Raw genomic sequence first — 103,306 nt, 5'->3', positions numbered from 1 at the left:
CCCGGCGCCGCGACCCGCCCCGTCGGGTTCGCGCGCCATCGGGGTCGCCTGCGGGCTAGTGGACGTCCCTCCAGTACTCGTTCTTCAGCAGCCACGCGAGCAGCGTCAGGAACGACAGGAACAGGATCACCCACACGCCCATGCCCTGGCGCTTGAGCGCGGCGGGCTCGCCGGCGTACTCGAGGAACGCGGTCAGGTCGCGGATGGTCTGGTCGAACTCGGCCGGGCTCTGGGTCCCCGCGGTGGCGACCTCCAGCCGCTCGACCGGGGTTTCCCCGGTCGCGGCATCGGATTCGCCGAACACGGCGTGCTGCAGGCCCTGCTGCTTCCAGAACGGATTGGGCATCGACGCGTTCGGGAACAGCGTGTTGTTCCAGCCCAGCGGCCGCGTGTCGTCCAGGTAGAACGACTTCATGTAGGTGTACACCCAGTCGCTGCCGCGCACGCGGGTGATCAGGCTCAGGTCCGGCGGCACCTGGCCGAACCAGTCCGTCGCCTTGTCGGCGGGCATCGCCGAGACGATGTGCTCGCCGAAGGCGGCGCCGGTGAGGTTGAGGTTGGCCATCACCTCGTCCTCGCTCAGGCCGAGGTCGTCGGCCATGCGCGAATAGCGCAGGTACTTGAGCGAGTGGCAGCCGGCGCAGTAGTTCATGAACAGCTGCGCGCCCCGCTGCAGCGATGCACGGTCGTTGAGATCGGTCCCGGCCTGCTGCAGGGCGCCACCGCCTCCGGCGGCGAATGCGGAAAACGCCAGGAGCATGCCGCCGGCGAACGTGGCGACGCGGGCAAGGAAGGTCTTATTCATGCATCGTCACCCGATCCGGCACCGGCTTGGTCTTGTCCCAGCCCGTCCACAGCGGCATGGTCAGGAAGAACAGGAAGTAGAACGCGGTCAGGAAGCGGCCGATGATCGTCTCGACCGGATCCGTGCCCGGCCCGGCGCCGATCTTGCCCAGCCAGATGAAGCTCACCGCGAACGCGGCGAGCAGCAGCTTCGACATCAGTCCGCGGTAGCGGTACGAGCGCACCCGCGCGCGGTCCAGCCACGGCACCAGGAACAGGATCGCGATCGCGCCGAACATCACCAGCACGCCCGAGAGCTTGTGCGGAACCACCCGCAGCATCGCGTAGTACGGCGTGTAGTACCACACCGGCTTGATGTGCTCGGGCGTCACCAGGCGGTTGGCCTCGGTGAAGTTGTCGTGCTCGAGGAACCAGCCGCCGAACGCCGGGGCGAAGAAGATGATGAACGCGGCGATGATCAGGAAGAAGCAGACGTAGAAGCTGTCCTTGACCGTGTAGTACGGGTGGAACGGGATGCCGTCGGCGGGCGCGTTGGGCGACCAGCGGTTGCCCTTCGTTCCCTTCTTGATGTCCACGCCGTCCGGGTTGTTCGAGCCCACCTCGTGCAGCGCACCCAGATGCAGCACCACCAGCAGCAGCAGCACCAGCGGCAGCGCGATCACGTGCAGGGCGAAGAAGCGGTTGAGGGTGGCGTCGCTGGGCAGGTAGTCGCCCATGATCCATTCGGTCAGGCCGTTGCCGATCACCGGGATCGCGCCGAACAGCGAGATGATCACCTTCGCGCCCCAGAACGACATCTGGCCCCAGGGCAGCACGTAGCCCAGGAACGCCTCGGCCATCAGCACCAGGTAGATCAGCATGCCGAGGATCCACACCAGCTCGCGCGGCTTCTGGTAGCTGCCGTACATCAGGCCGCGGAACATGTGGATGTACACCACGATGAAGAACAGCGAGGCGCCGGTGCTGTGCATGTAGCGGATCAGCCAGCCCCACTCCACGTCGCGCATGATGTATTCGACCGAGGCGAAGGCTTCCGCCGCGCTCGGCTTGAAGTGCATCGTCAGGAAGATGCCGGTCAGGATCTGGTTGACCAGCACCACGATCGACAGCACGCCGAAGATGTACCAGATGTTGAAGTTCTTCGGAGCGTAGTACTCCGACATGTGCTTGCGGTAGAAGGGCATGAAGCCCGGCGCACGCGCGGTGAACCAGTCCCAGGCGCCGTTGACGCCGCGTTCGATCACATTGGCCATGTCACGCCGCTCCCGGGTCGACGCCGACGACGATGGTGCTGTCGTCGGTGAAATGGTGCGGCGGCACCAGCAGGTTGGTCGGGGCCGGCACGCCCTGGTAGACACGGCCGGCCATGTCGAACTTCGACTTGTGGCAGGGGCAGAAATAGCCGCCCTTCCAGTTCGGGTCGAACGGCTCGGGCCGGATCTCGGCGACCATCTCCGGCGAGCAGCCCAGGTGCGTGCACAGGCCGACGAGCACGGAAATATCCGGCTTCAGCGAGCGCAGCTCGGGGTTGGCTTCGGCGATGTAGCCCGGCTGCTGGTCGGGGTTCTCCGACTTCGGGTCGCGCAGCTGGTCGTCGAGCGTCGGCAGCGCCTCGATGATCGCCTTGGACCGCTTCACGATCCAGATCGGCTGGCCGCGCCACTCCACGATCAGGCGCTGGCCTTCCTGCAGGGCGCTGATGTCCACCGTGACCGGCGCACCGGCCAGCTGGGCGCGCGCGCTCGGATTCCAGGACTTGATGAACGGGACGGCCGCGAAGCCTGCCCCCACCGCGCCGACGGCCGCAGTCGTGGCCGTCAGGAACCGGCGACGGCCCTTGTGATCGGGTTCCCCGCCGTCGGCGGGATCGATTACCGCTTCGTTGGCCATCCGGCTCTCCGCGAAACTTTTCGGTAGCTGATTCTGATGTGGCTGCCGCGCACCGCCCCGTCCCCGGAGGCAGACGCAAAGAACGCCGAAGTGTAACGGAACGCTGAATCCGGCGACAACGTCTGACCTGTCGTGACCGGGATTTCCGCCCCCGGATCAACCGCTTGCGCGCACGTGCGGCGGCGGGCCCGGGGCGCACCCCGGGGCGCTGGCAGATGGCGCGAAGGCGGCTTCGCCGTCGCGCCCGGGGAAGCCGCTGCAACGGCATGACATCCAGGAGTGCATCAGGCCTGCCGGAGAACCGGCAGGCGCTGGCAGGTCGCCGGGCCGATGGCGCGCGCGAATCCCGGCCGCGCCGGGGCGGAAGCCTCAGTTCGCGGCCAGGTGGCCGCGGTAGCGCTCGGCCAGCTGGGCGACGCGGACCACGTAGCGCTGGGTCTCGCTGTAGGGCGGCACGCCCTTGTGCCGGTCGACCGCGCCTTCGCCCGCGTTGTAGCCCGCGGCCGCCAGGGTCAGATCGCCGTTGAAACGCTTGAGCAGCCACGACAGGTACTTCACGCCGCCACGGATGTTCTGCGACGGATCGTAGGCGTTGACCACGCCAAAGCGTTGCGCGGTGGCCGGCATCAGCTGCATCAGGCCCTGGGCACCGGCGCGCGAGAGCGCGTTGGGATTGAACGCCGACTCGGCGTGCATGATCGCGCGCACGACGGCCTCCTCCACCCCGAACTCGGCGGCCGCGGCCTTCACCTCGGCCGCGTAGGCGGCGGTGTTGAGGCGCACGTTGCCGAAGTTGACGCCCGGCAGCGGGGCGCAGGCGTAGCAGGTCTCGAAGAAGCTGTAGCGGATGGTGCGCACCGCCGCCACGTCCGCACCCTTTGGGCGCTGGCTGGTGTAGTGGCGCACGCCGTCCTTGACGTAGGAATAGACCTGGCCCTGCTGCAGCCGCCGGGTGGAGGCTGCCGGCGTGGTGGACGCCACCGCCACCGCCACCGGCGCCGCGGCCGGAGCGGTGCCCGCGGTCGAGGCCGAGGTCGAACCGCCCATGAAGGTCGCCGGGGCGTTGCTGTGGATCGAGGCCGGCGATCCGGCCACCGCATTGGCGGGCGACGCGTTGCCGGCAGCGGGCACCCACGATGCGGGCTTCGGCGAGCGGCGTGCCGCGGCACTGCTGTAGTTGCTCACCGCCACGCAGGTGGCGCCCTTGACCCGCTTGCTGACGTAGCTGCGCGAGCCGTCCGCGCCGTCGCAGCGGTAGATGGTGCCGGCCCACGCGGGCGCGGCCAGCGCCAGTAGCGCCAGCCCCAAGACTGCGATGAGCCCCCGCCCCCCTTTCATGTGCGCAGTGTCCACGCTTCCGGTCCGCCTGCCAAGTGCTTGATTGTTAAACGGCGCACGGTTCCGGAAGCGGACGCCCGGTCGCCGGCCATCCGCGCGACCCTTACACTGTCGTCCCCCGTCCAGGCGCGGCATCCGGAAAGCGGCGGCCAGGCCGCCGGGACCGTCATCCGTCGCGCAGGCCGTTGCCCAACCGGCCCTGCCTGCGCGACCCGCCGCCGCCACGCCATCCGGCCCGGAAGACCCGCTTCTTCGCCGCCGCGCTCCCCGGAGATCGCCATGACCGAACTGCCGATCCTTGCCGACGCCCCACCGGAGGACGGATCCCGCCCGGCGGCGGGGCCGTCGGTGGGGACTGCCCGGCCGCCACGCGGCAAGCTCTTCATCCAGACCCACGGATGCCAGATGAACGAGTACGACTCGGCGCGCATGGCCGACGTACTGGCCGTCAGCGACGGGCTCGAGCTGACCAGCAACGTCGAGGAAGCCGACGTGGTGCTGGTCAACACCTGTTCGATCCGCGAGAAGGCGCAGGAGAAGGTGTTCAGCCAGCTCGGCCGCTGGAAGGCGCTGAAGGCCGGCGGCCGCGACGTGATCATCGGCGTCGGCGGATGCGTGGCCTCGCAGGAAGGCGAGGCGATCGTGAAGCGCGCGCCGTACGTGGACCTGGTGTTCGGCCCGCAGACCCTGCACCGCCTGCCGGAACTGATCCGCGCCCGCCGCGAACTCAAGCGCCCGCAGGTCGACATCAGCTTCCCGGAGATCGAGAAGTTCGACCGCCTGCCGGAGCCCCGCGCCGAAGGCCCGAGCGCGTTCGTCTCGATCATGGAAGGTTGCAGCAAGTACTGCAGCTTCTGCGTGGTGCCCTATACGCGCGGCACCGAGATCAGCCGCCCGTTCGAGGACGTGCTGGTGGAGATCGTGCAGCTGGCCGCGCAGGGCGTGCGCGAAGTCAACCTGCTCGGGCAGAACGTCAACGCCTATCGCGGCGCGATGGAAGGCTCCGGAGAACTGGCCGACCTGGGCCTGCTGATCCGCACCATCGCGCAGATCGACGGCATCGACCGCATCCGCTTCACCACCTCGCACCCGCTGGAATTCTCCGACTCGCTGGTCGAGGCCTACCGCGACGTGCCGCAGCTGGCCAGCTACCTGCACCTGCCGGTGCAGTCGGGCAGCGACCGCATCCTGTCGGCGATGAAGCGCGGCTACACGGCGCTGGAGTTCAAGCAGAAGATCCGCAAGCTGCGCGCGGTGCGGCCGGACATCTCGATCAGTTCCGACTTCATCGTCGGCTTCCCGGGCGAGACGGACGCGGACTTCGAGAAGACGATGACCTTGATCGAGGAGGTCGGCTTCGACCAGAGCTTCTCCTTCATCTACTCGCGCCGCCCCGGCACGCCGGCCGCCGACCTGCCCGACGATGTCTCCGGCGACGCCAAGCACGCCCGCCTGTCGCGCCTGCAGGCGACGATCAACGCCAACGCCGCGCGCATTTCGCAGGCGATGGTGGGCAGCGTGCAGCGGGTGCTGGTGGAAGGGCCCTCGCGCAAGGACCCGGCCGAGCTCACCGGCAAGACCGAGAACATGCGCTCGGTGAACTTCCCGGCGCCGGCCGCCCTCATCGGCCGCTTCGTCGACGTGCAGGTCACCGCGGCGATGAGCAATTCGCTGCGCGGCCGCGTGTTCACGGCCGAGGCCGACGCCTGACCCCTGCGCGCGGAATCAGCGCGATGGCGTGCCGGGGACCTGGGCCCGGTCCGGCTCGCGCCGCCACAGCGTCCGCCCCTGCGCGCCCTCCAGCACCCACCAGCCGCCGTCGGCGGAGACCGCCACCGCCTGCCGGATGCCGGCGCCCGCCGGCAGTTGCACCTGCTCCAGCTGCGCCGCCAGCGCCTCGGCCGGGGCGTGGACGCGGCGCAGCGTCTCGCGTCCGAACGCCGCGCCCGGGTCCGCGTCGGAGTCTTCGACGCCGGCCGGCAGCGGATCGATCCGCATCTCGCCACGGGCACAGGTGCCGTCCAGCCACGCCTGGTGCCGCAGCATGCCGACGCCGTCGCCGTGGGCGTAGCGGGCGACGACCGCGCCCTGCGCATCCACCGCGAGCACGCGGTCGGCCTCGGTGTCCTCGGCGGCACAGACCATCGCGCCGTCGCGCCACAACTGCGGCACCCCGTCGACCACGAGCCACAGCGCGCCGCCGGGCGCGAAGGCAAGGTCGCCGACCGCGCCGCCGACGTCCATGCGCCGCTCGCCGCCCTCGTGACCCGGCGCGAGCAGGCGGACTTCGCCATTCGACCCCCAGGCCAGCTGCCGGCCCGCAGCATCGAACGCGACCGGCCCGGCCCCCTGCAGCGGCCGGGGATCGACCAGGCCCGGCATGGGCCGCCCGGCCACGTTCGTGGAGCCGCTGCTCAGCGCTTCGGCCGACGCGTCGTCGCGCGTGTCGGGATCGACGCCCGAAGCGGGTCCGGCGCCCGTGCACGCGGCGAGTGCGGCCACGCCGGCGCACAGCAACGCGCGCGCCGGAGAGGCGGGGCGACGGCGCGCACATGCGTGCCACGCGCGGACGCGGGAAGGGAACAGCGGCATATCCGGATCCTGTGCACGTGCCGGCGTTGCGGGGGTGGCCGCCGGCTTCGGGGGTCAGGGTAATGGGCCGCGGCCGCGTCCACAGCTGGGGACGTCCCCAGTGGCGGGCGCTGGCACCTTCAGTCCAGGCGCTTGCGGAAGCGCAGGATCGCCGCGCCCATCGTCACCGAGGTGAACACCAGCAGCGCCGCCACGCCCGGCCACAGCTCCGCCAGTCCGGCGCCGCGCAGCATCACGCCCCGCACCAGGCGCAGGAAGTGCGTCATCGGCAGCACCTCCGCGCCCCACTGCACCACCTCGGGCATGCCGGCGAAGGGGAACATGAAACCGGAGATCAGGATCGAGGGCAGGAACACGAACATCGTGATCTGGATCGCCTGGAACTGCGTGCGTGCCCGGGTCGAGATCAGCAGCCCCATGGCGAGGTTGGCCAGGATCAGCAGCAGCGCGGCCACGTACACGTCGAGCAGGCGGCCGCGCAGCGGCACGTCGAACATCCAGATGCCCAGGGCCAGGATCAGCGTGGTCTGCACCAGGCCGATCACCGCGTAGGGCAGCACCTTGCCGATCATCAGCTCGGCGCGGCTGAGCGGCGTGGCGATCAGCAGCTCCATGTTGCCGCGCTCGCGCTCGCGCACCACCGCCATCGCGGTGAACATGGTCATCGTCATGGTCAGGATGATCCCGATCAGGCCCGGCACGATGCTCACCGCCGAGCGGCGCTCGGGGTTGTAGAAGCTCACCACCTCGATCCGCGGCGGTGTGCGCGCCGCCTGCCCACCACCGGACGACAGCGGCAATTGCGCCAGCTGGGTGGCGGCGGCCTGGACCACCGTATCGGTGCCGTCGACCATCACCTGGATCGCCGCGCGGCCGTCCGCCAGCCGGCGCTCGAAATCCGGCGGCACCACGATCCCGACGCTGATCTCGCCGCGCCGCAACCGGTCCATCGCCTGCTGCGGGCTCGCCGCGATTCCGGTGATCTCGATCACGCCGGTGGCGCGCATGTCCATCACCGCCGCGCGGGAGGCGGCGGTGTTCGCCTGGTCGACCACCACCGCGTCGAGGTCGCGCGGGTTGAAGTTGATCGCATACCCGAACAGCAGCAGGTCGATCACCGGGATCGCGACGATCATCGCCAGGCTGATGCGGTCGCGGCGGATCTGGCGCAGCTCCTTCGTCACCACCGCCCACAGCCGTCGCAGCGGCTTCATGCGCCGCCCTCCGCGTCGACGCGGCCGCGGGTGGCGGCCACGAACACGTCCTCGAGATTGGCGTCCACGGGCCGCACCTCGGCATCCGGCGCCACCTCGCGCAGCGTGGCGGCCACCGCGTCCGCGCCGGCGCCCCCGGGCGCCGACAGCACCCGCAGGCTGTTGCCGATCTGGGCGACGCTCAGCACGCCCGCCAGTCCGGAGAGCGCGCGCTGTGCGCGGCGCGGGTGGCGCGCGTGCACTTCCAGCGCGCGCCCCTCGAGCGCTCCGGCGAGATCGCCCGGCGTGCCGTCGGCCACCAGCGCGCCGCGGTCGAGGATCGCGATGCGGTGGCAGCGCTCGGCCTCATCCATGTAATGGGTGGAGACCAGCAGCGTGGTCCCGGCGTCGGCCAGCTCGAACAGCTTTTCCCAGAAGTCGCGGCGCGACTCCGGGTCCACCGCGCTGGTGGGCTCGTCGAGGAACAGCAGTTCGGGCTGGTGGATGACGGCCCCGGCCAGCGCCAAGCGCTGTTTCTGGCCACCGCTCAGGGTGCCTGCAAGCTGCCTGGGGCGGTCGGCGAAGTGGTAGTGCGCGAGCAGTTCGTCCACGCGCGCGCGTGCGGCGGCCCGCGGCAAGCCGTAGACGGCGGCGAGGAATTCGAGGTTCTCGCGCACGGTCAGGTCTTCGAACAGCGAGAACTTCTGGGTCATGTAGCCGATGCGCAGGCGCAGCGCATCGGCCTGCTCGGGTATCCGCAGGCCCAGCACCTCGATCTCGCCGGCACTCGGCGTGAGCAGTCCGCACAGCATGCGGATGGTGGTCGACTTGCCGGACCCGTTCGGCCCCAGGAAGCCGTAGACGTGCGCGCGGGGCACCGTGAGGTCGACGTGGTCGACCGCGGTCAGGACGCCGAAGGTCTTGACCAGGCCGCGCGCACGGATGGCGGCGTCTTCGCTCATCACCGCGCGTACCCGCATTGCGCATCCCGAGGTTCGACACGGGCGGATGCCGGCCGACTGGCGAAGCGGGAGCGCCTCACCGCGCGAACTCCACCCGCAACGGCAGCCCGGCAGGCAGTTCCGACACGCCCTCGCCTTCCAGTTCCACCTCGGCCAGATAGCTCAGGCGCGCGGCGTCCCTGCCGCTGAGCGCGTAGTACGGGGTGAACGTCGGCTCGCTGCGGATCATGCGCACGCGACCGGCGTAGCGGCGTTCGCCCGCGGCGCCGACCAGCACCGTGGCTCGGTCGCCGACCTCGACGCCTGCGCGCAGCGGTTCGGGCACGTAGACCCGTGCATGCGGCGCCTCGCCGACCAGCAGCACGGCCAGCGGGGCGCCCACCGGCGCCTCGTCGCCGAGCCGGTAGGGCAGGCTGTCGACGCGGCCGGCGCGCGGCGCCACCAGATCGAGCCGTCCGGTGGTCACCGATTGCGCCTGCAGTTGCGCCTGCGCCGCATCGAGCGCGGCCTGCGCCTGGGCGATCTGCTCGGGGCGCACGCCGTTGTCGAGTTCCGCCAGCACCGCGCGCGCCGCGGCGACCTGCGCGTCGGCGCTGCCGGCGGCGGCGCGGGCGCGATCGAGTTCGGACGCCGCCACCAGCTGGCGCGCGCCCAGCGGCTGCAGGCGCGCGAGATACGCGCGTGCATCGCGGGCCTGTGCCCGGGCGGCGGCGAGGTTGGCCCGCGCCTGGTCGATGTCCTCGGCGCGAGCGCCGTTGCGCAGCTCCTCCAGCGCCTCGCGCTGGCGGGCGACGTCGGCGCGCGCGACGGCGAGCTGCGCGTCGCCGCGCACCCGTTCCAGGGTGAGGATGCGCGCACCGGCCTCGACCCGCTCGCCCTCGCGCACGGCGATGTCGGCGATGCGCTCGGCGGCGGGCGCCGGCAGGGTGATGCGGTCGTACTCCAGGGTCCCCAGCGCCTGCGGGGCGTCGTCGCGGCAGGCAGCCAGGGCCAGCAGCGCGACGACCAGGAGCGCGAGCGGCGGGCGGGTGCGGGAATGCGGCTGTTTCATGCGGGCAGCTCCAGCCCGCGCTCGATCAGCGCGAGCGCATGGCGGCGGATGTCCTCGATACCGAGTTCGTCGCTGGCGAAGATCTGGCGCCAGATCGGGGTGCCGGCGGCGGGAAACAGCGTCAGCCCGACCAGCGAGACCATCAGCAGGCGCGGGTCGAGCGCGGGATTGAGCCGACCGGCCGCCTGTTCCTGCGCGAACCGGTCCGCGAGCACGGTGGCGATCTGCGGTGCCAGCCGCGTCACCAGCAGGTCGCGCAGGCTGCCGCCCTCGCTCACCACCTCGCGGATCCACAGCGGCGGCAGCCAGGGATGCCGGGCGATGGTCGCGCAGATGCCGTCGACGAACGCGGTCAGCACCTCCCGCAGCGACGCATCGGGCATGCCCAGCAGGGTGTCGCGGATGTCGGTGAACACCGGCATCAGGCGCTCGGCGATCACCGCTTCGCGCAGGCCTGCGGCATCGGTGAAGTAGTAGTGCAGCAGCGCCGGGGTGACGCCTCCCTCGGCGGCGATATGACGCAGCGTGGCGCCGGCGATGCCGTGGCGCACGTAGCTGGCCAGGGCCGCATCGAGCAGCGAGGCGCGCAGGTCCGGCGCGTCGCCCCGCGGCCGGCCGCGCCCCCGCGGCGGGGCCGCAGGCGAAGACGGAACGGGCGCGGAACCCAGGGCGGCGGGCGGGGCTTTTCTGACCATGCGCATATTTAATTGACTAATTAATTAAATTTCAAGCGCGAGTCTGAATGCTGCTGGAGTCCGGCTCGTTTCCAGCGGCCGCGGTCGCACGCCCACGAGGCCTTGCCGGCCCGGCGCCCGTGCGGACAGGCACCCGGATGCGTGGCGCGTGCCGACACCGCCCGGGCAGCGCTGGCGGTATCCTGCGTCGCCGGTCGGCCGCACCCGCTCCGCCCTGACGCGCATCGCCCACGTGCCAGCGCCGACCACGCACCAGCCCCGCCCGACGGCCGCATGCGCCCGGTCGCGGCCAGGCCACCCCCCGCCCGCTTCCCTGCCCACACGCCGATGCCCCCACTTCCCCAACGCGACTTCACCCTCGACCCGCCCGATACCGAACGCCTGGCCAACCTGGCCGGTCCGTTCGACGCCCACCTGCGCCAGATCGAACTGCGCCTGGGCGTGGAAATTTCCAACCGCGGCAACGTGTTCCGCGTCGCCGGACGCGACGACAAGGCGCTCGCCCGGACCGAATCCCTGCTGCGTGAGCTCTACACCGACGCAGGCAGCGAGATCCTCGACGCCAACGCCATCCACCTGCGGCTGTCGGGCGTCGAGGAGCCGGTTCCCGATCCCGGGGTGGTGCCCCAGGACGTCGCCATCCGGGTCAAGCGCGGCACCATCCGTGGCCGTGGTCCGAACCAGGCGAAGTACCTGCACGCGATCGCCACCCACGACATCAACTTCGGCATCGGCCCGGCCGGCACCGGCAAGACCTTCCTCGCCGTGGCGATGGCGGTCGAGGCGCTGAACGAATCGCGCGTCCAGCGGCTGGTGCTCGTGCGCCCGGCGGTGGAGGCGGGCGAGAAGCTCGGCTTCCTGCCCGGCGACCTCACCCAGAAGGTCGATCCCTACCTGCGACCGCTGTACGACGCGCTGTACGAGATGCTCGGCGTGGAGAAGGTGATCAAGCTGTTGGAGAAGAACGTGATCGAGATCGCGCCGCTGGCCTACATGCGCGGGCGCACGCTCAACGACGCGTTCGTGATCCTGGACGAGGCGCAGAACACCACCATCGAGCAGATGAAGATGTTCCTGACCCGACTGGGCTTCGGCTCCACGGCGGTGGTCACCGGCGACATGACCCAGATCGACCTGCCCAAGCACGTGAAGTCGGGCCTCAAGGACGCGATCGAGGTGCTGCGCGACGTCGACGGCGTGAGCTTCACCTTCTTCGAAGCCCGCGACGTGGTGCGCCACCCGCTGGTCGCGCGCATCGTCAGCGCCTACGAGCGTCGCGACGCGATCGATGCGCAGACCGGTCCCGCGCCTTGACCCGGGGTCCCATCCGGCTGGACGTTGCCGTCGGCTACGCGGTTGCGCGCAAGGGACTGCCTTCGGCGGTGTCGTTCCGCAAGTGGACGGCAGCCGCGCTGGCGGGGCGCATCCGCCAGGCCGACCTCGCCATCCGTCTCGTCGGCGCGAAGGAAGGCCGCGCACTCAACCGCCACTACCGCGGGCGCGACTACGCGACCAACGTGCTCAGCTTTCCCGCCGATCTGCCCGAAGGACTGCCCCCGGGCGTGCGCATGCCGCTGCTGGGAGACCTGGTCCTGTGCGCGCCGGTGGTGGCACGCGAGGCGCGCGAGCAGCGCAAGGCGCTCAACGCGCACTACGCGCACCTGACCGTGCACGGCGCCCTGCACCTGCTGGGCTGGGACCACGCCGACACGCGCGAGGCAGAGGCGATGGAGCAGCTCGAACGCGAGATCCTCGCCGGGCTCGGGATCGACGATCCCTACGCGCCGGACGAATGACCGCGCGACGGCCTCACAGGCAGTCGATCAGCCCGTCCATCATCGTCCGCCCGCTCGACGGCAACGGCGCATACAGCGGCTCGTCGACCGCCAGCGCTGCCAGCAGTTGGTCGATCGTCGTCCCTGGTGCCAGCGGCGTGCGGCACTGCCAGAAGGCCCGCTGCACGCCGATACGCCCGGTCGCCGGCGCGATCTCCTCGTGGCTGGCGGCGAACACCCAGGTACACATGCCGATGCGTCCGCTCACCCGATGCACCGAGCAGCGATAGCGCAGGGACTCGATGTTGCTGTACTCGCCCTCGCAGAAGGTGTCGCCGCAGATCTGGTCGAAGTCGTGGCGCAGGCCGCGCGTGGCGGTGAACCAGTCTTCGTACTGGGCTTCGGTGCTGAAGTAGGCCGACGTATCGACGTAATCCTGCCCGGCGGCGGCGGACGCGGCTAGGGGCAGCAGCGCGGCGATGGCGAGGCTGGCGAGAAAGGGATTGCGGCGCATGGGAACGTCCTCCTTGACGTAGTGGGTGACTGCGGCCCAAGTGTTGCCGGCTGCGGAGCGCGCGCCCATCGGGGATCCGGGCGCCGGCGCGTCGGAAAACCCCGCATGCGGGGCCCGGTTTTCACCCTTCCCGCGCGTTGCGCGCTAGACTTCGGTCGCGAGGCCCATCCGGGCGCCATACAAATCAAGACCTTAGCTCCAATGTCCGAGGACGACAGTAGTCCCAGCGCCACCGAAACACCGGAAAAGCGGCGCACCTGGCTGGAACGGCTCAGTTCCGCCATCTCCGGCGAGCCCAGCACCCGCGACGACCTGGTCGAGCTGCTGCGCGACACCCATTCCGACGGCCTGATCGAGGCCGATACCCTGCGGATGATGGAGGGCGCGCTGGCCGTGTCCGACATGACCGTGGGCGACGTGATGGTGTCGCGCTCGCAGATGGTCGCCCTGCCCGCCGATGCGAAATTCCTGGACCTGATGAGGCAGGTGGTCGAATCGGGCCACTCGCGCTTCCCGGTGCACGGCGAGGACAAGGACGAGATCCTCGGCATCCTGCTGGCCAAGGACCTGCTGCGCGGCGTGGTCGCCGACAACGGGCCGGGCACGATCCACGAACTGCTGCGGCCGGCGGTGCTGATTCCGGAATCGAAGAAGCTCAACGTGCTGCTGCGCGAGTTCCGCCAGTCGCGCAACCACATGGCGATCGTAATCGACGAGTACGGCGGCGTGGCCGGGCTGGTGACGATCGAGGACGTGCTGGAGGAGATCGTCGGCGAGATCGACGACGAGCACGACGACGCCGAGGACCCGAACGCGCTGATCGCGGCCCAGGCCGACGGCCAGTACGTGGTCGATGCGCTGACCCCGATCGCCGATTTCAACGAGCGCTTCGGCTCGGATTTCGACGACGACGAATACGACACCATCGGCGGCCTGGTGACCGCGGCGATCGGGCACCTGCCCGAGGCCGGCGAGGAACTCACGCTGGGCCGCTTCGGCTTCCGCGTCACCCGCGCCGATGCGCGCCGGCTGCACGCGCTGCACGTGAGCGTGCATGCCGAACACGACGCGGAGTGAGCCCACGCCCGGGGCAACCGTGACGCCGGCCGGCACCGGCTGGGGGCGGATGGCGGCTGCGTCGCTGACGACTCGCGTCCGGAATCGCGCGCGATCCTGCGATGCGCGCCGGACCTCCGCGACGTCGTCGTCGCGTGCCGGTGTCTTCAGCGCATGGCTCCTGCTGGCGCTGTTCGTCCTCGCGCCGCTCGCGCAGGCCGCGCCCCGCGTCGGCGTGGCGACCATGCAACCGGGCGACATCTTCTTCGAGCGCTTCGGGCACAACGCGATCGTGGTCGACGATCCCGCCTTCGCCGAGCCGGTCTCGTACAACTTCGGCTTCTTCGACATGACCGAGCCGGACTTCATGTCCCGCTTCGTGCTCGGGGACATGCGCTACCGCCTGGTCGCGCTGCCGCTGTCGCAGGACCTGGCTTACTACGCGGAGGTCGGCCGTGGCGTCTCGATCCAGTGGCTCGACCTCGACCCCACCGAGGCCGAGCAGCTGGCGCTGGCGCTGGCGATCAACGCGCGGCCCGAGAACGCGGTCTACAGCTACGACTACTTCATCGACAACTGCTCCACCCGCGTGCGCGACGCGCTCGATGCCGCCACGGGTGGACTGCTGCAGCGCCGGCTGGCGGTGCGCTCGCGCGGCAACACCTTCCGCGGCGATGCGGTGCGGCTGGCCTCGCCGGCGCCGTGGATGTGGCTGGGCTTCGACCTGGGGCTGGGGCCCGCCGCCGACCGGCCCAATGCGCTGTGGAACGACGCCTTCGTGCCGATGCGCCTGGCCGATGCGCTGGACGGCCTGCGCCGCGACGATGGCCGGCCACTGGTGGCGGCCACCGAAACGCTGTTGCCACACCGGCTTGCATCCGAACCGGCCGAAGCGCCGCGCCCGTGGTGGCCCTGGCTGCTGGCCGGCCTGGTGCTGGCCGTCGCGATCCGCGCGCTCGGCGCGCGCCGGCCACGCATGCTGGCGGCGATCGCGCTGCCGCTGTGGACGCTCTGCGGCGTGCTCGGCCTGGTGATGGTGTTCCTGTGGGGCTTCACCGCGCACCACTTCGCCTGGGCCAACCAGAACCTGCTGCTGTTCACGCCGCTGTGCCTGCTGTTGCTGCACGGCGGCTGGAAGATCTCGCGCGGGCATACGGCCGGCGCAGCGTTCCGCGTGCTGGCCTGGCTGGTCGCGGCGGGCGCGGTGCTGGCGCTGTTCCTGCACTGGCTGCCGGTGCTGCCGCAGCGCAACGTGCACTGGATCGCGCTGATGCTGCCCATCCATGTCGCGCTCGCGTGGGCGCTGGCGACGCGACCGCGCGACTGAGGCCGACCGCCCGTCGGCGTCGCGCGCGACGGTCTCGCCATTGGACGGCCGGCTCGCGCCATTTCGAACCACACCGACGCGAACGCGTGTTCGCCCGACGGGGCGCGGGCGCGCAGCCGTGCGGACGCCGACGCCGCACCGCATACGTATGCACGGAAAGCGCGCGGAACGCCTGTGACATGATCGGATGGACCCGGGTCCGAGAATGCACCGATGTCGCTTCGACGCATGTCCGCCGCCCTGCTGCCGACGATCGCGGCAAGCGCGAGGACATCGTGATCGAGACCCGCGAGGTGACGCGCGACGAGGTCCTCGCGATGCGGCTGGCCCCGGGCGGCGGGCAGGCGATCCGGTTCGCCGCGCACTGAACGGGCCTCGCGCGTCGCCGGATGCGACGCGCCGGCGACAGGCGGGCCGCTTGCCCGCCGCAGCCGGCTGCAGCACGATGCCGGCATGGATTCTACTCCCGCCCCGGCTGCCAACCCCGCCTGCGTCATCAACTGCGCGGTCTATGCGCGCGACGGCGAGCGCCGCGACATTCCGCTCGAGGCGATCAGCGACGTGCTGGCGCACGACGACGGCAGCTTCGTCTGGATCGGCCTGTACGAACCGGACGATGCGGTGCTCGAAACGCTGCAGGAGGAATTCGACCTGCACGACCTCGCGATCGAGGACGCGCACAACGCCCACCAGCGCCCGAAAGTCGAGGCCTACGGCGGCGCGCTGTTCCTGGCGGTCAACACCGCGCAGATGGTCGAAGACCGGATCCTGTTCGGCGAAACCCACATCTTCGTCGGCCCGCGCTACCTGATCACGGTCCGCCACGGCGCTTCGCTGTCCTACGCGCCCGCGCGCGCGCGGGTGGAACGCGAGCCCGGGCTGCTGGCGCTCGGTCCGTCGTATGCGCTGTATGCGGTGCTCGACTTCATCGTCGACAACTACCTGCCCATCGCCGACCAGTTCAAGTCGGCGCTGCGCGCGCTCGAGCGCGACATCTTCTCCGATTCCTATCGTCGCAGCACCCTGGTGCGGCTGTACGACCTCAAGCGCCAGCTCACCGAGATGCGGATGTCGGTGGCGCCGCTGATCGACGTGCTCTCGCAGCTGGTGCGCTCGCCCTCGCCGCAGATCCCGGAGGAGACCCGCTTCTACTTCCGCGACGTGCACGACCACGTGATCCGGGTCAACGACACGGTCGATGCGCTGCGCGACCTGCTGGGAACGGCCATGGCGGTCAACCAGTCGCTGGTGACGCTGGCGCAGGGGGAGACGGTGAGAAAACTCGGCGCCTGGGCCGCCCTGCTGGCGGCACCGACGCTGATCACCAGCTGGTACGGGATGAACTTCCGGTCGATGCCCGAACTCGACGGTCGCTACGCCTACCCGCTGCTGGTGCTCTTCGTCGGCGTGGTCTGCTTCGGACTCTATCGCCTGTTCCGGCGCATCGGCTGGCTCTAGGCGTCGCGCGCCAGCAGGTCGGCGAACGCGGCCACGCCCGCCTCGCCCGCCACGTCGCCCGCCAGCAGCGGAAGTTCCTGCAGCGCGATGTCCGGCAGCGACTCGTGCAGTGCGCGCAGGTGGATGTCCTCCTGGACGCGCCGTTCGGCGAGGAACGCGCCGGCATCGGCGGGCGAGCGGCGGTTGACCACCAGCGCGCCGACGTGGATGCCCGCGCGCACCAGGCTGGCGTGGAGTTCGACGGTTTCCAGTACCGGCAGGCGCTCGGCTGCCAGCACGATGGCGAAGGCGGTGGTGCCGGCATCCGCCAGCACGTCGCGCAGTTCGCCGAACAGGTGGCGGCGCCGGTGCAGCATCGCGCGGATCGCCTGGTCGCGGTCGCCTCCGCTGCGCGCCTCGTCGCCAGCGCCGAGCGCGCGTGCCGCCACGCCGTCGTCGCCACCGAGGTTGCGCAGTGCGGCACCGAAACGCTCGCTGCGCGCCTGGCGCCGCAGCAGGCCGTCGGTCCACGCCGCCATCATGTCCGGCAGCGCCATCAGGCGCGCGGTATGCCCTGACGGCGCGGTATCGAAGACCAGCAGGTCGTGGCTGCGCAGGCCCTGCTGCACGATCTGCGCGATGCGCTCGAGCAACGCGGCCTCGTGCATGCCGGGCGCGTCGCGCGACAGCGCCAGGTGCCGGTCGACTTCGCCGGACAGGTGCGACGGCATCAGCTTGCGCAGTGCGTCACCGACCTGGGCCAGGTGGGCTTCCACGGTGGCCCCGGGATCGATCTCGACCGCGTCGAGCCCGGCCGCCAGCGCTCGGGGATCCGCGCCGATGCGGCATTGCCACAGATGGCCGAGGTTGTGCGCCGGATCGGTGGATACCAGCAGCACGCGGCGTCCGGCGCGGGCCTGCGCATACGCCAGGGCCGATGCGACCGTGGTCTTGCCCACCCCGCCCTTGCCGCCCAGGAACAGGACCCGGCGCGACGCCGCCAGCGTCAGCAACACCCGACGTGGTCCAGCGGCGAGCGCTCCATGCCCATGCGCCGGTGCCAGTCATGGAAGCGCTCGTACAGCACCGGCATCAGTTCCAGGGTGTAGAAGGCGGCCGGGTTCGGCACCCCCAGCGCCTCCGAGCAGACCAGCAGCATGAACAGGTCGTCCTCGTCGCGCCGGGCCCGGGCGAACGTGCGCCGGTAGGGCGCGGCGTAGAACTCGCCGAGCGCGGCCGAAAGACGCGCCAGCGCCGAGTCGCCGGGCGCCTCCGTCGCCATCAGCCGCGCTCGCCGTCCAGCGTGCCGTCCTCCGCGGCAGCGGCATCGCGCCCCTTGCGCATCGCCAGGAACGCCTCGAACGACACCCACAGCGCCGCCACCAGGATCACCACGTCCATCGCCAGCAGCAGCCAGTTCTCCTGCTCGAGGAAAGTGCCCAGCTGCACGATCAGCGCGTACAGCGACATCAGCAGCAGGAACACCAGCGGCACCAGGGTGAACAGCGGATTGCGGCCCTTGCGGATCAGGATCACCGAGATCACCGCCAGCGTGAGCGCCGCGAGCAGCTGGTTGGTGGTGCCGAACAGCGGCCAGATGACCATGCCGCCGGCGCCATCGCCACCGGCGCCGAAAGCCAGCGCCATGCAGACCGCCAGCGCGACCACGGTTCCGAGGAAGGTGCCGACCTTGAACCCCGCCAGCTCGGCCGCTTCCTGCACCACGAAGCGCTGCAGGCGCAGGCCGGTGTCCATGGTGGTGGCCGCGAACAGGATCGCCATCGTCGCCAGCATCGTCGAGCCGAGCTGCTCGGGCATGCCCAGGCCGTCCATCAGCAGCACGTCGCCGCCGTTGACGAACGCGGTCACGCCGCCGGCGCCGAATTGGGCATAGACGGCCTGCCAGTCCACCAGGGTGGCGAAACCGGCGGTGCAGCAGATGATCGCCGCCAGCGACAGCATGCCCTCGCCCACGGCACCGAAATACCCCACGAAGCGCGCATCGGTTTCCTTGTCGAGCTGCTTGGACGTGGTGCCCGATGCGACCATGCCGTGGAAGCCCGAGATCGCGCCGCAGGCGATGGTGACGAACAGCAGCGGCACGATGCCCGGCGTGCCGTCGGGCACCGAGTCGTTGAACGCCGGGGCGACGATCGTCGGCGATGCCAACAGCACCGCCGCGTACAGGATGCCCAGGCCCACGAACAGCTGCAGGCCGTTGATGTAGTCGCGCGGCTGCAGCAGCACCCAGACGGGAAGCAGCGAGGCGATGCCCGCGTAGAGGAACAGCAGCACGATCCACGCCGATTTCGCACTCATGCCGAACACCGAGTCCGGCAACACCAGCGGATAGCTGTTGCCGATCAGGATCAGCGCGTACAGCACGATCACGCCGCCGATCGAGGGCCACAGCAGTCCGACCTTCCAGCGGTAGATCAGCTGTCCGATCACCAGCGCGACCAGGATCGCGCCCCACACCGGGATCACCGAGGTCGGCGTGGACACCAGCAGGTTGGCGATCACCACCGCGAACGCGGCATTGACCATCAGCAGCAGCAGGAAGATCACCACCAGGAACAGGTTGCGCCCGCGGCGGCCGATGTAGCTGCCGCTGAGCATGCCCATCGACTTGCCCTTGTTGCGCACGCTGGCCCAGAGCGCGCCGAAATCGTGCACGCCGGCGAAGAACACCGTGCCCAGGGTCACCCACAGGAACGCCGGCGCCCAGCCCCAGATGACCGCGATCGCTGGCCCCACGATCGGCGCCGCGCCGGCGACCGAGGTGAAGTGGTGGCCCCAGAGCACGAAGCGGTTGGTCGGCACGTAGTCCACGTCGTCGCGCAGGGTATGCGCGGGCGTCGGGTAGTCGGCCTGGAGCCGGTAGATCTTCTCGGCGATGAACTTCGAATAGAACACGTAGCCCAGCGCCATCGCGCCGAGCCCGACCAGCAGGAGGATGATGGCATTCACGTGCGGCGGCTCCCTTGGCGACGGCGATGCCGCCCGGTAGCGCAAGCCGAACCGAAACCGCGCGATTTTGCAAGCTTCGCGTCGTGCAAATGGGTTGCCAGTCGGACTCGTGGCGCGTGCTGCAGTGCGACACGCACGCGGCATTCCCGCGCGTCACGCACGTCACGCGCGTCGCCAGACGGGCCGGCCTGTGCCTGCCCTCCCGGTACCGTCGCTGCGGCCGGGTGTCGCGGCCGTGCGGCGAGGCCCCCTGCCCGGAGGCGCTTCAGGCGCCCGCCATCACCCGCAGCAGCAGCCCGGTGATGTAGGCACAATAGGTGCCCAGCGCATAACCCAGCACCGCCAGCAGCACCCCCACCGGCGCCAGTGCCGGATGGAACGCGCTGGCGACCACCGGCGCCGAGGCCGCGCCGCCGATGTTGGCCTGCGACCCGACCGCCAGGAAGAACAGCGGCGCGCGGATCAGCTTGGCCACCACCAGCAGCAGCGCCGCGTGCACGCTGATCCAGATCAGGCCGAGCAGGAACAGCCAGGGGCGGTCGAGCAGCGCGCCGATGTCCATGTGCATGCCGATGGTCGCCACCAGCACGTAGAGCATCGCGGAACCCACCTTCGAGGCGCCGGCGCCTTCCATCTCGCGGGCGCGGGTGAAGCTCAGCACCAGGCCCACCGTTGTGGCGATCACCACCATCCAGAAGAAGCCGGAGGTCAGGCTGTAGTCCTCGAGGTTCCAGGACGCGGGCAGGCTCTGCATCCAGGCCACCAGCGGCTCGGCCAGCAGGTGCGACAGGCCGGTCGCGCCGAGGCCGATGGCGAGGATCACCATCAGGTCGGTCAGGCTCGGGATGCGGGAGTGCTGCGCCTGGTAGGCCTCGATGCGCTGCTTCATGTCCTCGATCGCGGCCGTGTCCGCGCGGGTCCAGCGGTCGAAGGCATCGGCGCGCGCGGCCATCAGCAGCAGGATCGCCATCCACACGTTGGCCACCAGCACGTCGACCGCGATGAACTGGCCAAACAGGGTCGCCTCGACCTCGAACACCTCCTTCATCGCCGCCTGGTTGGCGCCGCCGCCGATCCAGCTGCCGGCCACGGTGGTCATGCCGCGCCAGGTATCGCCGGCCACGGTCTCGGGATGGATCCAGCCCATCGCGACGAACGACACCAGCGCGCCGAGCATGACCCCCACGGTGCCGGTGAGGAACATCACCACCGCCTTGGGCCCCAGCCGCAGGATCGCGCCGAGATCGATCGCCAGGCACAGCAGCACCAGCGCGCTGGGCAGCAGGTAGTCGCGCGCCATCGGGTACAGGCCCGAGGCATTGCCGTCGATCAGGCCGATGCTGTTGTAGACCGCCGGCAGCAGGTAGCACAGCAGCAGCGCGGGCACGTAGGTGTAGAAGCGCTTCCAGATGCCCGTCGGTCGCGACGAGGTCCAGAACACCAGGCCGAGGGTGATGGCCAGCAGGCCCATCACCACTGCATCGTTGGTGATCAGGGCGGTCGAGGGGACGGCGGTGTCGATCGCCATGCGGGTCTCCGGGCGGGTACGCCTGTCGCGGCGGGGTTGCGGATGCGCCGGCGGATCGCCGGCGCGCGCGGGCTCACTGGCCGATGTGGCGCTTCAGCCAGGCGTTGACGGTGTCGTGCCACAGCACGCTGTTGTGCGGCTTGAGCACCCAGTGGTTCTCGTCCGGGAAGTACAGCAGCTGCGACTCGATCCCCTTGCGCTGCAGCGCGGTGAACGTCGACAGGCCCTGGTCGACCGGCACGCGGTAGTCCTTCTCGCCCTGCACAACCAGCATCGGCACCCGCCACTCCGACACGTGGTTGACCGGGTTCCACTTCTCGTAGGCCTGCGGTTTGTCGAACGGCGTACCGCCGTTCTCCCACTCGGTGAACCACAGCTCCTCGGTGACGTAGCCCATCGAACGGGTGTCGAACACGCCGTCGTGGTTGACCAGGCACTTCCACGGCTCGTTCCAGTTGCCGGCGATCCAGTTGACCATGTAGCCGCCGTAGCTGGCGCCGAGCGCGCAGGCGCGGTCGCCGTCGAGGAAATCATAGCGTTCCTGCGCCGCTTCCCAGCCCTGCTGCAGGTCGACCAGCGGCTTGCCGCCCCAGTCGCCGCTGATGGCATCGGTGAAGGCCTGGCCGTAGCCGGTCGAACCGTGGAAGTCGATCATCACCACCGCATAGCCCTGGCCGGCGTAGGTCTGCGGGTTCCAGCGATAGCTCCAGCCGTTGCCAAAGCTGCCCTGCGGGCCGCCGTGGATCAGGAATGCGACCGGGTACGACTCTCCCTCGGTGTAGTTCCAGGGCTTGACCACGTAGCCGTGGACCTGCGCGCCGCCGGCGCCGCGGAAGGCGAACTGTTCGAACGCGCCGAAATCGACGTCGGGCAGGCGCTCGGCCGCGGTCGGCGTGATCGCGCGCAGGCCCTCGCCATCGGGCGAAGCGGCGTAGAGCACGTCGCCGGTGTCGAGCGCGTTGCGCGTCAGCACCAGCGACTGTCCCGCCACCTCGTAGGCCGATACGCTGCCGTCGCCGACCAGTTCGGTCACCTCACCGCTGGCCAGGTCGATCCGGAACAGCGGGTATTCGCCCATGCTCTGCGCCGCCGCGTACAGCGAACGACCGTCGGCCGAGGGCTTGAGGCTGCTGGGCGAGCGATCCCAGTCGGGTGCGATCTCGCGCGTCTGCCCGGTGGCGAGGTCCATCGCCATGATCGCGTAGCGGTCGGCCTCGAAGCCGGGACGCTTCATCGCGCGGTAGTACAGCGTATCGCCGTCGGCGCTGAACACCGGGCCGGCGTCCCAGGCGGTGTTGGCCTGCGTGAGGTTCACCGGCGCGCCGCCGGCCACCGGCAGCCGGTACAGGTCGAAGTTGGTCGACCACGGCTCCTCGCGCCCGGCGACGCGGATGCTGGCGACCACGCTGGCGCCATCCGGCGACCATGCGTAGTCGCCGGCATCGCCGAACGGCTTCGACGGCACGTCGCCGTCGAGCGCATGGCTGATGCCGCGTGCCGTGGACACCTGCGCCGCATCCGCGGCCGCCGGCAGGTCGGCCACGAACAGCCGGCTGCGGCGGCCGTCCTTCCAGGTGTCCCAGTGGCGCACGAACAGCTGCTCGTACACGACGCCGCTGGCCTTCGCCTGCTTGCGTTCGTCGAGACGCTTGTGCGTGCACGCGAAATCGTCCGCGCAGTCGGCGAAGGTCTCGGCGCTGAACGCGATGCGACGGCCGTCGGGCGAGAGCCGGTAGCTGCCGACATCGAGCGCGAACGCGGTGACCTGGCGAGGCGTGCCGCCCTCGGCCGCCATCGTGTACAGCTGCTGGTTGCCCTCCTTCGCGCTGAGGAAGTAGAGCGTGGCGCCGTCGGGGGAGAACGTCGGCGCGCTCACGTTCCAGCCCTCGGGCGTGATCCGGCGCGGCGGCGCCAGGTCGCGGGTGACCAGGTTGCGCGCATACAGGGCGGTGCTGGCCTTGAGGTCGGCATCGACGCTACGCTGCGCGAACACGACCACACGGCCATCGGGCGACAGCGTGGGCGACGACACCCGATCGAGTTTCACCAGGTCGCGGACGTCGAGGCCGCGGGCCTGGGCCAGCGCCGGCAACGCGGCCAGCAGGCAGATCGGCAGCAGGGCGTGTCGCAGCATCATCGGAAACTCCGCAAGGCAAGGGGGCCGATGGTAGGCGCAGGAGCGGATGCGGCGCAAAGGCCGTGGGACCGGTCGCCGGATCGGCGCAGCGGCATGCCTGTGTCGCGGCGGGGCGCGGTGGTCGCTACCGGATGGCTGAGGCCGGAGGCGGCAGGCTGGAGCGGCTCACCCGTCGTCCAGCCACCGGACGGGCAGACCGGAGGCGTCGTCAAGTGTCCGCGAGAGTGCATTGCCCCAGGACGGCAGCGCGATGCCGGTCGTCGTTCTCAGTCGCGTCGTGTCGAGGCAGGAATAGGCGGGCCGACGCGCCGGGGTGGGGTAGTCGCAGGTCGCGATCGGGACGACGTGCGGCCGCCGACGGATCAGGCGCCGCGCATGCGCCTGATCGAAGATGGCATCGGCGAACTCGCGCCAGGTCGCCTGTCCGCCAGCGACGACATGCCACAGGCCAGCGCCGATCCCGGGGTCGCCGAGCAGCCTGCTGGTGGCATCGGCGACCAGCCACGCCGGCGTCGGCGTGCCGGTCTGGTCGTCGACCACGCGCAGTGCGTCTCGCTCCCCGGCCAGGCGCAGGATGGTGCGCATGAAGTTGCGGCCATGCAGGCCGTACACCCACGCCGTGCGCAGGATCATGTGGCGGCCGCCCGCCGCGCGCACCGCCTCCTCGCCCGCGAGCTTGCTGGCCCCGTAGACCCCCAGCGGCGCGGTGGCGTCGTCTTCGCGATACGGGCGCGAACCGCGACCGTCGAACACGTAGTCGGTCGAGTAGTGCACGAGCAGCGCATCGCGCTGCGCACAGGCGCGTGCGAGCAGGCCCGGCGCCTCGGCGTTGACGCGGAATGCAGCCTCGCGGTCGTCCTCGGCGCGGTCGACCGCGGTGTAGGCGGCGGCATTGACGACGACATCCGGCGCAACGCGTGCGACCAGCGGCGCCAGCGAGGCGGGCTGGTCGAAGTCCGCGCGCTCGCACGCAGCGCCATCGGACAGCCGGCCGTCGCGGGTCGCGCACACGAGGTCGGCCGACACCGGCAACGTTTGGCGCAGCGCGTGGCCCAGCTGCCCGTTCGCGCCGAGCAGCAGGACCCTCATGCCGCAAAGGTCGGCAGGCGCTCGGGCGCGAGGTCGGCCAGGAACGGCGCCTTCGCATCCTTGGGCGACAGCTGGGGCGCGGTCACGGGCCAGTCGATCGCCAGGTCGGCGTCGTTCCAGCGGATGCCGGCGTCCGCGGCGGGATCGTAGGTCGCGGTGCACAGGTAATGGAACAGCGCGCGCTCGCTCAACACCACGAAGCCGTGCGCGAAGCCTTCCGGGATCCAGAGGTGGCGCCGGTTCTCCGCGCTCAGCAGCACCGCGGTCCATCGGCCGAAGTGCGGCGAACCGCGGCGGATGTCGACCGCCACGTCCCACACCTCGCCTTCGAGCACGGACACGTACTTGCCCTGCGGGTTCGGCCACTGATAGTGCAGGCCGCGCAGCACGCCCCGCGTGGACGCCGAGACGTTGGCCTGGACGAAGGTCGGGGACAGCCCGTGGGCGGCGAGCTTGTCGCGGTTGAACGCCTCGAACACGAAGCCGCGCGCGTCGCCGAACACCTCCGGCTCGATCACCACGCAGCCCGGCAGGTCGGTGTCGACCAGCTTCACGGCGCGTGCCCGCGCTCGGCCAATCCCAGCAGATAGCGCCCGTAGCCGCTGCGATCCAGGGGCGCGGCGAGCGCGCGCAGCCGGGCGTCGTCGATCCAGCCGTTGCGCCAGGCGATCTCCTCCGGGCAGCACACCCGCAGTCCCTGTCGCGCCTCGATCGTCGCGATGTAGTTCGATGCCTCCATCAGCGACTGGTGGGTGCCGGTGTCGAGCCACGCGTAACCGCGGCCGAGCTGCTCGAGGTGCAGTTCGCCGCGATCGAGGTAGCAGCGGTTGAGGTCGGTGATCTCCAGTTCGCCACGGGCCGAGGGCTGCAGCGAGGCGGCCAGGTCGCTGGCGCGGGCGTCGAAGAAATACAGCCCGGTGACCGCGTGGCTGGAACGCGGGACCGCCGGCTTCTCCTCCAGGCCGACCACCCTGCCCGCCGCATCGAACTCGGCGACGCCGTAGCGTTCGGGATTGGCGACCCGGTAGCCGAACACCGTGGCGCCCGTCTCGCGCGCATCCGCGCGCCTGAGCATCGTGGTCAGGCCCGGGCCGTGGAAGATGTTGTCGCCCAGCACAAGGCAGCTCGGCGCGCCGGCGAGGAATTCACGACTGATCAGCAGCGCCTGCGCCAGCCCGTCGGGGCTGGGCTGCGCGGCGTACTCGATCCGCATGCCCCACTGCGAGCCGTCGCCCAGCAGGCTGCGGAACAGCGCCTGCTCGTGCGGGGTGTTGATCACCAGCACCTCGCGGATCCCCGCCAGCATCAGCACGCTCAGCGGGTAGTAGATCATCGGCTTGTCGTACACCGGCAGCAGCTGCTTGCTGATCGCCTGGGTGATCGGATACAGCCGGGTGCCGGAGCCGCCGGCCAGCACGATGCCCTTGCGGCCGCTCATGCCGCCACTCCGATGCGCTCCAGGCGATAGCTGCCGTCGAGCACCCGCCCGACCCAGTCCTGGTGCGCCAGGTACCAGTCGAGGGTCTCGGCCAGGCCGCGCTCGAACGTGTACTCCGGCATCCAGCCCAGCTCACCGCGCAGCTTGCCCGCATCGATTGCGTAGCGCCGGTCGTGGCCCGGGCGGTCGACGACGAAGTGGATGAGCGCGGAGTGCGGCTGGCCGTCCACGCGCGGGCGACGGACATCGAGCAGGGCGCAGATCGCCTCCACCACGTCGAGGTTGCGTCGCTCGGCATCGCCACCGATGTTGTAGGTCTCGCCGACGCGCCCGTTCGCCAGCACCGCCCGGATCGCGGCGCAGTGGTCGGACACGAACAGCCAGTCGCGCACCTGGCACCCGTCGCCGTAGACCGGCAATGGCTCGCCGGCGAGGGCCTTCGCGATCACCAGCGGGATCAGCTTCTCCGGGAACTGCCAGGGCCCGTAGTTGTTGCTGCAGTTGGTCGTCAGCACCGGCAGCCCGTAGGTGTGGTGGAAGGCGCGCACCAGGTGGTCGGACGCGGCCTTGGACGCCGCGTAGGGCGAATTCGGCGCGTAGGGCGAGGCCTCGGTGAAGCGGCCGGTCGCGCCGAGCGCGCCGTAGACCTCGTCGGTGGACACGTGCAGGAAGCGGAACGCATCCGCCGCCTCGGCCGGCAGCGATCTCCAGTATTCGCGCACGGACTCCAGCAATGCCAGGGTTCCGACCACGTTGGTCTGCACGAACGCCGCGGGCCCGTCGATCGAGCGGTCCACATGGCTCTCGGCGGCGAAGTTGAGCACCGCGTCGGGGCTGTGCCCGGCCAGCAGACGCGACACCAGGGCGCGGTCGCCGATGTCGCCATGCACGAACACGTGGCCGGGATCGTCGCGCAGCGACGCCAGCGTATCGGGATTGCCGGCGTAGGTCAGCGCGTCGAGATTGACGACGCGCACGCCGCGCGCGACCGCATCGAGCACGAAGTTGCCACCGATGAAGCCGGCGCCGCCGGTCACCAGCCAGGTCGGCACGGATCCTCCGCGGCTGCGCTGGTCATGGGGTGCCCGGGGTCAGAACGGGATGTCGTCGTCCGAGAAGTCGTCCACCGGCGCCTGCTGGCGCGAAGGGGCGGACTGCTGGCGCGGCGCGGACTCGGAGCGCTGCGGGCGCGAACGCTCGTAGGATCCGCCACCACCACCGCCAGCACCGCCAGCACCCTCGCCGCGGCCGCCGAGCATCTGCATCTCGTCGGCGATGATGTCGGTGTAGTAGCGCTTCTGGCCGTCGTCACCGGTGTGCTCGCTGTAGGTGATCCGCCCCTCGACGTAGACCTGCGATCCCTTGCGCAGGTACTCGGCCGCGATCTCGCCGAGCTTGCCGAAGAAGGTCACGCGGTGCCACTCGGTCTTTTCCTGGTTGTTGCCGTCGCGATCCTTGCGTACGGACGTGGTAGCGAGGCTGACCTTGGTGATCGCCATGCCGCCCTGGGTGTACTTGGTTTCCGGATCGTTGCCGAGATTACCGACAAGGATCGCCTTGTTGATGCCACGGGCCATTGCTGTCCTTCGATGTCGCCGGAAGAGGCCGGCAAGGGCATTGCAGTATACCGGCCCACGTCGGCGCCGTCGGCCCTCGCCGCGGCGGCGTGTCAGGGTTTCCCGCGTCCCGGACGCTCACGTCGGCTCCGTATAATCGCGGGTTCATGTTCGATGGACCCCCCATGGCCGACCTTCCCCCCGCGCCGGTGCCCGGCCTGCCCGAGATCCAGGCGCTGGCCGCCGGCGACATGGACGCGATCGACGCCCTGATCCGCCGGCGCCTGGCCTCCGACGTGGTGCTGGTGAACCAGGTGGCCGAACACATCGTCTCCGCCGGCGGCAAGCGCCTGCGGCCGATGCTGGTCGCGCTGGCCGGGCGCGCCACCGGCGAGGTCACCCCGCGCCACCACCAGCTGGCCGCGATCGTCGAGTTCATCCACACCTCGACCCTGCTGCACGACGATGTGGTCGACGAATCCGACCTGCGCCGCGGCCGCAGCACCGCCAACGCGCTGTGGGGCAACGCACCCAGCGTGCTGGTAGGCGATTTCCTCTATTCGCGCAGCTTCCAGCTGATGGTGGAGCTCGACTGCATGGCGGTGATGCAGCTGCTGGCCGACACCACCAACCGGATCGCCGAGGGCGAGGTACTGCAGCTGCTGCACGTGCGCAACCCCGACACCGACGAGGCCGCCTACCTCGATGTGATCGAACGCAAGACCGCGGTGCTGTTCGCCGCCGGCACGCGGCTCGGCGCACTCGCCTCGGGCGCCGACGAGGCCACGCAGCAGGCCCTCTACGACTACGGCCTGCAGCTGGGCTATGCGTTCCAGATCGCCGACGACGTGCTCGACTACGACGGCGATGCCGCCGCGCTGGGGAAGAATCTCGGCGACGACCTGGCCGAGGGCAAGGCCACCCTGCCGCTGATCCACGCGATGGTGCAGGCCGACCCCGCTACCCGCGAACGCCTGCGCGGCATCGTCCAGCAGGGCGACACGTCGGCCATGCCGGAGGTGCTGGCGGCGATCGCGCGCGCCGACAGCCTGGGCTACAGCCGGGCCCGCGCCCGCGAGTACGCCGCGGCGGCCGAAGCCGCCCTGGCGTCGCTGCCCTCCAACGAGGCGATCGCCGCGCTGCGCGGCCTGGCGCGACACGCGGTGGAACGCGGGCACTGACCGGCTCGCTGAGGCCGATTGTCCTCGGCGCCGCCGCCCCCGTAGCCCGGATAAGCGAAGCGCATCCGGGGCGCCCCTGATCCATCGCTCCGCTCTACGCGAAGCCTGCGCTACCGCGCCAGAGGCGCAGGTCGCCCGGGAGGTGTCGCGTCGGCGCGCACCGCGGCGCTGGCGATCGACGGCGCGGATGCGGCTCGCGGCACCGCACCCGACACCGTCGGGCGCGACAGCGGCGATACCGGACGGCGCCCGCTCACTCCTCTTCGAACACTTCCTCGAAGAAGCCGTCCATCATCCGGTAGGCGCGCTCCGCGGCGCGCGCGTCGTAGCGGCAGTTGCTGGCCGGGTCGTTGCTGGCGGACGGCTCGGCGAAACAGTGCACCGCGCCGCTGAAGTCGACGAACTGCCAGTCCGCCCCGGCCGCGTCCATCTCCTGTTCGAACGCGACGATGTCCGCATCGCTCACCGCCTTGTCGTCGGCGCCGTTGAGCACCAGCACCGGGCTGACGATCTTCGACGCGGTCGGCGACTGCGCGCCGGGCGCGAGACCACCGTGCAGGCTGACCACACCGGCGAGATCGGTGCCGGCGCGCGCCAGCTCCAGCGCCGCCGAACCGCCGAAGCAGAATCCGAACGCGCCGATCCGGTCCGTATCGAGCGGCGCCCGGCCGGCTTGGGCCCTGAGCGTGTCGAGCGCGGCCTGCATGCGCGCGCGCAGCGCACTGCGGTCGTCGCCACGCAGCGCGCCGGCCAGCTTGCCGGCCTCGCCGCTGTCCTTCGGCCGCCGTCCCTTGCCGTAGACATCGGCGACCAGCACCACGTAGTCGTCCCCCGCAACGGCCTTCGCCCGCTCCAGCGCATCGTCGGTCACGCCCATCCAGTTGGGCACCATCACCAGGCCCGGGCGGCGGTCGTCGTCTTCGTCGTCGTACACCAGCCAGCCGCTGAAGGTGTCGCCATCGACGGTCCACTCCACGGGTTCGGACTTCATCGCGGCCGCGGCGGTGACCGGCAGGACGATGACGGAGCACAGGGCGAGCAGGGAGGCGGCAAGGCGCATGGCGGTGTCCTCTGGCGGGAACGGACCGACAGCCTAGCCCAGGCGTGCGTGCGCGGCGTGCACGGGCTTTCGGCGCGACGGTGCCGGAGGCATGGCGAACAACGTATGTCCGGGCAGAACGCCCCGCCGGGACCGCCGCCCGGATCGCAGCGCCCTGGCAGCCCGGGTGCTGCGACCTCGCCCTGTCAGGCGATCCCGATCCCCGGGATCGCCGTGATCGCGTCGGGATCGAATCCGGCCAGCGCGGCGAAGTGGCGGCCGCGCTCGGCATAGTCGCGGTAGGCGCCGAAGCTCGGCGCGCCGGGCGACAGCAGCACCACGCCCTCGCCGTCCAGCAGTCCCCGCGCCTGCGCGACCGCCTCCCCGAGATCATGCGCCTCGCGCAGCGCGAAGCCGCCGGTCCGCGCGCCATCCTCGAGCAGCGCGTGGATGCGCGGGCCGTTCTGGCCCAGGGTCACCACGGCCGCGGGCGGCGCGACGCGCATCGCATCGGCGAACGCCTGCCAGTCCAGGCCGCGGTCGTGCCCGCCGACCAGGATCGCCACGCGCCGCCCGGCGTACACCTCCAGCGCCGCGAGGCTGGCATGCGGTGTGGTGCTGATCGAATCGTTGACGTAGGTCAGCCCGTCGCGCGTGCCGAGCACCTGCAGCCGGTGCGGCAGCGCGCGGAAGGTCGCCGCATGCGGCGCCAGCGCCTCCGCATCCAGCCCCAGCGCCTCGATCGCCGCCAGCACGGCGCACAGGTTGCCGCGGTTGTGGCTCCCGGGCACCGGCAGGTCGCGGGTGTCGAAGACCGCTTCGTCGGCGCGCCAGACGACATCGCCGCGCAGGTGCCAGCCGTCGTCGCGGCCGAACCAGCGCACTGCGCTGTCGGACAGGTCGAGCGCCGACAGGGTCGGATCACCGGCATTGAGCACCGCGATGCGCGGCCGGGCCCCGGTGAGCAGCGACAGCTTGTCCTCGACGTACCGCGCCTGGCTGCCGTGCCAGTCGAGGTGTTCGGGGAAAATGTTCGTGACCACCGCGACCGCCGGGCGCTCGCCGCTGCGGGCGACATCGCGGGTCTGGTAGCTCGACAGCTCGACCACCCAGAACTCGGCCTCGCCCTCGAGCAGCTCCAGCAGCGGCTGTCCGATGTTGCCGGTGAGCGCGGTGCGGTGGCCCCCGGCGCGCAGCAGGTGCGCGAGCAGCGCGGAGGTGGTGCTCTTGCCCTTGGTGCCGGTGATGCAGATGGTGGTCGCGTCGGGGCGCGTGGCGAACCACAGCGTGGTGCCGCCGATGAAGCGCGTGCCGCGCTCCGCCGCCGCCAGCGCCTCGGGCCGGTACGGGCTGATGCCGGGGGACTTGACCACCACGTCGAACGCCGCCAGGCGCTCCACCGTCGCCTCGGTCTCGATCCGCAGCCGCGTATCGCCCAGCGCGCGCGCGTCGTCTGCTTCGGACGGCGAACAGAACAGCGTCAGCGAAGCGGGGAAACGGTCGTGAGCGTCGGCCGCGCCTGACTCCGCCACCTGCGCCGTGCGCAGCGCCGCGTACGCCGCCCGCCCCTCGCGCCCCCATCCCCAGAGCGCGACCCGCTGCCCGGCGAGCGAGGCCAGGTCAGGGCGCGAAACGGTCACGCAGGCGTTCCCACAGCACCGCCGGCACGCCGTGACCGGTGTCGTCGGGCACCAGCAGGGCAGCCACGTCTTCCTGGTCGCCGGCCAGCTGCGGCGCGATCTCGCGCGCGAAGCGCGCGACCACCGCGTCCTCGCGCCATTCGGGGCGCGCCGCCAGCGCCGCCATCGCCGCGCGCGATTCGCGCCCCTCGCCCACGCATTCGAACGGCTTGTGGTCGCGATACTCGAGCAGCGCGTCGAAGCCCGGCACCTGCGCCGGATCGTCCAGCAGGTTGCGGCCGAAGATGCCGACCAGGCGCGGCTTGGGCATGAACGGCGCCAGCGCCAGGAACACGAAGTGGCACTTGGGGCACACGCCGCACCAGCGGTTCACCGGGCGCTCGCCGAGCAGGTGGAAATTGCGGTTGCAGCTGGAGAAATGCGCGTCGTACTGGTCGGTCCGGGCGAACTGGCGCGCCACCGCGAGTTCGCTCAGCGGCCGCAACAGCGAGTAGTAGGACAGGTCAGCGGCGACGTGGTCACGCAGGTAAGCCGCGAACGCGCGCTCGAATGCCCAGCCCTTCGACCACTGGTGGTTCACCTCGCCGGTGCCCTCGATCAGGCTGCCGTAGCTGGCCGAGCGTTCGTTGGAGAACACCACCTGCTCCACGCCCAGCACTACCGCGGCGAAGGCGAGGATCGCTGAGTTCACGGCGGTCACCGGGATGTGCCCGTTCCAGGCGCCCTGGCGGTTGAATTCGAACAGTTCCGGCGCGAGCTGACGGCCGATGTTGAGCGTCGGCAGGCCGGTGCGACCGGCGCAGGCGCGGATCAGCTGCGAGCCGCCGATCCAGCTGACGGTCTGGTCGACGCCCAGCACGCGCAGCGCCTCGATGCTGACCAGCGAATCCTTGCCGCCACCGATCGCGACCAGCGCATGGTGGCGCAGGCCGAGCGTGGGCGCCGTCGCGCCGCCGCGCGCCGCAGCCGAATCGGTCGCCACCGGAAACCGGATCCGCCCGTGCAGGTCGAGCCCGTTGCGGTAGGCGAACTCGCCCAGGCCGTGGACGTAGATGTCCTCCAGCAGCGCCGCGGTCGCGGCATCGAGGCCCTCGCCCTCGACCCGGATCTCCGGCGGCACCGCGGCCTTGTAGTAGCTCACGCCGGCGACCAGGTGCAGCAGCCGCAGCGCGCGCTGCGCCGCGACGGCGCGCACTGCGTCGAGCGCGAACGGCGCGCCCGGCAGCGTCACAGTCTCGACCAGTTCCGGCCCCTGGTCGAAGGCGTAGACCAGCTGCGCCACGCCGGTGCCGGCGTCGAAGCCGCAGCGCACGAAGCGGAACGCCTGGATCGCGTCGCGATCGAATCCGGCCGCGCTCATGCCAGCACGTCCTCGCGCGGCAGGCCGCGCAGGTTGTAGTGGTTGGCGATCACGGCCCCGTAGGCGCCGGCATCGGCGATCGCGACCACGTCGCCCTCGGCCGTATCGGCCGGCAGGCGCCGGCCGTGGCCGAACACGTCGCTGGACTCGCAGATCGGGCCGACCACGTCGAACGCGGTGTCCGCCGGCCCCTCGCGCCGCGACAGGTTGTGGATTCCGTGCCAGGCGTCGTACAGCGCCGGGCGCATCAGCGAATGCATGCCCGCATCCAGCCCCACCCGGCGCACGCCCTGCTTCTCCACCACCTGGGTGACGCGGGCCAGCAGCACGCCGGCTTCGGCGACCAGGAAGCGGCCGGGCTCGATCGCCAGCCGGTAGCGCGGCCAGGCGGCCTTGATCTCGGCCAGGCCTTCGGCCCATGCGGCGAGGTCGAACGGCGCGTCGTCGGGCTTGTAGGGAATGGTGAGGCCGCCACCGATGTCGATCGTGTCCACGGTGCCGATGCCGTCGGCGACCGCGGCGAGCTCGGCATACACCTCGCGCCAGTGGCGCGGATGGCCGATGCCGCTGCCCAGGTGCGCGTGGATGCCGGTGATGCGCGCATCGAGCGCGCGCGCGGCGGCCACGAACGCCTCGACCTCCGCCACCGGATAACCGAACTTCGACGCCGTGCCGCCGGTCACGACCTTGGCATGGTGGCCGTCGCCGCGGCCGAGGTCGATCCGCAGCCACAGATCGCGACCGCGGAACACCTCCGGCCAGCGCTGCAGTGCCTCGACGTTGTCCAGCGTGACCGTCGCGCCACGCGCGTACGCAGCTTCGTATTCGCGGCGCGGTGCGAAGCTCGGGGTGAACAGCACCCGCGACGGATCGAGCTGCGGGACGGCTTCGAACACACGCTCCAGTTCGCCCTGCGACACGCACTCCAGGCCGAAGCCTTCCTCCACCAGCGCGCGCAGGATCTCGGGGTGCGGATTGGCCTTGATCGCGAAGAAGCGCCGGTCGATCGCATCCACCGCAGTGAGCGCACGCGCGCGTTCGCGCACCGTCGGCAGGTGGTAGGCGTAGCGCGGCGTGCCGGTCGCGGCCAGTTCCAGCAACCGCCCACGGGCGTCATCGGCTTCCCACCATCGCGGCGCGCGCTTCGGCGGACCGTGCTGGATCTCGCGCCAGCTGGGTCCGAACACCGCCGCGTCCTGCACCGGCATCGCACCGCTGCCGATCAGCTCGGCGTGCAGTTCGGGCAGCAGGCCGTCGGCATCGGCCTCGTCGATCACGAAGGTCAGGTTGAGGTCGTTGGACGACTGCGAGATCAGGTGCACGCGTTCCTGGCCGAAGGTCGCCCACACGTCGGAGAGCTTGTGCAGCAGCGAGCGCATGCCGCGACCGACCAGGGTGATCGCCGCGCAGGGCGCGATCACCTTGACCCGGCAGATCTGCGCCAGATCCTCCGACAGCCGCGCCAGCACGTCGGTGCTGACCAGGTTCTCGCTGGGATCGAGCGAGACGGTGACGTTGGTCTCCGCGGTGCCGATCAGGTCCACCGACAGGCCGTGGCGCCTGAAGCGCTCGAAGATGTCGGCCATGAACCCGACCGACTGCCACATGCCCACGGTTTCCATCGACACCAGCACGATGCCGTTGCGACGGCTGATCGCCTTGACGCCCGGCACCGGCGATGCGTCGCCGTCGATGCGGGTGCCGGGCAGGTCCGGACGCTCGGTGTCGAGGATCGCCATCGGCACCCCGCTCACGCGGCAGGGGCCGAGCGAACGCGGATGCAGCACCTTGGCGCCGGTGGTGGCGATCTCCTGCGCCTCGGCGTAATCCAGGCGGGTCAGCAGGCGCGCATCGGGCACCTCGCGCGGATTGGCGGTGAACATGCCCGGCACATCGGTCCAGATCTCCACGCAACGCGCGCGCAGCAGACCGCCGAACAGCGCGGCCGAAGTGTCCGAACCACCGCGGCCGAGGACCGCGGTGCCGCCGTCGCCGTGGCGGGCGATGAAGCCCTGGGTGATCAGCAGCCGCGTCGGCTGCGCGGCGAAGCGCGTGCGCCAGTCCTCGTCGGCCTCGCGCCGGCACGAGACCGACAGCCGCTGCCCCCACGGGCTCTGGTTCGGCAGCGCGATCGCGTCCAGCCAGTCGCGCGCGTCGCACCAGCCGATGTCCAGACCCTGCGACGCCAGGTAAGCCGCACCGAGGGTCGAGGACAGCAGCTCGCCCTGCGCCAGCACTTCGGCCTGCCAGTCCAGCGTGCGCGAGGCCGCGCGCGTGTCGGCCGCCAGCGCGCGCAGCGCGTCCAGGCGCGCGCCGAGCACGGCATCGGCGTCCAGGTCAAGCGCCTGCGCGAATGCGCGATGGCGCTCGACCAGCGCCTGCGTGCGCGCGCCGGCATCCGACGCGCCGTCGGCGATCGCGGTCAGCTCGTTGGTCACGCCCGACAGCGCCGAGACCACCACCAGCACCCGCGCCCCGTGTTCGTCCGCGCGTTTGCCCGCGAGCCGGCCGATCGTGTCCCAGCGGTGGCGTTGCGACACCGAGGTGCCGCCGAACTTGAGCACGACCCAGGGCGTGCCGGTCGGAGAGGAAGGCATGGAGATGGCGGGAGTCCGGATGATGCGGGCGGCGCTGCGCGCGCGGAGCGAAGCGCGGATTCTAGCGAATCCGCCTGCTCGCCGAAGACCGGACCGCAGCGGACGACACCGACCAGGCGCGGCCGCGTCGTCCGCCGCTCGCCGGGCAGACAGCGGTTGCAGCTGCATCCATCGCGCACGGTAAGCTGCGCGGCCCCCATCGCCGCGAGCCCCCATGCCCCGCCGCTACCTGCAGCTCGACGTCTTCGCCGATCGCCCCGGCGTCGGCAACCCGCTCGCCGTGGTCCTGGACGCCGAAGGCCTGGACGACGCGGCCATGCAGGCGATCGCGCGCTGGACGCGACTGCCCGAGACGACGTTCGTGTTCGCGCCGTCCTCGCCGGATGCGAGCTACGGCATCCGCATGTTCAGCCCGCGGCGCGAGGTGCCGTTCGCCGGCCATCCCAGCGTGGGTACCGCGCATGCGGTGCTCGAGGCGGGGCTGGCCGCGCCGCAGGACGGCCTGCTGGTGCAGGACGGCGTGGCCGGCCGGCTGCCGCTGCGCGTCGACGGCGACGGGCCGTCGCGCACGATCGCGGTGCGCACGCCGCGCGCGCGCATCGTCGAGGTCGCCGATCCGGGACACGCGCTGGTCGCCGACGCGCTCGGCGCACTGCCGCGGGGCGCGCTGCCGCCGGCGCTGGTCGACGGCGGCCGGCGCTGGTGGCTGGCCGAGATCGCGGACGAATCCGCGCTGCGGGCGGCCGAGCCACGCTGGGACGCGGTCGAACGGCTGGCGGTCGACACCGGGAGCATGGGCCTGTGCGTATTTGCACGCAGCGGGGATGCCGACTACCAGCTCGCCGTGCGCGCCTGGGTCGGCGCCACCGGACGCTTCGAGGACGCCGCCTCCGGCGCCGCCAACGCGACTCTCGCCGCGTGGCTCGCCGACCGCGATTCTCTGCCCGGCACCGGCGGTCGCTACCGCATCAGCCAGGGGCGCGAGGTGGGCTTCGATGCGCGCATCGAACTGCAGGTCGATGCGGACGGCGATGTGTGGTCCGGTGGCCGCGTGCAGACCGTGGTCGAAGGCACGATCGACTGGGAAGGCGCCCGCTAGACGAGGCCGCGGCGCGCTTCCGGTACCGCACCGGTCACGCGCGGCAGTTCCGCGTATGCGGATCGGGCGTGCCACGCGCTGCATCACCGTCGCCGGCCTGCGCGGCGGACCCGCCCAGGGCCAGCGGTCACGGCGACCGGATCGGCACCCGCACGCCGGGCGGCCGCCGCTGTCGTGGCCCGGTCAGTCGGTTCGCGCGGCCGTCCCCGCCTCGAACACCCGCGTGCCGTCCACCCAGGTCGACCGGATCTCCAGCGCCGGCAGCTGCGCGACGGGCACCGACAGCGGATCCTGCGCCAGCACCACGAAATCCGCCTGCAGCCCTGGCGCGAGCCGGCCCACGCGTGCCTCGTCGCGATGCGCCCAGGCCGCGTCGCGGGTGAAGCCGTACAGCGCCTCGGCGGCAGTCAGCACCTGGTCCGGCCGCCAGCCGCCGGGCGGACGGCCTTCGCGATCCTGGCGCGTCACCGCCGCATGCAACCCCAGGCGCGGGTCGGGCGATTCGACCGGGAAATCCGAGCCCAGCGCGAGCGGCACGCCGGCGTCGGCGAACCGGCGCCAGGCATAGGCGCCGGCGATGCGCACCGGGCCCACGCGCTGCTCCGCCCACGGCATGTCGGACGTGGCGTGGGTGGGCTGCATCGAGGCCACCACACCCAGCTCGGCGAAGCGCGGCAGGTCGTCCGGATCGACGATCTGCGCGTGTTCGATGCGCCAGCGATGGTCGCTGCCGGCGGCGTCTCCGAGCGTCCGCGCGTAGGCGTCGAGCACCAGCGCGTTGCCGCGGTCGCCGATCGCGTGCGTGGCCACCTGCAGGCCGCAGTCGTGCGCACGCACCAGCAGCGCGTCGAAGCGCGCCGGCTCGATCAGCACTAGGCCGCGGTTGCCCGGATCGTCGCTGTAATCCTCCGCCAGGGCCGCGCCGCGGCTGCCGAGCGCGCCGTCGATCAGGAACTTCACCCCCCGCATCTGCAGGCGCCCGTCCGGATGCGCATAGGCGCCGTGCTCGCACAGCCAGTCCAGCGCAGCGGCATCGCCGTCGGCATGGGCGGCGACCCGCAGCGTCAGTCGCCCGGCGTCGGCGAAGCGCTTCAACTGCTCGAAGTCGGCCAGGCTGGTGCCCATGTCGTGCACGCCGGTGAGCCCGTTGCGCGCGGCCGCTTCCAGCGCAAGTGCGAGCGCGCGATCGGCATCGGCCTGGTCCATCGCCGGCACCACCGCGTCTACCAGGCGCTCGGCCTCATCGACGAACACGCCGGTCGGACGCCCCTGGGTGTCGCGCACGATCAGCCCGCCCTCCGGCTGGCCGTCGCGCAGCAGCGCCGCAGATTCCGGGCGCGCGGCGATCGCACGCAGCGCCGCGGAGTTGACCCAGCCGGCATGGCCGTCGACGCGGCGCAGCCACACCGGGCGTTCCGGGAACGCGCCATCCAGATCGGCCGCGGTCGGGAACGCGGCGTCCGGCCAGTCGTTCTGGTCCCAGCCACCGCCCAGCAGCCACTCGCCCGGCGGCAGGCCGGATTCGAACGCGCGCAGGCGTTCGACGATCTCGTCCTTGTCCGCGGTGCCGACCAGGTCGACGCGGGTCAGCGCCACGCCGAGGCCGAGCAGGTGCCCGTGCGCGTCGATCAGGCCGGGGATCACGGTGGCGTCGCCGGCATCGACCACGCGCGCCTGCGGATGCGCGCCCGCCAGCGCCGCGGCGTCGCCGACCGCCACGATGCGGCCGTCCGCGTCCCACACCAGCGCCGTGGCGACCGGCACGTCCACGTCGGCGGTATGGATGCGCGCCGCCCGCAGCAGGGTCTGGTCCTCTGCCGCCGCGGGCAAGCTGGCGATGGCGCAGAACAGGCAGGCCAGTAGCGGACGCAGCATCGACATACTCCGGAGCGGGCAGGAAGGCCCCGATGCTACAACGCGGGCGCCGGAGGCCGGCGCGGAGCGGGGCACGTCCCGCCTGGCGGGAGGTCGGGGAGATCGATCGCCGCCACCGCGTCCCCGGCCCGCACATCCCTGCGATCGTCACGCACACGCTCCGGTCGCGCGTCGGCGCGCAGTCCTCCCGCATGCCGACGCTGGGATGCCGGAAATCCCTCCGCGCTGCCCCGCTGCCTCGCTGCCGCGATCCCGCGCCTCGGCGACTACTCCGCGCGCACGTCCACGCGCACCCGGATCCGGTCGCCGGGGTGGTGGTCGGTGCGGGTCACGTACTGGCGGCCGGCATATTCGTAAGTCACGTCGTAGGCGCTGACCGGGCCGTCGTTCGGCTGGCTGCCGTAGGTGTCGTATCCGCGGTAGTCGCCATGGTCGTCGCGGTAGGGATCGGGCTCGCACACGGTCACGCTGCCCTGGCGGTTGCGCCGGTTGGCGTCGTAGATGCCGCGGCCGGCCGCGCCGCCCACCATCGAGCCCACCGCGGTGCCCACCAGCTGCCCGCTGCCGTCGCCGATCCGGCTGCCCAGCACCGCGCCGGCGATCCCGCCGATCACGGTGGCGACCAGGCGCCCGTTGCCGTCGCGCGGCCGCTGACCGTAGGGATCGCCATGGCGATCGTCGCCATAACCGCCATAGCTGTCGCGCGGGGCATACCCGTCGCGCGCATACGGATCGCTCGAGACATAGCCGTCGCGCCGCGTTTCGCAGCGACGCGTGTCGTAGACCGGACGCGCGCGCCCGTCGAACACCGGATCCACGCGCACCACCCGGGCCCAGTCGTACTCGCCCGCTCCGGAATGGCGGTCCGGGCCGCGATCGGTGCGGTAGGTCCGGCCGTCGTCCTGCATCGGACCGGCCCGATGGCTGTAGTCGCCATACGGGGCGGGGCCGTAGCGGTCCTCGTCGTACACCTGCGCGCCGGCGATGCCGGTGGCGAGCAGCCCACCCATCGCCAACGTCATCGCCACCTGCTTCATCGTTGCTGTCCCCGCACCCGTGGAGTGGGCGCGTGCGCCACGCTAGGCCGGGCCCGCCAACGCCCGCTGAACCCGGCCGGGCAAGGCGCGCCGTGGCGGGACCCGTTCAACCTCGCGACAGCCAGGCGAGTGCCTGCTCCGCGCAGTCGGCCGCATTGCGCCCCAGCAGCGGACCCACGTGGCTGACCGCGGTGGCCCGCAGCAGCGACGCATCGAGGTCTGTGGCCAACGCGGCGGTCAGCGCCGGCGGGACGTCGTCGTCGACCATCGAGGCGATGCACAGCACCCGGCACGCGGGGCGCGGCACCGCGCGCCCTGCGTAGGCCTCGCGCATGGCGCGACCGCTCTCGTCGCGCCAGTGGCGGAAGGCGAACAGGGCAGTGGCCTCGTCGGCGTCGGGGAGTGCGCGCCGGGTGCCGGTCAGCCGGGCGTCCCGCTGCCACGGCACCACGTCCGGCCAGTCGCGCCCCGGCAGCTGGGCATGCCAGGGCGACGGCGGCACGGGATTGACCAGCACCAGCGCATCGGCGTCGGCGGCGCATTCCATCGCCAGCAGTCCGCCCAGGCTGGCGCCCACCACCGCGCGCGGACGCGGCAGCGACGCCAGCGCCGCGCGCACCTGCGCGGCGTAGTCGTCCAGGCCGGTGGCGGCGAGGCCGTTCGGGCTGGCACGCAGGTCGGGCGCGGCCACGCGCATGCGCGTGGCCTCGAAGACACCCTTCCAGACGTTCCATTCCCAACCGCCACCGCCGCCTCCGTGCACCATCAACGTCGAGCGGATGCGCTCACCCAACCAGTTCCGCCTCCAGCGTGATCGGTACCGCGCTCAGGGCCTTGGACACCGGGCAGTTCTGCTTGGCGTCGTCCGCGATCGCACGGAACTCCGCCTCGTCCAGGCCCGGCACCTTCGCCTTCATCTTCAGCCTGATCGCGCTGAGCGTCGGACCGCCTTCCATCGACAGGTCGACCTCGGCGCTGCCGTCGAGCGATTCGGGCGGGTGGCCCGCCTCGGTCAGCTTGGCCGACAGCGCCATGGTGAAGCAGCCCGCATGCGCGGCCGCGATCAGCTCTTCGGGATTGGTCCCCTTCTCGTCGCCGAAGCGGCTGTTGAATCCGTAGCGGGTGTTGTCGAGCAGGCCGCTCTGCGGCGTGCTGAGGCTGCCCTTGCCGCTCTTGAGGTCGCCTTCCCAATGCGCGCTGGCCTTGCGGGAGATGCCCATCGTGTGTGCTCCTGTGGGGGTCAAGCGGCCAGCGTAAGCGCGAGCGCGTTACTTCCGCGTTCGCGGCCCGGACGTGCTGCGTCGCAACGCGCCCGCTCCGCGGCGACGCGCTAAGGTGGCCTTCCGCCGTGACCGCACCGCGGGCGCAGGTCCCGACGCCTGCGCTGCCCCCACGCGGTTGCCATGGCGGCCATGCGATCCCGCCCCGGTTGCCGGGCACGCCTTGTCCGGCACAGGCAGGATCCCGATGCAGATGCCGGCCGCCGGCCGGCTCCCATGCAAGGGAGGATCGGCCACATGCCCTACTCGACCGCACAGATCCGCAACGTGGCCCTGGCGGGCCATCCCGGCGCCGGCAAGACCACCCTGTTCGAAGCCCTGCTGCATGCCGGCGGCGCAGTCCAGACGGCAGGCACCGTCGAACGCGGCAACACCGTGTCCGACTTCGACCCGATCGAGAAGCAGCGCGGCCATTCGATCGACGCCGCCATCGCCGGCCTCGACCATGTCGCCGCGTCCGGTGAATCGATCCACGTCAACCTGGTCGACCTGCCCGGCTATCCCGATTTCCGCGGCCCGGCGCTGGCGGCGCTGGCCGCGGTCGAGACCGCGATCGTGGTGGTCGATGCCGCCGGGGGCGTCGAGCACGGCACCCGCCGGATGATGGAACGCGCGCGCGAACGCGGCCTGTGCCGCGCGATCGTGGTCAATCGCATCGACACCGAGGGCGCCGACCCGGCACGCGTGCTCGCGCAGCTGCGCGAGGCCTTCGGCACCACGGTCCTGCCGCTCAACCTGCCCGCCGGCGGCGGCGCGCGGGTGATCGACTGCTTCGGCCAGGCCGAAGGCGACAGCGACCTGGGTCCGGTGGCAGAGTGGCACCAGCGCATCCTCGACCAGGTGGTCGAGATCGACGAATCGGTGATGGACCACTATCTCGAACGCGGCGAGTCGGGCCTGTCCGGCACCGAACTGCACGACGCGTTCGAACAGTGCCTGCGCGATGGCCACCTGGTGCCGGTGTGCTTCGCGTCCGCGCGCACCGGCACGGGCGTGCGCGAACTGCTGGACGTGGCCGAGCGCCTGTTCCCGCATCCGGGCGAGGCGAACCCGCCGCCGTTCGTGAAGGGCGCCGGCGCGGAGGCGCAGGCGATCACCACCACGCCCGACCCCGACGCGCACGTGGTCGCCGACGTGTTCCGCATCGTGCACGACCCGTTCGTCGGCAAGCTCGGCGTGTTCCGCGTCTACCAGGGGACGGTGCGCCGGGACAGCCAGCTGTTCGTGGACGATGGACGCAAGCCGTTCAAGGTCGGCCACCTGTTCAAGCTGCGCGGGCGCGAGCACGTCGAGGTCGAACAGGCGATCCCCGGCGACATCGCCGCCGTGGCCAAGGTCGAGGAGCTGCATGTCGACGCGGTCCTGCACGACAGCCACGACGAGGACCAGATCCACCTCGCGCCGGTGGACTTCCCGCGGCCGATGTTCGGGCTGGCGATCGAGGCCGGCAGCAAGGGCCAGGAGCAGAAGCTGGCCACCGCGCTGCACAAGCTGGCCGAAGAGGATCCGTGCTTCCACGTCGAGCACGAGACCGAGACCAACGAAACCGTGATCCGCGGCCTGTCCGACCTGCACCTGCGGGTGCAGATCGACCGCCTGCGCGACCGCTTCGGGATCGAGGTGCACACGCACCCGCCGCGCATCGCCTACCGGGAGACGGTGGCCGCCCGCGCCGAGGGCCACCACCGGCACAAGAAGCAGACCGGCGGCGCCGGGCAGTTCGGCGAGGTGTTCCTGCGGGTCGAACCGCTGCCGCGCGGTGGCGGGTTCGAATTCGTCGACGAGGTGAAGGGGGGCGTGATCCCGGGGCAGTTCCTGCCCGCGGTCGAGAAGGGCGTGCGCCAGGTGCTGGCGTCCGGCGCGGTCGCCGGCTACCCGATGCAGGACCTGCGCGTGGTGGTGTACGACGGCAAGCATCATCCGGTGGACAGCAAGGAGGTCGCCTTCGTCGCCGCCGGACGCAAGGCCTTCCTCGATGCCGTGTCCAGGGCGCGGCCGCAGGTGCTCGAACCGATCGTGGACCTGGAAGTGAACGCGCCTGAGGCGCACATGGGCGACATCAGCGGCGGCCTGGCCGCCAAGCGGGCACGCATCAACGGCACCGATGCCGCAGGCAGCGGCGAGATCGCGGTCAGCGCGCAGGTGCCGCTGTCGGAACTCGAAGGCTATGCCGCCGAACTGAAGTCGATCACTGCAGGCCGCGGGCGCTACGCACTCGACTTCAGCCACTACGAACCGGTGCCGCCGCAGGTGCAGCAGGCGCTCGCGGCAGCCTGGCGACCCGGCCACGAGGACGAATGAACGCGCGTCTGCTCCCATGACGCCCGCCGTCGCCGCCCTGCTCGCCGACGCGATCCTCGCGCTGCACGTGGGCGTGGTCGCGTTCGTGGTGCTGTTCACCCTGGCGATCGTGGTCGGCGGGCCGCTCGGCTGGCGCTGGGTGCGTGCGTTCGCGCTGCGGGCCACGCATCTGGCGCTGATGCTGGTGATCGCGCTGCAGGCCTGGCTGGGCCGGCTGTGCCCGCTGACGACGTGGGAGCAATCGCTGCGAAACCGAGCCGGGCAGGCCACTTACGGCGACTCCTTCATCCAGTACTGGTTGTCGCGCCTGATCTTCTTCGAGGCGCCCTGGTGGGTGTTCGTGTTCGCCTACAGCGCGTTCGCCGGACTGGTCGCGCTGTGCTGGTGGCGCTGGCCTCCGGTCCGGCGTCGCGCGCAGGACCGCTGATCGGCCATAGAAAAGCGGCGTTTTTTCCGCGTTTCCTATTGGCGGCGGGTGGCGGATGCCCTACATTGCGCCTGCCGGCACGTTCGGCCACAAGACAACGCTGACCACAGACACTGACGAGGGAACACAAAACCCATGGCAAAGAAGAAGGCTCCTGCCAAGAAGGCAGCTCCGAAGAAGGCCGCCAAGCCTGCCGCGCCGAAGGCGATCAAGGATCCGCTGAGCAAGTCGGGCCTGGTGGCCCACATCGCCGACAGCACCGGCGTCGCCGCCAAGGACGTCCGCGCCGTGATGGGCGCGCTCGAGGGCGCGATCCACGGCTCGCTCAACAAGAAGGGCGCGGGCAGCTTCACTCTGCCGGGCGTCGCCAAGTTCAGCGCCGTCAGCGTGCCGGCCAAGCCCAAGCGCAAGGGCATCAACCCGTTCACCAAGGAAGAGCAGTGGTTCGCCGCCAAGCCCGCCTCGGTGAAGGTCAAGGTGCGCCCGCTGAAGAAGCTCAAGGACGCCGCCGCCTGATCGCGGCGCCTCCAGCGACACCACGAACGGGACGGCCTTTGCCGTCCCGTTTCGTTTCCGGGAGGTACGATGCGCGCTTCCTCCCCTGACCGACCGGATGCCCCGATGAGCCTCAACGGATTCCTCGACCACCTGCTCAAGTCCGCCGCCCCGACCACCATGACCGGCAACGATGGCCGCGGCGGCATCGGCGGCATGCTCGGCTCCGATTTCGGCAAGGGCGCGCTCGGCGGCGGCGCACTCGGACTGCTGCTCGGACGCAACAAGACCACGCGCAAGCTCGCCACCTACGGCGGCCTGGCGGCGCTGGGGATGATGGCCTATCGCGCCTACGGCGATTACAGGGCGCAACAGGGCGCGACGGTGCAGCCGCAGACGGTCGACCGCCTGCCGCCGCCACAGGCCAATCTGCACGGCGAGGCGATCCTGCGCGCGCTGGTGGCCGCCGCAAAGGCCGACGGGCACATCGATGCGCGCGAGCGCGAGGTGATCGAGGGCGAGTTCGCACGCATCGCACCCGAGGCCGAGGTGCAGCAGTGGCTCAAGGCCGAACTGGAGAAGCCGCTCGATCCGGCCGAGGTCGCGCGTGCGGCCTCCACCCCCGAGATCGCCTCGGAGATGTATCTGGCCAGCCTGGTCGCCGCCGACGAGCAGAGCTACATGGAGCGCGCCTACCTGGACGAGCTCGCGCGCCAGCTCAAGCTGGACGATGCGCTGAAGCAGCGCCTGGAACAGGAATTCCGCAACGCGGCGGGCTGAGCGGCGACCGCGCGATCGCGTCGCCGCGCTGCATCGGACCGCCTTGCGGACGGGTGGCCCGACGCAGTACACGGCAGTAGCATGGCGGTCTCGGCGCGTGCCAGGGGGAAGCGATGGGCAAGCGGTTCTGGATCTGCGGCCTGGTGGTGTCGTTCGCCGCGCTGCTGCTGACATTCGTGATCCATGCCTTCCTGCTGGGGCCCGACTACGCCGCGCTCGGCGCGATGTACCGCAACGCCCAGGAAGGCGCCCGCCACTTCGGCTGGCTGCTGCTGGCCCACGGGCTGGTCGGGTTCGCGATGACCTGGATCTTCGCGCAGGGGGTCGACCGCCGCCGCCCCACTCTGGTCCAGGGCCTGCGCTTCGGGCTGGCGATGGCGCTGTTCTCGACCGTGCCGGCCAGCCTGCTGCAATACGCGGTGCAGCCGCTGCCCGGCGCGCTGGTCGCGCGCCAGGTGGTGCTGGGCACGCTGGCGATGGTGCTGCTGGGCGCGCTGCTCGCCTGGCTCCAGCCCCGGCGCGAGGCGCTGCACGCGCCGCCCTGAGCGGGCGCGTGGAGCAGGCGTTCAGCCGGCGCCGGCACACTGTCGCGAGCCGTTCCCAAGAGGACACCCCATGCGTCGCATCCTGCCTGCCGCATTCGTGCTGATGCTGCTCTCGCTGCTCGCCGGCTGCGCCACCCTTGGCGCGGTATCGGCCTGGTTGAACGACCAGGTGGCGGTCACGCCAGGCCAGCTGCAGCGCCAGCTCGACCGGCGCTTCCCGCGCGAGTTCGACAAGCTGGGCGGACTGGTCACGGTGACGCTGGCCAATCCGCGCGTCTCGATCCCGCCGGGCGACTCGCGCCTGCGCATGGAGTTCGACCTCGGGCTCGGCGCGCTGGGCGGCGAAGGCGAGACCAGCGGCCGGCTCGCGCTGGCCAGCGGCCTGCGCTACGACACCGCGACCCAGGGCCTGCACCTGGAGGCGCCCGAACTGCTGCAGTTCGAACTGCCCGGCTCCGGCGAACTGCTGCGCGGCGGCGCGCGCGGAGTGGTCAACAGCCTGCTGGCCGAGATGGCGCGTAGCGAACCGGTCTATCGTCTGGACGAGGACCTGCTCGACAAGCTGCCCGCCGGGCGGCGGATCGGCGACGTCGGCATCGAACGCGGCACGGTCGTCGTGCACCTGGAGCGCTGACGTGGCGCCCGGCTCCACTCCGTCCGCCCTGTCCGTGCGCATCGTCGCAACGGCCGCGCTGTGCGGCCTGCTGCTGTCCGCCTGCAGTGGACGCAACGACGCACAGGTCGCGGACGACACCACGGACGCCGACGCCGCACCGCTGCCGCAGCCGAGCGCGGCCGACGGCGCGATCACCGACATGCCTGCGCGCCCGGGACCCGGTGAAGTGCCGTTGGCCGGCGCCGCGCCGCCGCCTCCACCCGACCTGCTTCCCGCCGACGCAACGGCCGGGATGCCGCCGCTCGAGGACAATCCCGAAACCGGGCTGGCCATGCCGGCGCCCGCCGATGCTGCCGCAGAGCCCACGCCCGCCGATGCAGCCGCGACCCTGCGCGCGTACTACGCCGCGATCGAGGCGCGCGACTACGCGCGCGCCTATGCGGCCTGGTCGGATGGCGGCCGGGCCAGCGGCCAGGATCCGGCCGCGTTCGCGGCGAACTTCAGCGACATGACCGCGCTGGAGGTGACCTACGGCGATCCCGGTCCGGTCGAGGCCGCCGCCGGCTCGCGCTACGTCGAAGTGCCGGTCACGGTGACCACCACGCGCAGCGACGGCAGCGTGCAGCGGCTCGCCGGCCGCTACCTGCTGCGGCGCGCGGTGGTCGACGGCGCGAGCGCGGCGCAGCGCGCGTGGCACATCGCCTCGGCGGACCTGCGCGAGGCCGCCTCGCCCTGATCCGGCACGCCGCCTACAGTTCGAAGCGGTAGCTGAGCTTGACCATCAGCTGCTCGTCGTCGCGCAGGTCGAAACTGTCGACCAGCGCCTCGTCGACGCCCTCGGAGACCGCGCTGCGGTCGAAGCCACCGCGACCGTAGACCACGTAGAGATACGACAGCGGCGCGAGTTCGTAGCGGTAGCGGATCTGGAAGGCGAGGTTGCGCACGCTGAAATCCTCGACCGGGTCCGACGCGGCGATCGCGTTGCCCGCCGGGTCGAAGCGCCAGGCCTGGCGCGCACGCGCATCGATGCCGATCGCCTGCAGCTTCACCCGCAGCTCCTGGCGCGGATCGATGCTCCAGTCCAGGCCTGCGATCAGCCTCGCCTCCTTGCCGTCGAAGGCGCCGACCAGATCGCCCGTCTCCGCCCCCTGCCAGATCAGCCAGTCCGGCCGCTGGATCAGGATCGCACCGGCGTTGAGGCTGAAGGCGTCGCTGACGAAGTACGTCGCGCCGTACCACAGCGAGCCGCCGAGCCGGTCGTTGCCGGCCAGGCCGCCTCCGAACAGTTCGGCTTCCACGTCGTGCGCCCAGCGCCCCTTGCGCGGACGCTCGAACTCGTAATACGCATTGAAGTTCGCCGGCAGGCGCACGATGCCGTTGCCGCGCAGCAGCAGGTCGTTGATGCCGGCGCCGTTGACGTTGATCTGGGCGTACTCGGAACTGCCGTCGCGCAGCTGGCCCTGGCGGCTCATGCGGAACTGGTCGTTGAGCTTCTGGCCGCGGTTGTTGTGGTTGCTGCTCGCGCGCCAGCGCCAGTCGGCGGATGCGTAGCGCGAGGTGTCCGGCAAGTCGGTGAAGCGGCGCGAGACCTGCCAGTGCAGGTAGTTGGTGCTGTTGCGCGAGAGATACCCCGCGTCGTTGATTTCCAGCTCGTTGCCGAAGTGCATCGCGATCCACTGCTGGCGCCAGCCGTCGTCCATCTCGTAGTCGGCCCACACTGTCGCACCCAGGTCGCTGACGCGCTCGCCGTCCTGGTCGATACGGCTGCCGAACACGCGGCTGCGCACGTTCCAGCGCGCGCTCGGGCGCCAGTCGTGGTCGATGCCGAGCACGCTGGCCTCGCGCCCCAGGAACGGGCGCTCGACGTGGGTCAGCATCATGCCGAGGTTCTGGGCCTGGAAATCGCGCACCAGCCGCAGCGCGTGGAAGCTGCGCCCGGCTTCGCCCGCCTCGTCGGCGGAGAACAGACCGTACTTCGCCGCGCCCAGACTGCCGTTGAGCTTGAGCGCGGCGCTGATGTCGCTGGCGCCGCCGCCGTCGTCGGCCGGTCCGCCGATGCGGCGGGTGTAGAGCAGCTGGCTGAAGTCGGAGGGCGTGGTGTATTCGAAGATGCCCTGGTTCTCGGTGAAGAACGGACGCTTGTCGCTGACGAAGGTCTCGGTGGCGCTGAAGTTCACCACCAGGTCGTCGCTTTCCACCTGGCCGAAGTCCGGGTTGACAGTGGCCGAGAGCTGGAAGCGGCCGTTGGGCTTCCAGAACAGGTCCACGCCCGCATTGCCCTCGCTGTCGCCACCGACGTTGTCGTACAGGCCCGACACGTAGGGCGTCACCGCCAGCAGCGACTGGCTGTACTGGGTGACGGTCAGCGGCGCGAACTCGGACAGGAAGCGCGCGCGCTCGAAGCTCGCCACCGGCCAGGCCATGCGTTCGCCGGTGGAGCCGACCACGCGCGCCAGGAACAGCTTGAGCGTGCGCTCGCCACCGGCGCCGTCGCGCATCGGCGCGGTGTGCCAGGGGATCAGCAGCTCGACCGACCAGCCCTCGGCGTCCTCGGTCACCGCATGCCGCCACTGCCCGTCCCAGTCGCTGCTGAACTGGGTCTCGTTGGTGATGATCTCGTCGGCGATCCCGCCGGTGGAGCTGACCGTGAACGCGTAGCCGGTACGGCCGTCACCGTCGAAGTCGACGAAGACGTTGACCCGGTCGACCTGTTCGTCGAAGTCGCGCCGCACCTTCTGCCGCGTGCGCGGCACCCCCGGCGGCTGGATGTTGCGGAAGCCCACCGCCAGGCCATCCGGCGTGGCCAGGATCCAGGCCCGGGTCGGCTGCGAGCCGGGTTGTCCCGTCAGCGGCTGCACCATGCGGAAGTCGTCGATCGCGGTCGCCGCGTCCCATTCGCCGGGCGCGATGGTGCCGTCGATCTCCACCGCCCATGCCGGCCCGCACAGCAGCGCCAGGCCACACCCCCACCATCGCATCCAGCCAGGCACCCCGACCCCCTCGCATGAGCTCCACCGGCGCGCAGGCTAGACCCGGCGCGCGCGCGCGCCGCGTCCCATCGGTCATGGCAACCATTCGCCCGGCTCGTGCATCCCCGGGCAGGGGCGATCGCTCAGCGCTTGGGCTGCAGCATCGTCCCGGTGCACTTCTTCGACCCGCAGCGGCAGGCCCAGAGCTTCTTGACCTTCGCGGTGTGGGGTTCGTCGAGGGTGATGCCGTAGTTGTAGGTCAGCTCTTCGCCCGGCTTGATGTCGCGCAGCGCCAGGATGTAGACCTTGTCCTTGTGCCGGCGATCCCTGGCGTCCTCTTCCACTTCCGACTCGCAGTTCGGCTGGCAGCTGTGGTTGATCCAGCGCGCGACGTTGCCGCCCTCGTTGGCATCGATCACGTACTCGTCGTTGAGGGTGAACAGGAAGGTGTGTCCGTCCTCGTCGTCGTCGCCGTATTCCGCGTCCACTTCTTCGTGGGTGCGCAGCTTGCCCTTGTAGCGGACGACGCGCTCACCCTTCCTGATCAGGTCGGTGGCGAACACGCCGTTGCCGTGGATCGGCGACAGGCGGGCTTCGATCTTCTTGGTCTTCTTCGGCATCGCGGGCGGAGGATCCGGTGGGGTCGGCATTGTGGCACGAGCCATGCGCGGGGCAGGCGGACATCCCGCCCGCCGCGGCGTGCCAGCAACCACGAGGGCCGATGGGGTGGATGAGAACCGGCGTCCGGCCACGCCCGCGAAACGCGTTGGATCAGGCCGGACATCCGCCGACGCTACGCCATGCGCCCATCCCTGTTCCTGCGCCCCCTGCCCGGCCTGCTGGCCGCCTGCCTGTTGGCTGCGTGCCAGGGCGCCCCCGTCGCGAGCGCCACGGCCAGCGATGCCGCGCCTGCCGCGCCTGCCGCTGACGACCTCGTCGCCCACGGCGAATACATCGTGCGCATCGCCGGCTGCAACGACTGCCATACCGCCGGCTACACCGAACGCGGGGGGCAGGTGCCGGTCGCCGACTGGCTCACCGGCTCGCCGCTCGGCTACCGCGGACCCTGGGGCACCACCTACGCCACCAACCTGCGCCTGTCCGTTTCCGCACTCGACGAGGCGCAGTGGCTCACCTATACCGCCAACCTGCACACCCGCCCGATCATGCCGGACTTCATGCTGCGGCAGATGCGCGAGCACGACCGCCGCGCGATCCACCGCTTCGTGCGTTCGCTCGGGCCGGCGGGCACGGCGGCTCCCGAGGCCCTGCCACCGGGCCAGTCGCCACCGGCCCCATACTTCGAACTGGTGCTGCCGGCGCCGGGCGCCGCCTCAGCGACTCAGAACGGCCAGACCCCGGTCCAGTAGGCGGCCATGCCCAGGCCGAACGCGGCCCAGGCCAGATCCCTGGCGCCGCGTGCGGCCTTCCACAGGAGGAAGGCGACCGCGGCCACCACCGCTGGCCCCAGCCAGGCGTTGCGCCCGCCCCGGTTCATCGCCGCGCCCTCGTTCGTGAGCTGCATCCTGAGTTCTCCAGCCGCGTCCGGGATCGGACGCGTCCATGCTCGCGCGACCGGTCGTGCCGCGGCAGTGGCGCCCATCAGCGCGGGGAGCTGACAGTCGTCACTCCGATGAATCGCGGCATCCGCCCGCATTGAGCCGGCAGGCGCGAAAGCGTACAATTTTGGTCCGTTTTCGAGAACCGTTCGCATCCGTGCTCCGGGTCACCAAACTCACCGACTACGCCACCGTCGTGCTGACGGTCCTGGCCTCGCGCCCGGACGTCGTGCTGAGCGCGGGCGAGCTGGCCGAGCGCGCCGGCCTGGAAGGCCCCACCGTGAGCAAGCTGCTCAAGCCGCTGGCCCAGGCCGGGCTGGTCGAAGGCTTCCGCGGCGTGCACGGCGGCTACCGCCTGGCGCGGCCGGCGGCCGCCATCAGCCTGGTCGAGATCGTCGAGGCGATGGAAGGCCCGCTGGCGATGACCGAGTGCAGCCTGGACCACGGTGAATGCGGCATTTCGGGACAGTGCGGCGTGCGCGCCAACTGGCGCCGGATCAACGACGTGGTCGCCGATGCGCTGCGCGCCGTGACCCTGGCGCAGATGCTCGACGACGTCCCGTCCTCCCCTCCGCCGGCCAGGCGCATCGCCGCGCGCCTGGCCAGCGCGTGACGGCTCCGGCCGCCACCCGTACAGACCACAGGCAGCCCCCCATGGCCACCGAACTCGCAGAACCCATCGCCAACCGTGAGATCCACGAACAGCTCGGCCGTCGCTACGACGCCGGGTTCGTCACCGAGATCGAATCCGACTCGCTGCCGGCCGGCCTCGACGAGGACGTGGTGCGCGCGCTGTCGGCCAAGAAGAACGAGCCCCAGTGGATGACCGACTGGCGCCTGGCGGCCTACCGCCACTGGCTGACCATGCCGGTGCCGCACTGGGCGAAGCTCAGGATCGCACCGATCGACTTCCAGGCCATCAGCTACTACTCGGCGCCCAAGGGGCCGAAGTACAAGTCGCTCGACGAGGTGCCGCAGGAACTGCTCGACACCTACGACAAGCTCGGCGTGCCGCTGCACGAGCGCGCGCGGCTGGCCGGCGTGGCGGTCGACGCGGTGTTCGATTCTGTGTCCGTGGGCACCACGTTCCGCAAGGAACTGGCCGAGAAGGGCGTGATCTTCTGCTCGATGTCCGAAGCCATCGCCGAGCACCCGGAACTGGTGAAACAGTACCTGGGCACCGTGGTGCCGGTCGCCGACAACTACTTCGCCGCGCTCAACTCGGCGGTGTTCTCCGACGGCAGCTTCGTGTTCATCCCGAAGGGCGTGCGCTGCCCGATGGAGCTGTCCACCTACTTCCGCATCAATGCCGGCCACACCGGCCAGTTCGAGCGCACCCTGATCATCTGTGAGGACCGGGCCCACGTGTCCTACCTCGAAGGCTGCACCGCGCCGATGCGCGACGAGAACCAGCTGCATGCGGCGGTCGTCGAGCTGGTCGCGCTGGAAGACGCCGAGATCAAGTATTCGACCGTGCAGAACTGGTACCCCGGCGACGAGCAGGGCCGCGGCGGGATCTACAACTTCGTCACCAAGCGCGCCGAATGCCGCGGCGCGCGCAGCAAGGTCACCTGGACCCAGGTCGAGACCGGTTCGGCGATCACCTGGAAGTACCCGTCCTGCGTGCTGCTGGGCGACGATTCCAGCGGCGAGTTCCACTCGGTCGCGCTGACCCACCACCGCCAGCAGGCCGACACCGGCACCAAGATGATCCATGTCGGCAAGCGCACCAAGAGCAAGATCGTCAGCAAGGGCATCAGCGCCGGCCACGGCCAGAACAGCTACCGCGGCCTGGTCAAGGTCGCCGCCGGCGCCGACGGCGCGCGCAACCACACCCAGTGCGACAGCCTGCTGATCGGCAAGAAGTGCGGCGCCCACACCTTCCCCTACATCGAGGTGAAGAACCCGGGCGCGACCGTGGAGCACGAGGCCACCACGTCCAAGATCAGCGACGACCAGCTGTTCTATTGCCGCGCGCGCGGGATCAGCGAGGAGGACGCGGTGAGCCTGATCGTCGACGGCTTCTGCAAGCAGGTCTTCCGCGAACTGCCGATGGAGTTCGCGGTGGAGGCCAAGAAGCTGCTGGACGTCTCGCTGGAAGGCAGCGTCGGCTGAGAATTCGCGGCGCCCCCGCTGCGCGGGACATCGCGCCGTTCACGGCTGGAAGGTGCCCCAGGAGCCCGCCCCCGCGAAGGCGGAGCGGATGCAGGACGGCCCGCCACGTCGGACCCACCCACCCTCCCCGCCGGTCGGGGAGGGAGCAGATCAACGAAACGGAACCACCATGCTCAAGATCGACAACCTGCACGCCAGCATCGCCGGCAAGGACATCCTCAAGGGGCTCACGCTGCATGTGAAGCCGGGCGAGGTGCACGCCATCATGGGGCCCAACGGCGCCGGCAAATCCACCCTCGGGCACATCCTCGCGGGGCGCGACGGGTACGAGGTCCAGTCAGGCACCGTCGAGTTCGGCGGCAAGCCGCTGCTCGAGCTGGAGCCGGAAGAGCGCGCCGCCGCCGGCGTGTTCCTCGCCTTCCAGTACCCGGTCGAGATCCCCGGCGTGAACAACACCTATTTCCTGCGCAGCGCGCTCAACGCGCAGCGCAAGGCGCGCGGCGAGGAGGAGCTGGACTCGATGCAGTTCCTCAAGCTGGTTCGCGAGAAGCTCTCGGTGCTGCACCTGGACGACAGGCTGCTGCACCGCGGCGTCAACGAAGGCTTCTCCGGCGGCGAGAAGAAACGCAACGAGATCTTCCAGCTGGCGGTTCTGGAGCCGCGCCTGGCGATCCTGGACGAGACCGACTCGGGCCTGGACATCGACGCGCTGCGGCACGTGGCCGACGGCGTCAACGCGCTGCGCGCGCCCGACCGTGCCTTCATCGTGATCACCCATTACCAGCGCCTGCTCGACTACATCCGGCCCGACCACGTCCACGTGCTGGCCGATGGACGGATCGTGGAATCCGGCGGGCCGGAGCTGGCGCTGCAGCTCGAGGAGCACGGCTACGCGTGGATCGCGGACCGCGTCGCGCCGGAGGCGACCGCCGGATGAGCGCGCTGTTCGATTCCCTGGCGAGCGCTTTCGCCTCCGGTGGCGACGCCCGGCGGCGCGCGCAGTTCGATGCGGCGCTGCGCGACGGCCTGCCCGGACCACGCAGCGAGCGCTGGAAATACACCTCGCTGCGTGCGCTGGAGCGCCGCAGCTTCGCCGTCGCGCCCGACGCCGCGCCGCCGGTCGATGCCGCACTGCTGGCGGACATTCCTGCGCCGCGGCTGGTGTTCGTCAACGGCCGGCTCGACGCGGCGCTTTCGCACGTCGAGACCCTGCCCGCCGACCTGTCCGTCGATACCGGCACCGACGCGCACGACATGGCCGCAGCCGACGCCGCGGTCGAGAGCGACGGAGACGCCGGCACGCCGGGCGACGACGTGTTCGCACGCGTCAATGCCGCACTCGCGCGCGAAGGCGTGCGCGTGCAGGTGAACGCAGGCGCGCACGTGGACGCGCCGCTGCAGCTGGTGTTCGTCGGCGCATCGACCGACGCCGACCTGGCCTGGCACCTGCGGCACCGCATCGTGCTGGGTGCGGGCGCGTCGCTGTGCGTGGTCGAGCACCATCTCGCCAGCGGTGCGCACCGCCATCTCGACACCAGCGCGCTGCGGATCGACGTGGCCGAAGGCGCCACGCTCGAGCACGCCCGGGTCCAGCAGGCGGCGGACGGCGCGACCCTGTTCACGCGCACCGAGGCGACGCTCCAGCGCGATTCAGTCTACCGGCGTGTCGACCTGGAGCTCGGCGGTGCGCTCTCGCGGCACGAGCTCGACGTGCGCCTGGTCGGCGACCGCGCCCTGCTGGCGGCGCACGGCGTGCTGCTGGCGGCCGGACGCACGCACCTCGACACCCGGCTCGGCATCGAGCACCTCGCCCGCGACACCCGCTGCGAACTGCTCTGGCGCGGGATCGGCGCCGGCCGTGGCCGCGCCGTGTTCCACGGCGGCATCACCATCCATCCGGGCGCCGACGGCACGGATGCACGGCTGTCGAACAAGAACCTGCTGCTCTCCGCCACTGCCGAGATCGACACCCAGCCGGTGCTGGTGATCCATGCCGACGAAGTGCAGGCCGCACACGGCGCGACCGTGGGTGAGCTCGATCCCAACGCGCTGTTCTACCTGCGCGCGCGCGGCCTGCCGCAGCCGCAGGCGAAGCAGCTGCTGACCGCCGCGTTCTGCCGCGAGCCGCTGGCGGCGGTGGCCGATGCGACGTTGCGCGAGACGCTCACGGCGCTCATCGACGCCGCGCTGGACGCGGTGACCGGATGAGCGCGGTCGACGCCGCTCGCGCCACGCGCGCCGACGCCGGCACGCCACCGGACTGGGCGCGGGTGCGCGCCGACTTCCCGATCCTCGCGCGCCAGGTGCACGGCAAGCCGCTGGTCTATCTCGACAGCGCCAACTCCGGCCAGAAGCCGGCCGCGGTGATCGACGCGATGGACGCGTTCTACCGCCAGCACTACGCCAACGTCAGCCGCGCGGTGCATACCCTCGGCACCGAGGCCACCGAAGCCTACGAGGGCGCGCGCGCCACGCTGGCGCGGTTCCTCAACGTGCGCGCGGACGAGCTGGTGCTGTGCAGCGGCACCACGTTCGCGATCAACCTGGTGGCGTACTCCTGGGCGCTGCCGCGGCTGAAGGCCGGCGACACCATCCTGGTCTCGCGCATGGAACACCACGCCAACATCGTGCCCTGGCAGCTGGTGGCTCAACGCACCGGCGCGACGGTGCGGGTGGCGGAAATCACGCCCGAGGGCACGCTCGACCCCGATGCGCTGCGCCGGGCGATGACGCCCGACGTGAAGCTGCTCGCGCTCACCCACGTGTCGAACGTGCTGGGCACGGTCAATCCGGTGCGCGAGATCTGCCGCGAGGCGCGCGCGCGCGGCATCGTCACCGTGGTCGACGGGTCCCAGGCGGTGCCGCACCGGCCGGTGGACGTGGCCGCGATCGGCTGCGACTTCTACGCCTTCACCGGCCACAAGATGTGCGGGCCGACCGGCACCGGCGCGCTGTGGGCGCGGCGCGAGCACCTGGCGGCGATGCCGCCGTTCCTCGGCGGCGGCGAGATGATCCGCGAGGTCAGCTTCGAGGGCACCGTGTTCAACGACGGGCCGCAGAAGTTCGAGGCCGGCACGCCCAACATCGCCGGCTTCGTCGGCCTGGGCGCGGCGGTCGACTACCTGCAGGGCCTGGGCATGGCGCACGTGGAAGCGCGCGAGGCCGACCTGCTGGCGCACATGACGCACTCGCTCGAGGCGATCGACGGCGTGCGCATCCTCGGCAGCGCGCGCGAGAAGGCGGCGGTGGTGTCGTTCCTGGTCGAGGGCGCGCACGCGCACGACCTGGCCACCCTGCTCGACCTGGAAGGCGTGGCGGTGCGGTCGGGCCAGCACTGCGCGCATCCGCTGCTGCAGTTCTACGGTGTTGCGGCGACCTGCCGCGCCTCGGCCGCGTTCTACAACACCCACGACGAGATCGACGCGTTCGCCGCGGCGCTGCGCAAGGTGCGCAAGCTGCTGGGGTGATGGCGTTCCCGCCGGGGACACGACCGCCGCGAGCCCGGCTGCGAGCAGCGCGATGGTCCGTGTCGCGGCTACACCCGCCGTGCGATGTTCCGTAAGATTCCGCCATGGACCCACACGCATTCCGGGCGGCCACGGCCGCCGACGTTCCGGCCCTGGTCGCGCTGGTGACGTCGGCCTACCGGGGCGATGCCAGCCGCCAGGGCTGGACCACGGAGGCGGACCTGCTCGATGGCAACCGGATCGACCCCGATGTGCTGCGCCACGACATCGAGCGGCCGCGCAGCCGCGTCGTGCTGCTCGAGCGCGGGGCGGCGCTGCTTGCCTGCGCGCACGTCGCCGAGGCCGCGGGTGCCGGCTACTTCGGCATGTTCGCGGTGCGGCCGGATGCGCAGGGCAGCGGTATCGGCCGGATCGTGCTGGCCGAATGCGAGCGGATCGTGCACGAGGACTGGGGGTTGTCCAGCATGCGCATGACCGTGATCGACGTCCGCGAGGAGCTCATCGCCTGGTACCTGCGCCGTGGCTACCGGCGCACCGGAATCCTCAGTCCGTTCCCCTACGGCGACGAGCGCTTCGGCATCCCGCGCCGCGACGACCTGCGCTTCGAAGTGCTGGAGAAGCCGCTCGCAGGCGTGCCGGCATGAGCGACGCCTGGACCTTCGTGTGTGCCGCCGGGGACCTGCTGCCCGGCGAGATGAAGGTCGCATTCGACGAGACGACGGGGGCAGCGATCGTGGTGTTCAACCTCGACGGTGACCTGTACGCGCTCGAGGACCTGTGCAGCCACGAGGCGTTCGAACTGTCGTCCGGCGCATACGACCCTGCCGCGGCGACCATCGAATGCGTGCTGCACGGCGCGAAGTTCGACATCCGCGACGGCCGCGCGCTGTGCGCCCCCGCCTACGCCCCGGTGGCGAAGTTCCCGGTGAAGCTCGAACACGGCGGGGTCTGGACCCGGGACGATCGCGACTGAGCCGGTGGCGCCGCCGGTGGGAAACGCGAACGCGCCGGGTGGCCGGGACTTGCGGGTCGGCGGGTCCGGCGGACACTCGTCGCAGGCTCTGCGTGCTGCCATCGAGCGACCATCCCCGTACGCCCTCAGGCTTTCCACATCGAACCTGCCGTGGCGGATCGCCGCGTGAATGAGGGCTGCGCCGGTGGCGACGGGCCGGTTCCCCGGACCACCGCGACGCCTACCGCACCGCCGTGTCCGATCGCGGATCGATCCGGACCAGCAGCGCCTCGCCCCCGCCATCGAACGCGTAGCGCGTACGACCCCCGCGGTGGCGCAGCAGGGCGGTGTCGCCCGTCGCCATCTCCGGCAGCAGGTCGCCTTCGAAGCGCACCCGCCCGGCGACCAGGTGCAGCGCCCAGGTCGCTCCGGGATCGACGAACACCACCATCGCCCCGGCCAGCGGCCGGTGCCACAGCGCCGCATCGACGACATCGCGTCGCCACATCAGGTTGAAGCACTGCGCCCGCCCGCCCGACGGCGCGCCATGCAGTCCGCGTTCCCCCGCGAAGCGGAGGCGCTGGTACGGCGGCGCCAGCGTGTGGACCCGGCCGTCGTCGAACTCCAGCTGCAGGCCCTCGCCGTCGAGCAGGACCAGCTCGCGCTCGACACCCGGGAACCGGGAAAACAGTGCCCTGCCCTCGAGTTCCGCGATCGACAGGCGCCAGGTCCAGTCGGCATCGCCTTCGGCGTGGATCTCGCGCGTCCATCCACCGCCATTGCGCCAGCGCGACCGGCGGTACTCCTGGGCGGGAATCACGCATGCGCGGTCCATGTGCGAAGTGTAGCCGTGGGTGCGCAGGGAGCCCGTGCCCCCGGCCCACGCAGTGGCCGCCCGCCCGTGCCGGTCCCTGGCACGGAACGGGCGGCGGCACGTCCCTGTCACGGCATCCTGCCGGTCCGCGGAGCGGTCCCTGCTCCCCGTCGCGGGCGCGCGTCCGTGCGNGCGCGCCCGCCGACTCCTGCGCTCAGCGCGTCTTCGCGGTGGCGCGGGTGGCTCCGGCGGCGGCGCCGGCCGGCTTGGCGGCCGGTGCGGCCACGACGATGCGCTCGCGGTTCTGCTCCACGGTGCGCAACCCGATGCCCTTGACCTCGGCGAGCTGCTCCGGGCTGCGGAAGGGCCCGTTGGCCTTGCGGTATTCGACGATCGCCTCGGCCTTCGACGGGCCGACGTTCACCAGCACGCGGTCGAGCGTGGCGGCATCGGCGGTATTGACGTTGACCTTCTCCGCGGCGAGCGCGGTGCCGGCCATCGCCAGCGAGAGCAGCAGCGCTGCGAGGCCGTGCTTGAGCATCTTCATGTCCGATCTCCTGAACTGTGGTGGGTTTCCTTGCCGCCGGCAGGCAGCCGCCCGCCGGTGGAGACAGTCTCCCGGAGCGCGGACGCCTGGAACATCGCCGCATCCACTGCCGCGGACCCGGGTTACCCCGTAGGACGCCGTCGGAAAAGCCCTACGCGGGGCCGGCGTTACAATCGCCCTTTCGCACAACCGGAGGTGTCCATGGACGCCAGCAAGGTCGACCGCTACGTCGCCGGGAAGTGGGACGACGACATCGTTCCGCAGCTCGTCGAATACATCCGCATTCCCAACAAGTCGCCGATGTTCGACGCCGACTGGGCGCGCAACGGCTACATGGCCGACGCGGTGAAGCTGATGGAGACATGGGCGCGCGCGCAGCCCGTTCCCGGCATGAGCGTCGAGGTCGTGCAGCTCGAAGGCCGCACGCCGCTGCTCTACCTCGAGGTTCCCGCCGCACACGGCGGCAGCGACGACGACTGCGTGCTGCTCTACGGCCACCTCGACAAGCAGCCGGAGATGACCGGCTGGGACGACGACCTGGGCCCGTGGAAGCCGGTGCTGCGCGACGACCGGCTCTATGGCCGCGGAGGCGCCGACGACGGCTACGCGATCTTCGGCTCGCTCGCCGCGCTGATGGCACTGCACGAGCAGCAGGTGCCGCATGCGCGCTGCGTGGTGCTGATCGAGGCCTGCGAGGAATCGGGCAGCTACGACCTGCCCGCCTACGTGGATCATCTCGCCGACCGCATCGGCAAGCCGTCGCTGGTGGTGTGCCTGGACTCGGGCTGCGGCAACTACGACCAGCTCTGGTGCACCACCTCCCTGCGCGGCCTGGCCGGCGGCAACCTGGGCGTGCAGGTGCTGGAGGAAGGCGTGCATTCGGGCGATGCTTCCGGCGTGGTGCCGTCGAGCTTCCGCCTGCTGCGCCAGCTGCTGTCGCGGATCGAGGACGAGAGCACCGGACGCATCCTCGTCGACGGCCTGCATGCCGACGTCCCGGCCGAACGCCTCCAGCAAGCGCGCCGCGCCGCCGAGGTGCTGGGCACCGCGATCTACGACAAGTTCCCGCTGGTGGCTGGACTGCAGCCCATGCACGACGACCTGGCCGAACTGGTGCTCAACCGCACCTGGCGTCCGGCGCTGTCGGTGACCGGCGTGGACGGGGTGCCGTCGCTGGATTCGGCCGGCAACGTGCTGCGTCCGCACACGGCGGTCAAGCTGTCGCTGCGTCTGTCGCCCACCGTGGACGGCAGACGCGCCGGCGAACTGCTGCAGGAGGCGCTGCTGCGCGATCCGCCCAACGGCGCGAAGGTGACGCTGGCGCTGGAGAAGGCGGCGACCGGATGGAACGCACCGGCGATGTCGCCGTGGCTGGAGCGCGCGATCGATGCCGCGAGCCGCGAGTTCTACGGCCAGCCGGCGATGTACATGGGCGAAGGCGGCTCGATCCCGTTCATGGGCATGCTCGGCGAGAAGTTCCCCGGCGCGCAGTTCATGATCACCGGCGTGCTTGGACCGCATTCGAACGCCCACGGGCCGAACGAATTCCTGCACATCCCGATGGGCAAGAAGGTCACCGCCTCGGTCGCACGCGTGATCGCAGAACACCACCTCGCCAGCCAGCGCGGCGAGACCACCGGCGCGGCGGTCGCGCCCGACAGCGGCGCGCGCCGCGGCGACCACGGCTGCTGCTGAGCCGGCGTCCGGCAGGACTGGCGCGGCGGCGCCGGTCCTGCCAGTCTTCGCGACTCATCGATCCATCAACGACAACACGGGGGCAGGGGAATGGACGGCGTCTTCGGCGGCAGCAGCTGGCTGTGGATCATCCTGGTGGGCCTGGTGGTGGGCGTGCTGGCACGCCTGCTCAAACCCGGCCGCGACCGCATGGGGCTGATCATGACGATCCTGCTCGGCATCGGCGGCGCGCTGCTGGCGGGCTGGTTCGGTCGCACCATGGGCTGGTACGCGGCGGGCGAGCAGGTCGGCTTCCTCGCCTCGCTGGTGGGCGCGATCGTGATCCTGGTGGTGGTCGGCGCACTCCGCCGGCGCTGATTCGCGCGCGGCAGTACGCGTTCAGTCCAGCAGGTGCGCGATCACCCGTTCCGCAAGCGCGGCGGGCGCGTCGGCCTCGGTATCGAGCACAAGCTCGGCATGTTCGGGCGGTTCGTAGGCGGAGTCGATCCCGGTGAAGTTGGGCAGCTCGCCGCGGCGCGCCTTGGCGTAGAGCCCCTTCACGTCCCGTCGCTCGGCCTCGGCCAGCGACGTGTCCACGTGCACCTCGATGAAATCGCCCGGGTCGAACAGCGCGCGCGCGGCGCGGCGTTCGGCCCGGAACGGCGAGATGAAACTGACCAGCACGATCAGTCCGGCGTCGGTCATCAGCTTCGCGACCTCGGCCACGCGCCGCAGGTTCTCCACCCGGTCCTCGTCGGTGAATCCGAGGTCGCGGTTGAGGCCGTGACGCACGTTGTCCCCGTCGAGCAGGTAGGTGTGCAGCCCGCGCGCCAGCAGGCCGCGTTCGACCAGGTTGGCGATCGTCGACTTGCCGGCGCCCGACAGGCCGGTGAGCCAGACGCAGCGCGGCTGCTGTCCCTTGAGCGCGGCGCGCGCCTTGCGGTCGACGTCCAGCGCCTGCCAGTGGATGTTGTCGGCACGGCGCAGCCCGTGGCGGATCATGCCCGCGCCGACCGTCGCGCGCGTCAGCGGGTCGACGAGGATGAAGCCGCCGAGCGCGGCGCTCTCCGCGTAAGGGGTGAACGCGACCACCGCGTCGAGCGACAGCACGATCTCGCCGATCTCGTTGAATTCCAGCCGCTTGGCCGCCAGCGGCTGCAGGCTTTCCGGATCGTGCCGGGACTTGAGTTCGCTGATCCGGGCGCCGACGGTGCGGGTGCCGAGCTTGAGCTGGTAGCGCCGTCCGGGCAGCAGCGCGCCTTCGTCGAACCAGAGTACGTCGGCCACCACCTGGTCGCTGTGCGCCAGCGGCGCATCGGCCGCGGCCAGCACGTGTCCACGTCCGGCGTCGACCTCGTCCGCCAGCTGCACCGTCACCGCCTGGCCCGCGTGCGCGGACGCGCGCGACGTGCCGGATACGGACAGCGCGGCGATCGTGCTCGCTGCACCGGCCGGTTCCACCCGGACCGCGTCGCCGACGCGCGCCGTGCCCGACGCCAGGGTGCCCGCCAGCCAGCGCCCGCCAGCGGCATCGCGCAGCACCGACTGCAGCGGCAGGCGCAGCGGCGCGCCGGCATCGTCCGCAGGCACCTGCACCGATTCCAGGTGCGCGAGCACGCTCGGGCCTTGGTACCAGTCCATCGCGGCCGAGCGCATGGTGACGTTGTCGCCCACCGCGGCCGCGACCGGGATCGCGACCACGTCCGCGATGCCCAGGCGCTGCGCATGCGCGTCGAAACGCGACGCGATGTCTTCGAACACCGCCCGGTCGAAGCCCACCCGGTCCATCTTGTTGACCGCCAGCAGCACGTGGCGCACGCCGAACAGCGACAGGATCGCGGCATGGCGGAAGGTCTGCGGCAGCAGCCCGCGGGTGGCGTCGACCAGCACGATGGCCAGGTCGGCCACCGACGCGCCAGTGGCCATGTTGCGGGTGTACTGCACGTGGCCCGGGCAGTCCGCGATCAGGAACCGGCGGCGCGCGGTCTGCAGGTGGCGCCAGGCGACGTCGATGGTGATGCCCTGCTCGCGTTCGGCGTCGAGGCCGTCTAGCAGGAGGGCATAGTCGATCTCGCTGCCACGGGTGCCGTGGGTGGCACTGGCGCGCGCCAGCGCGACGCGCTCGTCGTCGGGCACACGACCGGCCTCGTGCAGCAGGCGCCCGATGAGCGTGCTCTTGCCGTCGTCGACGCTGCCACAGGCGATCAGGCGCAGGAAGCCCGTCTCCGTGTCCGGAGCGTCGGATCCGGTCTCCGGTCCATGCGGCTTGGGATCGGCATAGACGCCGGTCCGCCGGTACAGGTCGCTGGCCGCGCTCGTCATCGACTCTCTTCCTCCAACAGTGCAGGGATGCGGCGCAAGGACGCCGGTCTCGCGTTCCGCCTTGGATCCCGGTGCAGGCCGGCGGCCGGCAACGGGCGGACGGGGTCCGGCGAAGGTCCGTCGTCCGCAGTCGCACCGGCGATCCTCCATGCCGGCCGATCCCGCCTCCCGGACACGCCATCCGGGCGCTCGCCGTCTTCCAGCCTCATCCGGGTACGGGCGCCCGTGCCTCACGCCTCAGAAATAGCCGGCCCGCTTCTTCTTCTCCATCGAATCGCCGTCGGCATGGTCGATCAGGCGGCCTGCCCGCTCGGACTGGGCGCTGGTCTCCATCTCGGCGATCACCGCGTCCAGATCGGCCGCGTCCGATTCCACCGCGCCGGTCAGCGGATAGCAGCCCAGGGTACGGAAGCGCACCCGGCGCTGCTCCACCCGCTCGCCGTCGCGCAACACGAAGCGCTCGTCGTCGACCATGATCCAGGTACCGTCGCGGCGCACCACCGGGCGCTCGGCGGCGAAGTACAGCGGGACCACGTCGATGTTCTCGCGGCGCACGTAGCGCCACACGTCGAGCTCGGTCCAGTTCGACAGCGGGAACACGCGCACGCTTTCGCCCTCGCCGACGCGCGCGTTGTACAGGTTCCAGAGTTCCGGCCGCTGCCGGCGCGGATCCCAGCGGTGCTGCGCGTCGCGGAACGAGAACACGCGCTCCTTGGCGCGGGATTTCTCCTCGTCCCGCCGCGCGCCGCCGATCGCGGCGTCGTAGCCGCCGGCCTCCAGCGCCTGCTTCAGCGCCTGGGTCTTCATCACCTCGGTATGCACGCTGGCGCCGTGGCTGAAGGGACCGACACCCTCGCGCACGCCGTCGGCGTTGATGTGCACGCGCAGCTCGATCCCGGTCTCGGCGGCGCGACGGTCGCGGAAAGCGATCATCTCGCGGAACTTCCAGGTGGTATCTACGTGCAGCAGCGGGATCGGCGGAAGCGCCGGCGCGAAGGCCTTGAGCAGCAGGTGCAGCAGGACCGAGCTGTCCTTGCCGATCGAGTACAGCAGCACCGGATTGCGGCACTCCGCCGCGACCTCGCGCAGGATGTGCAGGCTCTCGGCCTCGAGCCGGTCGAGGTCGGTGGCCGTGGCTGCGTGTGGAAGTGGCTGTAGAAGCGTCATCGCCAGCGATTTAAGCAGGAGGGTCCCGCGCGAGGTAAATCACCGCAGGGCATGACTGCATAACCGACCCTCCTTTCCCGCGCCGGCCGCGCCTGCCTAGCCTTCGAACGTCCCCTCATCCAAGGAACGCCGGAGGATGTCCGCACCTGCCGCACTGCCCGCGCTGCCGTTTCCGCAGGAGACGGCGGACGCGCTGGTCCGCCTCACCCAGGGGCTGGAGCCGGCCGGGCTGTGGTGGCTGTCGGGCTATGCCGCGGGCCTGGCCAGCCGCGCCGGTGGACCCGCCGCCGCGGCGCCGGCGCCTCCCCGCGCCGAGGCCGCCTCCGGCGCGCGCCTGACCATCGTCTACGGCAGCCAGACCGGCAACGCGCGGCGCGCCGCCGAAGCGCTGTTCGAGCGGGTCCAGGCAGCCGGCCTTCCTGCGCGCCTGGTGCGCGCCGATGCCTACGCGACCCGCGAACTCGCCGCCGAGCGCCTGCTGTACGTGGTGATCAGCACCCAGGGCGAGGGCGACCCGCCGGACGATGCGATCGGTTTCGTCGAGTTCCTCGCCGGTCGGCGTGCGCCGAAACTGCCGGAACTGAAGTACGCGGTGCTCGGCCTGGGCGACACCAGCTACGCCGACTTCTGCGGCATCGCCTGCCGCATCGATGCCCGCCTGGCCGAACTCGGCGCCAAGCGTCTGGCCGAGGTCGCGATGGCGGACCTCGACATCGACACCGTGGCCGGGCCGTGGCGCGAGACCGCGCTGGCGAGCGCCGCGGAGCTGCTGAAGGCCACCGCTCCCGCGGCGTCCCACGTGGCCACGGTGACCCCGCTGCGCCCCGCGGCGAGCTGGTCACACGAGCGTCCGTTCCCGGCCGAGGTGCTGGCCAACCAGTCGCTGAGCGGGCGCGAGTTTCGCGGCACCGGCTTCCGGCGCTACGGCGCCATCGACAAGGACGTGCGCCACCTGGAGCTGTCGCTGGATGGTTCGGGCCTGGCGTACGAACCGGGCGACGCGCTCGGCATCCGCCACCGCAACCCCGAGGCGCTGGTCGCCGCGGTGCTGGAGGCGACCAAGCTCGACGGCGACACGGTGGCGACCATCGGCGCCGACACGCTGCCGCTGTCCGAGTGGCTGGCCACGCGCCGCGAGCTCAGCCGGCTGTCGCGGCCGCTGCTGGCCACGCTGGCCGAACGCAGCGGCAGCGCCGACCTGGCCACGCTGCTCGAACCCGGCCAGCCCGGCCTGGCGGCCCTGCTCGGAGACCACCAGCTGATCGACGTGCTGCGCCGATGGCCTGCCGCCTGGGAACCCGATGCGCTGCTCGCGGCGCTGCGCCCGCAGGCACAGCGGCTGTACTCGATCGCCTCGAGCCGCAAGCGCGTGGGCGACGAGGCGCACCTGACCGTCGACGTCCTCGGCTACCACGCCCACGGCCAGGCGCATGCGGGCGCCGCGAGCAGCTTCCTCGCCGCGCTCGCCGAAGGCGGCCAGGTGCCGGTGTACGTCGAACCGAATGAGCGCTTCCGGGTGCCGGCTGACGGCGCGCGCGACATCGTCATGATCGGCCCCGGTACCGGCGTTGCGCCGTTCCGCGGCTTCGTGCAGGAACGCGCAGAGACCGGCGCCGGCGGCCGCAACTGGCTGTTCTTCGGCGCCCAGCATTTCAACACCGGCTTCCTCTACCAGGCCGAATGGCAGGACGCGCTGCGCACCGGCGAACTGCATCGCCTGGACCTGGCGTTCTCGCGCGACCAGGCCGACAAGGTCTACGTGCAGCATCGCCTGCGCGAGCGCGGCCGTGAGCTCTACGACTGGCTGCAGGCGGGCGCGCACCTGTACGTGTGCGGCGCGATCGCCATGGGCAAGGACGTGCACGCGGCCCTGCTCGATATCGTCGCCGCGCACAACGGTGGCGATGCCGAGGCCGCGGCCGAGTCCCTGTCGGCCCTGCAGAAGGAAGGCCGCTATGCGCGCGACGTCTACTGACCGGCTCATCCCTTCCCGCGCTGTGCGGGGAAAGATGCCCGAACGGCGGATGGGGGCCGGCCCAGCCACGTTCCCGCCCCGACCCGTCGTCCCGGCAACGCCATGAGCAACCATTCCGTCGAAGACATCAAGGCCGAGAGCAACCGCCTGCGCGGTTCGCTGCTCGACAGCCTCGCCGATCCGGTGACCGGCGCGCTGCGCGAGGACGACCAGACGCTGATCAAGTACCACGGCAGCTACCAGCAGGACGACCGCGACATCCGCGACGAGCGCCGGCGCCAGAAGCTCGAGCCCGCCTACCAGTTCATGATCCGCACCCGCACGCCCGGGGGCGTGGTCACGCCGGAGCAGTGGCTCGGGCTCGACGCCATCGCCACCCGCTTCGCCAACCATTCGCTGCGCGTCACCACCCGCCAGGCGTTCCAGTTCCACGGCGTGATCAAGCGCGAGCTCAAGGCGACGATGCAGGCCATCAACGCCGCGCTGATCGACACGCTGGCCGCCTGCGGCGACGTCAACCGCAACGTGCAGGTGGCGGCCAACCCGCTGCTGTCGCGCGCCCACGCCGCGCTCTACGCCGATGCCGCGCGCACGTCCGAGCACCTGTTGCCCAACACCCGCGCCTACTACGAGATCTGGCTGGACGAGGAGCGCGTGGCCGGCAGTGGTGGCGAGGACGAGCCGATCTACGGCGACAAGTACCTGCCGCGCAAGTTCAAGATCGGCTTCGCGCTGCCGCCGGTGAACGACGTGGACGTATACGCCAACGACCTCGGCTTCATCGGCGTGGCCGACGACGCCGGCGGGATCGTGGGCTACGACGTGACCATCGGTGGCGGCATGGGCGCGACCCATGGCGATGCCGAGACCTATCCGCGCCTGGGCAACAACGTCGGTTTCATCCCGCGCGAGGCGCTGCTGGCGGTCGCGACCGCGGTCGTGACCACCCAGCGTGACCTCGGCAACCGCGACGTGCGCAAGCGCGCGCGCTTCAAGTACACGATCGACGATCACGGCCTGGAGGTGGTCAAGGCCGAGATCGAACGCCGCGCGGGCGTCGCGTTCGGCGCGCCGCGCTCGGCCCCGTTCGAGCACAACGGCGACCGCTACGGCTGGGTCGAGGGCGAGGACGGCCACTGGCACCTGACCCTGTCGCTGCCGTCCGGCCGCATCGCCGATCGTCCCGGCATGCCGCATCTCACCGGACTGCGCGAGATCGCCCGTATCCATCGCGGCGAGTTCCGGATGACCGGCAACCAGAACCTGGTGATCGCCGGCGTGCCTGCCGGCGAGCGCGCGCGGATCGATGCGCTGGTGCGCGCGCACGCGCTGGATGCGGTCAACGGCGCGCCGACCGCGCTCGCGCGTACGGCGATGGCCTGCGTCGCGCTGCCGACCTGTGGCCTGGCCATGGCCGAGGCCGAGCGCTACGTGAACGAGTTCACCGCTGCGCTGCAGCCGATGCTCGAGACCCACGGCCTGGCCGAGACGCCGATCCTGTTGCGCATTTCCGGCTGTCCCAACGGCTGCTCGCGCCCCTACCTGGGCGAGATCGCGCTCGTGGGCAAGGCACCGGGCCGCTACAACCTGATGCTCGGCGCCGACCATCGCGGACAGCGGCTGAACACCCTGTACCGCGAGAACATCACGCAGGCCCAGATCCTGGCCGAACTCGAACCGCTGCTCGCGCGCTATGGCGCGACGCGGCTCGCTGGCGAGGGTTTCGGCGACTTCCTGCTGCGGACGGGCGTGGTCGACATCCCCGCAAAGGATCGCCGCCAGCACATTCGGATCGACAGCACCCTGGTCGAGGACATCGCATGAATATCCCCACTCCGGATGCCGCGCTCGAGCCGTCTGTCGCGCGCGCCGAGCTCAACCGCTGGCTGGCCGGCCGCCGCGCCGAGGAGCGCGTCGAATGGGCGCTGCACACCCTGCCCGGCGAGCACGTGCTGTCGTCGAGCTTCGGCGCGCAGGCGGCGGTGTCGCTGCACCTGGCCACCCGTCAGCGCGCGGACCTGCCGGTCGTGGTGGTCGACACCGGCTACCTGTTCCCCGAGACCTACCGCTTCATCGACGAGATGAGCGAACGCCTCTCGCTCAACCTCAAGGTCTACCGGCCGCAGATCGGCGTGGCCTGGATGGAGGCGCGCATGGGCCGGATCTGGGAAGAAGGCGTCGACGGCATCGAGCGTTACAACCGCCTGCGCAAGGTCGAGCCGATGCAGCGCGCGCTGCGCGAGCTCGGCGTGGGGACCTGGATCGCCGGCCTGCGCCGCAGCCAGGCGCGTACACGCGCCGGCATCGATTTCCTGGAACGCAAGGACGGACGCTGGAAGCTGCACCCGATCGCCGACTGGAGCGACCGCGACGTCGGCCAGTACCTCGCCCGCCACGACCTGCCCTACCACCCGCTATGGGACCAGGGCTATGTCTCGATCGGAGATGTACATACCACGCGCCCGCTAACCGCCGGACTCAGCGAGGAGGACACCCGCTTCTTCGGCCTGAAGCGGGAGTGCGGGCTGCATTTCGACGATGAGTCCGCAGCTGCCTAGCAGCGCGCGCGACCAACCGGTTCACAGCCAGGGAGAGTGTCACGTCCTGCGACGTGGTGTCGCGCGCGACGGTCGGGTACACCCCCTGCGGTCGGCACGATGCGATTGTGCGCCGGGCCGAGAAACGGCGGCCCGGCGCGGTCGCGATCACTTCCCGGGAGAGGTGATCCGCCAGCTTGAACTGTTCGTGCTGTACGGCGAACCGAGGTCAAGCTTCGAATCGAACGACGTACCGCTTCCGATACGCACCGTCACATGGCCGGTGCTCGGGTTCGCCCACACAAGGTCCACGTTCCCGTCACCGTTGAAGTCGCCCGTCGACGCCAGTATGTAGTGCCTGGAGAACGAGAAATAGGCACTCTTGGTCACGTTTCCGTTCGATGCAATGCGCCAGAAGCGGAAGTTGTCGCTGTCGGTATTCGTGCGCCGCCAGAAGATTTCGGACCGGCCGTCGGCGTCAACGTCGCCCGTTCCATCGATCCGCCATCCGCCGCTGTACGGATTGCCGAGGTCGAGCTTGGTCGAGAACCCCGCGCCATCCCCGAGCCTGATGGTGGTATGGCCGGAAGCAGGCCTGGCCCACACCAGGTCGAGGAATCCATCCCCATTGAAGTCGCCGGTCGCCGCGAGCATGTACGTGTTCGTGAACGACAGCAGCGGCCCCCTCGTGATGTCTCCGTTGGACGCGATCTTCCAGTAGCGGAAATTCTCGCTGTTGGTATTGGTCCGGCGCCACAGCAACTCGGCGCGCCCATCGCCATCCACGTCGCCGGCGCCCTCGATCCGCCACCCGCCCGAGTACGCGTTGCCCAGATCCACCCGGGTACCGAACGACGAACCATTGCCGATCCGCATGCTGACGTGTCCCGTGGTGGGATTCGCCCACACGAGGTCGAGCAGGCCATCGCCATTGAAGTCGCCCGTCGCGGCCAGGATGTAGTGGACATCGAACGAGAAGTACGGGCTCTTGGTCACCGCCCCGGTAGCGGAAATGCGCCAGTAGCGGAAGTTCTGCGTGCCGCTGTTGGTCCGGCGCCACAGCAGTTCGGACGTCCCGTCGCCGTTGACGTCACGGGGCGCAACCTGCGGAAGCGGAACCACTGTCTCCCTGAACTGCCCGATGATGGGCATGGTCAGGTTCATGCTGCGGGCATTGTCCGCCTCGCCCGCTACGCCCGTCGGACGCGAGGATCGCGTGACCTGGGGATTGGCGAAGTTGGGAATCTCCACCTGGGACGTGCCGGACGGGTACGCCATGATGGTATGGAAGCCGGTCGCTGATGCCTCGCGGTATCCGTAGGAATACTCGTGGGCACCCTCGTCGAGCGCATCCTCCTCGTTGTGCGCCTGCCCCATCAGGTGGCCAAGTTCGTGCGCGAGCGAGAAATCGCTACAGAAGTAGGTGTTGTTGTCGCTTTCGTCGCGATCCTCGCCGTCACTGACCACCGCGTAGCCGAACCCTGCATCGTCGTCGGCGGAAATGCCCGAGCCGTTCATGCCCAGCAACCAGGCGATGCCGCAACCATCCTGTTCCGGCTCACGATAACGACGCACGAATGCGACCAGGTCCGCGCCGTACTCTTCGCGCGCCTCGCGCAATGCGCTGAAGGCCGAATTGGGCGTGATCGGCTGCTGGGCATCGGCGTCATAGCCGGTCAGCTGCTGCAACGCATCCTGATTGTCCGAGGTGTCGGCATAGTTGACCTGCAGCGTGTGCACCGTGCGCAGACGCATGTTCACGCCACTGTTCGCGTAGGCCGAGTTGGTCAGGGCCACCAGGCTCGTCACGAAAGTCGCCGCGGCAGACTGGCTGCCGTAGACACTCGCCAAACCACTGGAATAGCCGATCAGCACGTCGATCACCGCCGCTGCCTTGGTGGAAACATCCGCAGATGCGGATGGCGCGGCCTTCGACAGATGGCGAGCGGCGGCGGCGGTCAGCGCACTGGCTTCGGGCGGGAGCAGGAAGTCGGACCCGTTTTCGCGGCGACCACCGTTGGAAGCCAGCAGGCTGCGGTCGGTCTCCACCACCCACGCACCGGTCCGGTCGGTGCGGACGCGGTAGTAGTCGTCGCCGCGCGAGATCATGCCGAACACGGCCTTCTCGCCGAAGGTCAGGATCGCGCTGGATCCATCGGCGTTGCGGCCGATCCAGGTCCAGTTCCCGTCGGGCTGCTCTTCGTGGCGCTCGTACTTGATCTTCACCGGCTCGCCGTCGGGCGTGGCCAAGACCAGCTCACCACTCCCGATTGCATTGAGCGCATGCGCTTCGCTCAGGGCGACCGGGTGATAGGTATACGCACCGGACTGCCGGCTCTTGCGCGCGCCGCCATAGGACAGCAGTTCGCCCCGGTCGGGCAGCGACGCGAAGCTCGTTGGCGAACCACGCAGCGCCGCCAGCGATTCGCCCGTGGGCAGCGAACCGGATGCCGGAGAATCCGCGGTCTTGGGCACTGCAGCCGCCGCGGGATCGGAGTCGGACTCCGACGTGCAGCCGGCCAACCCGGCGACCAGCATCAGGCCCAGAAGATGTTTGCGCATGTCGCGTCCCGAAAAGTGGAGAAATGCCGCCCCTGCGGCGGACAGTGTCGCAGCATACGCGCGCTCCCGGCTGGCCGGTAGCTAAACGAGGCCTGAAAGCAGGCCATCACGTCCCCCGCGTGAACTCCGCTCCGGTTTTCGCCCGCAGCGCCTCTTCGTCCACCCCCGGGGCCAGTTCCCTGAGCACCAGACCATCCGGGGTCACATCCAGCACTGCGAGGTCGGTGATGATCCGTTCCACCACACCAACCCCGGTCAGCGGCAGGGTGCACTCGGGCAGGATCTTGTGCTCGCCGTTCTTCGCCGTATGTTCCATCAGCACGACCACGCGCTTGACCCCGGCCACCAGGTCCATGGCCCCGCCCATGCCCTTGACCATCTTGCCGGGCACCATCCAGTTGGCCAGGTCGCCGCGGTTGGTGACCTGCATCGCGCCGAGGATGGCAAGGTCGATGTGCCCCCCGCGGATCATGGCGAACGAATCGTGGCTACCGAAGTAGCTGGCGCCGGCGCGGGCGGTCACCGTCTGCTTGCCCGCGTTGATCAGGTCGGCATCGACCTCGTCCTCGGTCGGGAACGGGCCGATTCCCAGCAGGCCGTTCTCCGACTGCAGCCAGACGTCCATGCCGTCGGGGATGTAGTTGGCCACCAGGGTCGGCAGGCCGATCCCGAGGTTCACGTAGGCGCCGTCGCTGAGTTCCTGCGCGGCGCGCTGGGCCATCTGGTCGCGGGTCCACGGCATCAGCGGGTCTCCTGGCGCACGGTGCGCTGTTCGATGCGCTTTTCGGGGGTCGGGTTCAGGACCAGGCGATCGACGTAGATGCCCGGCAGGTGGACGTGGTCCGGTTCCAGCTGTCCGGTGGCCACGATCTCCTCGACCTCGGCGACGCAGACCTTGCCCGCCATCGCGCAGGCCGGGTTGAAGTTGCGCGCGGTCTTGCGGAATACGAGATTGCCCGCTTCGTCGGCCTTCCAGGCCTTGACCAGGGCGAGATCGGCCTTGAGCGCGGTCTCCAGCACGTACCAGTGGCCATCGTCGAACTGCCGGGTTTCCTTGCCCTCGGCCACGACCGTGCCGTACCCGGTCCGGGTGAAGAAGGCCGGGATGCCGGCGCCGCCGGCGCGCAGGCGCTCGGCCAGCGTGCCCTGGGGATTGAACTCGAGCTCCAGTTCGCCGCCCAGGTACTGGCGTTCGAATTCCTTGTTCTCCCCCACGTAAGAGGAAATCATCTTGCGGATCTGGCGGGTCTCCAGCAGTTGGCCGAGACCGAAGCCGTCGACCCCGGCGTTGTTGGAGATGACCGTGAGCCCGGTGACGCCCGAATCGCGCAGCGCGGCGATCAGCGCCTCGGGGATGCCGCACAGGCCGAAGCCACCGACCGCGAGCGTCTGGCCGTCGGTCACCAGGTCGGCCAGTGCAGCCCGGGCGCCGGGAAATCGTTTGGAAGTGGCCATGCGGGTCTCGTCGTCACGAATGCGGGGATTCTAACCAGCCGGGACTGCACCGACATCTTGCCCTTCGTGCGCCGCCTGCGTGCGCAGCGGATGCGCCCACCACACGGCGGTCGGGGAACGGGCCGCCGGCGTGACCCGACAGCGGGGTCGCGCCCCGGGTCGGGGGCCGGTAAAATCGCGGCACTCCGGCGTCCCGCGCCGCGTCCCCAAGGACCCCCACCCCGATGAAGATCCTCGTCGCCTACAAGCGCGTGGTCGACTACAACGTCCGTATCCAGGTCAAGCCGGATGGATCGGGTGTGGTCACCGACGGCGTGAAGCTCTCCGCCAACCCGTTCGACGAGATCGCGCTGGAAGAGGCGCTGCGGCTGCGCGACAAGGGCGTCGCGACCGAGGTGGTGGTGGCCACCATCGCGCCGGCCGATGCGGCCGCGCACCTGCGCAACGGCCTGGCGATGGGCGCCAACCGCGCCATCCATGTGGTCACCGACCAGGCGATCCAGCCGCTCACCGCGGCGCGTACGCTGCTGAAGCTGGTGGAGAAGGAGTCGCCCGACCTGGTGATCCTGGGCAAGCAGGCGATCGACGACGACGCCAACCAGACCGGCCAGATGCTGGCCACCCTCTGGGGCCGGCCGCAGGCGACGTTCGCGTCGAAGCTGGAAATCGCTGACGGCAAGGCCACGGTCACGCGTGAGGTCGATGCCGGGCTGGAGACGCTGGAGGTCGATCTGCCCGCCGTCGTCACGACCGACCTGCGCCTGAACGAGCCGCGCTTCATCAAGCTGCCCGACATCATGAAGGCCAAGAGCAAGCCGATGGAGACGCTGCAGCTGTCCGAGCTCGGCATCGAGCCGGCGGATTTCCTCAAGACCACCCATTACGCCGCTCCGGGCGGGCGCAGCAAGGGCGTGATGGTCAAGGATGCGGCCGAACTGGTGGCCGCGCTCAAGCAGAAGGGGTTGCTGTGATGGCCAAGGTCCTCGTCATCGCCGAACATCTCGACGGCCGGCTCAACGCGGCCACGGCGCGCACCGTGAGCGCGGCGCAGGCGCTGTCGCCGGAGGCCATCGACGTCGCCGTACTGGCGTCGGAACCGGACGTGGTCGCGGCCGAAGCCGCGCGCATCGCCGGCGTGTCCCGCGTGCTGACGGTGGCGAACGCCGCCAACGCGCACCCGGTGGCCCAGATGCTGGCGCCCCAGGTCGCGCGCCTGGCCGACGGCTACAGCCACGTGTTCCTGCCCAGCACCACCTTCGGCAAGGACCTGGCGCCCTGCGTGGCCGCGCTGCTCGGCGTGGCACAGGTGTCCGACCTGATGTCGGTCGAATCCGCGCACGTGTTCAAGCGCCCGATCTACGCCGGCAACGCAGTGGTGACCGTCGAGGCGCCCGCGGACCAGGCCGTGGTCGCCACGATTCGCACCGCCTCCTGGCCGGAAGCGGCCCAGGGCGATGCGGCTCCGGTAGAGGCGGCCAGCATCGAGGTCGAACTGCCCACGCATACCCGCTTCATCGGTCTGGCACAGGCCAAGTCCGACCGCCCCGACCTGCAGGGCGCCAAGCGCGTGGTCTCGGGCGGACGCGGCGTGGGTTCGAAGGAGAACTTCGAGATCATCTATAAGCTCGCCGACCGGCTCGGCGCGGCAGTGGGCGCCTCGCGCGCCGCGGTCGACGCCGGCTACGTGCCCAACGAGCTGCAGGTGGGACAGACCGGCAAGATCATCGCTCCCGAACTGTACGTGGCGATCGGCATCTCCGGTGCGATCCAGCACCTGACCGGCATCAAGGACGCCGGCACGATCGTCGCGATCAACAAGGATCCGGACGCGGCGATCTTCGAGATCGCGGATATCGGGCTGGTGGGGGATTTGTTCACGTTGCTTCCAGCACTCGAGGCGGCGATCTGAGCGCTCTGGACTCCGGCTGTCCCCGCGAACGCAACCGGGACGGCGTCGGCGCGGGGAGCCTGCATGCGTAACCGCGCCATGGTGGTGTTCGGCACGCGCCCGGAAGCCATCAAGATGGCGCCGGTGGTCGCAGCGCTCAGGGCGACGGACGCCATGGACGTGTGCGTCGCGGTGACCGCGCAGCATCGTGAGATGCTCGATCAGGCCCTGGCCCTGTTCAGGATCGTCCCCGACGACGATCTCGACCTGATGCAGCCCGGCCAGAGCCTGTCGGCGCTGACGGCCCGCATCCTCGAAGGGATGGACGAAGTCATCTCGCGGCGCAGGCCCGATGTCGTCCTCGTACACGGGGATACCACCACCACGCTCGCCACCGCGCTGGCCGCGTTCTACCACCGCGTTCCTGTCGCCCACGTGGAGGCGGGTCTGCGCACCGGGGACCTGGATGCTCCCTGGCCCGAGGAGGCGAACCGCAAGCTCACCGACGCGCTGGCCAGGTGGCATTTCGCACCGACGGAACGTTCCAGGGCGAATCTGGAGGCGGAAGGCGTGCCCGGGGAGCATATCCACGTGGTCGGCAACACCGTTATCGACGCACTGGTCATGGCGACCGACAGGATCAGGCGGGCCCCCCAACTTGAGGCTGCTCTGGCGGCACGGTTCCCGTTCCTGGAGGCGGGCAAGCGGCTGGTGCTCGCAACCGGCCATCGCCGCGAGAATTTCGGTCAGGGATTCGAGCAGATCTGTCTCGCCTTGCGGGCCATTGCCGCGCGCGGCGACGTCCAGGTCGTCTATCCCGTCCACCTGAACCCCAGCGTGCAGGAACCCGTCTATCGGCTACTAGGCGATCAACCGGGCATCCATCTGATCGAACCGCTGGACTACCTTCCATTCGTATACCTGATGTCCCGTGCCCATCTGGTCATCACCGATTCGGGTGGGATCCAGGAAGAAGCACCCGCGCTGGGCAAACCCGTCCTCGTCATGCGCGACACCACAGAGCGCCCGGAGGCCTTGGAAGCCGGCACCGCCCGCCTCGTCGGCACCGCGAGCACACGCATCGTCGAGGCCGCGTTCCAGGTACTGGACGACCCGGCAGCCCACGCCGCCATGGCGCAGGCCCGGAACCCGTACGGGGATGGGCGCGCAGCCGACCGGATCGCCTCGATCATGCTGCAATATGCTGCCGGCAGGGGAAGCCGGTGATCACTGCCGGCGGTCGCGGCGGATTGTGGTGCGTTGGTCACCCTCATCGGGGAACTCCGCCTGCGTACGCAGGCGACGAGCTCCGGAGTGACGCGCCGCAATGGCCGCGGCCGCAGGCGTCGACGCTTCGCAGGACGTGGAGGACCACCCGTTGAATCCTGATGTCGAGCGACCGGCTGACCTTCCTGCACGTCCGGACCCGGACGAAGGGCGCGCCCGCATCCGCAAATTCGAATCTGCACTGGCGGACGAGCGCGCCAGGAACGCCGCGTTGGTGGTCGAACGCGAGGGCCTGCTGCGCAGCCGCTCATGGCGCGTGACCGCACCGCTGCGCTGGGCGATGTCGAGACTCGCGCCGCGAGGGGTGGATTCCACCCCCGGCGACCCGGGTGAAGGTGCATACGCAGGCGCCGGAGGACTCGCACCCGGGCTGCTGCGGCCACAGAAGGGCGACATCGAGTCCGACAACGCCACCTTCCGGTTGCTCGACTTCGGTGCAGGTCTTGAAGGCGTGGTCAACGATCGCGTCCTCGACATCCTGCGCGCCCCTTCACCAGCCGAGATCCCCGGGTATCTCGGCTGGAAGGCCGCGCCTCCGACGATTGCGTTCATCGGCAGCCCGGACCTCCAGCTCGATCTCGCCTTCGATGCCCGCGTCCTCGCGTTGAAGGACGACGACTGGGAGTCGACCCTGTCCCGGGAACGGCCCAGGTTCCTGTTGATCGAACCGGTGTGGCATGTCGAGCACCGGCACTGGCGCTATGCGCTGACGCGCGACGGCCGCAAGGAGTCGCTGCTCCGACTGCTGGAACACTGCAGGCAGGTCGGCATCCGCGTGGTCGTGTGGTATCGCGACACGATCGCCAATCTTGCCCAGTTCGCCTGGCTCGCAGAGCATGCCGACCTGTTGTGCGCGGCGGACTCCGCGACGGCCGCAGCGCTCGCCAATGCGACCCGACACCCGGTCGAGTACCTGCCACCGGCGATCCAGCCGGCGCTCCACAATCGGCTGCGCGGCCCGGGCCTGCAACTGGCGGCCGCGTCGCTTTCGGATCGCATCACATTTGATGGCTGGTGGGACCTGCAGGGGGAACGGCTTCACGAGCTTCCGGTGCTGCGCAGGCTGCAGCAACACCGCCTGCTCGTGGCGGAAAGCCGCTGGGAGTTCGGCCGCATCCGTCTGGCCGACAGTCCGGAGTTCAGGCGGTACGTGGTGGGGTGCCTGGACCGGCACGACCGGCTGGCACTCAACCGGGTCCAGGGTGCGGAAGTCTTCGCGAACGAGCCAATCGCGGGACGATCGCACAGTGTCCAGCGCATGCTGCAGGCAGCCGCCTGCGGAAGCATCGTCGCCCGACTGGACGGGAACCAGGCCGTGCTGGACGAGTTCGGGCTGCCCGTGCTCGACCAGGGTGGTGGTGAGCCGGTCGATGCGCTGGCGGCGCTACTGTCGGATCCACTAGCAGCCGAACGCTGGCGCCACCGGTCCTGGCGGGGGCTGATGCACTCGCACACGGTCGCCCACCGGCTGCAGAGGATTTCCAGTCTGCTCGGGGACACCGATGCGGGATTCCAGGCCGATGAGCCGAAGATCGCGTGTCTGCTGGCCACCATGCGCCCGGAGCGGCTCCAGGACTGTATCGAACGGTTCCGCCGCGATGCCTACCCCGCCAAGGAGCTCGTCGTCGTCGTCCACGGCGACAGCATCCCGCGGCGCGACCTGACGTCCATGGTCCGGGAGGGCGAAGCCATCACCTTCCTTGAAATGGGATCGAACTGCAGCCTCGGCGCATGCCTGAATTTCGCGGCGGCGCACACCGATGCCCCCTACTGGACCAAGGTCGACGACGACGATCTCTATGGTCGCGAGTATCTCGGCGACATCATGCTGTACCAGCGGACCGGCGACCACGCCGTGTTCGGAAAGTCCCCGATGTTCAACTACCTGGAGCGCGTCGACGAACTGCTCTGGGACCCCCAGTGGGCGCACTACGCCAACCACGTCCACGAAGCGATCCGCTCGCGCACGGCGCTCGTGGCCGGCGGCACGCTGGGCGGCAAGGCGCAGGTGCTTCGGGACATACCCTTCTCCGAACGGCGGCGCGGCGGTTCGGACTCGGACTTCATCCTCCGCTGCCACGACGCCGGGCTGGACGTCCTGTCGATGGACGGATTCAACTTCGTCCGCTACCGCAGCGGCCAAGCGGGATTCCACACCTGGCAGATGGCGGAAGACGAAGCGCGGCACCGGTCGCGGGTGGTCGGCACGCGTGACGCGCTGGGCATCGCGCTGCTGGGCGACAGTCCATAACACACATGTAACCGCGAAGGACGATAACGTGACCTGCCCGGGCAGGTCAATTTTCAACGCGCAGCCTGGGTCAGTTTTGAGTGCGCGCCAACATGTCACCAGCGAAGATTCAGGCGTAACCCGCGGCCCGCAGCATGTCCTGATAAGCGCGCCGCAATCCTTCTTCCAGCGCGACCACAGGCTTCCATCCCAACGCATTGAGCCGTCCCGAATCCATCCATTTGCGGGGCGGACCATCTGGCTTGCTCGCATCGAAAACCACATCGCCTGCATAACCCACCACGCCGACGATTGTTTGCGCCAGCTCCGCGATCGTCACGTCTTCGCCATAGCCCACGTTGATGTGACTTAGTTGTGGCTGCACTTCGTTCCAGTAAACCTCATCGTCCAGGTTCATCACGAACACGCTGGCTGCCGCCATGTCGTCCACAAAAAGGAACTCGCGCTTTGGGCTTCCCGTCCCCCAGATGACGACCTCGGGCGCATTCCCCGCCTTGGCCTTGTGAAAGCGCCGCAGAAGCGCTGGAATGACGTGGCTGTTCTCGGAATGGTAATTGTCGCCTGGACCATAGAGGTTGGTAGGCATCACGCTACGGTAGTCGCGCCCGTACTGGCGGTTGTAGCTCTCACACAGCTTGATGCCAGCGATCTTGGCGATGGCATACGGTTCGTTGGTCGGCTCCAGCGTTCCGGTCAGCAACGCAGTTTCCCTCATCGGTTGCTGGGCCATGCGCGGATAAATGCAACTGGACCCGAGGAAGAGCAGTTTCTGCACGTCGTTCCGGTGCGCGGCCTGGATGACGTTGGCCTGCATCATCATATTGTCGTAAATGAAATCGGCCGGGTAGATATTGTTGGCGTGGATGCCACCCACCTTGGCGGCAGCCAGATAAACTTGATCAGGCCTTTCCTGCGCAAAAAACTCGCCCACTGCCCGCTGGTCAGTCAAGTCCAGCTCGGCGTGAGTACGAGTGACGATGTTCTTGTCCGGCACGCCCTGCGCCTTCAAGGTGCGCACGATGGCACTACCAACCATCCCGCGGTGGCCGGCGACATAGATTCTGGAATCCGACTGCATGCTCAGGCTATACCTTCAAGATTCAGAGAAACCAGCGTGCCGTTCGTCTTGTCCAGGTGCGGCAGGTACGCTTGCGAGAAATCGTCGATGCCGGCGTGCTCGGTCGTGCGCCAGTCCCAATGTCGCACCGAGGAAAATCCGGCTTCCAGCATCGCAGCCTTGAGCGAAGGCTCGTCGAAAACATTGAAGTGATAGTCGTACTGGTCCTTCTGACCACCGGACATCAGCCCTCGTATCTCCTCGATTCCCCTTGGCAACGCCCCCGAAACATAGAGTCTGGCCGCGGCTGCGAAGTCGGGAACCGCGATGCGCAGTATGCCGCCTGGCCGCAGCACCCGCCGCCACTCCTGCAACACCTTCATGTAAGCATGGCGCCCGAAATGTTCCAACACGTGCGAGGCATAAATGATGCCCACCGAACCGTCTGGGATCCACGCCAGATCATCAACCGGTCCGACATGATCGACATGCGCCAGCGCAAGTGCATCAACGTGGTACCAGCCGGGTATGTGGCGCGGGCCGCAACCCAGATGCAATTTCTCGATAGCCATCTGGCTCATCATGAGTACCCCTAGTTTTCGCAGCTTAGAGCGATGTCATAGCCATGGGTCCGGAGCAACGCATGCTGCTTTGCGGTCGACAGGTCACTGGCCACCATCTCTGCCACCATATCGCGCAGCGTGATTCCGGGGATCCAGCCCAGCTCATCCTTTGCCTTCGTGGGATCGCCCAGCAAGGTCTCGACCTCTGCCGGTCGGAAATAGCGCGGGTCAATCGTGACTATCACATCCCCTGGCTTCAGGGCAGGCGCCATGTCTCCTTCTACCTTCACCACAACGCCCTTTTCTTCCGCGCCACTGCCCTCAAAGGCCACCATGACGCCAAGTTCCCTCGCCGCCATTTCAATGAACTGCCGCACGCTGTACTGAACGCCGGTGGCGATAACGAAATCCTGCGGCTTCTCCTGCTGCAGCATCATCCACTGCATCCGGACATAGTCTTTGGCATGGCCCCAGTCGCGCAGTGCGTCCAGGTTGCCCATGTAAAGCGTCTTCTCCAGGCCTTGGGCAATGTTCGCCAGGCCACGCGTGATCTTGCGGGTAACGAAGGTTTCGCCCCGGCGCGGACTTTCATGGTTGAACAAGATGCCATTGCACGCGTACATGCCATAGCTTTCGCGGTAGTTCACCGTGATCCAGTACGCGTAAAGCTTGGCCACGCCGTACGGGCTGCGCGGGTAGAAGGGCGTGGTTTCCCTTTGTGGAATCTCCTGCACCAGGCCGTAGAGCTCGCTGGTGCTCGCCTGGTAATAGCGGGTCTTGTCCTGCAGCCCGAGGAAACGGATCGCCTCGAGCAAACGCAAGGCACCAAGGGCATCCACGTCCGCCGTGTATTCCGGCGCTTCAAAACTCACCGCCACATGGCTTTGTGCGCCCAGGTTGTAGACCTCGTTCGGCTGCACTTCAGCGATGACCCGGGTCAGGTTGCTGGTGTCAGTGAGGTCACCATAATGAAGGTGGAAGCGAGAACCGGCATCCTGAGGGTTCTGAAGCATGTGATCCACGCGCTGGGTGTTGAACAGCGACGCACGGCGCTTGATTCCGTGCACGATGTAGCCCTTCTCCAGCAGAAATTCAGCCAGATAAGAGCCATCTTGGCCCGTAATGCCTGTGATGAGAGCAGTTTTCTGAGTCATAAACTTTTGCCATCCTATATTGATAGCGCGCTACCCGCCTAGGGACGGTCTGAACAAGCCGCCAGCCTGACACCTCGGCCTTGTTCTGTGCAATCGGCCTCGATTCGGTTCCACGCTACCGGCTTCCAAAACCGTTCTCAGGCCGGAATTGCCTGAAGATTCCCTTTGCTTCCGATCTTCGGACACACCTTCCCCGTCAGCAGGTGCCGGAAGTTGAGGATCGTCGTCTCGTCCGGGATCGCCTCCAGCAGCGACAGGCGGAAAAACTGCCGCATCGAGGCAATCTCGTACAGCGCTTCCTCCATCGCAGGATCGCTCAGCGCGTACCACTGCTGCAGCAGGTGGATGCGCAGCATCGCCTCCAGCGCGTAGGGATGGCGGCCACGGCCCGCCTTCGGGTAGTGCGGCTCGATCTGCGCCAGCAGTGCCTTCCACGGCACCACTTGTTCCATCTCCCCCAGGAACACCTCCCGCCGGGTCTGCTTGCGCTTGCCGGCGTGCTCGGCATCGGAGAAGCTCAACTGCGTCATCGCATCCCGCCTCCGATCAGCAAACGGTATTGTCGGCGATCGGGGGCGACTTGTTCAGAGAATCCCTAGCATAGAAGACACCACATCCACAGGCTGGAGAATCAATAACCATCGGACCTGAAGACCTCCGAGTCCGTGGATCCGTTGAGAGTATATCTGGGCGAGAGGTATGCCTGGGCGTAAACCCGCACCGTTCACTGCGCATCCACTACTTCCTCCCACCGAGCAGAACCTGCATTTGCGCAACCAGCGCATCCAGGCTCGGGCTTACCGATTGCTCCAATGTTCCGACCAGGGCAGGCTGGCCGCTGGAGCACGCCCTTGAGAACGTCACAATCGCATGCGCATTGTGATATCCCAGCATCGACAGGTTTCCCGGATCCTCCGTGAACACCTTCTGCCTGATGGCGGGCCTGGACATGAAGGCCATAATCACCCCCAGCCATGCCGATGCCTTCTTCCTCTTCAGAGCATCCTTGGCAAGTTCTTCGGCCTCGGAAAAACGTCCGTCGCTACACAGCGCGAAGAAATATAGCACAGGGAACCCGGGGTTGCCGGGGTCCAGGACCGCACCCTCTTCCAGTAAAGCCCTGTCAGAGGGGTCGCGAGCAGAGTAATAATACAGAGATGTCTTCAGAGAAGCCATGAGCAAGTTGTCGTACTCACCAGCCCTGTACTTGGAATCCTCTGATATTGCCGACAACACATCGCCACTTGAAAAGATGTCGCTTAGCCGAATTGGTATTTTTCCAGAGATAATAGAGGCCATATCGCAGACTGCGCTCGTGCCTCCGTAGATCTGTTCGCACCTCGACATGAGCACGATGTCGAAAACTGTTTTCTCAGCATTGGAAGTAAGATCAGCGCGGAGATCGCTTGAAATGACGACGTTCGAGTAGCTCCGGAGTTCATCTTCAAGAGCCAAGTCCTGAGCGAAAACGACCCATCTCTTGCCGTCACTTGAAGCGATCATCTTCTTTGCGACAGGAAGAGGGATCACCTTGTCCTGATGTGTGAAAGCATGCTTCCTTAACTCCCCGTACAAGATGTCTCCACCGCGCAGATGAATCGCGGACGCCCTGGCGACATCGGGACGCCTAGCCAAGTCGATTGCATTCTGCATTCTCGGAGCGAATCCGATACTCTCGAACTGCTCTCGAAAGCACTCGCCCGCGTCGCCATCGAATTTGCGTAGAGCTATGTCCAAACCGACAGCGGAGTAGTTAATGCCGCGACGCCAAGGCACTGTTGCCGGCTTCTGTTTTATGTAATGCCTTTCCACAAAATCTGATGAGAATATCTCGTTCACGTCACCGCATGAATGAAAGCTTCCGTATGCGCCCTTTTTCTCATCCCACAGAAACTTCATGCCGATCCGATTCTCTGAGGCTAGCTTCATGGCTTGCAGCATGACCTTCAGCCTCTGGCCAAACCCGTCCGTCCGCACAGCAATTATGTCGACCATTTCGTTTCTCAAACTCACTCGCGAGCGCGCTCGACCGTTCCAAAAGGCATCGTTCCAGACGGACACCTCATCCTGTGACGCCGCCGATGTCCACTACACCAACTGCCAGCTCGTGCCGTGAAGTGGAAGCCCGGCGGAAGTCGCCTCGATGCTGGGCTTTCCGTTCGAACGAACGGCGGGGTCGCCCGCCAGATGAACGTGCGCACGTACTACCGTGCGGGGGTGAGCCGCATGGAGAGCCACATACAACCGAGCGCGTCCGCGAAAGCCCACTGCACTTTCCGTATAGGTTCCGTGGCCGCCCTCGCGCTTGCGCAATCGACGCCGCCCGCCACAGATCACTCTCTTGCCGATTATTTGCTGCGAGACATTCGAGCTTGCCACCCTGTCATCCACCAACGGGTCGAGTCAGATAGACAGAAGCGGTGGAATCGTCGTGATTCAGGCCTGAGTGCGCTTCACGAGATCGGACAAGGACGCTGACAGGGATGTCCCCCACGTCGGCAAAGCGGATCCTGACGCCATTCTCGTCGCTCCACCGCCGCCCCTGCTCGTATCCCAAGCCGAGCAGTACCTGTGCCGCAGCGTCCGCTGCCTGTTCATCGGTGAGGCCTACGACCTCCACGAAAACCTGGCGCTCCTTGCCTCCTCCCTTGGCATCACGGATCCGGTTGAAACGAAAGTGACCCTTGCCGTCAGCGACGAGCTGCTCTGCGAACCTTTCCAGGCGAAGCGCGGCGGGATCCTTTTCAGGCAGGGCCTCTGCCGAGACTCGGGCTGGTGACTCCGGAGAAACGGTTTCCGCTTCGACTGGCTGAGTGTCGGGTGCCGCCGGCGGGGGCTTGTCGATGCCGCAGGCACCGAGCATGACGAGCAGGGGAGTCGCGAGAATGTGTTTCTTCATGGGAATGACCTCAGAGTCGTGAAACATGGGGAAGCTGAGGCAGAACGCCTTTTACGTCAAAGACGATTCCGCCCGGCTTCAGCAGTGATTCGACGTCGACAGATGCCTGCGGACCCACGAACTGGTGATGCGCGACCGCCAGAATCACCGCGTCGTAGGCTCCGGGCGCGACGGCGTCGACCAGCTCGATGCCGTACTCACGCCGCGCATCCGCGGCGTCGACCCAGGGGTCGTAGACCTCCAGCCTGGCGTTCGTATCGGCAAGTTCCTTCAGGACATCGACAACCTTCGTGTTGCGGACGTCGGGACAGTTCTCCTTGAACGCCAGGCCAAGCACAAGGATCCGCGAGCCGACGATGTTCAAGCCTGCCTTCGCCATGGTTCGCAGGACGCGATCCGCGACGTAGGGTCCCATCTCGTCGTTGATGCGCCGGGCCGCCAGGATCAGTTCCGGGTTGTACCCCAGCATCGCGGCCTTGTGCGCGAGATAATAGGGATCCACGCCAATGCAGTGCCCGCCCACCAGGCCGGGTGTGAACTTCATGAAGTTCCACTTGGTTCCCGCGGCGGCCAGCACTTCGTGCGTGTCGATGCCGATCCGGTTGAAGATGCGCGACAGTTCGTTCATCAGCGCGATGTTGATGTCGCGCTGCGTGTTCTCGATCACCTTCGCAGCCTCGGCCACGCGGATGGAACTGGCCTTGTGGGTGCCCGCCGTGATGACCTTCCGATAGAGTCCGTCGACGAAGTCGGCCACTTCGGGTGTAGAGCCAGAAGTCACCTTCATGATCTTGGTGACGGTGCGTTCCTTGTCCCCGGGATTGATCCGCTCAGGGCTGTAGCCGCAGAAGAAGTCGGCATTGAAACGCAGGCCCGAGGCATGCTCCAGCACCGGCACGCAGACTTCCTCGGTCACGCCGGGATACACCGTGGACTCGTAGATGACCACGTCGCCGCGCTTGAGGATGGAACCGATGGCCTGGCTGGACTTGAGTAGCGGGTCGAAGTCCGGCCTGCGCGCCGCATCGATCGGCGTGGGCACGGTCACGATGAAGACGTTGCATTCGCGGATGTCTTCCAGGGTTGACGAATAGGTGAGGCTTTCCGCAGCGGCCAGTTCGTCCACAGAGACTTCCAGCGTGGCGTCCTCTCCCCTGCGCAGCGACTCGACACGATCCGCACTGATGTCGTACCCCACGACGGGCATGGTGCGCCCGAATGCGACCGCCAGCGGTAGTCCCACATAACCGAGGCCCACGATCGCCATGCGTACCTCTCCCGCCAAGGGAGTTCCCGTCCCGTTGTTCTCATTCATCCAGGTGCTTTCCAGTGAGTTGTTCGATCAAGGCGCGGCGTCCGCCGGTTGCGTGCAGCCATTTCCGGGCGAACCTGCGGTGATCCGCGAGCGCCGGCGGATTTGCAAGAAACGCGCTCAACCATGTCCCGAAGCCTGCTACCGGCGCCAGTAAGCCGGAGTGGGCGAACTCCTCGCCCCAAAGGGATTCTGCCCCTAGCACGATGCATCCCGAGGCGATCGCAGCCTGCGCAATCTGCCTCGCGCCGGGAAGCTGGGGACTGCACTGCAGCAGTACGACATCGGTAAGGGCGAGTTCCACGGAATCGACGTCACGCGCGCGCAGCACGCGATCCAGGTTTCCGGACGCAGGCCCATCGTCGGGTTCCGCCGCGAGCCAGACGCGCGTCCGTACCGCACCTGCCAGTTCGGCCCAGGTGTCGCGCTGATCGGGCGTCGTTCCATCTGCCAGGCAGGCGACGGTGAGGCCGCGCCCGAACTTGACCGCCCGCGGCCGAGGCGCGGCGTACCGGGATCTCCCGAACACCTTCGCGCCCCAGCGCCGGGGTTCGGCAGCGATGCCGGGCCAGTCGGCACTGTTCTCGCCGGGCGGAAGAAGCCAAGAGGTCGAAACGCCCAACTTGCGCGCGATGTTGGCCTCGACGTCCGCACAATCAAAGGGGCGCGGCAACCCGCGCGGCATTCGGTCTGGAACGAGCAGAACCCGTTCGGCGGTGAACGCCGAGGGTTCGTCATCCGTGAATTGGAGACAGGACGGGTCACGGACCACCAGGGTCGCAATCCTGACGGCATCGGTCGGCAGTACCTCGCCGAGCCGCCCCCGTGCGATCAGTCCCTGCACCTCGTCGGAAAAACCCTCGAACTCCTTCACGAACGGATAAAGCAACGATTCGATGTGCATCAAGGCGACTTTCGCGCCCGCGTCGGCCAGCTCCAGCATCTCCTCGACGGCACCTTCGGGAAGCGGCGCGTCCGCGCGCGCATCCATCAGGTAGACCACATCCCACTGCCTGCGCGCTTGCGCTCGTTCCGATTCGCGTTCCGGCATGAAGCCGATCGGTTCGGGAAAACACCGCGCCCGCACCGAACCGTTGTTGCGCAGGACGCCACTCCGCCACGACGCTGCGTCATGCCACCAGAGGTAGCCGCGGCGGTAAGCTGCGCGCGCGGGATGACGCCAACCCGGTTTGAATTCCTCACGCGACAGCGAACCCACACGCAGCCTGATGCAGGCAAGATGCTCTTTCAGCAGGGCATGCCGTCGCTCTCCGAAATGGCGCGTGAGGCGGACGGCATACTCGGTGTCCGCCCCCTTCCTGGATGCATCGTAGAAGCCGATCGCCTCGATGGCCCTTTCCCGCCAGAAAGTGAGCGACGAAGCGTTCTCGCGCGAAGCCGACACTCCTGGCAGTGAGAACACCAGGTCGTCGTCCAGGCGCAAGGCCCGACTGCTGCTGGAGATCAGATGCGGATTCGCCTGCATCCGGTCGACCTGTCTCTGGATACGCTCCGGATGCGCCCAGTCGTCACTGTCATGGACCGTGAAAAGGTCCCCTTTCGCCTCCCTAAGTCCGCGGTTGCGCGCGACATAGGTACCGCCGTTGCGCGGCATCCGGATCAGCCGCGCCCGCGAGTCTTCCGAGACCACCGACTGGATGAACTCCTGGTACTCGTCAGGCGAACAGTCGTCGATGACCAGGATCTCCAGATTGCGCCATGTCTGGGCCGTCACGCTCCGGAACGCGCTGATGAACTCGGGGCCCGGGCACCAGGTCGTTACGACGACGCTGACCAGCGGCCCGTCGGGGACCTGCGGCCGCGGCGCGGCCGCCAGGCGGTCGAAGAGGGACCGTTCGCCCTCCTCCGGCAGCAACTCGATCGGCGCGACGCCATCCGCCACGAACTGGTAGTTCAAGGCTTCGAGCCAATCGGCCGAAGCCTGCCCCCCCCGTAAGGCCGGATGTTCGATGTCCGCCCGGATCGCGGCACGGTCGAGCCCCGACAACAGCCCACGGTCCACGATTCGCCGCGCGAACTCGTGGTCGCCAAGCCGGACGGCCAGGTCCGCCGCCAACTTCGCGTGCCGGTCCTTCAAGGCCTCCAGTCCCTTCCGCGCCGCGAACAGGCGATACAGTGCGTGGCCGAACTCCCGATCACCCTCGAGCCGGTTCTGCAGTGCGACCACGCGCGCAAGCGTCAGCACGTGGGCCGCATTGGGCCCTGAAAGCAATGCGGATACGGCCGCCGGGGCCGTGGCGTCGTTCGCGGCAAGTACCTCAGCCCGCAATGTCGGCCAGTCACGGTCGTGCCGGGTCACCAACGCCGCCAGAAGCTCTCTGGCATGGGTGCTCCCGGTCCTGAGTACGGCCCGGTGCAGGTGCGACCGGGACGCCCACATCGCCAAGTATTCGGAGATGATGCTCCTGGAACCGGCGCGACCAGGCGGCCTTTGCTCACCGCTGCCTGCCACCTCGGCCCGCAGATCGTCCATATCAGTGACCGCTCTTCTCATCGTCACTACGATGCACCCGCATCGTCTGCGCCAAAGCGCATCGCCACCATGCGTCCCGCGCATACCTTCGGCTTCGACAATTTCTCATCGAGGCCACGCCAGGCCTCGATGATCTCCAGTTCGTCGCCACGGGTCGCGTCATCGACGAAGATCGTCGCGCCGGTCCGCAGTGCGGGCCGCAACTGAACAAATGCGGGGAGCCTCGCCATCGGGCCCGTACTCTGCGGTGGACCATCGACCAGTAGCATCTCGACGTCGTCGAGCCCTTCGAGCTGCGCAAGATCATACCAATTGGCTGTTTCGCCCCCGCTGAGCTGGCACGGCTTGATCTCGGCAAGGCGGAGATCGACCCAGTCCAGCAGGTCGTTGTCCGACAGCCACCCTCTGGTCTGCCGGAGATATGCCGGATCGTGTTCGATCGACACCAGGCGCCCACTGCCCAACGCGGCGAGTGCGCCCGCGATCCAGACCGTCGACGCCCCACTGCCGAGTTCCACGATCAGGCCCGGCCTTCTTGCGGTCACACCCTCCACGACCGCGAGGATCGCGGCGGGCTCCATCGAGAAGCGGGTCATCGGCGGGCTGATGCGGACGGCAGGAGCACGCTCCCTGAGCGTCTGCATCGCGGCGATGTCCACGACGACGTCGGGCTTCACATGATCGAACAGGCGCCGTGCCAGGCCCATCGCGCCCGTGCTGGCGGATACGGCCTTCAGCGAAGATGCGACGAGCGCCTCGATGTTCTTTCCCTGGACGAATCCCTGCACAAGGGTCGCCTGCTTCTCGCTGTCCTTGCGCATTCCCTGCAGTTCGGCCGGCAGGCGGCCCAAGGGTTCGAGCAGCGCACCGGCATCGTCGAACCTGCGTGAAAAACCTGATTCGAGACGCTCCGAACGTGTGACCAGTTCCTGTCTGAGGGAAGATGCGTCGGACCTGATCTCCCGCAGCGCAGAGCCCGTTTCGTTCTGGCCCTCCGACAGCGCGCGATATTGGCTCGCGACGGCAGCTTCCTGTGCGTCCAGCTTCACATCCACGGAACGCAACGACTCCAGGAGCAACTGCAGCCCATCCTGTTGCTGCGCCGCGGCATCCCGGGCAGCGTTCTCCAACACGCCAACACTCGCATCGAGCAGGGCCCCGATGCGTTCGAACTCTGCCGCATCCTGCTGCTGTGCGGACGCAAGGCCCGCGTCGAGGGAACGGAATGTCCGAAGGACGAGATGCATGACGTCCTTGTGTGCTGTCGCCGTCGAGGTTTCCAGCGCCTGCAATGCGCCGGACAAGCCCGCGCGTGTTGCGGCAAGTTCGTCACGGGTTGCACGCAGCTCCATCCGCACGCTCGAGAGCGCGGCCTTCAGCCTTCCCCTGGCGTCGGATGCACTACGCAACCGCAGCCTGATTTCTGCGTGCTGGCGCCCCGATTCCGCTGCCGCTCCGGCCTGCCGTTCGAGCATCAACAGGCCGATGCCGCGCACGATCCACGCAACGAACACGCCCGCGAGTACCCAGGCGAACAGCCCGATCGCCATCAGCCGGACATCGGCCGTCAGCACCCCCCAGGCGAGGATCGAGGTACCGGCAAGCCCCAGTCCCGCGAGTACAACGGTCTTGAACGCCCTTCGCACCTGTCCTCTTCCAATGTTCATCTCGATACCTTTTCAATGTCAATGCGTTCGCCGGAAATGCCACTGGACCTGTCGCCAAGGCCGGCGAGTCCGATCGACTTCGGGATCTGCGAAAGACTCGCCCGACGAAGGCCTGACATCGACCCCTCTCAGCTCGAGTACGGAATCCCGTCAAAAGACGGACACAGCCGCGTGGTGGCCGCGTCGAAGATCTTCGTCGAGTTTCGCTGGTCCGGTGGAAGCGCCATGAACTTCTGGAACAGGTTACGACTGTTGAATGCCGGCAAGCCGCGGAATGCCATGTCCGATTCCGAGAAGGCGCTGCTGCCCCAGACACCCATCCGGTGCTCCCAGTACAACATGTCGTCGAGCCTGCGACCCATCAGCAGCTCGGGGTCCCATGAGGCAACCTGGCAGAATGTCCGGAATGCGTGGATGGTGTAGTCGGTTCCCGAATTGACGTCGTACGTGTTGGCCAAGTGCTGCGGGCTCGCCGAGGAGATGGCGCGATAGAAGCCTCGCATGACCTCCCCGCCGAAGCCGCGCACGAAGACCGCAGGCCGCTGTTCCTGCTGCCAGAAATGCTCCACCCATCCGGACGTGTTGCCCCGCACATATCCGGTATTTCGCCTGAAAGCCTTCGCAAAGCCGGTCTTTGCAATATCCAGATGCGGAGGCGTGGAAATCTTCACGATCTCCAGCCCCAGCCCGCAGGCTTCCGCGAGACGGCGCGCGATGCGGCTGTCGGCGGAGTCTTCCGACTCCCCGCCCGGGCTGCGCACGAACGTGAACAGCGAGGGCGAGAGGGGCACAACGCCGGCCAGTGCGCAGCGACTGTCGCGACCGGCGCTCACGCCCACGATCGCATGCTCGTCGTGCTGGCGTAGATACGCGCCCAAGCCACTCACATGCTGCACGAGTGCCGCGACCGCGCTCTCGTAGTCCGATTCGATCCTGGGTTCCCTGGGCCAGTAGCGCTCGACTGCCTTGGTCGGGAGCACGAGCCTGGTATTGGGCGTCAGTTGCCTGACTCCCTCGAACGGCGAGTCAAGGCCGGGAAGATACTTCACGTCGCGCCTGAAATATCCGCGCGACGTGATGAACGGAATGATCCACTCGCGAAGTCCGGTACCAAGGATATCGGCCACCAGGCCGGCGTGGGACGCCACGACAGCGCCGCTGTCGCTGTCGCTGTCGCTGTAGAAGATGCTCCGCGAGCCCATGGCATCGTGGTACACCTCGAGTCGACGGCCGGGCTCGAGGACGAACAGCGCGAAACGGCCGGCCATCCCGTCCAGGCGCTCGAGCAGATCGCCCTGGAGCAGATAACGGGCCGCGTCCTGGTAGATCCCGGCTTCGGGCTCGAAGGCATCGCCCACAAGCCATGCCGACCTGCCGGCATGTTCCGCGTGCTGCACCGGCACCCGTGCGTCGACCCGCAGACTGTACCCGGGCATCTGGACCACCTGCCAGCCGGCGACCGCGACAGGCGGCTCGACCCGGTCGGCGGTGAGCAGGAACCCGCGCGCGTAGAGCAGCCCCTGCGGTATGTCGCCCGGGACCGGCATACCGAGGCCCGAGCCGCGGCGGCCCTGTTGCGGGACGTTGCCCAGCCTCCTCAACCACGATGTCAATCCGCGCGAGGCCATCAGATGAACACCACGCCCGGAACGTCTTCGCCGCGACCCGCGATCGTCGTCCGGTTACGCAACTGCTCATGGTCCACGTTCCAGGTATGGAAGCCCTGCTGGCTGCTCCGGAACAGTGCGAAGTTGAAGAAATCGAAGCCGTGCAGGTCGTACCCCGCGGCGTCGGCCCTGCGCAGGAAGTTCGTATCCGATCCCTTGCGGCGCACGTCCGAGAAAGGGACTGCGGCGAGGACTTCCCGCTTCCCGATCAGCGTGCCTCCCGCGATGTGTACTTTCTCGCCCTGGCCCGCGACGCGCCGCTGCCAGGACCGGCCCAGCGCAAGCGCAGGATCGAACAGGATCTCGTCGCTTCCTTGGGAATAGGTGAACGCGGCCGTCTTGCCGCCCACGTGGAAATCCGCGAACTTGCGCCAGAGCATCATGTCGCTGAGGTACTCGGGACCGTACAGGTCGTCGTCGTCGATCTTCGCCCAGTACTCGGCCTCGGTCTGGGACGCGGCGAAGTTCAGGCATGTCCCGAGGCTGTGCTCGCGCCCAAGACGGTGGACCGAAATTCGCTCGCCATCGCGGATGAGCTTGCGGGCTTCTTCCAGGGGCGCGTCCCAGCCGTGCAGCACGATGACGAGTTCCTTATGCGGATACCGATCCGCCCGGAAACGCTCCACGCACCGACGCAACAGGTCAGGCCGCATCGTGACCAGCAGGCAGGCTACCGTCGCAGGCGCGATGCCGAAACGCACCTGCAGCCCGAGGTCGGTCGCCATCCGGTCAAGCCTGTCCGAAAGGCAATGTTCTCGCGCCAGCGCCCGCAGCGCGAGGTGATGCGTGCGCGCCAGCCGGACAGGATCGCCCAGCAGGGCGTCCAGCTCGGTGGTGACGGCGTCGACTGATCCGGCCAGTGGCAGTCCGCCCCAACGCGTTTCGGGTTCGTCCGTGGTCGCAGCCACCGCGCCACACGCGATGGATCGCATCATCATGGTGCGCATCGCCCACGCCGGAGTGAGCGGGGAATGCTTGAACAGTTCCGCGCCGACCATTTTCGCAAGCGCGGCCTTGCCCGGCAGATTCAGGCAACCGATGGCGTTGTCGATGAACTCCGCCTGGTCGGTCAGGCGGACTCCGCCGAAGTCCCAGCGACTGTCGCCGACCAAGAGGCGATCGCCCTTGTAGTGGCCGAGCAACGGATCCGCAGCCAGCCCTTCGGACAGGTTCAGCCAGCCGTCGTACAGGACCTTGCCCTTCCAGCCGGGCGCCGTCAGTTGCGGCCAGCGCCGGAAGGGATTGTGGATCGCCGGCTGGATGGCCGGCGCCAACACGCCGACCCTGACCGCAGGCGGCTGCGCCAACGCCTGCGCCAACGCTTCGTCGATCGCATACGCACGATCCGCCAATTCCACCATCCATCCGAAGTTCCCGATCTCGGGAAGCGGATTCCGGAACCAGATCACGGCGGGAATTCCGCGCGCGCGGAACGCGGCAACGAGAGGCGCGAGAATGCGGCGCCCGCGTTCCGGATTGCTGCATACATCCCTCCAGCCACGATTCTCGACGTGCCAGACGGGCTCGATCAGAAGGAAGGCAAACCGGTTGCTGTCGAGTTGCTCCATCCATGCATGTTCGTCCAGCCTCTCGACTTCGGCGTCGAATGCCAGCTCCAGCGCCAGTTCGAGACTTCCGAGGAAGGCGATGCGCGGGGCGGTGCCGTCACCGAAACTGATCAGCGGCGCAGCCCCTGCTCCGGCGCAGGCCTGCAAGTAACCCGTGGGCAGGACGTCTTCCACCAGCGCCTCCGGCCGCAGCATGATGCAGGAGTCGTTGCTGCGCATGACGGTTTCCGGCCCGGCCACCACCATTGCCTCGGGGATGTCGGAAGGGAGGCAGGCGCCCCACGCGATCGCAGGGATCTCCTCCATCAAGGCGGGCGCGGCCCCCTCTGTCAGCCCCACGGGCTCTGACGCGCCGAGCATCGTCCGCAGCTTGCGCAAGGGCCCGGTGATGCGCCAGGAGGTGCTTCGCAGGATCTGCTCCTTCTCCCAGGCCAGGGACTTGGCCTTGCGCTGTGCTTCGGCAAGCCTGCGCTTGAGCCTGTCTTCGCTGGCGAGCGCATCCTCCAGCCGCCGCTCGAGTTCCAGCACGGTCTCGACGGCCTGGGCCTGGTCCTGCCCGCGCGCTTCTACCTGCTGGTCGATACTCATCGACGGACCCTGGCTCTGGAAGTTCGACACGTCATTGCTCCGCTCTGGCGGCGATGGCCTGGGCCGTGGCGACCGCCAGCTCCACCTGGAGCTTTCCGCTTGCCTCGACCTGTTTCCGGTAGAACTGGATCGCATCGGCAACCGGTCCCGAGAACGCGATCTTTCCGCCTTCCATCACGATGCCGGAAGTACACAACCTGCGTGCGAGCTCCATGTTGTGGCTCGCCACGACCACGATCTTGCTTCCACGCACCCGGTCGACGAGTCGTTCCCTGGCCTTCCTCATGAATCCGAAGTCACCCGCGCCGAACCATTCGTCAAGCAACATGATGTCGTGTTGCACCACGGTCGAGATCGCGAATCCCAGCCGCATGCGCTGACCTGACGACAAGGTCAGGAGCCTGCGGTTGGAGATGTTGCCCAGCTCGGCGAAATCGAGGATCGACTCCACGACATCACGGATCTTCGCCGAGTCGATGCCCATGGCGGTCGCGCGCAGGAAGATGTTCTCGTGGACAGTGGCTTCCTGGTTGAAGCCCAGACCGAGATTCAGGAGCGCCTGTCGACTTCCGTTCAACTGGAGGCTGCCGACGGTAGGCTGGAAGGCGCCCGTCAGCACGCGCAGAAGGGTGGTCTTCCCCGCGCCGTTGCGACCCAGCAGGATGACGCGCTCGCCTTCCCTGATCTCGAAGCTCACATCATCCAGCAGGCGCGCGAACTGCCGCTTCGGAACCGCGGTGGCCGCGCTGAGCAAGGTGCCTGCCCAGTTCTTGCCCCTGCGCATCGGCTGCTCGTAGTACGGCACGTCGAGAGTCACGCCTTCGGCGCGGATAAAGGCTGTCATGGCGTTTCCGTTCAGATCCACAGAGGCACGAAACGCGCGTAGCGCCGGTAAAGCACGATCGCCAAGCCCCAGCCTGCGACCGTCAGACCCACGATGAACGACACGGTCGCCATCGGGATCGCCTCACCCAGAATCGGGTTGCGTGCGAAAGTGATCAGGTGATACGCGGGATTGAGGTGGACCGCCCACCAGCCGAATGTTCCCGCAGGAAAGCGGTCGCCGACCCAGAGGATGGGCGTAAGCAGAAGACCGAACCGCATGGCCGTGTTGATCATCTCGCCGGAATCCGGGTAACGCGCCCCGATCATCGATGTGCAGGTGGACAGCCAGATCGCATTGAGGACGATGACGGGAAACGTCAGCAACAGCGTCAGCACGTTCCAGACCGAGTACATCGGCGACCACAGCAACGCCCCGATGATCACCAGCACGGAGCAGGCGAAATAGAAGAACGCCTTGGCGATCGACCTCAGCACGTAGTCGCTCAGACGCGTGCGCCCATCCATGATGAACGCCTTGTGCGACCGCATGATGGAGCCTGACTCGGCAAGGCTTTGGGTCATGAAGCGGAACAGGACATAGCCGATCGCGAGATACGGGAGATAGAAGGCCGGATCATGGCCCATCACGCGCGAATAGACGCCCCCGATCACCCCGATGAATACAGCTGTCGGGATCACGATCCAGAGCAGGCCGAGTCGGGTGCGCCGGTAGCGGGTGATGATGTCGAGCCAACTGGAATACAGCCAGAAGCCCGGCAGCTTCAGGCTCTCCCGAAGATGGAACAGGTACGTACTCAAGCGATTCGCTCCGGCGTCAACGCAACCGCGAGGTCCGAAAGCAGGTCTTCGACCCCCTCCACCCCCACACTCAACCGCACCAGCCCGTCATCGATGCCCAGGCGCGCGCGGTTCTCGGGCGGTATCGACGCGTGGGTCATCACCGCCGGGTGGTTGACCAGGCTCTCCACCCCACCCAACGACTCGGCCAGGGTGAACAGGCGGGTGCGCTCGCAGAAGCGCTTCGCGGCCTCGAGCCCGCCTTTCAGGCGCACCGAGACGATCCCGCCGAAGCCGTCCATCTGCCGCTTCGCCAGCGCGTGCTGCGGATGCGACGGCAGGCCGGGATAGATCACTTCATCCACCGCCTCGTGCGCCTGCAGGTATTCGGCGATCGCCTGCGCGTTCTCGCAGTGCGCGCGCATGCGCAGGTGCAGGGTCTTGAGCCCCCGCAGCGCGAGGAAGCTGTCGAACGGGCCCTGCACGGCGCCGCAGGAGTTCTGCAGGAATGCCACCTGCTCCGCGAGCGCCTCGTCGTCGCCGACCACCGCGATGCCTCCGACCATGTCCGAATGGCCGTTGATGTACTTGGTGGCCGAATGCATCACGATGTCGGCGCCGTGTTCGAGCGGTCGCTGCAGCATCGGCGAGGCGAAGGTGTTGTCGACCACCACCTTCGCCCCGTGGCGATGGGCGATGTCGGCCACCGCGGCGATGTCGACGATCTTGAGCAGCGGGTTGGTGGGGGTCTCGATCCACACCAGCTTCGTCTTCGGCGTGAGCGCGGACTCGAACGCGGCCAGGTCGGTCATGTCGGCGTAGCTGAAATCCAGCCCCGCGCTGCGGCGGCGCACCCGCTCGAACAGCCGGAAGCTTCCGCCGTACAGGTCGTCCATCGCCACGACGTGGTCGCCGCTGTCCAGCAGTTCGAGCAGCGTCGCCGTGGCCGCCATGCCGGAGGCGAACGCGAAGCCCCGGCTGCCGCCCTCGAGGCCGGCCACGCCCCGCTCCCAGGCGAAGCGGGTCGGGTTGTGGGTGCGCGAATACTCGAAGCCCTGGTGTACACCCGGGCTCGACTGCGCATAGGTGCTGGTGGCATAGATCGGCGGCATCACAGCCCCGGTCGAGGGGTCGTGCGCCTGGCCGGCATGGATCGCCTTGGTTCCGAGCCCCCACGCCGCCGTGTCGACCGCCTCGCGGGGGTCCGTCATGTCACTGAATCCATTGGAATCCGGGGCCGGGATTCTAGCATCGCGGCCGGGCCGGCCGCCCGTTCAGTGAACCCGCCGTCGCAGCCAGTTCAGCAGGTCGATCCGGGTGATCAGGCCCAGGAACCGGGGGCCGTCGACCACGATCGCCACGTGGCCGCGGTCGAACACCGGCAGCAGCGATTCGACCGGCGACTTCACGTCGAGGATGTCGAGCTTGCGGACCATCGCGGTCGAGACCGGATCGCGGAATTTGGCCTCGTCGCCGTAGACGTGCAGCAGCACGTCGCTCTCGTCGAGGATGCCGACGATCTGGTCGCCGTCCATCACCGGCAGCTGCGAGATCTCGTACAGCTTCATGCGCTGGTAGGCGGTGACCAGCAGGTCGCCCGGGGCCAGCACCACCGTGTCGCGCTGCGAATAGGGCCGCAGGATCAGGTCGCGCAGGTCGCCGTGCTGCTCGCGTTCCAGGAAGCCGTTGTCGAGCATCCAGTAGTCGTTGTAGAGCTTGGACAGGTACTTGTTGCCGGTGTCGCAGACGAACACCAGCACCTTCTTCGGCGTGGTCTGCTCGCGGCAGTAGCGCAGCGCAGCGGCCAGCAGGGTGCCGGTGGACGAGCCGCCGAAGATGCCCTCGGTACGCAGCAGTTCGCGTGCAGCCAGGAAACTTTCCTTGTCGCTGATCGCGTAGGCCTTCTTCACCCGGCTGAAATCGGAGATCGAAGGCAGGAAGTCCTCGCCGATGCCTTCCACCATCCAGCTCGCCGATTTGTCGCTGAGCGTGCCCTCGTTGATGTACTCGGCCAGGATCGACCCCACCGGGTCGGCCAGCACCAGCTCCACGTCCGGCGCATGCTCGGCGAAGCAGCGCGACAGGCCGGTCATGGTGCCGGAGCTGCCGCAGCCGAACACCACCGCATCCAGCCCGCCGGCGTCCGCCATCTGGCGCAGGATCTCCGGCCCGGTGCCATGCTCGTGCGCGGCCGGGTTGTCGGGGTTGCCGAACTGGTTGACGAAGTAGGCCCCAGGGGTCTCGCGGGCGATGCGCTCGGCCAGGTCCTGGTAGTACTCGGGGTGGCCCTTGGCCACGTCCGAGCGGGTCAGCACCACCTCGGCGCCCATGGCCTTGAGGTTGAAGATCTTCTCCCGGCTCATCTTGTCCGGTACCACCAGCACCAGCCGGTAGCCCTTCTGCTGCGCCACCAGCGCCAGGCCGATGCCCGTGTTGCCCGCGGTGCCCTCGACCAGGGTGGCACCGGGCGCGAGCTCGCCACGCGCCTCGGCGGCCTCGATCATCTTTAGGCCGATGCGGTCCTTGATCGAACCGCCCGGGTTCTGGCTTTCGAGCTTGAAGTACAACTCGCACGGGCCGGCGTCGAGGCGCTGGGCGCGCACGATCGGGGTCTGCGCGATGAGCTCGAGGACGGAAGCGTGGATGGTCATGCGCGCTCGTGGATGCAGCCGGAGGAGCGGCGATTATCGCATCGGGCCGTGAGGCCGTCGGTGGCGCATCGGGAACAGCACACGGGCGACGGCGACCGACGAGGATGGCCGCCGCCGCCCGTGACTTCAGAAAGGCGGATCAGTGGGGGAGCGTGTCGTAGAGCCGGGTCAGGCGGTCTTTCGCAGCCAGCTTCTCGCGCTTCATCTGGGCCAGGGTGGTGTCGTCGATCGGGAGCACGCCGAGCTCGGCGTCCAGCACCTTCTTGTCGAGTTCCTTGTGGCGCTGGTAGAGCTGCTTGAACTCCGGATTGCCCTTGATCAGCGCGTCGAGTTCCGCCTGCGGTTGGCCTTCGAACATGGAAATCCTCCTGCGAACATGCGAACGCCCCGGCCGCTGGCGGCTCGGGGCGTCGTCTCTGGGGGCAGACCGGGGACCAGCCGCGCGCCCACCTGCATGCCCGGCGCGGCGGGCCTGGCGGCCGGCGGCGGGGATCTGGTGGTGGATCGGCTGGGTCATCTGGTCGGTCTGGCTCTGGCCCGGGCGGCGTTGCGGAGCGCAACCGCCCGGTGACTTCGACCCTACTCCTCCCACCCGGGGCCGACAAGGCCCTCCCGCACACCTGTGTTCCGCCGCGGGTCACACATCTGAAACGGGTGGGTCGCGGCCGCAGCGCAGGGTCCGCCGCGCACCCTCACGCATCCGCCCATGCGGCAGCAAGCGATTGATTCAAAACGGAAACCGCGCGGTGGGTCAGCGCGGCTGGGTGGCTGCGTCCGGCTCCAGGCTGCGCAGCAGCTCTTCTTCCTGGCGCTTGAGTTCGGCAGCGCGTTCGCGGGACGCGCGCAGGCGCGCGGCCTCGCGCGAAGACACGCCCTGCAGCACGGTCTCGGCCTCCTGGCGGGCCATCGACTCGGCCTCGGCGGTCTCTCGCAGGCGGGCACTTTCCTCGGCCTGGATCTGGGTCTGGATGCGCAGGCGCTCGGCCTCCTGGCGGGCCCGCGCCGCCTCGCGGCGGCTGGCTTCGAGCAGCAGATCCGTGCGCTCACGATCCAGGCGGTCGATCGCGCGCCGGGCGGCATCGGTGCGGGCGGCGATCTCGGCGGTTTCGACCCGCCACTCGGCCACCTGCAGCGCGGAGGCACGCTGCCGCGCGCGCGCGGCGGCCAGCGCATCCACCGCCTGGCGGGCCTGCAGACGCTCCAGCGGCGCCATTCCCGCGAACGCCATGTCGGCATCGATCGCGACCAGGCGTTGCTGCAGCCGGGCCACGTCCGGATCCTCCGCGGCCCGCGCCGGCGGCCACGCCAGCAGCAGGGCCAGGGCAAGGCCTGCCAGCAGGCTCGCGCTTGCGTTGCGCCCGGTCATGGCGCGTCCTCCATCCGCAGGCGCTGGCGCAGGTCGGCGATCTCGGCGCGACGCTGGTCCAGTTCTGCGTCCGTCACGGCCTCGCGGCTGCGCGCCTGGGCGAGGCCGGCAAGCGCGGCCGAGCGCACCGCCAGGTCGCGGGCGTCGGCCTCGCGACTCTCGGCCATCGCCGCCTGCGCCTGTGAGAGCAGCCCGCGCGCGCGCTGCAGGTTCTGGGGCGCGTACTGCTCGGCATCGGCATCCGACGCCCGTGCCACCGCCTGCTGGGCGGCGTTGAGTTCCCCGGTTGGTGGCGGGGTCGATGCGCAAGCCGTGAGCGCGAGCACGCATCCGCAGATCAGTGCCTGCGCCGTGGTCCTGAAGTATGCGAAGCTTGTCGCCATTGGGGGGCCGTACCGTTTCCGGGTGCGCGCCATTGTCGGCAGCCTTCGCCGGATGCGCAACGGTCCGGGCGGGTCATTGGGGATTCGTACATGGACATCGGCTATTTCCTGAAGCTGATGACGGAAAAGAACGCGTCGGACATGTTCCTGACCACCGGCGCGCCGGTCTACATCAAGGTCGAGGGCAAGCTCTATCCGCTCGGCAACACCGGCTTGCCCCCCGGCATGGTGAAGAAGATCGCCTACTCGCTGATGGACGAGGGCCAGGTGCCGCAGTTCGAACGCGACCTGGAACTCAACATGGCGATCTCGCTGCAGGACTCCGGCCGGTTCCGCGTCAACGTGTTCAAGCAGCGCGGCGAAGTGGGCATGGTGATCCGCGCGATCCGCAGCACGATCCCCAGCATCGAGGAGCTGCAGCTGCCCGAGGTGCTGAAGGAGATCATCATGGCGCCGCGCGGTCTGGTGCTGCTGGTCGGCTCCACCGGCTCTGGCAAGTCGACCTCGCTGGCGGCGATGATCGATCACCGCAACACCACCACGTCCGGACACATCCTCACCATCGAGGATCCGATCGAATACCTGCACCGGCACAAGAAGTCGATCGTCAACCAGCGCGAAGTCGGGCTCGACACCCACGCCTTCCACAACGCGCTGAAGAATGCGATGCGCGAGGCGCCGGACGTGATCCTGATCGGCGAGATCCTGGACGCGACCACGATGGAGGCCGCGATCGCCTTCGCCGAGACCGGCCACCTGTGCCTGGCCACGCTGCACTCGAACAACGCCGATCAGACGATCGAGCGCATCCTCAACTTCTTCCCCGAGGCCGCGCACAAGAACGTGCTGATGAACCTGGCGCTGAACCTGCGTGCGGTGGTCTCGCAGCGCCTGGTGGTCGGCGTGGATGGCCGCCGCCTTCCCGCGACCGAGGTGCTGATCAACACCCCGATGATCCGCGACCTGCTGCGCCGCGGCCAGGTGCACGAGATCAAGCAGGCCATGGAGGAGTCGCTCGAGGAAGGCATCGAGAGCTTCGACCAGTGCCTCTACCGGCTGTACAAGGAAGGCCGGATCGAGCGCGAGACCGCGCTGCGCGCGGCCGATTCGCGCGAAGGGCTGGACCTCAAGTTCCGCCTGTCCGAGGGCGCCACCGGCGAGCACGATCCCTACGCCGACGTGTTCGGCTCCTCGCACAGCTGATCCGGCACCGCCGCACGGCGGCGGGTGGATCGCCGTTCCGGCTCAGGACTGCTGCGGCGCGTCGGGCTGGCGGTCGGGCGCTGCGTCGCGGAACGCCGGCAGCTCCAGGCAGGCCTGCTCGATCGCGGCGATCGTCGGCCAGCGCGCCATGTCCAGTCCGAAGCGGCGCGCGTTGTAGACCTGCGGCACCAGGCAGCAGTCCGCGATCGTCGGCAGGTGGCCGTCGCAGAAGGTGTCGGTCGCCGGATGGTCGCGCAGCAGCGTCTCGAAGGCGTCGAACCCCTCGGTGATCCAGTGCCGGATCCACAGGTCGCGCTCGGGTTGCGGCACGTTCCAGTCCTGTTCCAGGAAGCGCAACACCCTCAGGTTGTTGAGCGGATGGATGTCCGCCGCGACCAGTTGCGCCAGTGCGCGCACGCGTTGGCGCTCGCGCGAGGTGGTGGGCAACAGCGGCGGCGCGGGCCAGACTTCGTCGATGTACTCGAGGATCGCCAGCGACTGGCGGAACGTCCGCTGGCCGTGCTGCAGCACCGGAACCAGTTTCTGCGGATTGGTGGCCATGTAGTCGGGCGCGAACTGTTCGCCGCCGTCGCGCAGCAGGTGCACGGGCACCGTCTCGTAGGCCAGCCCCTTGAGGTTGAGCCCGATGCGCACGCGGTAGGCCGCGCTCGATCGCCAGTACGAATACAGCCGCAGTTCTTCGTTCACGCCGGCGCCCCCTGGGCCAGTTGTCCGTTCCGAGTCACCCACCCGCCGCATGGATCCGCCTGCGGGCCACCGTGTCCACGCGTCCCGCCGCGCGTGGTTCGCATGCGATGTCTGGGCGTCGCGCGATTCCCCGTCGGCGCCGCCACCCCATCGCACCCTCCATCCGATGACAAACGTGGTGCGGGCGCGGGTCAGGCCGCCCCCTGACCGCAGTCCATCGTGACGGTCGCCCGGCTGGCGCGTCCGCCACTCGTCGCGCCAGCCCTCCGCCCGTCAGGGCGCGGCCTGGCGCTCGATCCGCTGCTCGATCGCACCGAAGATGCTGCGGCCTTCCTGGTCGAGCATCTCGATCCGGACCTGGTCGCCGAACGCCATGAACGGCGTCACCGGCTTGCCGGTCTCCAGCGCCTCGACCGTGCGCCGCTCGGCGAAGCACGAGGCGCCCTTGGAGGTGTCCTGGTTGGCGATGGTGCCCGATCCCACCAGCGTCCCCGCCGAGAGCGGGCGCGTCCTGGCCGCGTGCGCCACCAGCTGGGCGAAATCGAACTGCATGTCCACGCCCGCCTCGGGTGCGCCGAACCACTCGCCATTGATGTGGGTGAGCAGCGGCAGGTGAAGTTTGTTGTCGCGCCAGGCCTCGCCCAGTTCGTCGGGGGTGACGAACACCGGGCTCAGCGCCGAACGCGGCTTGGACTGCAGGAACCCGAAGCCCTTGGCCAGTTCGCCCGGGATCAGGTTGCGCAGGGACACGTCGTTGACCAGGCCGACGAGCTGGATGTGGCCGGCGGCCTGCTCCGGCGTCACCGCCATCGGCACGTCGTCGGTCACCACCACGATCTCGGCCTCCAGGTCGATGCCGTGGTCCTCGCTCACCACGCGCACCGGATCGCGCGGACCGTAGAAGCCCGCGCTGGTGGCCTGGTACATCAGTGGATCGGTGTAGAAGCTTTCGGGCACTTCGGCGCCGCGTGCGCGGCGTACGCGCTCCACGTGCGGCAGGTACGCACTGCCGTCGACGAACTCGTACGCGCGCGGCAATGGGGCGGCGAGCGCGTTCTGGTCAAGGTCGAACACGCCGTCGGCATCGCCCGACTCGAGCGACTGCGCGAGCGCATTCAGACGCGGCGCGATGTTGCTCCAGTCCTCCAGCGCGCGCTGCAGCGTCGGCGCGATGCCGGTCGCGCGGACCGCGCGCGCGAGGTCGCGCGACACCACCACCAGCGTACCGTCGCGGCCGCCTTCCTTGAGGGATCCAAGCTTCATCGGGGCTCCATCGCACCGGCGCCTCGCGCCGCAGGCCGGGATTGTAACCGTTGCGACCAATCGTCCCGCGGCCGGCCGGCGTGCACGCATACGCTCGCGGACGAACCCGGGGCCGGACGCGGATGCCGCGCGGGCAACGCCACGCATGCCATCGACGGCGAACGCGGCGACGACGTCTGCGGTCGCCGTGCGCTGCGCCGTCCGCTTTGCACACCGCCGCACATGCGTGACCGCAACCGCGTCAGTCGTCGCCCTGGAACGCCCCGGCGCGGAACGTGAGCACCAGCGTGTCGCGGTGGCCCGGCGCGTCGTCGGACTCCGGCTGGATCGGCGTTGACTCGTGGATCATCCGGGCATCGTCGAGGAACAGCAGCGACCACGGCTGCAAGAGGGTGAAGCGCTGGCCGTCCGGGCCCTCGGCCTGGAACACGCGGGTCTCGCCACCCTTGATGGCGTGGCGCTCCACCAGGATCACCGCGACGAAATCCACGCCGTCGCGGTGCGCACCCTCGGGCGTGGGCCGGCCGATGCCGTCGGCGGTGTCGATCCGGAACTGGTGCGCTTCGACATGCCAGGGCTGCGCCCCCTTCAGGGCCGAACACCAGCCCGCCAGTGCGCTGATCAGCGCTGGCCAGGCCGGCGCGGCAATGGTCTGCGGCGCGACCGGTTCGAACATGCGCAACATGCCGCCGTGCAGGGCGTTGTAGTCCAGCGACTGCCAATGCGCGCGATGCGGCACCTGGCGCACGACCGCGCCGTCGACCACGAAGCACGAATGGCGCCGGCTGCGGTAACGGCCGCCGTCACGCAGGTATGCGTCGGGCGGCAGGTCGTCCCAGCTCGCCTCCAGCGCGTGGAAGTCGGACGCGTCGACCTGCGCGATCGTGCCCAGGGCCTCCGCGAGGAGGACCGCGTAGCCGCGCGCGCGGACGTCGTCGAGCGCGCGATTCGGGTCGGACAGGGGCGGGGGGAACGGGACCATCATCGGCGGATTATCGCCGCATTCCGGCCTGCGGCAGAACCGGCAGGCCACTTTCCAGGCACGCAGAAACGACCAGACCCGCCGCAGCGGGTCTGGTCGTATCGCGATTGGCAGCCCCGGATGGATTCGAACCACCGAATGCCTGAGTCAGAGTCAGGTGCCTTACCGCTTGGCGACGGGGCTATGGGACCGATTGTAACGCCACCGCGGCGACGGTGGCGTCGATGCCGGTTAACGCTTCGAGAACTGGGTGGCGCGGCGTGCCTTGTGCAGGCCGACCTTCTTGCGCTCGACCTCGCGGGCGTCGCGGGTCACGAAGCCGGCCCTGCGCAGGTCGTTCTTCAGCGTCTCGTCGTACTCGACCAGCGCGCGGGCGATGCCCAGGCGGATCGCACCGGCCTGGCCGGTGGTGCCGCCGCCGGTGGCGGTCACGACGATGTCGAAGCTTTCCGTGTTCTTGGTCAGTTCCAGCGGCTGGCGCACGATCATGCGCGCAGTCTCGCGGCCGAAGAACTCGTCCAGCGGTCGGCCGTTGACGGTGATGCTTCCGCTGCCCTTGCGCAGGAACACGCGGGCGGTGGAGGACTTGCGACGGCCGGTGCCGTAATTCTGGGTGATAGCCATCGTTTAGATATCCAGGGGCTGGGGCTGCTGGGCGGCGTGCGGATGCTCGGCACCCTTGTACACCTTGAGCTTGCGGTACATGGCGCGGCCGAGCGTGTTCTTCGGCAGCATTCCCTTGACCGCGATCTCGATCACCCGCTCCGGGTGGCGCTCCAGCGCCTGCGCCAGGGTTTCGGTCTTGAGGTTGCCGATGTGGCCGGTGAAGCGGTGGTAGAGCTTGTCGCTCAGCTTCTTGCCGGTCACGGTGATCTTCTCGGCGTTGATCACGATCAGGTAATCGCCGGTGTCGACGTGCGGGGTGTAGACCGGCTTGTGCTTGCCGCGCAGGCGGCGCGCGAGTTCGGAACTCAGGCGGCCCAGCGTCTTGCC

94 protein-coding genes, 1 tRNA gene and 1 pseudogene (1 of these 96 cut by a window edge) are annotated in these 103,306 nt (G+C 69.2%); 34 read left to right on the top strand and 62 right to left on the bottom strand.

Annotated elements, in window-relative coordinates; translation table 11 throughout:
• Window positions 1–55: 55 nt before the first annotated feature.
• The 4 genes from QFW81_RS16500 to QFW81_RS16485 form a co-directional block, all read right to left on the bottom strand.
• Window positions 56–805 (bottom strand): cytochrome c1, encoded by a 750-nt coding sequence (locus tag QFW81_RS16500; RefSeq protein ID WP_280580323.1) that lies wholly within the window; start codon window positions 803–805, stop codon window positions 56–58.
• Window positions 798–2,057: a cytochrome b gene (locus QFW81_RS16495; RefSeq protein WP_280580322.1), complete on the bottom strand. Its 1,260-nt coding sequence runs from the start codon at window positions 2,055–2,057 to the stop codon at window positions 798–800. Before QFW81_RS16495 ends, QFW81_RS16500 begins: the two co-directional genes overlap by 8 nt.
• Window position 2,058: 1 nt before the next feature.
• Window positions 2,059–2,694, bottom strand: a complete 636-nt coding sequence (gene petA, locus QFW81_RS16490; protein WP_280580321.1) for a ubiquinol-cytochrome c reductase iron-sulfur subunit — start codon at window positions 2,692–2,694, stop codon at window positions 2,059–2,061.
• Window positions 2,695–3,063: 369 nt separating this feature from the next.
• Window positions 3,064–4,032, bottom strand: coding sequence for a lytic transglycosylase domain-containing protein (locus tag QFW81_RS16485; RefSeq protein ID WP_280580320.1), 969 nt, complete (start codon window positions 4,030–4,032; stop codon window positions 3,064–3,066).
• A 279-nt stretch (window positions 4,033–4,311) separates the two neighbouring features.
• Between QFW81_RS16485 and miaB the strand changes: the two genes are divergently transcribed.
• The gene (gene miaB / locus QFW81_RS16480) at window positions 4,312–5,742 is read left to right on the top strand and encodes a tRNA (N6-isopentenyl adenosine(37)-C2)-methylthiotransferase MiaB (protein ID WP_280580319.1); all 1,431 of its coding nucleotides are present in this window, start codon (window positions 4,312–4,314) and stop codon (window positions 5,740–5,742) included.
• A 15-nt stretch (window positions 5,743–5,757) separates the two neighbouring features.
• Here miaB and QFW81_RS16475 read toward each other — a convergent pair whose 3' ends face one another.
• The 5 genes from QFW81_RS16475 to QFW81_RS16455 form a co-directional block, all read right to left on the bottom strand.
• Window positions 5,758–6,534, bottom strand: coding sequence for a hypothetical protein (locus QFW81_RS16475; protein ID WP_280580318.1), 777 nt, complete (start codon window positions 6,532–6,534; stop codon window positions 5,758–5,760).
• A 209-nt stretch (window positions 6,535–6,743) separates the two neighbouring features.
• On the bottom strand, window positions 6,744–7,838 hold the full coding sequence (locus tag QFW81_RS16470) for an ABC transporter permease (protein ID WP_280580317.1): 1,095 nt from the start codon (window positions 7,836–7,838) through the stop codon (window positions 6,744–6,746).
• Window positions 7,835–8,761 (bottom strand): ABC transporter ATP-binding protein, encoded by a 927-nt coding sequence (locus QFW81_RS16465; RefSeq protein ID WP_280580547.1) that lies wholly within the window; start codon window positions 8,759–8,761, stop codon window positions 7,835–7,837. The genes QFW81_RS16470 and QFW81_RS16465 overlap by 4 nt, the downstream gene beginning before the upstream one ends.
• A 94-nt stretch (window positions 8,762–8,855) precedes the next feature.
• On the bottom strand, window positions 8,856–9,830 hold the full coding sequence (locus tag QFW81_RS16460; protein WP_280580316.1) for an HlyD family secretion protein: 975 nt from the start codon (window positions 9,828–9,830) through the stop codon (window positions 8,856–8,858).
• Window positions 9,827–10,525 (bottom strand): TetR/AcrR family transcriptional regulator, encoded by a 699-nt coding sequence (locus tag QFW81_RS16455; RefSeq protein WP_280580315.1) that lies wholly within the window; start codon window positions 10,523–10,525, stop codon window positions 9,827–9,829. Before QFW81_RS16455 ends, QFW81_RS16460 begins: the two co-directional genes overlap by 4 nt.
• 327 nt (window positions 10,526–10,852) lie before the next feature.
• On the opposite strand from QFW81_RS16455, the gene QFW81_RS16450 reads away from it, so the two are divergent.
• Both QFW81_RS16450 and ybeY read left to right on the top strand, forming a co-directional pair.
• The gene (locus QFW81_RS16450) at window positions 10,853–11,839 is read left to right on the top strand and encodes a PhoH family protein (RefSeq protein ID WP_280580314.1); all 987 of its coding nucleotides are present in this window, start codon (window positions 10,853–10,855) and stop codon (window positions 11,837–11,839) included.
• Window positions 11,836–12,321 (top strand): rRNA maturation RNase YbeY, encoded by a 486-nt coding sequence (gene ybeY, locus QFW81_RS16445; RefSeq protein ID WP_280580313.1) that lies wholly within the window; start codon window positions 11,836–11,838, stop codon window positions 12,319–12,321. Before QFW81_RS16450 ends, ybeY begins: the two co-directional genes overlap by 4 nt.
• A 13-nt stretch (window positions 12,322–12,334) precedes the next feature.
• Here ybeY and QFW81_RS16440 read toward each other — a convergent pair whose 3' ends face one another.
• Window positions 12,335–12,814 carry a hypothetical protein gene (locus QFW81_RS16440; RefSeq protein ID WP_280580312.1) on the bottom strand — a complete coding sequence of 160 codons (480 nt, stop codon included), beginning with the start codon at window positions 12,812–12,814 and terminating at the stop codon, window positions 12,335–12,337.
• Between the two features lie 201 nt (window positions 12,815–13,015).
• Here QFW81_RS16440 and QFW81_RS16435 point away from each other — a divergent pair, with 201 nt between their 5' ends.
• From QFW81_RS16435 to QFW81_RS16420, 4 genes are all read left to right on the top strand, one after another.
• The gene (locus QFW81_RS16435; protein WP_280580311.1) at window positions 13,016–13,891 is read left to right on the top strand and encodes a CorC family transporter; all 876 of its coding nucleotides are present in this window, start codon (window positions 13,016–13,018) and stop codon (window positions 13,889–13,891) included.
• Between the two features lie 49 nt (window positions 13,892–13,940).
• Window positions 13,941–15,197, top strand: a complete 1,257-nt coding sequence (locus QFW81_RS16430) for a lipoprotein N-acyltransferase Lnb domain-containing protein (RefSeq protein WP_280580546.1) — start codon at window positions 13,941–13,943, stop codon at window positions 15,195–15,197.
• Window positions 15,198–15,376: 179 nt separating this feature from the next.
• Window positions 15,377–15,565, top strand: coding sequence for a glycoside hydrolase family 97 C-terminal domain-containing protein (locus QFW81_RS16425; protein ID WP_280580310.1), 189 nt, complete (start codon window positions 15,377–15,379; stop codon window positions 15,563–15,565).
• Between the two features lie 85 nt (window positions 15,566–15,650).
• Window positions 15,651–16,655, top strand: coding sequence for a magnesium and cobalt transport protein CorA (locus QFW81_RS16420; RefSeq protein ID WP_280580309.1), 1,005 nt, complete (start codon window positions 15,651–15,653; stop codon window positions 16,653–16,655).
• Here QFW81_RS16420 and QFW81_RS16415 read toward each other — a convergent pair.
• The 10 genes from QFW81_RS16415 to ssb form a co-directional block, all read right to left on the bottom strand.
• Window positions 16,652–17,650, bottom strand: a complete 999-nt coding sequence (locus tag QFW81_RS16415; RefSeq protein WP_280580308.1) for an ArsA family ATPase — start codon at window positions 17,648–17,650, stop codon at window positions 16,652–16,654. The two genes, QFW81_RS16420 and QFW81_RS16415, sit on opposite strands and share 4 nt — an antisense overlap.
• Window positions 17,641–17,916, bottom strand: a complete 276-nt coding sequence (locus QFW81_RS16410; protein ID WP_280580307.1) for a cory-CC-star protein — start codon at window positions 17,914–17,916, stop codon at window positions 17,641–17,643. The genes QFW81_RS16415 and QFW81_RS16410 overlap by 10 nt, the downstream gene beginning before the upstream one ends.
• A complete protein-coding gene (locus QFW81_RS16405) occupies window positions 17,916–19,604 on the bottom strand; it encodes a carbon starvation CstA family protein (RefSeq protein ID WP_280580306.1) in 1,689 nt (562 codons plus the stop codon). The genes QFW81_RS16410 and QFW81_RS16405 overlap by 1 nt, the downstream gene beginning before the upstream one ends.
• A 265-nt stretch (window positions 19,605–19,869) precedes the next feature.
• Complete coding sequence (locus QFW81_RS16400) at window positions 19,870–21,132, bottom strand: DUF819 family protein (protein ID WP_280580305.1); 1,263 nt, start codon at window positions 21,130–21,132, stop codon at window positions 19,870–19,872.
• 73 nt (window positions 21,133–21,205) lie between these two features.
• Complete coding sequence (locus QFW81_RS16395; protein WP_280580304.1) at window positions 21,206–23,269, bottom strand: dipeptidyl-peptidase 5; 2,064 nt, start codon at window positions 23,267–23,269, stop codon at window positions 21,206–21,208.
• 165 nt (window positions 23,270–23,434) lie between these two features.
• Window positions 23,435–24,358 (bottom strand): dTDP-4-dehydrorhamnose reductase, encoded by a 924-nt coding sequence (rfbD, locus tag QFW81_RS16390; RefSeq protein ID WP_280580303.1) that lies wholly within the window; start codon window positions 24,356–24,358, stop codon window positions 23,435–23,437.
• Entirely contained in the window at window positions 24,355–24,912 is a 558-nt protein-coding gene (gene rfbC / locus QFW81_RS16385; RefSeq protein WP_280580302.1) for a dTDP-4-dehydrorhamnose 3,5-epimerase, read from the bottom strand. The genes rfbD and rfbC overlap by 4 nt, the downstream gene beginning before the upstream one ends.
• The gene (gene rfbA / locus QFW81_RS16380; protein WP_280580301.1) at window positions 24,909–25,796 is read right to left on the bottom strand and encodes a glucose-1-phosphate thymidylyltransferase RfbA; all 888 of its coding nucleotides are present in this window, start codon (window positions 25,794–25,796) and stop codon (window positions 24,909–24,911) included. Before rfbA ends, rfbC begins: the two co-directional genes overlap by 4 nt.
• Window positions 25,793–26,848, bottom strand: coding sequence for a dTDP-glucose 4,6-dehydratase (gene rfbB / locus QFW81_RS16375; RefSeq protein ID WP_280580300.1), 1,056 nt, complete (start codon window positions 26,846–26,848; stop codon window positions 25,793–25,795). Before rfbB ends, rfbA begins: the two co-directional genes overlap by 4 nt.
• 39 nt (window positions 26,849–26,887) lie before the next feature.
• The gene (gene ssb / locus QFW81_RS16370; protein WP_280580299.1) at window positions 26,888–27,373 is read right to left on the bottom strand and encodes a single-stranded DNA-binding protein; all 486 of its coding nucleotides are present in this window, start codon (window positions 27,371–27,373) and stop codon (window positions 26,888–26,890) included.
• Between the two features lie 164 nt (window positions 27,374–27,537).
• Between ssb and QFW81_RS16365 the strand changes: the two genes are divergently transcribed.
• Complete coding sequence (locus tag QFW81_RS16365; protein ID WP_280580298.1) at window positions 27,538–28,533, top strand: polyprenyl synthetase family protein; 996 nt, start codon at window positions 27,538–27,540, stop codon at window positions 28,531–28,533.
• Between the two features lie 253 nt (window positions 28,534–28,786).
• Here QFW81_RS16365 and QFW81_RS16360 read toward each other — a convergent pair whose 3' ends face one another.
• From QFW81_RS16360 to QFW81_RS16345, 4 genes are all read right to left on the bottom strand, one after another.
• Entirely contained in the window at window positions 28,787–29,593 is an 807-nt protein-coding gene (locus QFW81_RS16360) for a dienelactone hydrolase family protein (RefSeq protein ID WP_280580297.1), read from the bottom strand.
• 185 nt (window positions 29,594–29,778) lie between these two features.
• Window positions 29,779–31,212, bottom strand: a complete 1,434-nt coding sequence (murD, locus tag QFW81_RS16355; RefSeq protein WP_425604060.1) for a UDP-N-acetylmuramoyl-L-alanine--D-glutamate ligase — start codon at window positions 31,210–31,212, stop codon at window positions 29,779–29,781.
• Window positions 31,193–32,572 (bottom strand): UDP-N-acetyl-alpha-D-muramoyl-L-alanyl-L-glutamate epimerase, encoded by a 1,380-nt coding sequence (gene murL / locus QFW81_RS16350; protein ID WP_280580296.1) that lies wholly within the window; start codon window positions 32,570–32,572, stop codon window positions 31,193–31,195. Before murL ends, murD begins: the two co-directional genes overlap by 20 nt.
• Window positions 32,569–35,169 carry a bifunctional aspartate kinase/diaminopimelate decarboxylase gene (locus tag QFW81_RS16345; RefSeq protein WP_280580295.1) on the bottom strand — a complete coding sequence of 867 codons (2,601 nt, stop codon included), beginning with the start codon at window positions 35,167–35,169 and terminating at the stop codon, window positions 32,569–32,571. Before QFW81_RS16345 ends, murL begins: the two co-directional genes overlap by 4 nt.
• 214 nt (window positions 35,170–35,383) lie before the next feature.
• Between QFW81_RS16345 and QFW81_RS16340 the strand changes: the two genes are divergently transcribed.
• Window positions 35,384–36,268 (top strand): PhzF family phenazine biosynthesis protein, encoded by an 885-nt coding sequence (locus QFW81_RS16340; protein ID WP_280580294.1) that lies wholly within the window; start codon window positions 35,384–35,386, stop codon window positions 36,266–36,268.
• 183 nt (window positions 36,269–36,451) lie between these two features.
• On the opposite strand, the gene QFW81_RS16335 is transcribed toward QFW81_RS16340, so the two are convergent.
• The 4 genes from QFW81_RS16335 to QFW81_RS16320 all read right to left on the bottom strand — a co-directional run bounded on the left by QFW81_RS16335 (window position 36,452) and on the right by QFW81_RS16320 (window position 40,400).
• Window positions 36,452–38,143 carry an amidohydrolase gene (locus QFW81_RS16335; RefSeq protein ID WP_280580293.1) on the bottom strand — a complete coding sequence of 564 codons (1,692 nt, stop codon included), beginning with the start codon at window positions 38,141–38,143 and terminating at the stop codon, window positions 36,452–36,454.
• A gap of 266 nt (window positions 38,144–38,409) precedes the next feature.
• Entirely contained in the window at window positions 38,410–39,180 is a 771-nt protein-coding gene (locus tag QFW81_RS16330) for a glycine zipper 2TM domain-containing protein (RefSeq protein WP_331488092.1), read from the bottom strand.
• A 106-nt stretch (window positions 39,181–39,286) separates the two neighbouring features.
• On the bottom strand, window positions 39,287–39,973 hold the full coding sequence (locus tag QFW81_RS16325) for an alpha/beta hydrolase (RefSeq protein ID WP_280580290.1): 687 nt from the start codon (window positions 39,971–39,973) through the stop codon (window positions 39,287–39,289).
• Window positions 39,966–40,400: an OsmC family protein gene (locus QFW81_RS16320; protein ID WP_280580288.1), complete on the bottom strand. Its 435-nt coding sequence runs from the start codon at window positions 40,398–40,400 to the stop codon at window positions 39,966–39,968. The genes QFW81_RS16325 and QFW81_RS16320 overlap by 8 nt, the downstream gene beginning before the upstream one ends.
• A gap of 297 nt (window positions 40,401–40,697) precedes the next feature.
• Here QFW81_RS16320 and fusA point away from each other — a divergent pair, with 297 nt between their 5' ends.
• The 7 genes from fusA to QFW81_RS16285 all read left to right on the top strand — a co-directional run bounded on the left by fusA (window position 40,698) and on the right by QFW81_RS16285 (window position 46,360).
• Window positions 40,698–42,761, top strand: coding sequence for an elongation factor G (fusA, locus tag QFW81_RS16315; protein WP_280580286.1), 2,064 nt, complete (start codon window positions 40,698–40,700; stop codon window positions 42,759–42,761).
• A gap of 16 nt (window positions 42,762–42,777) precedes the next feature.
• Complete coding sequence (locus QFW81_RS16310) at window positions 42,778–43,188, top strand: DUF2784 domain-containing protein (RefSeq protein WP_280580284.1); 411 nt, start codon at window positions 42,778–42,780, stop codon at window positions 43,186–43,188.
• A gap of 135 nt (window positions 43,189–43,323) precedes the next feature.
• Window positions 43,324–43,704, top strand: coding sequence for an HU family DNA-binding protein (locus tag QFW81_RS16305; protein WP_280580282.1), 381 nt, complete (start codon window positions 43,324–43,326; stop codon window positions 43,702–43,704).
• A gap of 105 nt (window positions 43,705–43,809) precedes the next feature.
• Window positions 43,810–44,463, top strand: coding sequence for a tellurite resistance TerB family protein (locus QFW81_RS16300; protein ID WP_280580280.1), 654 nt, complete (start codon window positions 43,810–43,812; stop codon window positions 44,461–44,463).
• A 113-nt stretch (window positions 44,464–44,576) separates the two neighbouring features.
• The gene (locus QFW81_RS16295; protein WP_280580278.1) at window positions 44,577–45,008 is read left to right on the top strand and encodes a hypothetical protein; all 432 of its coding nucleotides are present in this window, start codon (window positions 44,577–44,579) and stop codon (window positions 45,006–45,008) included.
• A 70-nt stretch (window positions 45,009–45,078) separates the two neighbouring features.
• A complete protein-coding gene (locus tag QFW81_RS16290) occupies window positions 45,079–45,642 on the top strand; it encodes a DUF1439 domain-containing protein (RefSeq protein WP_280580276.1) in 564 nt (187 codons plus the stop codon).
• 1 nt (window position 45,643) lies between these two features.
• Complete coding sequence (locus QFW81_RS16285) at window positions 45,644–46,360, top strand: hypothetical protein (RefSeq protein ID WP_280580270.1); 717 nt, start codon at window positions 45,644–45,646, stop codon at window positions 46,358–46,360.
• Window positions 46,361–46,373: 13 nt separating this feature from the next.
• On the opposite strand, the gene QFW81_RS16280 is transcribed toward QFW81_RS16285, so the two are convergent.
• Window positions 46,374–48,602 (bottom strand): DUF5916 domain-containing protein, encoded by a 2,229-nt coding sequence (locus QFW81_RS16280; protein ID WP_280580268.1) that lies wholly within the window; start codon window positions 48,600–48,602, stop codon window positions 46,374–46,376.
• Window positions 48,603–48,736: 134 nt separating this feature from the next.
• Entirely contained in the window at window positions 48,737–49,213 is a 477-nt protein-coding gene (locus QFW81_RS16275) for an SET domain-containing protein (RefSeq protein ID WP_280580266.1), read from the bottom strand.
• 180 nt (window positions 49,214–49,393) lie between these two features.
• On the opposite strand from QFW81_RS16275, the gene QFW81_RS16270 reads away from it, so the two are divergent.
• Complete coding sequence (locus QFW81_RS16270; RefSeq protein ID WP_280580265.1) at window positions 49,394–49,963, top strand: cytochrome C; 570 nt, start codon at window positions 49,394–49,396, stop codon at window positions 49,961–49,963.
• Here the strand turns inward: QFW81_RS16270 and QFW81_RS16265 are convergent.
• Window positions 49,936–50,118 (bottom strand): hypothetical protein, encoded by a 183-nt coding sequence (locus QFW81_RS16265; protein WP_280580263.1) that lies wholly within the window; start codon window positions 50,116–50,118, stop codon window positions 49,936–49,938. The two genes, QFW81_RS16270 and QFW81_RS16265, sit on opposite strands and share 28 nt — an antisense overlap.
• Before the next feature lie 191 nt (window positions 50,119–50,309).
• Here QFW81_RS16265 and QFW81_RS16260 point away from each other — a divergent pair, with 191 nt between their 5' ends.
• The 7 genes from QFW81_RS16260 (at window position 50,310) to QFW81_RS16230 (ending at window position 56,707) form a co-directional block, all read left to right on the top strand.
• The gene (locus QFW81_RS16260; protein ID WP_280580261.1) at window positions 50,310–50,765 is read left to right on the top strand and encodes an SUF system Fe-S cluster assembly regulator; all 456 of its coding nucleotides are present in this window, start codon (window positions 50,310–50,312) and stop codon (window positions 50,763–50,765) included.
• Window positions 50,766–50,806: 41 nt separating this feature from the next.
• Window positions 50,807–52,267 carry a Fe-S cluster assembly protein SufB gene (gene sufB / locus QFW81_RS16255; RefSeq protein WP_280580259.1) on the top strand — a complete coding sequence of 487 codons (1,461 nt, stop codon included), beginning with the start codon at window positions 50,807–50,809 and terminating at the stop codon, window positions 52,265–52,267.
• Window positions 52,268–52,436: 169 nt separating this feature from the next.
• Complete coding sequence (gene sufC, locus QFW81_RS16250; protein WP_280580258.1) at window positions 52,437–53,204, top strand: Fe-S cluster assembly ATPase SufC; 768 nt, start codon at window positions 52,437–52,439, stop codon at window positions 53,202–53,204.
• Window positions 53,201–54,475, top strand: a complete 1,275-nt coding sequence (gene sufD, locus QFW81_RS16245; RefSeq protein WP_280580257.1) for a Fe-S cluster assembly protein SufD — start codon at window positions 53,201–53,203, stop codon at window positions 54,473–54,475. Before sufC ends, sufD begins: the two co-directional genes overlap by 4 nt.
• Window positions 54,472–55,734 carry a cysteine desulfurase gene (locus QFW81_RS16240; RefSeq protein WP_280580255.1) on the top strand — a complete coding sequence of 421 codons (1,263 nt, stop codon included), beginning with the start codon at window positions 54,472–54,474 and terminating at the stop codon, window positions 55,732–55,734. The genes sufD and QFW81_RS16240 overlap by 4 nt, the downstream gene beginning before the upstream one ends.
• A 104-nt stretch (window positions 55,735–55,838) precedes the next feature.
• Window positions 55,839–56,378, top strand: coding sequence for a GNAT family N-acetyltransferase (locus QFW81_RS16235; protein ID WP_280580254.1), 540 nt, complete (start codon window positions 55,839–55,841; stop codon window positions 56,376–56,378).
• Complete coding sequence (locus tag QFW81_RS16230) at window positions 56,375–56,707, top strand: non-heme iron oxygenase ferredoxin subunit (RefSeq protein WP_280580253.1); 333 nt, start codon at window positions 56,375–56,377, stop codon at window positions 56,705–56,707. Before QFW81_RS16235 ends, QFW81_RS16230 begins: the two co-directional genes overlap by 4 nt.
• A 220-nt stretch (window positions 56,708–56,927) precedes the next feature.
• Here the strand turns inward: QFW81_RS16230 and QFW81_RS16225 are convergent, their stop codons facing one another.
• Complete coding sequence (locus tag QFW81_RS16225; RefSeq protein ID WP_425604059.1) at window positions 56,928–57,506, bottom strand: HutD/Ves family protein; 579 nt, start codon at window positions 57,504–57,506, stop codon at window positions 56,928–56,930.
• A gap of 208 nt (window positions 57,507–57,714) precedes the next feature.
• Window positions 57,715–58,047, bottom strand: a complete 333-nt coding sequence (locus tag QFW81_RS16220; RefSeq protein ID WP_280580250.1) for a ComEA family DNA-binding protein — start codon at window positions 58,045–58,047, stop codon at window positions 57,715–57,717.
• 201 nt (window positions 58,048–58,248) lie between these two features.
• Here QFW81_RS16220 and QFW81_RS16215 point away from each other — a divergent pair, with 201 nt between their 5' ends.
• A complete protein-coding gene (locus QFW81_RS16215; protein ID WP_280580248.1) occupies window positions 58,249–59,742 on the top strand; it encodes a M20 family metallopeptidase in 1,494 nt (497 codons plus the stop codon).
• A gap of 90 nt (window positions 59,743–59,832) precedes the next feature.
• Entirely contained in the window at window positions 59,833–60,099 is a 267-nt protein-coding gene (locus QFW81_RS16210) for a GlsB/YeaQ/YmgE family stress response membrane protein (RefSeq protein WP_280580245.1), read from the top strand.
• Between the two features lie 21 nt (window positions 60,100–60,120).
• Here the strand turns inward: QFW81_RS16210 and cysC are convergent, their stop codons facing one another.
• The gene (gene cysC / locus QFW81_RS16205; RefSeq protein ID WP_280580241.1) at window positions 60,121–62,043 is read right to left on the bottom strand and encodes an adenylyl-sulfate kinase; all 1,923 of its coding nucleotides are present in this window, start codon (window positions 62,041–62,043) and stop codon (window positions 60,121–60,123) included.
• Between the two features lie 237 nt (window positions 62,044–62,280).
• The gene (gene cysD, locus QFW81_RS16200) at window positions 62,281–63,210 is read right to left on the bottom strand and encodes a sulfate adenylyltransferase subunit CysD (protein WP_280580238.1); all 930 of its coding nucleotides are present in this window, start codon (window positions 63,208–63,210) and stop codon (window positions 62,281–62,283) included.
• A gap of 136 nt (window positions 63,211–63,346) precedes the next feature.
• Between cysD and QFW81_RS16195 the strand changes: the two genes are divergently transcribed.
• The 3 genes from QFW81_RS16195 (at window position 63,347) to QFW81_RS16185 (ending at window position 67,743) form a co-directional block, all read left to right on the top strand.
• Window positions 63,347–65,185 carry an assimilatory sulfite reductase (NADPH) flavoprotein subunit gene (locus QFW81_RS16195; protein WP_280580236.1) on the top strand — a complete coding sequence of 613 codons (1,839 nt, stop codon included), beginning with the start codon at window positions 63,347–63,349 and terminating at the stop codon, window positions 65,183–65,185.
• 102 nt (window positions 65,186–65,287) lie between these two features.
• Window positions 65,288–67,009, top strand: a complete 1,722-nt coding sequence (gene cysI, locus QFW81_RS16190; protein ID WP_280580235.1) for an assimilatory sulfite reductase (NADPH) hemoprotein subunit — start codon at window positions 65,288–65,290, stop codon at window positions 67,007–67,009.
• Window positions 67,006–67,743 carry a phosphoadenylyl-sulfate reductase gene (locus tag QFW81_RS16185; RefSeq protein ID WP_280580234.1) on the top strand — a complete coding sequence of 246 codons (738 nt, stop codon included), beginning with the start codon at window positions 67,006–67,008 and terminating at the stop codon, window positions 67,741–67,743. Before cysI ends, QFW81_RS16185 begins: the two co-directional genes overlap by 4 nt.
• 147 nt (window positions 67,744–67,890) lie before the next feature.
• Here QFW81_RS16185 and QFW81_RS16180 read toward each other — a convergent pair whose 3' ends face one another.
• From QFW81_RS16180 to QFW81_RS16170, 3 genes are all read right to left on the bottom strand, one after another.
• Window positions 67,891–70,284, bottom strand: a complete 2,394-nt coding sequence (locus QFW81_RS16180) for a reprolysin-like metallopeptidase (protein ID WP_280580233.1) — start codon at window positions 70,282–70,284, stop codon at window positions 67,891–67,893.
• Window positions 70,285–70,390: 106 nt separating this feature from the next.
• Window positions 70,391–71,026, bottom strand: a complete 636-nt coding sequence (locus QFW81_RS16175) for a CoA transferase subunit B (protein WP_280580232.1) — start codon at window positions 71,024–71,026, stop codon at window positions 70,391–70,393.
• Window positions 71,026–71,739, bottom strand: coding sequence for a CoA transferase subunit A (locus tag QFW81_RS16170; RefSeq protein ID WP_280580231.1), 714 nt, complete (start codon window positions 71,737–71,739; stop codon window positions 71,026–71,028). The genes QFW81_RS16175 and QFW81_RS16170 overlap by 1 nt, the downstream gene beginning before the upstream one ends.
• Before the next feature lie 224 nt (window positions 71,740–71,963).
• Between QFW81_RS16170 and QFW81_RS16165 the strand changes: the two genes are divergently transcribed.
• The 4 genes from QFW81_RS16165 (at window position 71,964) to QFW81_RS16150 (ending at window position 77,165) form a co-directional block, all read left to right on the top strand.
• Window positions 71,964–72,710, top strand: a complete 747-nt coding sequence (locus QFW81_RS16165) for an electron transfer flavoprotein subunit beta/FixA family protein (RefSeq protein WP_149103698.1) — start codon at window positions 71,964–71,966, stop codon at window positions 72,708–72,710.
• Window positions 72,710–73,648 carry an electron transfer flavoprotein subunit alpha/FixB family protein gene (locus QFW81_RS16160; RefSeq protein WP_280580230.1) on the top strand — a complete coding sequence of 313 codons (939 nt, stop codon included), beginning with the start codon at window positions 72,710–72,712 and terminating at the stop codon, window positions 73,646–73,648. The genes QFW81_RS16165 and QFW81_RS16160 overlap by 1 nt, the downstream gene beginning before the upstream one ends.
• Before the next feature lie 63 nt (window positions 73,649–73,711).
• Window positions 73,712–74,854 carry a non-hydrolyzing UDP-N-acetylglucosamine 2-epimerase gene (wecB, locus tag QFW81_RS16155; RefSeq protein ID WP_280580229.1) on the top strand — a complete coding sequence of 381 codons (1,143 nt, stop codon included), beginning with the start codon at window positions 73,712–73,714 and terminating at the stop codon, window positions 74,852–74,854.
• A gap of 100 nt (window positions 74,855–74,954) precedes the next feature.
• Window positions 74,955–77,165, top strand: a complete 2,211-nt coding sequence (locus tag QFW81_RS16150; protein ID WP_280580228.1) for a hypothetical protein — start codon at window positions 74,955–74,957, stop codon at window positions 77,163–77,165.
• Window positions 77,166–77,274: 109 nt separating this feature from the next.
• On the opposite strand, the gene fcl is transcribed toward QFW81_RS16150, so the two are convergent.
• The 18 genes and pseudogenes from fcl to QFW81_RS16060 form a co-directional block, all read right to left on the bottom strand.
• A complete protein-coding gene (fcl, locus tag QFW81_RS16145; protein WP_280580227.1) occupies window positions 77,275–78,243 on the bottom strand; it encodes a GDP-L-fucose synthase in 969 nt (322 codons plus the stop codon).
• A 2-nt stretch (window positions 78,244–78,245) separates the two neighbouring features.
• On the bottom strand, window positions 78,246–78,803 hold the full coding sequence (locus QFW81_RS16140) for a class I SAM-dependent methyltransferase (protein WP_280580226.1): 558 nt from the start codon (window positions 78,801–78,803) through the stop codon (window positions 78,246–78,248).
• Window positions 78,804–78,814: 11 nt separating this feature from the next.
• Entirely contained in the window at window positions 78,815–79,939 is a 1,125-nt protein-coding gene (gene gmd / locus QFW81_RS16135; protein ID WP_280580225.1) for a GDP-mannose 4,6-dehydratase, read from the bottom strand.
• Window positions 79,940–80,136: 197 nt separating this feature from the next.
• A pseudogene (locus QFW81_RS16130) lies at window positions 80,137–80,469 on the bottom strand (transposase); the annotation flags it as partial.
• A 208-nt stretch (window positions 80,470–80,677) separates the two neighbouring features.
• Entirely contained in the window at window positions 80,678–81,934 is a 1,257-nt protein-coding gene (locus QFW81_RS16125) for a hypothetical protein (protein WP_280580224.1), read from the bottom strand.
• Between the two features lie 388 nt (window positions 81,935–82,322).
• Window positions 82,323–82,838, bottom strand: coding sequence for a hypothetical protein (locus tag QFW81_RS16120; RefSeq protein WP_280580223.1), 516 nt, complete (start codon window positions 82,836–82,838; stop codon window positions 82,323–82,325).
• Between the two features lie 10 nt (window positions 82,839–82,848).
• Window positions 82,849–84,153, bottom strand: a complete 1,305-nt coding sequence (locus QFW81_RS16115) for a nucleotide sugar dehydrogenase (RefSeq protein WP_280580222.1) — start codon at window positions 84,151–84,153, stop codon at window positions 82,849–82,851.
• A complete protein-coding gene (locus QFW81_RS16110; RefSeq protein WP_280580221.1) occupies window positions 84,146–86,644 on the bottom strand; it encodes a glycosyltransferase family 2 protein in 2,499 nt (832 codons plus the stop codon). The genes QFW81_RS16115 and QFW81_RS16110 overlap by 8 nt, the downstream gene beginning before the upstream one ends.
• Window positions 86,645–86,670: 26 nt before the next feature.
• On the bottom strand, window positions 86,671–88,311 hold the full coding sequence (locus QFW81_RS16105) for a class I SAM-dependent methyltransferase (protein ID WP_280580220.1): 1,641 nt from the start codon (window positions 88,309–88,311) through the stop codon (window positions 86,671–86,673).
• Between the two features lie 128 nt (window positions 88,312–88,439).
• Window positions 88,440–89,939: a hypothetical protein gene (locus QFW81_RS16100; RefSeq protein ID WP_280580219.1), complete on the bottom strand. Its 1,500-nt coding sequence runs from the start codon at window positions 89,937–89,939 to the stop codon at window positions 88,440–88,442.
• Complete coding sequence (locus QFW81_RS16095; RefSeq protein ID WP_280580218.1) at window positions 89,939–92,164, bottom strand: glycosyltransferase; 2,226 nt, start codon at window positions 92,162–92,164, stop codon at window positions 89,939–89,941. Before QFW81_RS16095 ends, QFW81_RS16100 begins: the two co-directional genes overlap by 1 nt.
• A gap of 1 nt (window position 92,165) precedes the next feature.
• A complete protein-coding gene (locus QFW81_RS16090) occupies window positions 92,166–92,978 on the bottom strand; it encodes an ABC transporter ATP-binding protein (RefSeq protein ID WP_280580217.1) in 813 nt (270 codons plus the stop codon).
• Window positions 92,979–92,989: 11 nt separating this feature from the next.
• Window positions 92,990–93,778 carry an ABC transporter permease gene (locus QFW81_RS16085; RefSeq protein ID WP_280580216.1) on the bottom strand — a complete coding sequence of 263 codons (789 nt, stop codon included), beginning with the start codon at window positions 93,776–93,778 and terminating at the stop codon, window positions 92,990–92,992.
• Window positions 93,775–94,968 carry a cystathionine gamma-synthase gene (locus tag QFW81_RS16080; RefSeq protein WP_280580215.1) on the bottom strand — a complete coding sequence of 398 codons (1,194 nt, stop codon included), beginning with the start codon at window positions 94,966–94,968 and terminating at the stop codon, window positions 93,775–93,777. The genes QFW81_RS16085 and QFW81_RS16080 overlap by 4 nt, the downstream gene beginning before the upstream one ends.
• 63 nt (window positions 94,969–95,031) lie before the next feature.
• Window positions 95,032–96,408 (bottom strand): pyridoxal-phosphate dependent enzyme, encoded by a 1,377-nt coding sequence (locus tag QFW81_RS16075; RefSeq protein WP_280580214.1) that lies wholly within the window; start codon window positions 96,406–96,408, stop codon window positions 95,032–95,034.
• A 139-nt stretch (window positions 96,409–96,547) separates the two neighbouring features.
• Window positions 96,548–96,766, bottom strand: coding sequence for an HP1242/YdcH family protein (locus tag QFW81_RS16070; RefSeq protein ID WP_280580213.1), 219 nt, complete (start codon window positions 96,764–96,766; stop codon window positions 96,548–96,550).
• A gap of 393 nt (window positions 96,767–97,159) precedes the next feature.
• Window positions 97,160–97,774, bottom strand: coding sequence for a hypothetical protein (locus QFW81_RS16065; protein WP_280580212.1), 615 nt, complete (start codon window positions 97,772–97,774; stop codon window positions 97,160–97,162).
• The gene (locus QFW81_RS16060) at window positions 97,771–98,157 is read right to left on the bottom strand and encodes a DUF4398 domain-containing protein (RefSeq protein ID WP_280580211.1); all 387 of its coding nucleotides are present in this window, start codon (window positions 98,155–98,157) and stop codon (window positions 97,771–97,773) included. The genes QFW81_RS16065 and QFW81_RS16060 overlap by 4 nt, the downstream gene beginning before the upstream one ends.
• 90 nt (window positions 98,158–98,247) lie before the next feature.
• Here QFW81_RS16060 and QFW81_RS16055 point away from each other — a divergent pair, with 90 nt between their 5' ends.
• Window positions 98,248–99,360, top strand: coding sequence for a PilT/PilU family type 4a pilus ATPase (locus QFW81_RS16055; protein WP_280580210.1), 1,113 nt, complete (start codon window positions 98,248–98,250; stop codon window positions 99,358–99,360).
• 42 nt (window positions 99,361–99,402) lie between these two features.
• Here the strand turns inward: QFW81_RS16055 and maiA are convergent, their stop codons facing one another.
• The 6 genes from maiA to rplM all read right to left on the bottom strand — a co-directional run.
• Entirely contained in the window at window positions 99,403–100,068 is a 666-nt protein-coding gene (gene maiA, locus QFW81_RS16050) for a maleylacetoacetate isomerase (RefSeq protein ID WP_280580209.1), read from the bottom strand.
• A 273-nt stretch (window positions 100,069–100,341) separates the two neighbouring features.
• Entirely contained in the window at window positions 100,342–101,331 is a 990-nt protein-coding gene (locus QFW81_RS16045) for a fumarylacetoacetate hydrolase family protein (RefSeq protein WP_280580208.1), read from the bottom strand.
• 241 nt (window positions 101,332–101,572) lie between these two features.
• On the bottom strand, window positions 101,573–102,313 hold the full coding sequence (locus QFW81_RS16040; RefSeq protein WP_280580207.1) for a 2OG-Fe dioxygenase family protein: 741 nt from the start codon (window positions 102,311–102,313) through the stop codon (window positions 101,573–101,575).
• A gap of 108 nt (window positions 102,314–102,421) precedes the next feature.
• A tRNA-Gln gene (locus QFW81_RS16035) sits at window positions 102,422–102,496 on the bottom strand.
• Window positions 102,497–102,544: 48 nt separating this feature from the next.
• The gene (gene rpsI / locus QFW81_RS16030) at window positions 102,545–102,937 is read right to left on the bottom strand and encodes a 30S ribosomal protein S9 (protein WP_280580206.1); all 393 of its coding nucleotides are present in this window, start codon (window positions 102,935–102,937) and stop codon (window positions 102,545–102,547) included.
• Between the two features lie 3 nt (window positions 102,938–102,940).
• Window positions 102,941–103,306 carry the 3' portion of a 50S ribosomal protein L13 gene (rplM, locus tag QFW81_RS16025; RefSeq protein ID WP_280580204.1) on the bottom strand. 63 nt of this gene lie beyond the right edge of the window, so the window shows 366 of its 429 coding nt (coding positions 64–429); the start codon falls outside the window, past its right edge; the stop codon is at window positions 102,941–102,943.

Origin of the sequence: Luteimonas kalidii (genome assembly GCF_029887935.1) — a bacterium.
Taxonomy (GTDB): Bacteria; Pseudomonadota; Gammaproteobacteria; order Xanthomonadales; family Xanthomonadaceae; genus Luteimonas; species Luteimonas kalidii.
Note: the sequence above shows the minus strand (reverse complement) of the source record. Positions and strands in the feature narration are given on the sequence as shown.

Bases quoted from the DNA above. Each gene is read 5' to 3' on its own strand.
- QFW81_RS16270 (WP_280580265.1), top strand. From the start codon at position 49,394: ATGCGCCCATCCCTGTTCCTGCGCCCCCTGCCCGGCCTGCTGGCCGCC.
- QFW81_RS16165 (WP_149103698.1), top strand. From the start codon at position 71,964: ATGAAGATCCTCGTCGCCTACAAGCGCGTGGTCGACTACAACGTCCGT.
- QFW81_RS16215 (WP_280580248.1), top strand. From the start codon at position 58,249: ATGGACGCCAGCAAGGTCGACCGCTACGTCGCCGGGAAGTGGGACGAC.
- QFW81_RS16290 (WP_280580276.1), top strand. From the start codon at position 45,079: ATGCGTCGCATCCTGCCTGCCGCATTCGTGCTGATGCTGCTCTCGCTG.
- QFW81_RS16110 (WP_280580221.1), bottom strand. From the start codon at position 86,644: ATGGACGATCTGCGGGCCGAGGTGGCAGGCAGCGGTGAGCAAAGGCCG.
- QFW81_RS16060 (WP_280580211.1), bottom strand. From the start codon at position 98,157: ATGGCGACAAGCTTCGCATACTTCAGGACCACGGCGCAGGCACTGATC.
- QFW81_RS16310 (WP_280580284.1), top strand. From the start codon at position 42,778: ATGACGCCCGCCGTCGCCGCCCTGCTCGCCGACGCGATCCTCGCGCTG.
- QFW81_RS16360 (WP_280580297.1), bottom strand. From the start codon at position 29,593: ATGCGCCTTGCCGCCTCCCTGCTCGCCCTGTGCTCCGTCATCGTCCTG.
- QFW81_RS16265 (WP_280580263.1), bottom strand. From the start codon at position 50,118: ATGCAGCTCACGAACGAGGGCGCGGCGATGAACCGGGGCGGGCGCAAC.
- QFW81_RS16150 (WP_280580228.1), top strand. From the start codon at position 74,955: ATGGCCGCGGCCGCAGGCGTCGACGCTTCGCAGGACGTGGAGGACCAC.
- QFW81_RS16105 (WP_280580220.1), bottom strand. From the start codon at position 88,311: ATGAACATTGGAAGAGGACAGGTGCGAAGGGCGTTCAAGACCGTTGTA.
- sufD (WP_280580257.1), top strand. From the start codon at position 53,201: ATGAGCGCGCTGTTCGATTCCCTGGCGAGCGCTTTCGCCTCCGGTGGC.
- QFW81_RS16195 (WP_280580236.1), top strand. From the start codon at position 63,347: ATGTCCGCACCTGCCGCACTGCCCGCGCTGCCGTTTCCGCAGGAGACG.
- gmd (WP_280580225.1), bottom strand. From the start codon at position 79,939: ATGACTCAGAAAACTGCTCTCATCACAGGCATTACGGGCCAAGATGGC.
- QFW81_RS16220 (WP_280580250.1), bottom strand. From the start codon at position 58,047: ATGAAGATGCTCAAGCACGGCCTCGCAGCGCTGCTGCTCTCGCTGGCG.
- cysI (WP_280580235.1), top strand. From the start codon at position 65,288: ATGAGCAACCATTCCGTCGAAGACATCAAGGCCGAGAGCAACCGCCTG.
- QFW81_RS16320 (WP_280580288.1), bottom strand. From the start codon at position 40,400: ATGGGCATCTCCCGCAAGGCCAGCGCGCATTGGGAAGGCGACCTCAAG.
- miaB (WP_280580319.1), top strand. From the start codon at position 4,312: ATGACCGAACTGCCGATCCTTGCCGACGCCCCACCGGAGGACGGATCC.
- QFW81_RS16160 (WP_280580230.1), top strand. From the start codon at position 72,710: ATGGCCAAGGTCCTCGTCATCGCCGAACATCTCGACGGCCGGCTCAAC.
- QFW81_RS16430 (WP_280580546.1), top strand. From the start codon at position 13,941: ATGGCGGCTGCGTCGCTGACGACTCGCGTCCGGAATCGCGCGCGATCC.
- QFW81_RS16455 (WP_280580315.1), bottom strand. From the start codon at position 10,525: ATGGTCAGAAAAGCCCCGCCCGCCGCCCTGGGTTCCGCGCCCGTTCCG.
- QFW81_RS16395 (WP_280580304.1), bottom strand. From the start codon at position 23,269: ATGATGCTGCGACACGCCCTGCTGCCGATCTGCCTGCTGGCCGCGTTG.
- fcl (WP_280580227.1), bottom strand. From the start codon at position 78,243: ATGCAGTCGGATTCCAGAATCTATGTCGCCGGCCACCGCGGGATGGTT.
- sufB (WP_280580259.1), top strand. From the start codon at position 50,807: ATGGCCACCGAACTCGCAGAACCCATCGCCAACCGTGAGATCCACGAA.
- QFW81_RS16365 (WP_280580298.1), top strand. From the start codon at position 27,538: ATGGCCGACCTTCCCCCCGCGCCGGTGCCCGGCCTGCCCGAGATCCAG.
- ssb (WP_280580299.1), bottom strand. From the start codon at position 27,373: ATGGCCCGTGGCATCAACAAGGCGATCCTTGTCGGTAATCTCGGCAAC.
- QFW81_RS16115 (WP_280580222.1), bottom strand. From the start codon at position 84,153: ATGAATGAGAACAACGGGACGGGAACTCCCTTGGCGGGAGAGGTACGC.
- QFW81_RS16295 (WP_280580278.1), top strand. From the start codon at position 44,577: ATGGGCAAGCGGTTCTGGATCTGCGGCCTGGTGGTGTCGTTCGCCGCG.
- QFW81_RS16485 (WP_280580320.1), bottom strand. From the start codon at position 4,032: ATGAAAGGGGGGCGGGGGCTCATCGCAGTCTTGGGGCTGGCGCTACTG.
- murL (WP_280580296.1), bottom strand. From the start codon at position 32,572: ATGAGCGCGGCCGGATTCGATCGCGACGCGATCCAGGCGTTCCGCTTC.
- QFW81_RS16140 (WP_280580226.1), bottom strand. From the start codon at position 78,803: ATGAGCCAGATGGCTATCGAGAAATTGCATCTGGGTTGCGGCCCGCGC.
- QFW81_RS16450 (WP_280580314.1), top strand. From the start codon at position 10,853: ATGCCCCCACTTCCCCAACGCGACTTCACCCTCGACCCGCCCGATACC.
- QFW81_RS16400 (WP_280580305.1), bottom strand. From the start codon at position 21,132: ATGGCGATCGACACCGCCGTCCCCTCGACCGCCCTGATCACCAACGAT.
- sufC (WP_280580258.1), top strand. From the start codon at position 52,437: ATGCTCAAGATCGACAACCTGCACGCCAGCATCGCCGGCAAGGACATC.
- QFW81_RS16175 (WP_280580232.1), bottom strand. From the start codon at position 71,026: ATGCCGTGGACCCGCGACCAGATGGCCCAGCGCGCCGCGCAGGAACTC.
- QFW81_RS16335 (WP_280580293.1), bottom strand. From the start codon at position 38,143: ATGCTGCGTCCGCTACTGGCCTGCCTGTTCTGCGCCATCGCCAGCTTG.
- QFW81_RS16075 (WP_280580214.1), bottom strand. From the start codon at position 96,408: ATGACCATCCACGCTTCCGTCCTCGAGCTCATCGCGCAGACCCCGATC.
- QFW81_RS16435 (WP_280580311.1), top strand. From the start codon at position 13,016: ATGTCCGAGGACGACAGTAGTCCCAGCGCCACCGAAACACCGGAAAAG.
- QFW81_RS16440 (WP_280580312.1), bottom strand. From the start codon at position 12,814: ATGCGCCGCAATCCCTTTCTCGCCAGCCTCGCCATCGCCGCGCTGCTG.
- QFW81_RS16045 (WP_280580208.1), bottom strand. From the start codon at position 101,331: ATGAAGCTTGGATCCCTCAAGGAAGGCGGCCGCGACGGTACGCTGGTG.
- rpsI (WP_280580206.1), bottom strand. From the start codon at position 102,937: ATGGCTATCACCCAGAATTACGGCACCGGCCGTCGCAAGTCCTCCACC.
- QFW81_RS16305 (WP_280580282.1), top strand. From the start codon at position 43,324: ATGGCAAAGAAGAAGGCTCCTGCCAAGAAGGCAGCTCCGAAGAAGGCC.
- QFW81_RS16210 (WP_280580245.1), top strand. From the start codon at position 59,833: ATGGACGGCGTCTTCGGCGGCAGCAGCTGGCTGTGGATCATCCTGGTG.
- QFW81_RS16180 (WP_280580233.1), bottom strand. From the start codon at position 70,284: ATGCGCAAACATCTTCTGGGCCTGATGCTGGTCGCCGGGTTGGCCGGC.
- QFW81_RS16495 (WP_280580322.1), bottom strand. From the start codon at position 2,057: ATGGCCAATGTGATCGAACGCGGCGTCAACGGCGCCTGGGACTGGTTC.
- QFW81_RS16460 (WP_280580316.1), bottom strand. From the start codon at position 9,830: ATGAAACAGCCGCATTCCCGCACCCGCCCGCCGCTCGCGCTCCTGGTC.
- QFW81_RS16235 (WP_280580254.1), top strand. From the start codon at position 55,839: ATGGACCCACACGCATTCCGGGCGGCCACGGCCGCCGACGTTCCGGCC.
- QFW81_RS16065 (WP_280580212.1), bottom strand. From the start codon at position 97,774: ATGACCGGGCGCAACGCAAGCGCGAGCCTGCTGGCAGGCCTTGCCCTG.
- QFW81_RS16230 (WP_280580253.1), top strand. From the start codon at position 56,375: ATGAGCGACGCCTGGACCTTCGTGTGTGCCGCCGGGGACCTGCTGCCC.
- QFW81_RS16345 (WP_280580295.1), bottom strand. From the start codon at position 35,169: ATGCCTTCCTCTCCGACCGGCACGCCCTGGGTCGTGCTCAAGTTCGGC.
- QFW81_RS16425 (WP_280580310.1), top strand. From the start codon at position 15,377: ATGATCGGATGGACCCGGGTCCGAGAATGCACCGATGTCGCTTCGACG.
- QFW81_RS16275 (WP_280580266.1), bottom strand. From the start codon at position 49,213: ATGCCGAAGAAGACCAAGAAGATCGAAGCCCGCCTGTCGCCGATCCAC.
- QFW81_RS16470 (WP_280580317.1), bottom strand. From the start codon at position 7,838: ATGAAGCCGCTGCGACGGCTGTGGGCGGTGGTGACGAAGGAGCTGCGC.
- cysD (WP_280580238.1), bottom strand. From the start codon at position 63,210: ATGACGCTTCTACAGCCACTTCCACACGCAGCCACGGCCACCGACCTC.
- QFW81_RS16500 (WP_280580323.1), bottom strand. From the start codon at position 805: ATGAATAAGACCTTCCTTGCCCGCGTCGCCACGTTCGCCGGCGGCATG.
- petA (WP_280580321.1), bottom strand. From the start codon at position 2,694: ATGGCCAACGAAGCGGTAATCGATCCCGCCGACGGCGGGGAACCCGAT.
- QFW81_RS16340 (WP_280580294.1), top strand. From the start codon at position 35,384: ATGCCCCGCCGCTACCTGCAGCTCGACGTCTTCGCCGATCGCCCCGGC.
- rfbA (WP_280580301.1), bottom strand. From the start codon at position 25,796: ATGAGCGGCCGCAAGGGCATCGTGCTGGCCGGCGGCTCCGGCACCCGG.
- QFW81_RS16185 (WP_280580234.1), top strand. From the start codon at position 67,006: ATGAATATCCCCACTCCGGATGCCGCGCTCGAGCCGTCTGTCGCGCGC.
- QFW81_RS16410 (WP_280580307.1), bottom strand. From the start codon at position 17,916: ATGGCGACGGAGGCGCCCGGCGACTCGGCGCTGGCGCGTCTTTCGGCC.
- QFW81_RS16080 (WP_280580215.1), bottom strand. From the start codon at position 94,968: ATGACGGACCCCCGCGAGGCGGTCGACACGGCGGCGTGGGGGCTCGGA.
- cysC (WP_280580241.1), bottom strand. From the start codon at position 62,043: ATGACGAGCGCGGCCAGCGACCTGTACCGGCGGACCGGCGTCTATGCC.
- QFW81_RS16040 (WP_280580207.1), bottom strand. From the start codon at position 102,313: ATGGTCCCGTTCCCCCCGCCCCTGTCCGACCCGAATCGCGCGCTCGAC.
- QFW81_RS16055 (WP_280580210.1), top strand. From the start codon at position 98,248: ATGGACATCGGCTATTTCCTGAAGCTGATGACGGAAAAGAACGCGTCG.
- QFW81_RS16240 (WP_280580255.1), top strand. From the start codon at position 54,472: ATGAGCGCGGTCGACGCCGCTCGCGCCACGCGCGCCGACGCCGGCACG.
- QFW81_RS16420 (WP_280580309.1), top strand. From the start codon at position 15,651: ATGGATTCTACTCCCGCCCCGGCTGCCAACCCCGCCTGCGTCATCAAC.
- QFW81_RS16120 (WP_280580223.1), bottom strand. From the start codon at position 82,838: ATGAAGAAACACATTCTCGCGACTCCCCTGCTCGTCATGCTCGGTGCC.
- QFW81_RS16090 (WP_280580217.1), bottom strand. From the start codon at position 92,978: ATGACAGCCTTTATCCGCGCCGAAGGCGTGACTCTCGACGTGCCGTAC.
- rfbD (WP_280580303.1), bottom strand. From the start codon at position 24,358: ATGAGGGTCCTGCTGCTCGGCGCGAACGGGCAGCTGGGCCACGCGCTG.
- QFW81_RS16170 (WP_280580231.1), bottom strand. From the start codon at position 71,739: ATGGCCACTTCCAAACGATTTCCCGGCGCCCGGGCTGCACTGGCCGAC.
- QFW81_RS16100 (WP_280580219.1), bottom strand. From the start codon at position 89,939: ATGGCCTCGCGCGGATTGACATCGTGGTTGAGGAGGCTGGGCAACGTC.
- fusA (WP_280580286.1), top strand. From the start codon at position 40,698: ATGCCCTACTCGACCGCACAGATCCGCAACGTGGCCCTGGCGGGCCAT.
- QFW81_RS16125 (WP_280580224.1), bottom strand. From the start codon at position 81,934: ATGGTCGACATAATTGCTGTGCGGACGGACGGGTTTGGCCAGAGGCTG.
- QFW81_RS16300 (WP_280580280.1), top strand. From the start codon at position 43,810: ATGAGCCTCAACGGATTCCTCGACCACCTGCTCAAGTCCGCCGCCCCG.
- wecB (WP_280580229.1), top strand. From the start codon at position 73,712: ATGCGTAACCGCGCCATGGTGGTGTTCGGCACGCGCCCGGAAGCCATC.
- QFW81_RS16330 (WP_331488092.1), bottom strand. From the start codon at position 39,180: ATGAAGCAGGTGGCGATGACGTTGGCGATGGGTGGGCTGCTCGCCACC.
- QFW81_RS16280 (WP_280580268.1), bottom strand. From the start codon at position 48,602: ATGCGATGGTGGGGGTGTGGCCTGGCGCTGCTGTGCGGGCCGGCATGG.
- QFW81_RS16070 (WP_280580213.1), bottom strand. From the start codon at position 96,766: ATGTTCGAAGGCCAACCGCAGGCGGAACTCGACGCGCTGATCAAGGGC.